The sequence below is a fragment of the Streptomyces sp. NPDC045431 genome, from assembly GCF_040646655.1.
Classification (GTDB): domain Bacteria; phylum Actinomycetota; class Actinomycetes; order Streptomycetales; family Streptomycetaceae; genus Streptomyces.
Genome location: NZ_JBEZAQ010000002.1, coordinates 56026 through 169417, shown reverse-complemented (window position 1 = coordinate 169417; position 113392 = coordinate 56026). Strand labels below are relative to the sequence as shown.

104 protein-coding genes and 3 pseudogenes (1 of these 107 cut by a window edge) are annotated in these 113392 nt (G+C 72.4%); 65 read left to right on the top strand and 42 right to left on the bottom strand.

Annotated features, from left to right (window positions below):
- The 15 genes from AB0A69_RS05150 to AB0A69_RS05080 form a co-directional block, all read left to right on the top strand.
- Positions 1–620, top strand: the final stretch of a protein-coding gene (locus tag AB0A69_RS05150; RefSeq protein WP_361415500.1) for a DUF6801 domain-containing protein. 976 nt of this gene lie to the left of the window's left edge; 620 of the gene's 1596 nt are visible here — the last part of the coding sequence; the start codon falls outside the window, past its left edge; its stop codon occupies positions 618–620.
- 201 nt (positions 621–821) lie between these two features.
- Positions 822–1802: an ATP-binding cassette domain-containing protein gene (locus AB0A69_RS05145; protein ID WP_361415498.1), complete on the top strand. Its 981-nt coding sequence runs from the start codon at positions 822–824 to the stop codon at positions 1800–1802.
- Positions 1799–2707 (top strand): ABC transporter permease, encoded by a 909-nt coding sequence (locus tag AB0A69_RS05140; RefSeq protein ID WP_361415496.1) that lies wholly within the window; start codon positions 1799–1801, stop codon positions 2705–2707. The genes AB0A69_RS05145 and AB0A69_RS05140 overlap by 4 nt, the downstream gene beginning before the upstream one ends.
- 2 nt (positions 2708–2709) lie before the next feature.
- Positions 2710–3516: an ABC transporter permease gene (locus AB0A69_RS05135; protein WP_361415494.1), complete on the top strand. Its 807-nt coding sequence runs from the start codon at positions 2710–2712 to the stop codon at positions 3514–3516.
- Positions 3513–4811 carry an MCE family protein gene (locus tag AB0A69_RS05130; protein WP_361415492.1) on the top strand — a complete coding sequence of 433 codons (1299 nt, stop codon included), beginning with the start codon at positions 3513–3515 and terminating at the stop codon, positions 4809–4811. Before AB0A69_RS05135 ends, AB0A69_RS05130 begins: the two co-directional genes overlap by 4 nt.
- Complete coding sequence (locus AB0A69_RS05125) at positions 4808–5839, top strand: MCE family protein (RefSeq protein WP_361415490.1); 1032 nt, start codon at positions 4808–4810, stop codon at positions 5837–5839. Before AB0A69_RS05130 ends, AB0A69_RS05125 begins: the two co-directional genes overlap by 4 nt.
- Positions 5836–6927 carry an MCE family protein gene (locus AB0A69_RS05120; protein WP_361415488.1) on the top strand — a complete coding sequence of 364 codons (1092 nt, stop codon included), beginning with the start codon at positions 5836–5838 and terminating at the stop codon, positions 6925–6927. Before AB0A69_RS05125 ends, AB0A69_RS05120 begins: the two co-directional genes overlap by 4 nt.
- Entirely contained in the window at positions 6924–8036 is a 1113-nt protein-coding gene (locus tag AB0A69_RS05115) for an MCE family protein (protein WP_361415486.1), read from the top strand. The genes AB0A69_RS05120 and AB0A69_RS05115 overlap by 4 nt, the downstream gene beginning before the upstream one ends.
- Positions 8037–8119: 83 nt before the next feature.
- A complete protein-coding gene (locus tag AB0A69_RS05110; RefSeq protein WP_361416790.1) occupies positions 8120–9169 on the top strand; it encodes an MCE family protein in 1050 nt (349 codons plus the stop codon).
- Positions 9169–10287 carry an MlaD family protein gene (locus AB0A69_RS05105; protein WP_361415484.1) on the top strand — a complete coding sequence of 373 codons (1119 nt, stop codon included), beginning with the start codon at positions 9169–9171 and terminating at the stop codon, positions 10285–10287. Before AB0A69_RS05110 ends, AB0A69_RS05105 begins: the two co-directional genes overlap by 1 nt.
- 20 nt (positions 10288–10307) lie before the next feature.
- On the top strand, positions 10308–10784 hold the full coding sequence (locus tag AB0A69_RS05100) for a hypothetical protein (RefSeq protein WP_361415482.1): 477 nt from the start codon (positions 10308–10310) through the stop codon (positions 10782–10784).
- Positions 10785–10799: 15 nt separating this feature from the next.
- Positions 10800–11330 carry a hypothetical protein gene (locus tag AB0A69_RS05095; protein ID WP_361415480.1) on the top strand — a complete coding sequence of 177 codons (531 nt, stop codon included), beginning with the start codon at positions 10800–10802 and terminating at the stop codon, positions 11328–11330.
- A 22-nt stretch (positions 11331–11352) separates the two neighbouring features.
- Positions 11353–11916 (top strand): nuclear transport factor 2 family protein, encoded by a 564-nt coding sequence (locus AB0A69_RS05090; RefSeq protein ID WP_361415478.1) that lies wholly within the window; start codon positions 11353–11355, stop codon positions 11914–11916.
- Positions 11917–11975: 59 nt separating this feature from the next.
- Entirely contained in the window at positions 11976–12629 is a 654-nt protein-coding gene (locus tag AB0A69_RS05085; protein ID WP_361415474.1) for a hypothetical protein, read from the top strand.
- Positions 12626–13900, top strand: coding sequence for a lytic transglycosylase domain-containing protein (locus tag AB0A69_RS05080; RefSeq protein WP_361415472.1), 1275 nt, complete (start codon positions 12626–12628; stop codon positions 13898–13900). Before AB0A69_RS05085 ends, AB0A69_RS05080 begins: the two co-directional genes overlap by 4 nt.
- Here AB0A69_RS05080 and AB0A69_RS05075 read toward each other — a convergent pair.
- Positions 13834–14904 carry an ATP-dependent DNA ligase gene (locus AB0A69_RS05075; protein ID WP_361415470.1) on the bottom strand — a complete coding sequence of 357 codons (1071 nt, stop codon included), beginning with the start codon at positions 14902–14904 and terminating at the stop codon, positions 13834–13836. The two genes, AB0A69_RS05080 and AB0A69_RS05075, sit on opposite strands and share 67 nt — an antisense overlap.
- Before the next feature lie 83 nt (positions 14905–14987).
- On the opposite strand from AB0A69_RS05075, the gene ligD reads away from it, so the two are divergent.
- Complete coding sequence (gene ligD, locus AB0A69_RS05070; RefSeq protein WP_361415468.1) at positions 14988–16001, top strand: non-homologous end-joining DNA ligase; 1014 nt, start codon at positions 14988–14990, stop codon at positions 15999–16001.
- A gap of 18 nt (positions 16002–16019) precedes the next feature.
- On the opposite strand, the gene AB0A69_RS05065 is transcribed toward ligD, so the two are convergent.
- Entirely contained in the window at positions 16020–16643 is a 624-nt protein-coding gene (locus AB0A69_RS05065) for a TetR/AcrR family transcriptional regulator (protein WP_361415466.1), read from the bottom strand.
- A gap of 118 nt (positions 16644–16761) precedes the next feature.
- Between AB0A69_RS05065 and AB0A69_RS05060 the strand changes: the two genes are divergently transcribed.
- Positions 16762–17346, top strand: coding sequence for a PH domain-containing protein (locus AB0A69_RS05060; RefSeq protein ID WP_361415464.1), 585 nt, complete (start codon positions 16762–16764; stop codon positions 17344–17346).
- Positions 17343–18848, top strand: coding sequence for a PH domain-containing protein (locus tag AB0A69_RS05055; RefSeq protein ID WP_361415462.1), 1506 nt, complete (start codon positions 17343–17345; stop codon positions 18846–18848). Before AB0A69_RS05060 ends, AB0A69_RS05055 begins: the two co-directional genes overlap by 4 nt.
- A gap of 113 nt (positions 18849–18961) precedes the next feature.
- On the opposite strand, the gene AB0A69_RS05050 is transcribed toward AB0A69_RS05055, so the two are convergent.
- Positions 18962–21166 carry a family 16 glycoside hydrolase gene (locus AB0A69_RS05050; protein ID WP_361415460.1) on the bottom strand — a complete coding sequence of 735 codons (2205 nt, stop codon included), beginning with the start codon at positions 21164–21166 and terminating at the stop codon, positions 18962–18964.
- Positions 21167–21204: 38 nt separating this feature from the next.
- Complete coding sequence (locus AB0A69_RS05045; protein WP_361415458.1) at positions 21205–23688, bottom strand: ThuA domain-containing protein; 2484 nt, start codon at positions 23686–23688, stop codon at positions 21205–21207.
- Positions 23689–23882: 194 nt separating this feature from the next.
- Here AB0A69_RS05045 and AB0A69_RS05040 point away from each other — a divergent pair, with 194 nt between their 5' ends.
- A complete protein-coding gene (locus AB0A69_RS05040) occupies positions 23883–24875 on the top strand; it encodes a multicopper oxidase domain-containing protein (protein WP_361415456.1) in 993 nt (330 codons plus the stop codon).
- 6 nt (positions 24876–24881) lie between these two features.
- Here the strand turns inward: AB0A69_RS05040 and AB0A69_RS05035 are convergent, their stop codons facing one another.
- Complete coding sequence (locus AB0A69_RS05035) at positions 24882–25748, bottom strand: hypothetical protein (protein WP_361415454.1); 867 nt, start codon at positions 25746–25748, stop codon at positions 24882–24884.
- 264 nt (positions 25749–26012) lie between these two features.
- Between AB0A69_RS05035 and AB0A69_RS05030 the strand changes: the two genes are divergently transcribed.
- Entirely contained in the window at positions 26013–26270 is a 258-nt protein-coding gene (locus tag AB0A69_RS05030; RefSeq protein ID WP_361415452.1) for a WhiB family transcriptional regulator, read from the top strand.
- Positions 26271–26272: 2 nt separating this feature from the next.
- Here AB0A69_RS05030 and AB0A69_RS05025 read toward each other — a convergent pair whose 3' ends face one another.
- The 7 genes from AB0A69_RS05025 to AB0A69_RS04995 form a co-directional block, all read right to left on the bottom strand.
- Positions 26273–26548 (bottom strand): hypothetical protein, encoded by a 276-nt coding sequence (locus tag AB0A69_RS05025; RefSeq protein WP_361415450.1) that lies wholly within the window; start codon positions 26546–26548, stop codon positions 26273–26275.
- Positions 26549–26865: 317 nt separating this feature from the next.
- Entirely contained in the window at positions 26866–27549 is a 684-nt protein-coding gene (locus AB0A69_RS05020) for a hypothetical protein (RefSeq protein ID WP_361415448.1), read from the bottom strand.
- Positions 27550–27568: 19 nt separating this feature from the next.
- A complete protein-coding gene (locus AB0A69_RS05015; RefSeq protein ID WP_361415446.1) occupies positions 27569–28798 on the bottom strand; it encodes a hypothetical protein in 1230 nt (409 codons plus the stop codon).
- Positions 28791–29093, bottom strand: coding sequence for a hypothetical protein (locus AB0A69_RS05010; protein ID WP_361415444.1), 303 nt, complete (start codon positions 29091–29093; stop codon positions 28791–28793). Before AB0A69_RS05010 ends, AB0A69_RS05015 begins: the two co-directional genes overlap by 8 nt.
- Before the next feature lie 210 nt (positions 29094–29303).
- The gene (locus AB0A69_RS05005) at positions 29304–30278 is read right to left on the bottom strand and encodes an acyl-ACP desaturase (protein WP_361415442.1); all 975 of its coding nucleotides are present in this window, start codon (positions 30276–30278) and stop codon (positions 29304–29306) included.
- Positions 30279–30406: 128 nt separating this feature from the next.
- Complete coding sequence (locus AB0A69_RS05000) at positions 30407–32050, bottom strand: ATP-binding cassette domain-containing protein (RefSeq protein WP_361415440.1); 1644 nt, start codon at positions 32048–32050, stop codon at positions 30407–30409.
- A 315-nt stretch (positions 32051–32365) separates the two neighbouring features.
- On the bottom strand, positions 32366–32782 hold the full coding sequence (locus AB0A69_RS04995; protein WP_361415438.1) for an SsgA family sporulation/cell division regulator: 417 nt from the start codon (positions 32780–32782) through the stop codon (positions 32366–32368).
- Positions 32783–32997: 215 nt separating this feature from the next.
- Here AB0A69_RS04995 and AB0A69_RS04990 point away from each other — a divergent pair, with 215 nt between their 5' ends.
- Positions 32998–34113, top strand: coding sequence for an oxidoreductase (locus AB0A69_RS04990; protein ID WP_361416787.1), 1116 nt, complete (start codon positions 32998–33000; stop codon positions 34111–34113).
- 39 nt (positions 34114–34152) lie between these two features.
- Here the strand turns inward: AB0A69_RS04990 and AB0A69_RS04985 are convergent, their stop codons facing one another.
- Complete coding sequence (locus AB0A69_RS04985; protein WP_361415436.1) at positions 34153–34455, bottom strand: YciI family protein; 303 nt, start codon at positions 34453–34455, stop codon at positions 34153–34155.
- 236 nt (positions 34456–34691) lie between these two features.
- Between AB0A69_RS04985 and AB0A69_RS04980 the strand changes: the two genes are divergently transcribed.
- Positions 34692–35120 (top strand): hypothetical protein, encoded by a 429-nt coding sequence (locus AB0A69_RS04980; protein ID WP_361415434.1) that lies wholly within the window; start codon positions 34692–34694, stop codon positions 35118–35120.
- A gap of 50 nt (positions 35121–35170) precedes the next feature.
- A complete protein-coding gene (locus tag AB0A69_RS04975) occupies positions 35171–35860 on the top strand; it encodes an endonuclease V (protein WP_361415432.1) in 690 nt (229 codons plus the stop codon).
- A gap of 12 nt (positions 35861–35872) precedes the next feature.
- Here the strand turns inward: AB0A69_RS04975 and AB0A69_RS04970 are convergent, their stop codons facing one another.
- Complete coding sequence (locus AB0A69_RS04970) at positions 35873–37024, bottom strand: saccharopine dehydrogenase NADP-binding domain-containing protein (protein ID WP_361415430.1); 1152 nt, start codon at positions 37022–37024, stop codon at positions 35873–35875.
- 192 nt (positions 37025–37216) lie between these two features.
- Positions 37217–37741: a hypothetical protein gene (locus tag AB0A69_RS04965; RefSeq protein ID WP_361415428.1), complete on the bottom strand. Its 525-nt coding sequence runs from the start codon at positions 37739–37741 to the stop codon at positions 37217–37219.
- A 150-nt stretch (positions 37742–37891) separates the two neighbouring features.
- On the opposite strand from AB0A69_RS04965, the gene AB0A69_RS04960 reads away from it, so the two are divergent.
- From AB0A69_RS04960 to AB0A69_RS04945, 4 genes are read left to right on the top strand one after another with little or no spacing between them, the layout of a single operon-like run.
- Positions 37892–39034 carry a CaiB/BaiF CoA-transferase family protein gene (locus AB0A69_RS04960; RefSeq protein WP_361415426.1) on the top strand — a complete coding sequence of 381 codons (1143 nt, stop codon included), beginning with the start codon at positions 37892–37894 and terminating at the stop codon, positions 39032–39034.
- Positions 39031–40191, top strand: coding sequence for an acyl-CoA dehydrogenase family protein (locus AB0A69_RS04955; RefSeq protein WP_361415424.1), 1161 nt, complete (start codon positions 39031–39033; stop codon positions 40189–40191). Before AB0A69_RS04960 ends, AB0A69_RS04955 begins: the two co-directional genes overlap by 4 nt.
- A gap of 3 nt (positions 40192–40194) precedes the next feature.
- Entirely contained in the window at positions 40195–41412 is a 1218-nt protein-coding gene (locus AB0A69_RS04950) for an acetyl-CoA C-acetyltransferase (RefSeq protein ID WP_361415422.1), read from the top strand.
- A 34-nt stretch (positions 41413–41446) separates the two neighbouring features.
- Positions 41447–43618 carry a 3-hydroxyacyl-CoA dehydrogenase NAD-binding domain-containing protein gene (locus AB0A69_RS04945; protein WP_361415420.1) on the top strand — a complete coding sequence of 724 codons (2172 nt, stop codon included), beginning with the start codon at positions 41447–41449 and terminating at the stop codon, positions 43616–43618.
- Between the two features lie 101 nt (positions 43619–43719).
- Here the strand turns inward: AB0A69_RS04945 and AB0A69_RS04940 are convergent, their stop codons facing one another.
- Positions 43720–44454, bottom strand: a complete 735-nt coding sequence (locus AB0A69_RS04940) for a MerR family transcriptional regulator (RefSeq protein ID WP_361415418.1) — start codon at positions 44452–44454, stop codon at positions 43720–43722.
- A gap of 177 nt (positions 44455–44631) precedes the next feature.
- On the opposite strand from AB0A69_RS04940, the gene AB0A69_RS04935 reads away from it, so the two are divergent.
- Complete coding sequence (locus AB0A69_RS04935) at positions 44632–45120, top strand: macro domain-containing protein (protein ID WP_361416785.1); 489 nt, start codon at positions 44632–44634, stop codon at positions 45118–45120.
- Between the two features lie 161 nt (positions 45121–45281).
- Here the strand turns inward: AB0A69_RS04935 and AB0A69_RS04930 are convergent, their stop codons facing one another.
- The 6 genes from AB0A69_RS04930 to AB0A69_RS04905 form a co-directional block, all read right to left on the bottom strand.
- Positions 45282–45851, bottom strand: a complete 570-nt coding sequence (locus AB0A69_RS04930; protein WP_361415416.1) for a hypothetical protein — start codon at positions 45849–45851, stop codon at positions 45282–45284.
- 282 nt (positions 45852–46133) lie between these two features.
- Positions 46134–47126, bottom strand: coding sequence for a cation diffusion facilitator family transporter (locus AB0A69_RS04925; protein ID WP_361415414.1), 993 nt, complete (start codon positions 47124–47126; stop codon positions 46134–46136).
- A 112-nt stretch (positions 47127–47238) separates the two neighbouring features.
- Positions 47239–48237 (bottom strand): sphingomyelin phosphodiesterase, encoded by a 999-nt coding sequence (sph, locus tag AB0A69_RS04920; RefSeq protein ID WP_361415412.1) that lies wholly within the window; start codon positions 48235–48237, stop codon positions 47239–47241.
- 121 nt (positions 48238–48358) lie between these two features.
- On the bottom strand, positions 48359–49129 hold the full coding sequence (locus AB0A69_RS04915; protein WP_361415410.1) for a DJ-1/PfpI family protein: 771 nt from the start codon (positions 49127–49129) through the stop codon (positions 48359–48361).
- A 117-nt stretch (positions 49130–49246) separates the two neighbouring features.
- Positions 49247–49996, bottom strand: coding sequence for a DJ-1/PfpI family protein (locus AB0A69_RS04910; protein ID WP_361415408.1), 750 nt, complete (start codon positions 49994–49996; stop codon positions 49247–49249).
- 171 nt (positions 49997–50167) lie between these two features.
- Complete coding sequence (locus AB0A69_RS04905; protein WP_361415406.1) at positions 50168–51115, bottom strand: helix-turn-helix domain-containing protein; 948 nt, start codon at positions 51113–51115, stop codon at positions 50168–50170.
- 149 nt (positions 51116–51264) lie between these two features.
- On the opposite strand from AB0A69_RS04905, the gene AB0A69_RS04900 reads away from it, so the two are divergent.
- Both AB0A69_RS04900 and AB0A69_RS04895 read left to right on the top strand, forming a co-directional pair.
- Positions 51265–51774, top strand: a complete 510-nt coding sequence (locus AB0A69_RS04900; protein WP_361415404.1) for a hypothetical protein — start codon at positions 51265–51267, stop codon at positions 51772–51774.
- A 157-nt stretch (positions 51775–51931) separates the two neighbouring features.
- Positions 51932–52801: an oxygenase MpaB family protein gene (locus AB0A69_RS04895; protein WP_361415402.1), complete on the top strand. Its 870-nt coding sequence runs from the start codon at positions 51932–51934 to the stop codon at positions 52799–52801.
- Here the strand turns inward: AB0A69_RS04895 and AB0A69_RS04890 are convergent.
- The 4 genes from AB0A69_RS04890 to AB0A69_RS04875 all read right to left on the bottom strand — a co-directional run bounded on the left by AB0A69_RS04890 (position 52773) and on the right by AB0A69_RS04875 (position 57915).
- A complete protein-coding gene (locus tag AB0A69_RS04890) occupies positions 52773–54167 on the bottom strand; it encodes a GH1 family beta-glucosidase (RefSeq protein ID WP_361415400.1) in 1395 nt (464 codons plus the stop codon). The genes AB0A69_RS04895 and AB0A69_RS04890 overlap by 29 nt on opposite strands.
- 36 nt (positions 54168–54203) lie before the next feature.
- Positions 54204–55046 (bottom strand): carbohydrate ABC transporter permease, encoded by an 843-nt coding sequence (locus AB0A69_RS04885; protein WP_361415398.1) that lies wholly within the window; start codon positions 55044–55046, stop codon positions 54204–54206.
- A complete protein-coding gene (locus AB0A69_RS04880) occupies positions 55043–55981 on the bottom strand; it encodes a sugar ABC transporter permease (protein WP_361415396.1) in 939 nt (312 codons plus the stop codon). The genes AB0A69_RS04885 and AB0A69_RS04880 overlap by 4 nt, the downstream gene beginning before the upstream one ends.
- Positions 55982–56619: 638 nt before the next feature.
- Complete coding sequence (locus AB0A69_RS04875) at positions 56620–57915, bottom strand: extracellular solute-binding protein (protein ID WP_361415394.1); 1296 nt, start codon at positions 57913–57915, stop codon at positions 56620–56622.
- 246 nt (positions 57916–58161) lie between these two features.
- Here AB0A69_RS04875 and AB0A69_RS04870 point away from each other — a divergent pair, with 246 nt between their 5' ends.
- Positions 58162–60933 carry a glycosyl hydrolase gene (locus AB0A69_RS04870; protein ID WP_361415392.1) on the top strand — a complete coding sequence of 924 codons (2772 nt, stop codon included), beginning with the start codon at positions 58162–58164 and terminating at the stop codon, positions 60931–60933.
- Here the strand turns inward: AB0A69_RS04870 and AB0A69_RS04865 are convergent, their stop codons facing one another.
- On the bottom strand, positions 60934–61995 hold the full coding sequence (locus AB0A69_RS04865; protein ID WP_361416782.1) for a LacI family DNA-binding transcriptional regulator: 1062 nt from the start codon (positions 61993–61995) through the stop codon (positions 60934–60936).
- A gap of 154 nt (positions 61996–62149) precedes the next feature.
- Here AB0A69_RS04865 and AB0A69_RS04860 point away from each other — a divergent pair, with 154 nt between their 5' ends.
- Complete coding sequence (locus AB0A69_RS04860; RefSeq protein WP_361415390.1) at positions 62150–62782, top strand: DUF6368 family protein; 633 nt, start codon at positions 62150–62152, stop codon at positions 62780–62782.
- A gap of 49 nt (positions 62783–62831) precedes the next feature.
- Here AB0A69_RS04860 and AB0A69_RS04855 read toward each other — a convergent pair whose 3' ends face one another.
- A complete protein-coding gene (locus AB0A69_RS04855; protein WP_361415388.1) occupies positions 62832–64364 on the bottom strand; it encodes a M1 family metallopeptidase in 1533 nt (510 codons plus the stop codon).
- Positions 64365–64566: 202 nt separating this feature from the next.
- Between AB0A69_RS04855 and AB0A69_RS04850 the strand changes: the two genes are divergently transcribed.
- From AB0A69_RS04850 to AB0A69_RS04825, 6 genes and pseudogenes are all read left to right on the top strand, one after another.
- Positions 64567–66600, top strand: coding sequence for a Xaa-Pro dipeptidyl-peptidase (locus AB0A69_RS04850; protein ID WP_361415386.1), 2034 nt, complete (start codon positions 64567–64569; stop codon positions 66598–66600).
- On the top strand, positions 66597–67898 hold the full coding sequence (locus AB0A69_RS04845; protein ID WP_361415384.1) for a M14 family metallocarboxypeptidase: 1302 nt from the start codon (positions 66597–66599) through the stop codon (positions 67896–67898). The genes AB0A69_RS04850 and AB0A69_RS04845 overlap by 4 nt, the downstream gene beginning before the upstream one ends.
- A gap of 123 nt (positions 67899–68021) precedes the next feature.
- Positions 68022–69755: a BCCT family transporter gene (locus tag AB0A69_RS04840; RefSeq protein ID WP_361416779.1), complete on the top strand. Its 1734-nt coding sequence runs from the start codon at positions 68022–68024 to the stop codon at positions 69753–69755.
- Positions 69756–69836: 81 nt separating this feature from the next.
- Positions 69837–70130, top strand: a complete 294-nt coding sequence (locus AB0A69_RS04835; protein ID WP_361415382.1) for a hypothetical protein — start codon at positions 69837–69839, stop codon at positions 70128–70130.
- Positions 70131–70434: 304 nt separating this feature from the next.
- Positions 70435–70857: pseudogene (locus AB0A69_RS04830) on the top strand (oxidoreductase); the annotation flags it as partial.
- A 137-nt stretch (positions 70858–70994) separates the two neighbouring features.
- Positions 70995–72635, top strand: a complete 1641-nt coding sequence (locus AB0A69_RS04825; protein ID WP_361415380.1) for an ABC-F family ATP-binding cassette domain-containing protein — start codon at positions 70995–70997, stop codon at positions 72633–72635.
- A gap of 26 nt (positions 72636–72661) precedes the next feature.
- On the opposite strand, the gene AB0A69_RS04820 is transcribed toward AB0A69_RS04825, so the two are convergent.
- The 4 genes from AB0A69_RS04820 to AB0A69_RS04805 form a co-directional block, all read right to left on the bottom strand.
- A complete protein-coding gene (locus tag AB0A69_RS04820) occupies positions 72662–72853 on the bottom strand; it encodes a hypothetical protein (RefSeq protein WP_361415378.1) in 192 nt (63 codons plus the stop codon).
- 83 nt (positions 72854–72936) lie between these two features.
- A complete protein-coding gene (locus AB0A69_RS04815) occupies positions 72937–75327 on the bottom strand; it encodes a Tex family protein (RefSeq protein WP_361415376.1) in 2391 nt (796 codons plus the stop codon).
- Positions 75328–75412: 85 nt separating this feature from the next.
- The gene (locus AB0A69_RS04810; protein ID WP_260604312.1) at positions 75413–75544 is read right to left on the bottom strand and encodes an LPFR motif small protein; all 132 of its coding nucleotides are present in this window, start codon (positions 75542–75544) and stop codon (positions 75413–75415) included.
- Between the two features lie 76 nt (positions 75545–75620).
- The gene (locus AB0A69_RS04805) at positions 75621–76484 is read right to left on the bottom strand and encodes a hypothetical protein (RefSeq protein WP_361415374.1); all 864 of its coding nucleotides are present in this window, start codon (positions 76482–76484) and stop codon (positions 75621–75623) included.
- 85 nt (positions 76485–76569) lie between these two features.
- Between AB0A69_RS04805 and AB0A69_RS04800 the strand changes: the two genes are divergently transcribed.
- The 3 genes from AB0A69_RS04800 (at position 76570) to AB0A69_RS04790 (ending at position 77942) form a co-directional block, all read left to right on the top strand.
- Positions 76570–76785: a hypothetical protein gene (locus AB0A69_RS04800; RefSeq protein WP_361415372.1), complete on the top strand. Its 216-nt coding sequence runs from the start codon at positions 76570–76572 to the stop codon at positions 76783–76785.
- Positions 76786–76923: 138 nt separating this feature from the next.
- Positions 76924–77535: a TetR/AcrR family transcriptional regulator gene (locus AB0A69_RS04795; RefSeq protein WP_361415370.1), complete on the top strand. Its 612-nt coding sequence runs from the start codon at positions 76924–76926 to the stop codon at positions 77533–77535.
- Entirely contained in the window at positions 77532–77942 is a 411-nt protein-coding gene (locus AB0A69_RS04790) for a DUF6069 family protein (protein WP_361415368.1), read from the top strand. Before AB0A69_RS04795 ends, AB0A69_RS04790 begins: the two co-directional genes overlap by 4 nt.
- 128 nt (positions 77943–78070) lie before the next feature.
- On the opposite strand, the gene AB0A69_RS04785 is transcribed toward AB0A69_RS04790, so the two are convergent.
- A complete protein-coding gene (locus AB0A69_RS04785) occupies positions 78071–79288 on the bottom strand; it encodes a glycosyltransferase (protein ID WP_361415366.1) in 1218 nt (405 codons plus the stop codon).
- 100 nt (positions 79289–79388) lie between these two features.
- On the opposite strand from AB0A69_RS04785, the gene AB0A69_RS04780 reads away from it, so the two are divergent.
- Positions 79389–80369, top strand: a complete 981-nt coding sequence (locus AB0A69_RS04780; protein ID WP_361415364.1) for a GlxA family transcriptional regulator — start codon at positions 79389–79391, stop codon at positions 80367–80369.
- A 5-nt stretch (positions 80370–80374) separates the two neighbouring features.
- Positions 80375–81025, top strand: a complete 651-nt coding sequence (locus AB0A69_RS04775) for a DJ-1/PfpI family protein (protein ID WP_361415362.1) — start codon at positions 80375–80377, stop codon at positions 81023–81025.
- An 18-nt stretch (positions 81026–81043) separates the two neighbouring features.
- Here the strand turns inward: AB0A69_RS04775 and AB0A69_RS04770 are convergent, their stop codons facing one another.
- Both AB0A69_RS04770 and AB0A69_RS04765 read right to left on the bottom strand, forming a co-directional pair.
- Positions 81044–82525, bottom strand: coding sequence for a PE-PGRS family protein (locus AB0A69_RS04770; protein WP_361415360.1), 1482 nt, complete (start codon positions 82523–82525; stop codon positions 81044–81046).
- Position 82526: 1 nt separating this feature from the next.
- A complete protein-coding gene (locus tag AB0A69_RS04765) occupies positions 82527–83276 on the bottom strand; it encodes an enoyl-CoA hydratase/isomerase family protein (RefSeq protein WP_361415358.1) in 750 nt (249 codons plus the stop codon).
- A 198-nt stretch (positions 83277–83474) separates the two neighbouring features.
- Here AB0A69_RS04765 and AB0A69_RS04760 point away from each other — a divergent pair, with 198 nt between their 5' ends.
- Positions 83475–83975, top strand: coding sequence for an ATP-binding protein (locus tag AB0A69_RS04760; RefSeq protein WP_361416776.1), 501 nt, complete (start codon positions 83475–83477; stop codon positions 83973–83975).
- A gap of 190 nt (positions 83976–84165) precedes the next feature.
- Positions 84166–84906 carry a class I SAM-dependent methyltransferase gene (locus AB0A69_RS04755; protein ID WP_361415356.1) on the top strand — a complete coding sequence of 247 codons (741 nt, stop codon included), beginning with the start codon at positions 84166–84168 and terminating at the stop codon, positions 84904–84906.
- A gap of 89 nt (positions 84907–84995) precedes the next feature.
- Here AB0A69_RS04755 and AB0A69_RS04750 read toward each other — a convergent pair whose 3' ends face one another.
- Positions 84996–85511: a hypothetical protein gene (locus AB0A69_RS04750; RefSeq protein WP_361415354.1), complete on the bottom strand. Its 516-nt coding sequence runs from the start codon at positions 85509–85511 to the stop codon at positions 84996–84998.
- A 92-nt stretch (positions 85512–85603) separates the two neighbouring features.
- Between AB0A69_RS04750 and AB0A69_RS04745 the strand changes: the two are divergent.
- Positions 85604–85756, top strand: a pseudogene (locus AB0A69_RS04745) (hypothetical protein); the annotation flags it as partial.
- Between the two features lie 226 nt (positions 85757–85982).
- On the opposite strand, the gene AB0A69_RS04740 reads toward AB0A69_RS04745, so the two are convergent.
- Positions 85983–86432, bottom strand: coding sequence for a hypothetical protein (locus AB0A69_RS04740; RefSeq protein WP_361416888.1), 450 nt, complete (start codon positions 86430–86432; stop codon positions 85983–85985).
- 191 nt (positions 86433–86623) lie between these two features.
- On the opposite strand from AB0A69_RS04740, the gene AB0A69_RS04735 reads away from it, so the two are divergent.
- Positions 86624–87661: an ATP-binding protein gene (locus AB0A69_RS04735; RefSeq protein ID WP_361415352.1), complete on the top strand. Its 1038-nt coding sequence runs from the start codon at positions 86624–86626 to the stop codon at positions 87659–87661.
- Between the two features lie 21 nt (positions 87662–87682).
- Here the strand turns inward: AB0A69_RS04735 and idi are convergent, their stop codons facing one another.
- From idi to galE, 4 genes and pseudogenes are all read right to left on the bottom strand, one after another.
- The gene (gene idi / locus AB0A69_RS04730; RefSeq protein WP_355355111.1) at positions 87683–88276 is read right to left on the bottom strand and encodes an isopentenyl-diphosphate Delta-isomerase; all 594 of its coding nucleotides are present in this window, start codon (positions 88274–88276) and stop codon (positions 87683–87685) included.
- 71 nt (positions 88277–88347) lie between these two features.
- Positions 88348–89481, bottom strand: a pseudogene (locus AB0A69_RS04725) (methyltransferase domain-containing protein).
- A 191-nt stretch (positions 89482–89672) separates the two neighbouring features.
- On the bottom strand, positions 89673–90614 hold the full coding sequence (locus tag AB0A69_RS04720) for a cation diffusion facilitator family transporter (RefSeq protein ID WP_361415349.1): 942 nt from the start codon (positions 90612–90614) through the stop codon (positions 89673–89675).
- Between the two features lie 161 nt (positions 90615–90775).
- Entirely contained in the window at positions 90776–91759 is a 984-nt protein-coding gene (gene galE, locus AB0A69_RS04715; protein WP_361415348.1) for a UDP-glucose 4-epimerase GalE, read from the bottom strand.
- A gap of 348 nt (positions 91760–92107) precedes the next feature.
- Between galE and AB0A69_RS04710 the strand changes: the two genes are divergently transcribed.
- The 18 genes from AB0A69_RS04710 (at position 92108) to AB0A69_RS04625 (ending at position 112162) form a co-directional block, all read left to right on the top strand.
- Entirely contained in the window at positions 92108–94006 is a 1899-nt protein-coding gene (locus AB0A69_RS04710) for a DUF5941 domain-containing protein (protein WP_361415346.1), read from the top strand.
- Positions 94003–94752, top strand: a complete 750-nt coding sequence (locus AB0A69_RS04705) for a phosphocholine cytidylyltransferase family protein (protein WP_361415344.1) — start codon at positions 94003–94005, stop codon at positions 94750–94752. The genes AB0A69_RS04710 and AB0A69_RS04705 overlap by 4 nt, the downstream gene beginning before the upstream one ends.
- Positions 94740–95801 (top strand): iron-containing alcohol dehydrogenase family protein, encoded by a 1062-nt coding sequence (locus AB0A69_RS04700; RefSeq protein ID WP_361415342.1) that lies wholly within the window; start codon positions 94740–94742, stop codon positions 95799–95801. The genes AB0A69_RS04705 and AB0A69_RS04700 overlap by 13 nt, the downstream gene beginning before the upstream one ends.
- Positions 95779–96558, top strand: a complete 780-nt coding sequence (locus tag AB0A69_RS04695) for a CDP-alcohol phosphatidyltransferase family protein (protein WP_361415341.1) — start codon at positions 95779–95781, stop codon at positions 96556–96558. Before AB0A69_RS04700 ends, AB0A69_RS04695 begins: the two co-directional genes overlap by 23 nt.
- Before the next feature lie 14 nt (positions 96559–96572).
- The gene (locus AB0A69_RS04690; protein ID WP_361416773.1) at positions 96573–97445 is read left to right on the top strand and encodes a glycosyltransferase; all 873 of its coding nucleotides are present in this window, start codon (positions 96573–96575) and stop codon (positions 97443–97445) included.
- Between the two features lie 96 nt (positions 97446–97541).
- Complete coding sequence (locus AB0A69_RS04685; protein ID WP_361415339.1) at positions 97542–98480, top strand: ABC transporter permease; 939 nt, start codon at positions 97542–97544, stop codon at positions 98478–98480.
- Positions 98473–99276, top strand: a complete 804-nt coding sequence (locus tag AB0A69_RS04680) for an ABC transporter ATP-binding protein (protein WP_361415337.1) — start codon at positions 98473–98475, stop codon at positions 99274–99276. Before AB0A69_RS04685 ends, AB0A69_RS04680 begins: the two co-directional genes overlap by 8 nt.
- A 317-nt stretch (positions 99277–99593) precedes the next feature.
- Positions 99594–100499 (top strand): squalene synthase HpnC, encoded by a 906-nt coding sequence (gene hpnC, locus AB0A69_RS04675; RefSeq protein ID WP_361415335.1) that lies wholly within the window; start codon positions 99594–99596, stop codon positions 100497–100499.
- An 8-nt stretch (positions 100500–100507) separates the two neighbouring features.
- Entirely contained in the window at positions 100508–101446 is a 939-nt protein-coding gene (gene hpnD, locus AB0A69_RS04670; RefSeq protein ID WP_361415334.1) for a presqualene diphosphate synthase HpnD, read from the top strand.
- A gap of 22 nt (positions 101447–101468) precedes the next feature.
- Positions 101469–102986: a hydroxysqualene dehydroxylase HpnE gene (gene hpnE / locus AB0A69_RS04665; protein WP_361415332.1), complete on the top strand. Its 1518-nt coding sequence runs from the start codon at positions 101469–101471 to the stop codon at positions 102984–102986.
- Positions 102983–104083 (top strand): polyprenyl synthetase family protein, encoded by a 1101-nt coding sequence (locus tag AB0A69_RS04660; RefSeq protein ID WP_361415330.1) that lies wholly within the window; start codon positions 102983–102985, stop codon positions 104081–104083. Before hpnE ends, AB0A69_RS04660 begins: the two co-directional genes overlap by 4 nt.
- A gap of 155 nt (positions 104084–104238) precedes the next feature.
- On the top strand, positions 104239–106272 hold the full coding sequence (gene shc / locus AB0A69_RS04655) for a squalene--hopene cyclase (RefSeq protein ID WP_361415328.1): 2034 nt from the start codon (positions 104239–104241) through the stop codon (positions 106270–106272).
- Positions 106272–106952, top strand: coding sequence for a 1-hydroxy-2-methyl-2-butenyl 4-diphosphate reductase (locus AB0A69_RS04650; protein ID WP_361415326.1), 681 nt, complete (start codon positions 106272–106274; stop codon positions 106950–106952). Before shc ends, AB0A69_RS04650 begins: the two co-directional genes overlap by 1 nt.
- A 5-nt stretch (positions 106953–106957) precedes the next feature.
- Positions 106958–107980, top strand: a complete 1023-nt coding sequence (hpnH, locus tag AB0A69_RS04645) for an adenosyl-hopene transferase HpnH (RefSeq protein WP_361415324.1) — start codon at positions 106958–106960, stop codon at positions 107978–107980.
- A gap of 60 nt (positions 107981–108040) precedes the next feature.
- On the top strand, positions 108041–109945 hold the full coding sequence (gene dxs / locus AB0A69_RS04640) for a 1-deoxy-D-xylulose-5-phosphate synthase (protein WP_361415322.1): 1905 nt from the start codon (positions 108041–108043) through the stop codon (positions 109943–109945).
- Positions 109942–111327 carry an aspartate aminotransferase family protein gene (locus AB0A69_RS04635; protein WP_361415320.1) on the top strand — a complete coding sequence of 462 codons (1386 nt, stop codon included), beginning with the start codon at positions 109942–109944 and terminating at the stop codon, positions 111325–111327. The genes dxs and AB0A69_RS04635 overlap by 4 nt, the downstream gene beginning before the upstream one ends.
- A gap of 60 nt (positions 111328–111387) precedes the next feature.
- Positions 111388–112020, top strand: coding sequence for a helix-turn-helix domain-containing protein (locus AB0A69_RS04630; RefSeq protein WP_361415318.1), 633 nt, complete (start codon positions 111388–111390; stop codon positions 112018–112020).
- A gap of 25 nt (positions 112021–112045) precedes the next feature.
- Positions 112046–112162 carry a DUF6126 family protein gene (locus tag AB0A69_RS04625; RefSeq protein WP_361415316.1) on the top strand — a complete coding sequence of 39 codons (117 nt, stop codon included), beginning with the start codon at positions 112046–112048 and terminating at the stop codon, positions 112160–112162.
- Positions 112163–112186: 24 nt separating this feature from the next.
- Here AB0A69_RS04625 and AB0A69_RS04620 read toward each other — a convergent pair whose 3' ends face one another.
- Positions 112187–112999 (bottom strand): tyrosine-protein phosphatase, encoded by an 813-nt coding sequence (locus tag AB0A69_RS04620; RefSeq protein ID WP_361415314.1) that lies wholly within the window; start codon positions 112997–112999, stop codon positions 112187–112189.
- Between the last annotated feature and the right edge of the window lie 393 nt (positions 113000–113392).

The window sequence follows — 113392 nt, the reverse complement described above, 5'->3', positions numbered from 1 at the left end:
AAGGGCCGTATTTCGCCATCTACAGCGATGTCCGGTTCGACCACCGCGGAAAGCCGCAACTCCCGCCCGCGACCTCGACCTTCCTCACCTTCGGCTTCATGCCCACCACCGCCACCGTGGAGCTGACCGCGGTCGGGCCGATGGAGATCGTCACCCACGGCTACCCCTTGGACGAGCAGGGGCGGCAGCCGGAGGTCTCCACGGTCACCGGCAAGGTGTGGATCCGGCTGTACGACGTGAAGGTCAACGGCACCCCGCTCGACGTCGGCCCCCGCTGCCGTTCGGCCCGCCCCATGGACCTGGTCCTGACCGGCCGCGGCTACAACGACGTCGACGGCCGGCCCCACGGGTACACCGTCGCCGGTGGCGGACCGCTGACGGCCACCGCGACGCTCCCCGACTTCCGCGGCTGCCGGGCGGGAGCAGGCGCCGGAACAGGGGCGGGCGCAGGGGAGGGCTCGGGAGTTCGGGCAGCAGTTCGGGCGGGGGAGGATCTGGATCGGCTCTTCACCGCGTCGCTCTCCGGTACGGGCAACTACATGAAGATGACGCAGGGCCCGCTCTGCGCGCCCGGCAGCCCGCACTGCCCCGACCCGCCGAGGCCGCGGCCCGAGCGCTGAGGTGGGGTGTCCCGGCCGATACGCACCGGGCGACAAATTCCGCCCGCGGATTTGTCACGCGATGACAAACGCGCGGGTCACCACGGAAAGCGCCGGCGGAACGCTTGTCCGTGCCTTCACCGTCACCGTAACGTGCGCTTTCCCCGGTGCACTTTTGTCACTTCCTCAGCATGAGCGGCGTCTGTCTGGAGTTGTGGTGGGATGGGAACAGAAGTGGTCGTCGAAGGGCTCACCAAATCCTTCGGCAAACAGAACATCTGGCAGGACGTGACCCTCACCCTGCCCGCCGGTGAGGTAAGCGTCATGCTCGGGCCGTCCGGCACGGGGAAGACCGTCTTCCTGAAATCCATCATCGGGCTCGTCAAACCCGAGCGCGGCCGCGTCCTCATCAATGGTGTCGACATGGTCAACAGCCCCGAACGCGACATCTACGAAACCCGCAAGCTCTTCGGTCTGATGTTCCAGGACGGAGCCCTCTTCGGCTCGATGACGCTCTTCGACAACGTCGCGTTCCCGCTCCGCGAACACACCCGCAAGAAGGAGTCCGAGATCCGCCGCATCGTCATGGAGCGGATGGACATGGTCGGCCTCATCGGCGCCGAAGGGAAACTCCCCGGCGAGATATCCGGCGGCATGCGCAAACGCGCGGGCCTGGCCCGGGCGCTGGTCCTGGACCCGCACATCATCCTGTGCGACGAGCCAGACTCCGGGCTCGACCCCGTGCGCACCGCGTATCTCTCGCAGCTGCTCATCGACCTGAACGCGCAGATCGACGCGACGATGCTCATCGTCACGCACAATCTCGACATCGCGGCGACCGTTCCCGACAACATGGGGATGCTCTTCCGGCGCCGGCTCGTCACCTTCGGGCCGCGCGAAGTGCTGCTCACCAGCGACGAGCCGGTCGTGGCTCAATTCCTCGCCGGACGGCGCGAGGGGCCGATCGGCATGTCGGAGGAGAAGGACGCCGCGACCCTCGCGCGCGAACAGCGCGCCTCCGCTCCGTGCCCGCCGCACCCCCGTCCGCTGGCGCCGCAGTTGGAGCCCTCGCCCGGCATGCCGGCCCGCGCGGCCGTGCTGCGCCGTCGCGAGAGGGTCCTCGGGATGCTGTCGGACCTCCCGGAAGCCGCCAGGTCGGCCATCCTGCGCAGTCACGCCCCGGCCGGCGGTCCCGCCTCATGACCCCCGAACACCCGGCGCCCGGCGCCCCGCCCGTCGGGGCCCCGCCTGAGGCCCCGCCCGCCAAGGCCCCGGCGCCTGAGCCCGCGCCGACCGAATCCCGGTCGGCCGAGCCCCCGTACCCCCAAGCTCCGGTGCCCTCGCGCCTGCTCGCGCCCCTCCGCGAGAGCGGCAAGCTCTTCGCGCTCGCCGCCACCGTGTCCCGCGACGTCTTCCGGCGGCCCTTCCAGTTCCGGGAGTTCGTCGAGCAGTTCTGGTTCGTCGCGAGCGTCACCATCCTGCCCGCCGCCCTGGTGTCGATCCCGTTCGGCGCGGTCATCGCGCTCCAGGTCGGCTCGCTCACCCAGCAGCTCGGCGCCCAGTCGTTCACCGGCGGCGCCAGCGTCCTCGCCGTCATCCAGCAGGCCAGCCCGCTGATCGTGGCCCTGCTCATCGCCGGCGCCGGCGGCTCCGCCATCTGCGCCGACCTCGGTTCGCGGAAGATCCGCGAGGAGCTCGACGCCATGGAGGTCATGGGCGTCTCGCCCGTCCAGCGGCTCGTCGTGCCCCGCGTGCTCGCGACCATGCTCGTCGCGGTGCTCCTCAACGGCATGGTCTCCGTCGTCGGCACCCTCGGCGGCTACTTCTTCAACGTCGTCATGCAGGGCGGCACCCCGGGCGCGTACCTCTCCGGCTTCTCCGCCCTCGCCCAACTGCCCGACCTCTGGATCAGCGAGATCAAGGCACTGATCTTCGGCTTCCTCGCCGGCATCGTCGCCGCCCACCGGGGCCTGAATCCGCGCGGCGGCCCCAAGGGCGTCGGCGACGCCGTCAACCAGTCCGTCGTCATCACCTTCCTCCTCCTCTTCTTCGTCAACATGGTGCTCACCGCGATCTACCTCCAGATCGTCCCGGCGAAGGGGGCCTGACCATGGCCTCGCCCCTCGCCTGGCTCGACCGCTCCGGAGACCAGCTCCTCTTCTACGCCAAGGCGCTGCTCTGGATCCCGCGCACCCTGCGCCGCTACCTGAAGGAGGTCCAACGCCTCCTCGCCGAGGTGGCCTTCGGCAGCGGTGGCCTCGGCGTCATCGGCGGAACCATCGGCGTGATGGTCGCCATGACGCTGTTCACGGGAACCGTCGTCGGCCTCCAGGGGTACGCCGCGCTGAACCAGATCGGCACCTCCGCCTTCACCGGCTTCGTCTCCGCCTACTTCAACACCCGCGAGATCGCCCCGCTCGTCGCCGGACTCGCCCTCTCCGCCACCGTCGGCGCCGGCTTCACCGCGCAGCTCGGCGCGATGCGCATCAACGAGGAGGTGGACGCCCTCGAAGCGATGGGCCTGCGCTCGATGCCGTACCTCGTCACCACCCGCATCATCGCGGGCGTCGTCGCGATCATCCCGCTCTACGCGATCGGCCTGCTCTCCTCGTACGCCGCCTCCCGCGCGGTCACCGTCCTCTTCAACGGCCAGTCGGCGGGCACGTACGACCACTACTTCGACCTGTTCCTCTCCCCGGACGACGTGCTGCTCTCCATCCTCAAGGTGCTGATCTTCAGCGTGATGGTGATCCTCGCGCACTGCTACTACGGCTTCCACGCCCACGGCGGCCCGGCGGGCGTCGGGGTCGCCGTCGGCCGCTCCGTACGCAACGCCATCGTGCTGATCAGCGTCACCGACTTCTTCCTCTCGCTCGCCATCTGGGGCGCGACCACGACCGTGAAGGTGGCCGGATGAACACGCGCACCCCCACGCGCACCACGCGCACCCCCACGCGGACCCAGGCGCGGACCCACGCGCGCGCCCTCCGCAGACGCCTCGCCGGGGCCGTGTTCCTGCTCGTCCCCGTCCTCCTCATCCGGCTGTCGGTCGCCGTGTACGACAAGGAGTTCAGCCGCGACGCCACCGTCACCGTCCTCACCGCCAGCGTCGGCAACGAGATGCACCGCGGCGCCGAGGTGAAGCTGCGCGGCGTGGTCGTCGGCGAGGTGCGCGACATCCGCGCCGACGGCACCGGTGCCCGCCTCACCCTGGCCATCCGCCCCGGCCACCTCGACCGCATCCCGGCGGACGTCACCGCCCAGATGCTGCCCACCACCCTCTTCGGCGAACGGTTCGTCGCCCTCGTCCCACCGGCCGCCACCTCCTCACCGCGTACGCTCGCGGCGGGCGCCACCATCCCGCAGGACCGTTCCGCCAACGCCGTCGAACTCGAACAGGTCCTGGACCAGGTGCTCCCCCTGCTCACGGCCGTGAAGCCGGAGAAACTGTCGGCCACCCTCACGGCCGTCGCCCAGGCGCTCGAAGGCCGCGGCGAGCAGCTCGGCCGCACCCTCGTCACGCTCGACGCGCACCTGAAGAAGCTCAACCCGCACCTGCCCGCCCTCAACCGCGACATCACGCACCTCGTCGAGGTCAGCCGGGTGTACGGGGACGCCGCGCCCGACATCCTCGACGCGCTCACGGACTTCACCACCACCAGCGGCACCCTCGCCGAGCAGCAGGCACAGCTCGCCCGCCTGTACGGCGCCACGACGGCGACCGCCCAGGACCTGACGGCCTTCCTGCGCGAGAACCGGCACCACCTCATCCGCCTCTCCGCCGCCTCACGCCCCACCCTGGAGCTGCTCGGCCGCTACGCCCCCTCCTTCCCCTGCACCCTGCGCACCCTCGCCGGTTTCGTCCCCGCGATGGACCGGGCGCTGGGCAAGGGCACCGACGAGCCGGGGCTCCACGTCACCGTCCGTACCGTGCCCTCCCGTGGCGCGTACGTGCCCGGCAAGGACCGGCCCGTGTACGAGGCGAACGGCGGGCCGCACTGCTACTCCGTCCCGTACACGGGGAAACCCGGCGCCGCCGCCGGGGCGAGCGACCGCGCCCGGGGCCTGGGCCTGCCCAACTCCCCGCAGGAGAACCAGCTCGTCAACGAGCTCATCGCCCCGGGCCTGGGGACCGCGCCCCAGGCGCTGCCCGACTGGTCCACCGTCCTGACCGGCCCCCTCTTCCGTGGAGCGGAGGTGACCCTGCAGTGAAGCGCCGCTCCCTCGCCGGGCCGCTCACCAAGTCGCTCGCCTTCATCGTGGTGACCGTCTTCGCCACCGCCGTCCTGGCGCTGTCCATCGCCAACACCGGGGTCGGTGAGACCAGCGCGTACCGTGCCCGCTTCACCGACGTCACCGGCCTCGTCGAGGGCGACAGCGTGCGGATCGCCGGGGTGAAGGTGGGTCAGGTCGCGTCGATCCGCGTCGTCGACCGGCGCGTCGCCGAAGTCGGCTTCACCGTCCAGAAGGGACGGGCACTGCCCGCCTCCGCCACCGCGTCGATCAAGTACCTGAACATGGTCGGCCAGCGGTACGTCGACCTCGACCGGGGCACCGGCCCCGTCGGGCGGACCCTGCCGCCCGGTGCCGTCATCCCGCTGGAGCGGACGACTCCCGCCCTCGACCTCACCCAGCTCTTCAACGGATTCCAGCCGCTCTTCGAAGGGCTCTCACCGACCGAGGTCAACAGCCTCGCCGGCTCCATCGTCCAGGTCCTCCAGGGGGAGGGCGGCACCGTCGACTCGCTGCTGCGGCACGTGGGTTCGCTGACCGGCACCGTCGCGGCCAAGGACAAGGTGATCGGTGAGGTGATCCGGAACCTCACCACGGTGCTGCAGACGGTCAACGACCGCGAGGAGAACTTCAACGACCTCGTCGTCACCCTCCAGCAGCTCGTCAGCGGCTTCGCCGGCGACCGCGAACGGCTCGGGGAGGCCATCACCGCCATGGGCTCGCTCACCACCGTCACGGCCGGGCTCCTCGAGGACGGCCGCGCCCCGCTCAAGGAGGACATCCGCCAACTGGGCCGCCTCTCCGGCCAACTGGCGCAGAGCACCCCGCAGATCGAGGACTTCCTCCGCAAGAGCCCCGCCAAGATGCAGGCCGTCGGGCGGCTCGCCTCGTACGGGTCGTGGCTCAACCTCTACCTCTGCGAGGCCACGGTCACGGGTGTCACCACCTCCGACGGCTCGAAGCCGCCCACCGGTATCCCGCTCACGGAAGCGAGGTGCCGCGGATGAGACGCCTCCTCGGACCGCGTGTGCCCCGGCCCCGTTTCCGCCTCCTCGCACCGCGTGTGCCCCGTCCCCGGTTCCGCCTCACGCCCGTACGGGAGCGCAACCCCGTCCTCACCGGCCTCGTCGGGCTCCTCGTCCTCGCCCTCATCGGCCTCGGCGCGTACAAGATCGACGCTCTCGTGGCCCGCACCGCGTACACCGCCGACTTCACCGAGGCCGCCGGCCTCGACGAGGGCGACGAGGTGCGCGTCGCCGGAGTCAAGGTCGGCGCGGTGACCGGCGTCGCCCTCGACGGCGCCAAGGTCAAGGTCACCTTCGAGGTCGACGACGGCACCTGGATCGGTGACGCGAGCACCGCCGCCATCGCCATCAAGACGCTCCTCGGCGAGAAGTACCTCGCCGTCGACCCGCTCGGCACCCGCCGTCAGAACCCCGCCACCCGCATCCCCGCGTCCCGCACCACGTCCCCGTACGACGTCACCCAGGCGCTCAACGGCCTCGGCGACACCATCAACGCCATCGACACGCGGCAGCTCGCGGCGAGCTTCGACGCCCTCTCCGCCACCTTCGAGAACGCCCCGCCCGACGTGCGCAGCGCCGCCGAGGGCCTGTCGGCGCTGTCGCGGACCGTGTCGTCGCGCGACACCCAGCTCGCCGAACTCCTCAAGGGCAGCAAGCAACTGGCCAAGACCCTGGCCACCAAGAAGAGCAGCTTCGAGACCCTCCTGGAGGACGGCGGCCTGCTGCTCGGCGAGATCCAGGCCCGGCGCGACGCCATCCACCAGCTCCTCACCGGCGCCCGGAACCTCGGTACCCAGCTCACCGGGCTCGTCCAGGACAACAACCGGCAGCTCGGCCCCACCCTGGAGTCGCTGAGCCGGGTCACCGGAGTCCTGTTGAAGAACCGGCAGAGCCTCGACCGCACCCTGGCCCTGGCCGGCCCGTACTACCGGCTCGTCGGCAACACCCTCGGCAACGGCCGCTGGCTCGACACGTACGTCTGCGGCCTCGTCCCCAGGAACTACCTCCCGCCCGGCACGCCCCCGGCCACCGGGTGCATGCCGCCCAAGCCCACAGGGGGTGCCAGGTGAACCTCAGACGCGCCATCGGCCTCGGCGCCGGCCTCGCCGTCGTCGCGGTCGCGGCGGCCTCCGGCCTCCAGGCCCTCGACGCGGCGCACACCACCCGCGTCACGGCCTACTTCGACCGGGCCACCGGGGTGTACGAGGGCTCCGACCTGCGCGTCCTGGGCGTGAAGGTCGGCACCGTCGGAGCGGTCCGCCCGAAGGGCAAGGAGGTCGAGGTCACGCTCCTGCTCGGCGAGGGCGTCCGCGTCCCGGCCGACGCCCACGCGGTACTCGTCGCCCCCAGCATCGTCTCCGACCGGTACATCCAGCTCGCCCCCGCCTACACGGGCGGGCCCCGGCTGCGCGACGGAGCCGTCCTGCCCGCCGCCCGCAACGCCACACCCCTCGAAATCGACCAGCTCTACGCGTCGATCAACCAGCTCAGCGAGGCCCTCGGCCCCGAGGGGGCCAACGCCCAGGGCGCCCTCGCGGACCTGCTCGACACCGGCGCCGCCAACCTCCGGGGCAACGGCAAGGCGATAGGCGACTCCATCGAGCAGTTCGGCAAGGCCGCCAAGACCCTCGACTCCAGCAGCGACGACCTCTTCGACACCCTCGCGTACCTCCAGTCCTTCACCACCATGCTGAAGGACAACGACGGCCAGGTGCGCACGGCCGAGCGCCGGCTCGCCACCGTCACCGGCTTCCTCGCCGAGGACAAGGAGAACCTCGCCGCCGCCCTCAAGGAGCTCTCCACCGCCCTCATCCAGGTGAAGACCTTCATCGAGAAGAACCGCGGCAGCCTGAAGCGGAACGTCGACATCCTGCTGCCGATCACCCGCACGCTGGCCGACCAGCGCGCCTCACTCGCCGAGGCCCTCGACACCGCGCCGCTCGCCGCGGGCAACGCACTCAAGGCGTACGACCCGCTGCACCGCACCCTCAACGGACGCGCCGACATCAACGAGCTCAGCATGGGCTCCGGCGGTTCCGGTGGCTCCGGCGCCTCCGGCGGTGCCGGGGCGCCGGGGCTGGTCCCCGTCGAACCGGCCCGCCGCAAGGACCTGCCCGCCCTCCCGCTCCCCGCGGTCGGCCAGGTCTACGGCACGGCCGAGGACGGAGCCGCGCGGTGAAACGACCCACCACCCGTACCACGACGACCACCACGGGCGTGGCCGCCGTCCTCGCCCTCGCCGTCGGCTTCACCGCGACCGCCGTGAGCTGCGACCCGCCGGCGGGCCCCGAGCTGTCCGGCATCGAGCAACTGCCCTTGCCCGGCGGTGCCGACCTCGGCGACCATCCGTACGAGGTCACCGCGGAGTTCGCGGACGTCCTCAGCCTCGTACCGAACGCGGCGGTCAAGGTCAACGACGTCGCCGTCGGCCGCGTGACACGCATCGCCCTGGCCGGCGGGGCCGGGAGCGAGGCGTGGTCCGCGAAGGTCACCCTGCGCGTCAACGGCGACGTACGGCTGCCCGCCAACGCCCACGCGCAATTGGAGCAGTCCAGCCTGCTCGGCGAGAAGTACGTCCAGCTCTCCGCGCCCACGAAGGCGGCCGGGGGCACGCTCGCGCACGGCGACCGCATCCCGCTGAGCCGCACCAACCGCAACCCCGAGGTCGAGGAGGTCTTCGGAGCCCTGTCGATGCTCCTCAACGGCGGCGGCGTCCAGCAGCTGCGGACCATCACCGCCGAGCTCTCCAAGGCGCTGCGCGGCAACGAGACCGAGGTCCGGTCCCTCCTCACGCGCATGGACACCCTCGTCACCAGCCTGGACGGCAACAAGGCCGACATCACCGCGGCCCTCGACGGCGTCAACCGGCTCTCCGCCACCCTCGCCACCCGCGAGCGGGACGTCGGCAAGGTGCTCACCGGACTCAGCCCCGGCCTGAAGGTGCTGGAGCGCCAGCGCGCCTCCCTGCTCACCATGCTCGGCGCCCTCGACACCCTCTCCACCGTCGCCGTCGACACCGTCAACCGCACCAAGGCCGATCTGGTCGCCGACCTCAAGGCGCTCGGACCGACCCTGCGGGCGCTGGCGGATGCGGGCAAGGCGCTGCCCGACTCGCTCCAGGTGCTGCTCACCTACCCGTTCACGGACGAGGTGCTGCGGGGCGTCAAGGGCGACTACCTCAACGTCTACCTCGACGTCGCCGCCGCACCCGGCACCCAGCTCGTACCACCGCTGGTCCCGCCGCAGGACCCGGCGGCCGCCGGGCCACCCCTGCCCCTGCCCCTACCGCTGCCGTCGGCCGGGAGGAACTGATGCCGACCCTCGCCATCCGGCTGAAGAACCTCGCCTTCCTCCTCATCGCGGTCGTCGTCCTCGGCTACGTCGGCGTGCGGTACGCCGACCTCGGCCGGTACGCGGGCTTCCGCGACTACTACACCATCCGCGTCCAACTCGACGCGGCAGGGGGCCTGTTCACCCACTCCAACGTCACCTACCGGGGTGTCTCCGTGGGCCGTGTCGGCCCCATCGAGCTCACCGGTGACGGAGTCGAGGCCGAGCTGCGCATCGACGACTCGGCGCCCCCCATCCCGGCGGACCTGGAAGCCGTGGTCGCCAATCTGTCGGCCGTCGGCGAGCAGTACATCGACCTGCGGCCGGCCGGTTCCGGCGGCCCGTACCTGCGCGACGGCACCGTCATCCCGCGCTCCGACACCCGTACGCCCCCGCCCGTCACCACCGTGCTCAGCGGGATCGGCGACCTCGCCGCCTCCGTCGACCTGGAGTCGCTGCGCACGGTCGTCGACGAACTCGGCACGGCACTCAACGGCCGCGGCGACGACCTCCAGGCGCTGCTGGACGGCGGCGACGCCTTCGTACGCGCCGCCGACAAGGCGCTGCCCGCCAACACCCGGCTGGTGATCGACGCCGAGACGGTCCTGCGCACCCAGGCCGAGGAGGGCGAGGCCCTCACCTCCTTCGCCTCCGGCGCCCGGGAGCTCGCCGCGGAGCTCAAGGGCTCGGACGCGGACCTGCGCAGGCTCATCGCCGCCGCGCCCGGTGCGGCCGGCCAGGTCAGCACACTGCTGAAGGACCTCGACCCGGCCTTCGGAGTCGTCCTCGCCAACCTCCTCACCGTCTCGGAGGTGGCCGTGACACGCCAGCGCGGCATGGAGGAGTTCCTGGTCACCATGCCCGCCCTCGCCGCCGCCGGGGCGACCGCCGTCACCCCTCAGGGCGCCAACTTCGGCATGTCGGTGACCTTCTTCCAGCCACTGCCCTGCACCACCGGCTACGGCGGGACGCCCTACCGCAACGGCCTCGATCTGTCGGCCCCGCCCGCCCTCAACACCCAGGCGCGCTGCACCGCACCGCCCTCCAGCGGCGTCAACGTCCGCGGCTCCGCGAACGCGCCCCGGGGCGGACGCCCATGAGGACGGGCACGGGGACGGGGATGGGGACGGGGAGGGGGACGGGGCTGATCCGGTACGGGTGGTGGGCGGCTCTTCTCGTCGCGGCGCTGCTCTGCGGCGCCGCCGGATGGTCGTACGCGCGTACCGCCGGCGACGAGGACCGCGCCTACGCCGAAGCGCGGGACACCGCCCTCGCGACCGGGCAACGGCATCTGGCCGTGCTCAACAGCCCCGGCCGGCGCGCCTGGCTGGAGGTGTCGGCGGGGGAACTGCGCGAGGAACTGAGCAGGACCGGCCCCACCTCGGACGCGTCCGGCACGTCGGTGCGTGCGACCGTCACCGACGCCGCGCTCACCGCGTTCGACCACCGCGCCGGGACCGCCCGCCTCATCGCGACCGTACGGGTGGAGACCGGCCCGTCGGCCAGGGACCGCAGACGGCTGGAGGCCGAGCTGCTCCGTACGCCCGACGGCTGGAAGGTCACGGCGCTGACCGCGGTCCCCGCCGCCGGGGCCTGAGAGGAAGGGGGAGAGGTGACCACGAGCGAAGAGGCCCAGGACCGGCGCCCCCGGTACCACCGTACGGCCGCCGCCCTGCTCACCGTCCTGATGCTGCTGGCGGGAGGGTGGCTGCTCTGGCGCACCGAGGAACTGGCCGACTCCCCGGCCCTGGACAACCGCGCGCTCGCCGACACGCGGGCCACCGAGCGGGTCGTCGGCGACGTCAGCGGCGCGCTCGGGCGGGTCTTCTCGTACGCCCCGCAGGACACCGCCTCGACCCGGCACGCGGCGCGGCAGCTCCTCGCGGGCAAGGCGGCACGGCAGTACGAGGCGCTCTTCGCCGAGGTGGAGCAGCGGGCCGCACAGCAGAAACTGACGCTCACGACCCATGTCGTACGCGCCGGAGTCACGCGGCTCACCGACCGCGACGCGCGCCTCCTGGTCTTCCTCGACCAGGTCGCCCAGCGCGCCGGGAAACCCGCCACCACGGTCGCCGCCCAGCTGTCCGTCACCGCCGAACTACAGGGCGGCCACTGGCGGATCGTCGACATCACCGCACGTTAGAGAGGCCGTCACGCCCATGCCCATGCTTTCGGAACGTACGCGCAACGCCACGCCGAGGAAGCCGTTCCCGGCACCCGCCCTCGCCCTGGCCCTCCTCGCGGTCGGCGGCGCCGGCTGGGCGGGCTGGGCCGGCTGGTCCTGGTACGCGGCCGCGCACGACGACTCGGCCGCGTACGCGAAGACGCGGGACGAGGTCCTCGCCGCCGGGGAGCAGGCCGTACAGAACATGAACACCCTCGACCACCGCGACCTGCGCCGCGGGCTCGACACCTGGCAGGACTCGGCCACCGGCGACCTGCGCACCCAACTGACGGAGGGCCGCGCGCGATTCGAGCGGCAGATCCGCGAGGCCAAGACCGTGACCAGCGCGAAGGTGCTGTCCGGTGCGGTGACCGAGCTGGACACGCGCGCCGGCCGGGCGCGCGTGATGGTCGCCCTGCGGATCACCGTGACCCCGTCCGGGGGCAAGCCCGCGGCGAAGCAGAGCCGCCTGCTCGGCGAACTCACCCGCACCCCCGAGGGGTGGAAGCTCAGCGCGCTCGGCCAGGCGCCGGTCGGCAACACCGCCGTGGAGCCCGTGGACTGACCAGTGGACCGGCCGGCGGACCGGCCAGGGACTGACCAGTGGACCGAGAGGAGCCCCGCATGTCGTCGACGACCCGACACCTCATCAACCGGCAGCGCCGCCTGGCGGCCGTGCACACGACCCGGGCCGCGCCCGGCCCCGTGGGCAGGTCCCCGGCGCCGCCGCGGGCGCCGGCGCCCCGCCGCAGGTTACCCGTGGTGCTCGGCGCGCTCACCGTGCTGCTGGGCGGCGTCGCCGCCTGGGCCGGCGGCGAGGCGACGGCCCTGCGCGACGACCCGGCCGTGCGCAACACCGCCCTCACCGACGTGGCCCGCACCAGTGAGGTCAAGGGCCAGGTGACGAAGGCGGTGGGCGAGCTCTTCTCGTACAGCTACGCCACCCCCGCCGAGGCCGACCGGGCCGCCAAGACACACCTCACCGGCAGGGCGGTCGAGCAGCACCGCGCGATGCTGGCACCCGTACGCGAACAGGCGGCGCGGCAGAAGCTCGTCCTCACCACCACCGTCACGGAGAGCGGTGTGGAGCGGATCAACGGCGACCGGGCCCGGGTGCTCGTCTACGCCGACCAGACCAACACCCGTACCGCGGGCACCGCGGCCGCGGCCAAGAAGGACGCCATGACGTACGGCGCCGCCATGTTCGCGGTGGAGGCGGTACGCGTCGGCGGCGCCTGGCGGATCACCGCCATCGACACCCTGGGGGCTGCTTCATGAGCGGGTGGGCCGGGAACAGGCGTGCGCGTGGACGTGCGCGTGGGCGTGCACGGCGGGCGGTGACCGGGACCGCCGCGGCCCTCGCCGCGATGGCCGCCCTCACGGCCTCGCAGGCCCCCGGCTTCGTACCGTCCCGGGCCGCTCACCCCAACGATCCCGTGGCGCGGCACGACACCGCCCCGGTCCCGCCGTCCGACGACGCCTACCACACCGAACTCCCGCCGCTCGCCTCGCCGGTGGCGCCCGGAACCGCTCCGACGCCGGGGGCCGGGGCCGGGGTCGCGGGCGGACCGCCGGTGAGCCTGGGGCCGGTCCAGGCGGGCATCCCGGCGACCGTGCTGGCCGCGTACCGGCGCGCCGCGTCCGCCGTGGCCCGCACCGACCCGGGCTGCCGACTGCCGTGGGAGCTGCTCGCCGCGATAGGCAAGGTGGAGTCGGGCCAGGCGCGCGGCGGCCGGGTCGACGCGCACGGCACCACGCTCGCGCCGATCCTGGGCCCGGTCCTCGACGGCGTCGGTTTCGCCCGGATCACGGACACCGACGACGGCGTGTACGACGGGGACCGCACGTACGACCGGGCGGTCGGCCCGATGCAGTTCATCCCCTCGACGTGGGCCCGGTGGGGCACCGACGGCAACGGCGACGGGCGCGCCGACCCGGACAACATCCACGACGCGGCGCTGGCCGCCGGACACTACCTGTGCGCCGGGAACCGGACGCTGGCCGTCCGGAGCGACCTCGACCGGGCCGTCCTCAGTTACAACCACTCGTACGCCTATCTGCGCACCGTGCTGTCGTGGCTCGCCTTCTACCAGCGGGGCGCGCACCCGGTGCCGGACGGGACGGGCGTGCTGCCGGTGAGCCCGGGGGCGGGTACGGGGGTGAGGCCGGGGCCGGCGACGCCGTCCGTGCCGGCGCCCGCGCCGAGCCCTCGTCCGGGCGGCGGCATCGTGGTGGGCCCGCAGCCCTCGCCGCGCCCGACCCTCACCCCCCGGCCGCCCAGCCGCCCTTCCCCTTCCCCTTCCCCTTCGCCTTCACCGACACCGACACCGTCGCCCTCGCACCCGACTCCCACCCCGACTCCCAGCCCCACGCCCACGCCCACGGCCCCCGGCCCGTCACCCTCGCCGACCCCGACCCCGACGCCCACCGCCCCCGGCTGCCCGTCGCCTACGCCGACCGCGTCCCCGTCGCCCAGCGCCACTCAGCCCCCGGACCCCGACAGCACCGCGCCCAGGTCGTACGAGACCGGCTCCTCCAACTGCGCGTAGCCGCAGCTCTCCGGCGTACGGTCCGGTCGCCAGCGGCGGAACTGCGCCGTGTGCCGGAAGCGGTTGCCCTCCATGTGGTCGTAGCCCACCTCGCACACCCGCTCGGGCCGCAGCGGCACCCAGGACAGGTCCTTCTTGCCCGACCAGCGGCTCGGCGCCCCGGGCAGCCGGGCGGTCTCGTGGGCGGCCTCGTCCGCCCAGGCGGCCCAGGGGTGGCCGTCGGGCGTGTCCATGCGCAGTGGCTCCAGCTCCTCCACGAGCTCCGCGCGCCGCTTGTCGGAGAACGCCGCGCAGACCCCGACGTGCTGGAGCGCGCCCTGGTCGTCGTACAGGCCGAGGAGCAGCGAGCCGACGACGTTCCCCGTCTTGTGGAACCGGTAACCCGCGACGACGACATCGGCGGTGCGCTCGTGCTTGGTCTTGTACATGAGCCGGGCGTCCGGACGGTAGGGCAGGTCCAGCGGTTTGGCGATCACGCCGTCGAGTCCGGCGCCCTCGTACTGTTCGAACCAGTGCCGGGCCACGTCGATGTCGGTGGTGGACGGCGCCAGGTGGAGCGGGGCGTCGACGCCCTCCAGGGCCTCGGTGAGCAGCGCCCTGCGTTCGGTCAGCGGCGCGTCCAGCAGTGCCGCGTCACCGAGGGCCAGCAGGTCGAAGGCGATGAGCCGGGCGGGCGTCCGCTCGGAGAGCATCCTCACGCGGGAGGCGGCCGGATGGATGCGTTCGGTGAGCTTGTCGAAGTCGAGCCGCCCCTCATGGGCGATGACGATCTCGCCGTCGACGACACAGCGCTCGGGGAGCCGCTCCGGGAGGGCCGTGACCAGCTCGGGGAAGTACCGGGTCAGCGGCTTGCCGGTACGGCTCCCGATCACCAGTTCGCCGCCGTCCCGGTGCACGATCGCACGGAAGCCGTCCCACTTGGCCTCGTAGTGCATGCCGGGCGGGATCTTCTTGACGGACTTGGCCAGCATCGGCTTGACGGGTGGCATCACCGGCAGATCCATGGCCCGATTCTGCCTCTATCTCGCTACTCGCGCCCGTCTGTACCGATATGCGAGGTCTGTACCCGGCCCCTACTGTGGCGCGTATGGGAAACGCGGTGGAGCTGGAGGTCGGCGGACGTACCGTACGCCTGTCGAACCCGGACAAGGTCTACTTCCCGGAGCGCGGCTTCACGAAGCTGGACGTGGCCCGCTACTTCCTCGCCGTGGGCGACGGCATCGTCCGCGCCCTGCGCGACCGGCCCACCACCCTGGAGCGCTTCGTCGACGGGATCGAGGGCGAGTCCTTCTTCCAGAAGCGCGCCCCCAAGAACCTCCCCGACTGGATCCCCACGGCCCACATCACCTTTCCCAGTGGCCGCTACGCCGACGAGATCCGCCCTACCGAGGTCGCGGCCGTGATCTGGGCGGCCAACCTCGGCACGCTCACCTTCCACCCCTGGCCGGTGCGGGGCGACCGCACCGACCACCCCGACGAGCTGCGCATCGACCTGGACCCGCAGCCCGGCACCGGCTTCCCGGAGGCGGTGGCCGCCGCGCACGAGCTGCGGGCCCTCCTGGAGGAGTACGGCCTGCGCGGCTGGCTCAAGACGTCCGGCGGGCGCGGCCTCCACGTCTTCGTGCCGATCGAACCGCGCTGGGAGTTCACCGGCGTGCGCCGCGCCGCCATCGCGCTCGGCCGCGCCCTGGAGCGGCGCATGCCGGGCCGGGTCACCACCGCCTGGTGGAAGGAGGAACGGGGCGAAAAGATCTTTTTCGACTACAATCAGACGGCGCGCGACCGCACCATCGCCTCCGCCTACTCCATCCGCCCCCGGCCGCACGCCCCGGTCTCCGCCCCGCTGCGCTGGGAGGAGCTCGACGACGTCGACCCGCGCGACTTCGACCTGGCCACCATGCCCGTGCGGTACGCCGACCACGGCGACGTCCACGCGGACATGGACGACCACGCCTTCACCCTGGACAGCCTGCTGGAGCTGGCCGACCGGGACGAGCGCGACCACGGCCTGAGCGACATGCCGTACCCGCCGGACTACCCGAAGATGCCGGGCGAACCCAAGCGGGTCCAGCCGAGCCGCGCCAAGAAGCCGGCCGACTGACCCGGTTCGCGTGGCGGCTCACGTCGAGGCGCCGAAGAGCCGCTCCAGGTGCGCGTCCAGCCGGCCCACGGCCTCCTCGCCCGTCTGGACCCCGAGGAGCGTGTACGCCGTCAGGCCGTCCACCAGGCTGATCAGCACCATCGCCTCGGTGTACGGGTCGAGCACCCGCTCCGATGCCAACTCCCCCCGCTCCTGGGCGGTGCGCAGGAGCCCGGCGAAGAACTCCGCGAGCCGGGGGATCCCTTCCCGGGCCTCAGCGCGCAGGCGCTCGTCGTGGACCGCTCGCGCGAAGTACGCCGCGCCCACCAGGGCGCCCACCCTGCTCTTCTCGTCCAGCGGCAGCATCCCCGCCAGGCACTCCCGCAGCACGGCCCGCGGCGGCGGCTCCTGGCCGAGGCCCGCCGCGAGCGTGCCGATGCGTTCGCGGATCCGCCGGTCCGCCAGGGTGTTGATGTGGCGCAGGGCGAAGAGGAGCATCTCGTCCTTCGTGCGGAAGTAGTGCTGGAGCCTGCCCAGCGAGATGTCCGCCTCCGCCGCCACATCCCGCAGGCTCACACCGTCGAGGCCGCGTGTACTCGCGATGCGCCAGAGCGCCTCCGCGATCTCCAGGCGTCTTGCCTCGTGGTCCACCTTCTTCGGCACCGCACCACCCCAACCTCTCCGCGGCACGCGGTACGCCCCGGCCGCTTTTACAAGTCACTTGTACCGTTGTAGCGTATCGCTATCCAATACAGTTGACTTGGAAAGCGATCCCTGACCCATGTCTCTTCACGCCGCCCCACGCCTGAGGCCGCCCCGCCACCGGGCCCACCCGCTGGCCCGCCGTTGGTGGACGGTCCAGGCACTGGTCTCCGTGAGCGGGCCGATGCTGCTCACCGCCCTCGCGCTCGGCCTCCTCTCCGCGCTGTTCTTCTCCGGCGCGCTGCCCTGGCTCGCGCCCCTCCTGCTGGTCACCCTCGTGGTGCCCGCGCTCGGGTACCTGCTCCTCATGCCGCGCCGCCGGTACGCCACGCACGGCTGGGAGCTCGGCGCGTACGCCGTTTACGCGGCCGGCGGCTGGATATGGCAACGGCGCCGGATCGCCCCGCTGTCCCAGGTGCAGACCGTCGACACGGTCCGCGGGCCGATCCAGCGGTGGTACGGCCTGACGACGCTCACCGTCACCACCGCCTCCACCGCGGGGGCCGTCAGGATCGCGGGCCTGTCCGAGGCCGACGCCGAGGAGCTCGCGCGGCGCATCGGCCACGCCGCGCACACCGCCCGCACCGCTCCCGGCGAGGCCGAGGGGATGGCCGCCGGCGCGGTCGACGGCGCGGCCCGGGGCGTACCGGAGGGAGGAGCGTGAGCCGCCGCGCGGACGTCGGGCGGCGCCCCGCCGCCCGCACCCTGCTGGTGCGGTGCGGCTGGCTCGCCCCACCGCTCGGATCGCTCGCCCTCACCGTGCTCGTCACCGGCGGCAGCGTTCCCGTGGGCGCCCGCATCACGCTGGCCGCCCTCGCCGTCTCGTTCGCCGCCGTCACCACCGCCGGTCTCGTCCGCTGGTCCCGGACCCGCTACCGGCTCACCGCCGAGGCGTTCACGCTGCACAGCGGGGTGTTCAGCCGACGGCGGCGCACGATCCCGCTCCACCGGATCCGCAACGTCGACCTGACCGCGACCCCGCTGCACCGCCTGCTCGGCCTCAGCGTCGTACGGGCCGCCACCACCGCCGCGGACGGCGAACAGGGCGGGATCACCCTCGACGCGGTCACGGTCCGCGAGGCACACCGGCTCAAGGCCGCCCTGCTCGCGCAGGCCGACCCCCGGGACGTCACCGGCGACCCCGTGCTCAGCCGCATCGACTGGCGCTGGCTGCGCTACGCGCCCCTCACCTTCTGGGTGTTCGGCGGCGTGGGCGTCGCCGTCGGAACGGCCTACCGGATCCTCGACGGCATCGGCGTCGATCCGTGGCGCACGGCCCTCGTCCGGAACCTGTTCGCCGAGTTCGGCCACCGCGCGCTGTGGCTGACCGTTCCCGCGGCCCTGGCCGTCGTGACCGCCCTCGGGTCCCTCGGCGCCCTCGCCGTGTACGCGGAGAACTGGTGGGGCTACAGCGCCGCCTGGACCGACGCGGACACGCTCACCGTCCGGCGCGGACTGCTGACCACCCGCTCGGTGGCGCTGGAACGCAGCCGACTGCACGGCGTACTGCTCCGCGAACCGCTGCTGCTGCGGGCCGCCGGAGGAGCGAGCGCGGCCGCGGTGGCGGGCGGCCTCGGCGACGAGGAGGCGGCCCAGGCGCGCGGCGTGCTGCTTCCGCCGGCACCGCGAGCCGAGGCCCTGCGCGTGGTCGCCGGCGCACTGCGCGCCCCCTCGCGCCTGGTGGACTCCGTCCCGCTGACCCCCCATCCCCGCGCCGCGCTGCGCCGCCGGATGTCACGTGGGCTCCTGCTCGCCGTCCTGCCGGCGACGCTCGTCCTCCTCGTCCTCGGAGCGCTGCTCACGCCGGTGCTCCTGCACGCCGCCTGGGTGTACGCACTGGTCGCGACCGCCGTGACGGCGCTGCTCGCCCGGGACGCCTACGCGAGCCTCGGCCACGCCCTGCACGGCTCCCACCTCCTCATCAGGTCCGGTACGTTCAGCCGCGACACCCTCGCCCTGGACCGCTCCGCGCTCGTCGCCTGGACGTTCACGACCTCGCCGTTCGGCCGCCGCGCCGGACTCGTCACGCTCACGGCGGCCGTGGCCGCGGGGGCGCACGGCTACCACGTGCGGGACGTGGCGGCCGACGACGCCGTGGCCCTCGCCGCCGCGGCCCGGCCGGGAATCCTGGAGGAGTTCCTCGAACCGGACGGGCCCCGCCTCTGACTCCGGGGCCCTCTGACTCGGGGGCCCCTCTCTGAGCTCCGGGCCCCGGACCGCGTCGCCGCCCGGGGCCCGGAGTGTCGTCACCGTCCGCGGCCCCGGAGTGTCCTCGCCGGTCAGAGCTCCTTGATCCGGATGTCGCGGTACGAGATGACGTCGGTCGTACCGTGGACCTGGAGCCCGAGGTAGCCGGTGGCGTACCGCCGGCCGTCCGTGCCCGGGTCGTCGGCGCGCGGAGGGGAGAACTCCTGGCCGCCGGTGTTGTCGAACTCGTTGATCAGGACGCCGTTGCGGAACACCGAGTAGTGCTGGCCCTCCACCCGGATCTCGTAGTCGTTCCAGGTGCCCTTCGGGGTGACGCCGGCGCCGCCGAGCCCGACCCGGTCGAACCCGTACACCGAACCGGTCTTGTACAGGTCGCCGTCCGGCCGGTCCAGGACCTGTATCTCGTGCCCGAACTTGATGGCGACCCACTCCGGCCGCGGCTCCTCGGGGTGGTCGTGGACGTACGGGAAGCGCACGAAGACACCGGAGTTGGCGTTCCCCGCCCCGGGGGCGTCGTCCCGCCACTGGAGCTTCAGCGAGAAGTCCCCGTACTGCCGCTGCGGGAACCACAGCATGCCCATGCCCGGGACCGCCGTACTGCTCGTCATCGAGCCGTCGCCGTTCAGGCCGAACCTGCCGCCGCCGACGTGCTGCCACCGGGCGAACGTCTCCGCCGAGCCGTCGAACAGCGTGCGGTAGCCGGTGGTCTGCCCGGGCTTGCCGATGCCGGACTCCTTGGCCGCCCGGTAGATCGTGCGGTGCTCGCGGGCGTCGACGACCCCTTCGGTGAGCAACCGGTCGAGGACCGCGTCCACGTGCTTGAGGAAGAGCGCGTGCGACGACCAGTCCTTCTCGTCCTCGATCAGCTCGTTGATGGTGCAGCGGCCGCGCGTCATCCGGTTCGGCACCCCCGAGTCGACCGTGCCCACGATGACCGTGAGGCGCTCGTCGTACTCGGGGCAGTGGGGCGCCGGGACGCCGCCGCCCTCCGCGACGTCGAAGCCGACCTGCCGGGCGGCCGAGGTGTTGCCCGCCTTGTCCGTGGCCCGGTGCAGCAGGGTGTGGTGGCCCACCCGGTCCACGACCACCGGAACCGTGTACGCCAGGTACGGGCCGCCGTCCAGCGAGTACTCGGTCTTCTCCACCCCGGAGCCCGCGTCGGTCGCCGTGACCGTCACCGTGGCGCGGCCGATGTACGCGCCGTCCGCGTTCTTCTCGCCCGTCACGGCGGCCGTCGTCTCGGGCGGTGTCTTGTCGTCCGTCGGCGGGGCGACCACGGTGAAGTCGACGGCCTTCTCGGCGGCCGTGTTCCCCGCCCGGTCCGTGGCCCGGTAGCGCACGGTGTGCGTGCCGGTCGCGTGGACCATCACGGGCGCGGTGTACGTCTGCCAGGCGCCGCCCGCCCCGACCGCGTACTGGATGGTGTTGACGCCGGACCCGGCGTCGGAGGCGGTGACGGTGACCGTCGCCATGCCCAGGTACCTGCCCTCGGTGTCCTTCTCGCCGCTGACCGTCGCCGACGTCTCCGGGGGTGTCCTGTCGTCCGTCGGCGGGGCGACCACGGTGAAGTCGACCGCCTTCTCGGCGGCCGTGTTGCCCGCCTTGTCGGTGGCCCGGTAGCGGATCCTGTGGGCGCCGACCTCATGGACCATCACCGGGCCGGTGTACGTCTGCCAGGTGCCGCCCGACCCGACCGCGTACTCGATCCGGTCCACGCCCGTCCCGGCGTCGGTCGCCGTGACGGTGACGTTGGCGTGGCCGATGTACGCCCCGTCGGCGTTCCGCTCGCCCTCCACCTGCGCCGTCGTCTCGGGTGCGGTGGTGTCCTCGCCGCCGCCCGCCTCCGTCACCGTGAGGACGCCCTGCATCGCGCCGTGGCCGGGGATGGTGCAGAAGAAGCGGTAGCGCCCGGGCGTCAGCGTGACCTGGGCGGTGTGCTTGCCGCCCTGGTCGTCACTGGGGTTGGCCAGGATGTTCAGCCGGACGTCGTTGTTGTACTGCGGGTCGGAGACGTCGAACGTAAGGGTGTGCGGCATGCCCGTGGTGTTGCCGGTGGCCGCGCTGTTCTCGAAGACGATCGTCGCCGGGCCCGCCACCGCGGTGGCGGGGAAGGACAGGTAGCGGTCGATGGGATCACCGGCGGTCCAGGTCAGCACCTGCTCCGCCGCGGCCGTGGCCGTGGTCTTGGCCGCCGTACGGCCGTCCGGCCGCCCGTACGCGGCGTTCGAGGTCAGCCCCAGCACCATCAGCACGGAGGCGACCAGCGCCGTCCACATCGTCCTCCGGATCCTCCGTGTCCTCGGGTAGCGGTGTCTCACTGTGCGGCCGCCTTCCTCGCCAGGTCCTCGGCGGCGGGCGTCGGCCCGCCGCCCCGGTACGTCACGCGCCACAGCGCGGACTTGGAGTCGGAGGTGAAGAAGCCGCGGCCGTAGTCGAGGACGTACAGGGAGCCGTCGGGCGCGAACTTCCAGTCCATGAGGTTGCGGATGCCGTTCGGGCCCACCGGGATGATCTTCTTCAGGGACTCGGCGTGGACGGGCAGTCCGCCCTTGCCGACCGTCCTCGGGTCCATCAGCACGGCGTGGCGCGGCTGGTCCCCGTCGTAGAAGTCGCCCACGAACCACTTGCCGTCCCAGTACGACGGCCATGCGACGGTGCTCGCGCTCGTGGGGTCGTACCGGTACACCGGCCCGTTCATGGTCGCCTGCCCGCCGCCTTTGAGCCACGGCAGCAGCAGCTTCTGCTCCTCCGTCTTGTAGCTGGGCACGCCGCTTGCGTCCCTCGGGAAGTCGGGGCCGCCGCCCTGCGGTGAGTACCAGATGGAGTTGGGCGTGACCGGTGGCAGGTTCACCAGGCCGTCGTTGTGGGGCGACTCGTTCTTCGGCGCGGAGCAGTCGTACCAGCCGAGCGGCTTGCCGGGCTCGGGCAGATTCCGGTCGCGGTAGGGCTGGTTGTTGCCCATGCAGTACGGCCAGCCGTGGTTGCCCGCCTTGGTGATGGCGGTGAAGGTGTCGTACTTGGCGGGGCCCCAGGTGGTCGACGGTGCGTCGGCGTCGGGGCCGACCCACCCGGCGTACAGGATGTCCGTCGTCTTGTCGACGAAGATGCGCGCCGGGTTGCGCACGCCCATCACGTAGATCTCGCCGCGCGTCTTGCCGCCGCCCTCGTCCGGCTCCTCGCCCGTGAAGAGGTTGCCGTCCGGGATCGTGTACGTGCCGTCGTCCTCGGGGTGGATGCGCAGGATCTTGCCGTTGAGGTTGTTGGTGTTGCCGGAGGTGCGGCGGGCGTCGGCGAAGGAGACGCCCTTGAAGGCCGGTTCCGGGTTGTTGCCGGAGTAGCCGCCGCTGAAGCCGCTGGAGTTGTTGTCGCCGGTGGCGATGTAGAGGTTCTCCTGGGAGTCCCAGGCCATGCCGCCGCCCGCGTGGCAGCAGCTGTGGATCTGCACCGGCCACCTGAGCAGCACCTTCTCGCTGCGCTGGTCCAGCGTGTTCGTGGCGAGGTCGAGGGTGAAACGGGAGACGTACCGCTCCGCCATGTGGGTGTCGCGGTTGATCCGGGAGTGGGGTGTGTAGTGCAGGTACACCCAGCCGTTGGACAGGAAGCCGGGGTCGAGCTCGATCCCGAGGAGTCCCTCCTCGTTCTTCGTCAGCTCGTCACCGCCGCCCTTGTTGCCGAAGACCGTGAGCGCGCCCGCGAGGTGCACCTTCTTCGTCTTCGGGTCGTAGACGTGGATTTCGCCGCTGCCCTTGCCGATGTCCGGGTCGTTCCAGTCGGTGACCACGGGCTGGGAGGAGTCGGCGCCGCCGCGGCCGATGTAGAGGACGCGCCCGTCGGGCGCGGTCACCAGCCCGTGCGGTTCGCCGATCTGGTCGTTCCTGCCCGGCTGGTTGGGCGCGGTCAGACGCTCGCTCGCGTAGTTCGCGTCGATGGTGGCCTTGCAGTCGGCGCGGACCAGCCGGGTGGTCCACAGCAGGGCGCCGCGTAGGTGTTCGCGGAAGTCGGTCTCGGCGAACGACTCGGCCGTACCGCCCATGCCCGTGTAGAAGGAGCGGCCGCCGTCGTAGTCACGGCACCAGGAGACGGGGTGGTCCCAGCCGTTGGCGCCCGCGCCCGGCCGGTAGGTGCTCTCGCGCACCCGCGCCACCGTGTGCACGCTGCCGGAGGGGTTGACCGCCCAGTTGAACCACTTGTCGGGGCGCTTCCAGTTCAGCGGGAGCTGCCGGGTGGCGGGGTGCTGCCGGTCACCGACCTCGACGGTCGCGCGCTGTACGGGCGTGGGGCCGCCGGCGGCGGGCCGGGCGCCGACCAGCCCGGTGAACCAGTCGGAGTACGGCTCGGTGCGCGCCGCGTCGTGGATGCCGAGGAACCCGCCACCGGCCTCCATGTACGCCTCGAGGCCCGCCTCCTGCTCCGGGTCGAGCACATCACCGCCGCCGGTCAGGAACACGACCGCGTTGTACCGCCCGAGCCGGGTGGCGTCGGTGAAGACGGAGCCGTCGTCCGTCGCCTCGGTACGGAAGCGCTGCGCGGCCGGCCCGGACTGGCCGATCGCCTCTATCGCGGCGATACCGGCGTTGACGGTCGGGGACTCCGTGGTCGCCGAGGCGTGGAAGACGAGCACGCGGACGTTGGCGCCACCCGGCGGCGACGGGAGGGACAACGTTGTCCGTGAGTGTTCCGGGTGCGGCTGGGCGGTGGCGGCCGTACCGCTGAGCAGCGAAGCCGCCAGGCCGGCGACCGCCAGGACCGCGGCCGCACGGCGGCGTGTTCTTGACCGGTGATGTGGTGCACGGTGCATGTGTTCACCCACCCCTCTGTGGTCACAGCAAACGACGACGAAGCTAGACCTCTTTCCCTGACACGCCAATAGCTTGGCACCGATCGCGCGAACTTTGTCCTGGCTGTGGAAAAACGAATCGCCCGCGGCTACGGTGTGGCCGTCCCGGGGTACTCAGCCCCCGTCAGTCTCGGCACCGTACTGGGGAGTTCGGCATGGACAGACGGAGCTTCAACCGGCGTCTCCTGGCCTCGGGAACGGCTGCGGCGACCGGCGTGACATCGTTGTCCGCGGCCGCTGCACCGACCGCCGTGCCGACCGCGGCGCCGACCGCGACGCCCTTGCGGACGGCACCGGCGGGAGGTCAGGTGCGGCATCTCAAGTTGTACGCCGAGAAGCTGGCCGACGGTCAGATGGGGTACGGCCTGGAGAAGGGCAAGGCCACGATTCCCGGCCCGCTCATCGAACTCAACGAAGGCGACACCCTCCACATCGAGTTCGAGAACACCATGGACGTCCCGGCGAGCCTCCACGTCCACGGCGTCGACTACGACACCGCCAGCGACGGTACGAAACTCAACCGCAGCCACGTCGAACCCGGCGGCACCCGCACGTACACCTGGCGCACCCACGCCCCCGGCCGCCGCAAGGACGGCACCTGGCGCGCCGGCAGCGCCGGTTACTGGCACTACCACGACCACGTCGTCGGCACCGACCACGGCACCGGCGGCATCCGGAAGGGCCTGTACGGGCCGGTCGTGGTGCGGCGCCAGGGCGACATCCTCCCCGACAAGCAGTTCACGATCGTCTTCAACGACATGACGATCAACAACCGGCCCGGCCATCAGAGCCCGGACTTCCAGGCCACCGTGGGGGAGCGGGTCGAAATCATCATGATCACCCACGGCGAGTACTACCACACCTTCCATATGCACGGTCACCGCTGGGCGGACAACCGCACCGGCATGCTCACCGGCCCCGACGACCCCAGCCCCGTCATCGACAACAAGATCACCGGCCCCGCCGACTCCTTCGGCTTCCAGATCATCGCGGGCGAGGGCGTGGGCGCCGGCGCCTGGATGTACCACTGCCACGTCCAGAGCCACTCCGACATGGGCATGGCCGGCCTGTTCCTGGTGGCGAAAGCGGACGGCACGATCCCCGGCTACGAACCGCACCACCCGACGGGAGGCCACACCGCCCACTGAGGGGTGTCAGCCGGCGAGGTCCAGGACCTCCCAGTCGACGGCCGACGCGTGCCGCAGAAAGATCCGCGAACCCCGGCAGACCGTCTGGCACCTCCCGACGTCCCGCTCGTCGGGCCGTACGAGCCGGCGCTCCATCAGCGGCTCGACGGAGGTGTCCGTCAGCCTCCCGTACGTGAGCAGATCGGCCGGCTTGCCGCTGCCGCTCAGGAACACCACCTGATCCCCGTGCACGGCGAGCGCGGTGGCCATCCGTACCGGAGCCGAACGCACGCGCACCTCCTCGCCCCGCACCTCCAGGAGGGGCCCCGCCCCGTACGGCGTCGACCAGGCGGCATCCCCGTCCACGTTCAGGGAGTAGACGTCCCAGATGTACTGGTTCCCGGCGGGCGGGGCGTACGCCCACTGCGGCTCACCGGTACCGCTCCACCGCCGCAGCCCCGGCCGGCTGAGCGGGTCGTCCCCGTAGACCCCCTCGTCGAAGTAGCCCACCCACAGGTCCCCGGCCTCATCGGCGAGCAGGTGCTCGATGCCGTCCCCCACCCGGAACGTCCACGACGGCTTCCCCAGCGCGTCGAAGACCTGCACATGCTGTTCGTCGGGGCGACTGCGCCCGGCAGCCAGCACGAATCCGCCGTCCGGCAACGCATCGATCATGGGCCGCCGCGGCCGCACCGCGCTGAGGACCGTCTCCTCCGTACGCCCCTCGTCCACGGTCACCATGACGGCGTCGTACGGCCCTTCACCGGTCCTGCCTCCGGCCTCGCCGAGCAGCCAGTGCGCACGTCCGTACGCATCGACGGTGCCGGCGATGACCGGCATCTCGCGGTACGCACGCGGCAACCGCGCGTACGGCGTCAAAGGGGTGGTCTTCATGCTGCTGACTCCTCGGAACGTCTCCTGACACGGGCCTCCACGGGTGAACACGGAGGACCCGGCGGCGCGTTCGCCGAGGGGCGCGGTACGGGGCGCCTACGCGGCATGGGCCTTTCTGATCGTCATGGTCCGATCATACGCACACGGCATGGCGCCCTTGCCGATCACGTCACGGAAGCCCATGCTGACGAGGAGCGACCCGCGGTGCGCCGTGTTGATCATCCGTTGAGGCGTCGTTTATCCCACCGGGGCAGCGTGTTCGCCATGCCGATCCACACCAATGCCTCGACCACGATCGACCACGAACTCTCCTGGCAGGAGACCGCCCTCTGCGCCCAGACGGGCCCGGAGCTCTTCTTCCCGGACCCGGGCTCCTCCACGCGCGACGCCAAGCGCCTGTGCGCGGCGTGCGAGGGCCGCGAGGCCTGCCTCGAGTACGCGCTCACGCACGACGAGAGGTTCGGCGTCTGGGGCGGCCTCTCGGAGAAGGAACGGCACGCGCTGAAGCGCAGCAGCCGCTGAACCTACCTCCGCCGAGCCCTGCCGCCCTTGACGAGACCGGCCTGCTCCGCGAGCACGTCATCCCCGGGGGCTCCGCCCGGCACGCCGTCCCCCATGTCCTCGGGCACGACTCGCACGGGGTAGTGCCCGCCGACGGGCGAGACGACGCCGCCGTAGCGGGGGTCCCCGGCGAACCAGACCATGTCGGGCTGCGGGTTCTGCTTGCGGGCCAGTTCCACCGAGAAGGGCGTGATCCGGAGGGTGGGTGCGTAATGCTCACTGAACCGGATGCGGATCACGACTGGCCGTTCCAGCGACCGCGGAGGATATGAGCACGGATACGCTACCCAGGGGTACGTGCCCAGGATTGCCTTTACGCGCTGCGTCTGTCGCAGCGCCACCATTGCCAGTGGCAGCATGAGCGGATAGAAGAGCACGCACATGATGGTGAGCCCGATCGATCTCCATGCGATGCATGCATAGAAGGAGACCGCCGCCAGACTGGCTGTGAAGAAGAGCCAGGCCCAGCGTTTGATCACTAGGTGGCCATGCCCCCGAATCGTCGGTGCGTGATCAATGGCCCTCTTCAGTAGGGGTACCGGTGTCGGTGGTGGTGTCACGTGAGAAACTCCAGAAGTCGTGAAGTAGGTGCCGCACTTGCCGCATTGGAGTCGTCTTCGGGATGCGAAAACGACAACGTGTGAGCAATCCCCTCAAGGATGTCGGTGTAGGAATCCGCATGGCGCGTGGCCGCGCTCGCCAAGTCGGCCACCACGACATGAGAACCGCTCGGGTACGGCACCGCGATGCGGGCTTGAAATACTTCGCCCGCCCGCGGTGAGATCCCGGCACGCTGCACGAGGTCCATTGGAGGGGCCAACGTCCCTGCGACCATCGCCGCGGGGATGCCGCTGGGCAGCTCGAGAAGTCTGCAATTCCGTGTTCGCCATGCGGACGAGTCGGCCAGTGTGATGCCCGTACGAGCCGCGGCCACGTGTGGTGAGGGAGCCGCTGTGCTGATCGTGGAGAGCGAGAAGAGTGACATGCATGCTCCGTGGGCGCCATCGGGGTGCAGGCCGAAAGCCAGAAAAGCGGTCCCTTGTTCGAACAGTGCCGTAATGAGTTCCGTCAACACGCGTGCGTCCCGCAACGCTTGGTCGGCCTCCGGGGATTGCCCCAGCAGTGGCGTAACGACTGAGGTGACGGCCCGCATAAGGCCTTCGTCAGTGATGGTTTCGAGGGAGTGGAAACCGGGAGGCAACCGAAACCAGACCGGGGGAGCGTTGTCTTTCGTGCTCATGAAACCGCCTTACAGTCTGTCAACGGGAGAGCGTGGCCCATGCGTACGCGATCCTGGCCGCCGATGTCGGGGCATCTTCGACGGCGACTCTCACACCGTCGACTGCTGTAGCCGCGTTCGAGGCCGTGTCGTTTTCGTCGAGGGATGAGTAATGGCTGGCGGCAGTCACCGCGCCCGTCGCCGGCACGCCGTACTTGACACTGCTTCTCACCGTTGGGTGTGCTTCTCGGAGTGCCCACTCCGTAAGAGGATTCTCGATGTTCCGGAGTTCATCCATCGAACTCTTGGAAGCGCTGGCGAACTCGCGTGCTCCTGCTCCCACACCAGCAAGGGATTCAGACCCGGCCAGGGCAGAACTCGCACGAACTGCCTTAGCGCCCTGTGCCAAGGCCGCAACACCTGGGACAGACCCAAGGGCATCGCCGGTGAGAGTGACGGCGTTGTCCCAGAAGTCGGCGTCGAACTCACCCTTGGTGAAGCCATCTCGCAGTGAGGTGCGCACCTTGTCGTTCGAAAGATGCAGGGCCAGCGCTCCCATGCTCGCTCCGGTGGCGAGGATCATCAGACCGAGGCCAACCGGTGGAAAAGCAACCCCCAGCACAAGGCCGGCGAAGCCCATGACAGCGGATGCGTCGGACAGCACATCGCCGAGGTCCTCGCTGATCCAGTCGAGAGCCTTGCTCAACACCCCCGGCTCCTCCGGAGCCAATCGGTCCGTCGCCTCGTTCAGGCACTTCGCCACACGCGCCGCCTCCGCCCTGTGGGTTTCCTCCAGCTCGCGGGCGAGGCGGCGGACGTGGTGCAGGGCTTCGCGGGCCTCGGTGAGGGCTGTCGTCGCGGCGTGGAGGTCGGAGGGGGAGGCGTCCGCGCGGGAGGTGGTCGCGGCGTGGGTGGACTCCGCGGTGCGCAGGGACTTCGTGTGGAGGGCCGCCTGGGTCTCGTAGCGGCCGGCCGTCGTCTGGTAGGAGACCAGGCTGTCGTGCCAGGTGCCCAGGCGGTCCGCCGCCTTCGTCAGGGAGCGGTGCGCGTTGCCCAGGTAGCGGGGGAGTTCGCCGTCCAGGGCCTCGCGGAAGGCGTCCGCGGCCTCGCCCGCCCAGTAGGAGCTCTCGCCCAGGAGCCGGCGCACCAGGCGGTGCGCCGTACCCAGCGCGGCCGCGGAGGACGTCAGCTTCGACCGGAGCGCGGCGATCTCCGCCGGACTCCCCGGCGCCGGGTTCCAGCCCAAGTGGGGAAAGGCGGCGTCAGTCACGGCGGCCCACCGCCCGGAACGCCGACGCGATCGCGTGGTCGAGCTGCACGTACCCCTGGTGGCTCAGCCGCACCCCCTCGTGCACGGCCTTGATCCGTACGCCGAGCTGCTCCGCGCCGTACTTCCAGCGGTCCTGGAAGCCGTCGCAGGCCTCGTCCAGTTCCGGCGTGCCGAGCTGATCGGCCCGTACGTGCTCCAGCGCGCGTCTGGCCTCCGCGAGGGAGGTCAGCGATTCGCCCAACGCACGGGAGAAACGGCCCAACTGGTCATGATCGACACGGAGATGCGGGTCCATGGCGGACCACCCTGGCAGATCTGCAGCAATGCGCCGAAACGCCGTAACCCTCCCGGGTGGTGGTCGTGGCCCAGCTGATCGATGGGGAACGTTTCTCCGTACGTCTGCACGTCAGCGGCACGGGGCCCGCAGGGGCCGCACGCGTGCGCGGCGCCCCCGTCGCAGGTGACGGAGGCGCCGCTCGAACCGCATGCTCCCGGAGGGCTCGCGTCAGCCGCCCGCGCGTGCCGCCAGCCGCGCCTTGCGCGCCGCGAGCTTCTCGTCGAACTTCCGCGCCTCCGCGTCCAGGCCGCCCATGTACAGCCCGAGCTCCTCCTGCGCCTTCAGGCCCTCCGGGCCGAGCCCGTCGATCTCCAGGACCCTCAGGAAGCGCAGCACCGGCTGGAGCACGTCGTCATGGTGTATGCGCATGTTGTAGATCTCGCCGATGGCCATCTGCGCGGCCGCCCGCTCGAAGCCCGGCATGCCGTGCCCCGGCATCCGGAAGTTGACGACCACGTCCCGTACCGCCTGCATGGTCAGGTCCGGCGCGAGCTCGAAGGCGGCGCCCAGCAGGTTCCGGTAGAAGACCATGTGCAGGTTCTCGTCGGTCGCGATGCGCGCCAGCATCCGGTCGCAGACCGGGTCCCCGGACTGGTGGCCGGTGTTGCGGTGCGAGATGCGCGTGGCGAGCTCCTGGAAGGCGACGTACGCGACCGAGTGCAGCATCGAGTGCCGGTTGTCCGACTCGAAGCCCTCGCTCATGTGCGCCATCCGGAACTGCTCCAGCTTGTCCGGGTCGACCGCGCGCGAGGCGAGCAGGTAGTCGCGCATGACGATGCCGTGCCGGCCCTCCTCCGCGGTCCAGCGGTGCACCCAGGTGCCCCACGCGCCGTCACGGCCGAAGAGCGTGGCGATCTCGTGGTGGTAGCTCGGGAGGTTGTCCTCGGTGAGCAGGTTGACGACCAGTGCGATCCGGCCGATGTCGGACACCTTGGACTGCTCCGGATCCCAGGCCTCGCCGTCCTCGAAGAGGCCGGGGAAGTTGCGGGCGTCCGACCACGGCACGTACTCGTGCGGCATCCAGTCCTTGACGACCTTCAGATGGCGGTTGAGCTCCTTCTCGACCACCTCTTCCAGGGCGTACAGCAGTCGGGCGTCGGTCCACGCTTCCGAACTGCCGAGGTGGGGAGAGGTGAGGGTCATGCGGCTACTCCTGGGGACGTGACATACCTACGGCTTCGTAGGTTACGAGACCGTAGGTTAAGGGCACCGTAAGCCCCAGCCAAGCCCGGGTCGGGTCATGGGTCGTTACGGTAGGTCATATGCCCTGGTCACGCCCGCCATTCGGGTGACGGAGCCACAGATTCCGGTGTTGCCGGACGCAGCTCGCCGTCCATTTCCAGCCATCGCGTCATGCCGATCGACTCCAGGAACGCCATGTCGTGGCTCGCCACGATCAGCGCCCCCTCGTACGCGTCGAGCGCCGCCGTCAGCTTCCGTACGCTCGCCATGTCGAGGTTGTTCGTCGGCTCGTCCAGCAGCAGCAACTGAGGCGCCGGCTCGGCCAGCAGCAGCGCGGCGAGCGAGGCCCGAAACCGTTCGCCACCCGAGAGCGTCCCGGCGGGCTGGTCGGCCCGCGCACCCCGGAACAGAAAGCGCGCCAGTCGGGCCCGGATGCGGTTGGGCGTGGCCTCGGGGGCGAAGCGGGCGACGTTCTCCACCACGCTCAGGTCGTCGTCCAGTACGTCGAGCCGCTGGGGCAGGAACCGCAGCGGGACGTGCGCCACCGCCTCGCCCGACACCGGCTCCAGCTCCCCGGCGATCGTGCGCAGCAGCGTAGTCTTACCCGCGCCGTTGCGCCCGACGAGCGCGATGCGCTCTGGGCCGCGCAACTCCCACTCGCCGCTGACCCGGGCCCCGTACCGCAGCTCCAGGTCGCGCAGGAGCAGCACGCCGCGGCCCGGCGGGACCGTGGTGTAAGGCAGCTCCACACGGATCTCGTCGTCGTCCCGGACCGCCTCCACCGCCTCGTCGAGCCGCTCCTTGGCCTCGGCGAGCTTCTGGGTGTGCAGGATGCGGTGCTTTCCGGCCGATTCCTGGGCGGCCCGCTTGCGCGCGTTCATGACGATCTTCGGCTCGCGCTTGCTGTCGAACATCTTCTGCCCGTACCGCTTGCGCCGCGCCAGTTTCATGTGCGCCTCCGACAGTTCCCGCTTCTGCCGCTGTACGTCGGCCTCGGCGACCCGCACCATGCGCTCGGCCGCCTCCTGCTCGGCGGCGACGGCCTCCTCGTACGCGGAGTACGGCCCGCCGTACCAGGCCACGTCACCGTCCCGCAGGTCGGCGATGCGGTCCACCAGCTCCAGCAGTTCGCGATCGTGGCTGACCACGACCAGGACGCCCGACCAGGACCGCACCGCGGCGTACAGGCGGCGGCGCGCGTACAGGTCAAGGTTGTTCGTCGGCTCGTCCAGCAGCAGCACATCGGGCCCGGCCAGCAACAGGGCCGCCAGCCGCAGCAGGACGCACTCGCCGCCCGAGACCTCGCCGATGGTGCGGTCCAGACCGATGTGGCCGAGGCCGAGCTGGTCGAGCAGGGCACGGGCCCGCTCCTCGACGTCCCAGTCGTCGCCGACCGCCGTGAAGTGCTCCTCGCTCGCGTCCCCCGCCTCGATGGCGTGCAGCGCGGCGCGGGTGGCGGCGATGCCGAGGGCCTGGTCGACGCGGAGGGCGGTGTCGAGGGTGGCGTTCTGCGGCAGGTAACCGACCTCGCCGGCCACGCGGACCGAGCCCTCGGACGGGGTCAGGTATCCCGCGATCAGCTTCAGCAGGGTCGACTTGCCGGAGCCGTTGAGGCCGATCAGGCCGGTCCTGCCGGGGCCGACCGCGAGCTGGAAACCGTCGAGCACCTCGGTGCCGTCCGGCCAGGAGAAGGACAGGTCGGTGCAGGTGATAAAGGCGGGAAAGGTAGACATACGGGTCTCCCGGTTGCATGAGGAAAAGGGGTGGGGCAACGGGTGAGACACCGCGGGCAGTGGCAGTGCAGTGGCGGTCGCTGTCGCGGGACGGCTCGTCCGGCTCGTACGGCTGGCGCAGCGCGTACGGCTCTATGCCGAGGTCGCACACATCAGTGCGCACACCGCCGAGAACGCGGGGTGCGACACGGTGTCTCGAGACCTCAGACGAGCAACGTCCTACTCCGATCGACGACGACAAGGGCCGGGAAGGACGCTACGCCCGGACGGCTCCGGGCGGCAACGGAATTACGGGTGGCTGCGCGGGAGCGCCGGTCAGCGGGCGTCGCGCAGCAGCTCGTACAGGTCCTCGTCGAGGTCGAGGAACCGGTGCTCGCAGCCGGTGGGTACGAGGTGCTGGGCCCGCTGGAGGAACCGGCGCACCTCCGAGGTGCGCACGTGCACCATCGCGACGCCCTCCGGCGCGTGGAACTCCACGACCGTGCGGTCGTAGCCGTACGGTCGGACGCGGACATCCCCCAGACCGGCCGGCTGGTCGACGCCGGCGGCCAGCAGCTCCCGCGAGAAGGCCCAGGCCACCTCGGTGCCCTCCAGAGTGGCGGGGGCGGGGAACGCCATCTGTACGGCGAACGGGTCCTTCCGGTCGTAGCGGAGGGTGGCCGAAACGGTCTCCATACAGGGCGCGGACGCGACCAGGCGGGCCTGCACGGCCTGCTCGATGACGGTGGACAAGGCCTGCTCCCTCACACGTGGCTTGGGGTACGTCTCCTTACACGGGTGAGGACGATGGATTCGGCCAAGGCGTGCATTGACGAGTGGCGTGACCTGTGTCACCGTCCACCGCCATGACGCCCATGGGGAAGACGAGACCAACGGTGAGAACGGTGCGGTCGGGAGGACGCAGCGGAGTGACCCCGGGGGCCGCCTTGGCCGTGGCGGCACTCAGCGTGGCCCTCACCGCGGCCCTGACCGCCGCGCCGCCCACCGCCCGGGCGACGCCCGCCCCGGCCGAAGCGACGCCGGCCGGGGAGGCGCCCCGGGAACACGCTCGGGAACGCGCTGGGGAACCCGTCCACGAGGCTCCGGTCTGGTCCCCGCGGCCGACCGGTACGGACGTACGGTTCCGGGGCCTCGCGGCCGTCAGCCGTACCGGTGCGTGGGTGGCCGGCTCCCGGGGCACGGTGCTGCGCACGGCGGACGGCGGCCACAGCTGGCGGAACGTGTCGCCGCCGGGCGGGGAGGCGCTGGAGTACCGCGACATCGAGGCGTTCGACCACCGCCGCGCGGTGGTGCTGGCGATCGGCGAGGGTGAGGCGTCCAGGATCCTGCGCACCGACGACGGTGGCGCCACCTGGGCCGAGTCCTTCCGCAACACCGACCCGCGCGCCTTCTACGACTGCGTCACCTTCCTCGACCGCCGGCACGGGCTCGCCGTGAGCGACCCGGTGGACGGCTGGTACCGCATCCTGGCGACCCGCGACGGCGGCCGGTCCTGGCACGTCCTGCCGAACGCGGGGATGCCCGCCGCGCTGCCCGGCGAGGCCGCCTTCGCCGCGAGCGGACAGTGCCTGGTGAGCTCGGGCCCGCGAGACGTCTGGCTGGCCACCGGAGGCGGCGCCACCGCCCGCGTACTGCACTCGTCGGACCGTGGCCTGAACTGGACCGTCGCCGACTCCACCCTCCCGGCCGGTGACCCGGCGCGCGGTGTGTTCGCCCTCGCCTTCCGGGACCGGACACACGGCCTGGCGGTAGGTGGCGACTACCGGACCGGGCAGCCGTCCCCGCAGGCGGCCGCGGTCACCGCGGACGGCGGCCGCTCCTGGCGGCAGGCGAACACCCCGCCGCCCGCCTACCGCTCCGGCGTGGCCTGGCTGCCGCGCAGCCGGTCCGCCGCGCTCGCCGTCGGCCCGACGGGCACGGACCTCACCACGGACGGCGGCCGCACCTGGCACACGGTCGACTCCGGGGCGTACGACACCGTCGACTGCGCCGCCGACGGGGGCTGCTGGGCCTCGGGCGAAAGGGGCCGGGTGGCGCGCCTGCAGCGGCCGGCCCACCCCTGACGGATCTACGCGCCCCCGCCCGGGCGGGGGCGCGGCGGCTCAGGACGACAGCGGCTGCTGGCGGTACGCGGCGAGCTCGGGCACGGTCCTGGTCGCTATGAACTCGGTGATGCGGTACTCGCACAGGCCGGCCGTGACGAAGGGGTCGGCCGCCGTGATCTTCTCCATGTGCGCGCGGTCGTCCCCGACGGCCAGCAGCACGCCGCCGTCGCGCGGGTTCTTCCGGCCGGAGGCGATGAAGACACCCGACGCGTAGTGCTCGTCAACCCAGGCCATGTGGGCGTCCAGCTGCGCGTCGACGGCCTCGAGCGGCCCCGTGTAGGTCAATTCCAGTACGAACATGTGCGCCAGGCTACCGGCCTCCGCCGACAAGCCCTCGGGGGCTGTGGATAACTCAGGCGTGACCGAAAATCGCCCCCTCTAACGAGGTGATACGTCACGGAATATCCGCAGATACATCCCACGCATGGGCGAAATTCGGCCGAACCTCCCGCCCTCCGGTCCGGAATCGCCCCCTCCCGCCCTACGGTGAGCGCGCTTCACGCTCCAGCCCCACGAACAGCGCAGAAAGAGGGACCATGCGCCGTATCACCAAGACCCTGCTGGCCGCCGCCGGTGCCGTCACCGCCGTCGCCCTCTCGCCCTTCACCGCCCAGGCCGCCTCGTACAGCGGAGGCAACTACGGTGCCTACGCCTACGAGGGCTCGTACCCGACCGTCTCGGGCTGCTCCGGCACCTTCGCGCTGAAGTACACGACCGGCGCCTCCGGCATCACGCTCAAGTACTTCTACTCCTCCAAGTGCGGTTCCTTCGCCCGCATCGAGAACGCACCCCAGGGCTGCGTCGCCGTCGCCCAGCGCGCCGACGGCGGGGGATGGGTCTCCGAGAGCGTCGACCCCGGCATCAACTACGCCTACACCAAGATCGCCAACAACCTGAACGGCCGTCTCTCCCGGGCCATCCTCTCCTGCAACGGCCACGACCTGGCCTCCACGCCCTGGTACTGATCCGACCCCCGGGCCCCCGGCGCGCGGACGGCCGTAAGGTGACCGTCATCATGACGATCATCCCCGTGCCCGCCGACTGGCCCGCCCACGAGACCGAAGCCCTGGCCGTCCAGGACGAGCTGCGCAGCCGCGTCGTCCTGGACGAGCCGGGCCCGCCCCCGGGCACCGGCCACGTCACCGGTGTCGACGTGGCCTACGACGACGAACGCGACCTCGTCGCCGCGGCGGCCGTCGTCCTCGACGCCCGCACCCTCGACGTCGTCGACGAGGCCACCGCGGTCGGCCGGGTCTCCTTCCCGTACGTCCCCGGCCTGCTGGCCTTCCGCGAGATCCCCGCGGTCCTGGCCGCCCTGGACGCCCTCGCCGCCGACCCGGGAGTGGTGGTCTGCGACGGATACGGCCAAGCGCATCCGCGCCGCTTCGGGCTCGCCAGCCACCTCGGCGTCCTCACCGGGCGCCCGGTCATCGGCGTCGCCAAGAACCCCTTCACCTTCGCGTACGAGCAGCCCGCGTCGCAGCGCGGCGCGTCCAGCCCGCTGCTCGCGGACGGCGAGGAGGTCGGCCGGGCGCTGCGCACCCAGGACGCGGTCAAGCCGGTCTTCGTCTCGGCAGGACACCGCGTCACCCTGGACAACGCCTGCGCGCACACCCTCCACCTGACGCCCCGCTACCGCATCCCCGAGACCACCCGCCGCGCCGACGCCCTGTGCCGCCGCGCCCTGAAGGAGGCGACGGCCTGAGCGTGCCTCCGGTCAGCGGGCATCGGCCACCCGGAAGACGATGCCCGCCGCCCGCAGCCGGTCCAGCAGCGCGTCGCCCATCGCGACGGCCGTCGTGACCTGGCCGGCCGTCTCCGGCAGCGGGTCGAACGCGAGGCACAGCGCCGACTCGGCGAGCATCTTCGCCGTCTCGTCATAGCCCGGGTCGCCGCCCGCCACCTCGGTGAACACCCGCCGTCCGCCGCCCTCGCCGACGAACCGCACGCTGAACCAGCTGCGCGCGCGCCGCTCCGCGTCGGGGCCGCTCCCCGGTTCGTAACGCTCCATCAGCCAGCGCCGTACGGCGGGCACCTGCGCGAGTGCGACGCCCGCGCCGACGGCCGCCGCTCCGCCGAGCGCCATGGGCAGGGTGCGGACGGCGGCGTAGTGGCGGTAGCGGAAGTCGGGCCCGTACCGGGGGAGTGCGGTCGCCGAGCGCTCCACGATCCGCGGGTCGAGGGTCGGCAGGGGAAGCGCCCACGCCCCGGTCTCGCGGCTGAACCGGGGGCCGGCCAGCGGCGCCCGTGCCCGGCGCCCCACCAGCCGGGGTTCGTGCAGCCGCCGCTCCCGCGCCGCCCGGATCATCTGGCGCCCGCGCCCCATCGCGGTGAGTGCGGAGGCGAAGGTTCCGCCGGAGAAGAAGGCGTTGGTCCGGACGAAGCCGTCGACGCGCAGCGGCACGTCCTTCGGCAGCTGCCGGACCGTGAAGTACACGCCGAGGTCGTACGGCACCGAGTCGAAGCCGCACGCGTGCACGATACGGGCGCCGGTCTCGCGGGCCCGCGCGTCATGGCGTACGTACATCAGGTCCGTGAACTCCGCTTCGCCGGTCAGGTCCACGTAGTCCGTGCCCGCCTCGGCGCAGGCGGCCACCAGGGGCTCGCCGTACCAGATGTACGGCCCGACGGTGGTGGCCACGACCCTGGCGGACTCGGCGAGTTCGCGCAGGGACCCGGGGTCGGCGGCGTCGCCGTGCAGCAGGGGCAGCTCGGCGCAGGCCGGGTTGTCGGCGGCGAGCCGCTCACGCAGCCGTTCCAGCTTGTCCCGGTTGCGCCCGGCGAGCGCCCACCGGCAGTGCGCGGGCGCGTGCGCGGCCAGATAGCGGGCGGTCAGCTCCCCGGCGAAACCGGTGGCTCCGAAGAGCACGACGTCATAGGGGCGTGTGCCATGTGCCGGGGCCTGGTGCGCTCGGGCGCCCTGTGCCGGGGCCTCGTGCGCGCGTGCCCCCTGCGCCCGTTCCGTGCTGTCCCGTCTGTCCATCCAGCCCTCCGCGTCCCAGGAGCCCCACGCGTGCAGTGCGTGCCGCGCTGTTGTCGGTGGCAGAGGCTAGCGTGGGTGTCAGCGGTAATCGTCCGGGTGGTCCTGCATCCAGACGTTGATGCGGTCGCGGGTGCCGATCAGCTCGCTCTGGTGCTTCTTGAGGTTGTCGAACGAGGTGTCGCCCTTGAGGGAGGTTCGCAGCGCGGCGATCCACGCGATGGGTTCGGCGAAGTGGCCGGGGCCCTTGGGGTCCGCCTTCATGGCACGGTCCAGGCCGTCGAGCTCCTCGTGGACGCGGTCGAGGAAGTAGGCGCAGTTGCCGGGGGTGCAGCTGTCGCCGAGCGTGGCCTGGAGCCCGGCGAAGGCGTCGCGCACCTTCTCGGGCCCCCGGTCGGAACCGGAGCCGGAGCCGGTGGCCGAGGAAGCGGCGTCCGCCTCCGTGCCGGCCCCAGGGGCCGCCGCTCCGTGCTCCGGTGCCGCCGTGGCCGTGGCCGTGGTCGTCGCCCGGCCCCCGGCCGGCTCACCGCCGCCGGAACAGGAGATCAGCAGGGCCGCCACGGGCGCGGCGAGCAGGGCGAGGGGCCAACGGCCGGATATGCGCATGTCGCGAACCTAGCAAGCGGGTTGGGCCGGAACCGGACCGGGCCGGTCGGCTCCCGAAGGGGAGTTGTCCACAGGCCTTGTGCGCAGTGGAACGTGTTCTTAGCATCAGTGCTGTTACAGCAGTTGTGTCACACCATGCTGGGGGTTTGAATGGCAGCGACAGGCACCGGCCCGCTCGCCGGAGTGCGCGTGGTCGAGCTGGCGGGCATCGGCCCCGGCCCGTTCGCCGCCATGCTCCTGGCCGACCTGGGCGCCGACGTCGTACGCGTCGACCGGCCCGGCGGCGCGGGGCTCGCGATCGACCCGGCGTACGACCTGACCAACCGCAACAAGCGCTCCGTCCTCATCGACCTCAAGGCCGACGGCGCACCGGAGCGGGTGCTCGACCTCGTCGAGCGCGCCGACATCCTCATCGAGGGCTTCCGCCCCGGCGTCGCCGAACGGCTCGGGATCGGCCCCGAGCCGTGCCTGGCCCGGAATCCGAAGCTGGTGTACGGGCGGATGACCGGCTGGGGCCAGGACGGCCCGCTCGCCCAGCGCGCCGGCCACGACATCGCGTACGTCGCCATCACCGGCACCCTCTCCATGATCGGCAAAAGCGACGAGCCGCCGACCGTGCCCGCCAACCTCCTCGGGGACTACGCGGGCGGCGCCCTCTACCTCGTCGTCGGCGTGCTCGCCGCGCTCCACCACGCCCGCGCGGAGGGTGGCAGAGGGCAGGTCGTCGACGCGGCGATCACCGACGGAACCGCCCACCTCGCCACGATGATCCACGGCATGATGGCGGCCGGCGGCTGGCAGGACCGGCGCGGCGCCAACCTCCTGGACGGCGGCTGCCCCTTCTACGGCACCTACGAGACCGCCGACGGCGCGTACATGGCGGTCGGCGCGTTGGAGCAGCGGTTCTACGACGAGTTCACCGCGCTCCTCGGCATCGAGGACACCGCACCCGCCCGCAAGGACTTCGCCCGCTGGGACGAGCTGCGCGCCGCCGTGGCCCGGCGGTTCAAGGAGAAGACCCGCGCCGAGTGGACCGCCGTCTTCGAAGGGTCCGACGCCTGCGTCGCACCCGTCCTCTCACTGCGCGAGGCGCCCGCACACCCGCACCTCGCCGCCCGGTCCACCTTCACCGACCACGGCGGCATCACCCAGCCCGCACCCGCGCCCCGCTTCTCCGCCACGCCCGGGGCCGTACGCCGCCCGCCCGCGCGGCCGGGCGCCGACACCGACGAGATCGCCCGCGACTGGGGCGTACCGAGCATCCGTACCGACGAGACCAGGGGGACCGGGTGAAACGCCGGATCTTCAGCGCCGAGCACGACGCCTTCCGCGACACCGTCCGCACCTTCCTCGCCAAGGAGGTCCTGCCGCACTACGAGCAGTGGGAGAAGGACGGCATCGTCGCGCGCGACGCCTGGCGGGCGGCAGGCCGGCAGGGCCTGCTGGGCCTCGCCGTGCCCGAGGAGTACGGAGGCGGCGGGACCGCCGACTTCCGCTACAGCGCTGTCCTCGCCGAGGAGTTCACCCGCGCCGGCACGCCCGGCTTCGCCATCGGCCTGCACAACGACATCATCGGCCCCTACCTCACCGGTCTCGCCACCGACGAGCAGAAGCGGCGCTGGCTGCCCGGCTTCTGCACCGGCGAGACCATCACCGCCATCGCCATGACCGAGCCCGGCGCCGGATCCGACCTCCAGGGCATCCGCACCACCGCCGAGGACAAGGGCGACCACTACCTGCTCAACGGCTCCAAGACCTTCATCTCCAACGGCATCCTCGCCGACCTCGTGATCGTCGTCGCCAGGACCACCCCCGAGGGCGGCGCGCACGGACTGTCCCTCCTGGTCGTCGAGCGCGGCATGGAGGGCTTCGAGCGCGGCCGCAACCTCGACAAGATCGGCCAGAAGTCCCAGGACACCGCCGAGCTGTTCTTCCACGACGTACGCGTCCCCAAGGAGAACCTGCTCGGCGAGGTGAACGGCGCCTTCATCCACCTGATGACCAACCTCGCGCAGGAGCGGATGGCGATAGCGGTCGCCGGCATCGCCGCCGCCGAGCACCTGCTGGAGATCACCACCGACTACGTCAAGGAGCGCGAGGCGTTCGGGCGGAGGCTCGCCAAGCTCCAGCACATCCGCTTCGAGATCGCGGAGATGGCCACCGAGTGCGCCGTCACCCGCACCTTCCTGGACCGCTGCATCGTCGACCACGCCGACGGGGAGCTGGACGCCGTCCACGCCTCGATGGCCAAGTGGTGGGCCACCGAGCTGCAGAAGCGGGTCGCCGACCGCTGCCTCCAGCTGCACGGCGGCTACGGGTACATGGCCGAGCACCCCGTGGCCAGGGCCTTCACGGACGGCCGCATCCAGACCATCTACGGCGGCACGACCGAGATCATGAAGGAGATCATCGGCCGTTCCCTGCTCGACCACCCCTCCCGAAAGGCCTGACCAGTGAGCACCGAAGCGTACGTCTACGACGCGATCCGCACCCCGCGCGGGCGCGGCAAGGCCAGTGGCGCCCTGCACGGCACCAAGCCCATCGACCTGGTGGTCGGACTCATCCACGAACTCCGCGACCGCTTCCCGGGCCTCGACCCGGCCGCCGTCGACGACATCGTGCTCGGCGTCGTCGGCCCGGTCGGCGACCAGGGCTCCGACATCGCGCGCATCGCGGCCATCGCCGCCGGACTGCCCGACACGGTCGCCGGCGTCCAGGAGAACCGCTTCTGTGCCTCCGGCCTCGAAGCCGTCAACATGGCGGCGATGAAGGTCCGCTCGGGCTGGGAGGACCTCGTCCTGGCGGGCGGTGTCGAGTCGATGTCGCGCGTGCCCATGGCCTCCGACGGCGGCGCCTGGTTCAACGACCCGATGACCAACCTGGAGACCAACTTCGTCCCGCAGGGCATCGGCGCCGACCTCATCGCCACCATCGAGGGCTACTCGCGGCGCGACGTCGACGAGTACGCCGCGCTGTCGCAGGAGCGGGCAGCGGCCGCCTGGAAGGAGGGCCGCTTCGAGCGGTCCGTCGTCCCGGTCAGGGACCGCCGCAGCGGCCTCGTCGTCCTCGACCGCGACGAGCACATGCGCCCCGGCACCACCGCCGACTCCCTCGCGTCGCTCAAGCCGTCCTTCGCCGCCATCGGGGACATGGGCGGCTTCGACGCCGTCGCGCTGCAGAAGTACCACTGGATCGAGAAGATCGACCACGTCCACCACGCCGGCAACTCCTCCGGCATCGTCGACGGCGCCGCGCTCGTCGCCATCGGCAACAAGGAGGTCGGCGAGCGGTACGGGCTGACGCCCCGCGCGCGCATCGTCTCCGTGGCGGTCTCCGGATCGGAGCCGACCATCATGCTCACCGGCCCCGCGCCCGCCAGCCACAAGGCCCTCGCCAAGGCCGGGCTCACCATCGACGACATCGACCTGGTCGAGATCAACGAGGCGTTCGCCGCGGTCGTGCTGCGCTTCGTCAAGGACATGGGCCTGTCGCTGGACAAGGTCAACGTCAACGGCGGCGCCATCGCCCTGGGCCACCCCCTCGGCGCCACCGGAGCCATGATCCTGGGCACCCTCGTCGACGAACTGGAGCGCCAGGACAAGCGCTACGGCCTCGCCACGCTCTGCGTCGGCGGCGGCATGGGCATCGCCACCATCGTCGAGCGCGTCTGACCGTCCCGTCCGCACCCCTTACGGAGAGCAGCACATGACCGAGAGCACGACCATCCGCTGGGAACAGGACGAGACCGGCGTCGTCACCCTCGTCCTGGACGACCCCGACCAGTCCGCCAACACCATGAACCAGGCCTTCCGGGCCTCCCTCGCGGCGGTCGCCGAGCGCGCGGAGGCCGAGAAGGACGCGATCCGCGGCATCATCTGGACCTCCGCCAAGAAGACCTTCTTCGCGGGCGGCGACCTCAAGGACATGGTGAAGGCCGGGCCCGAGGACGCCCAGCGGGTCTTCGACACCTCCACCGAGATCAAGAGCGCGCTGCGCCGCCTCGAGACCCTCGGCAAGCCCGTCGTCGCCGCCATCAACGGCGCGGCGCTGGGCGGCGGTTACGAGATCGCCCTCGCCTCGCACTACCGCGTCGCCCTCGACGCGCCCGGTTCCAAGATCGGCCTGCCCGAGGTCACCCTCGGCCTCCTGCCGGGTGGCGGCGGCGTCGCCCGCACGGTACGGCTCATGGGCATCGCCGACGCCCTGCTGAAGGTGCTGCTCCAGGGCACCCAGTACCCGCCGCAGCGGGCCCTGGAGAACGGCCTGGTCCACGAAGTGGCCGCCACCGAGGAGGAGTTGCTCGCCAAGGCGCGCGCGTTCATCGACGCGAACCCGGAGTCGCGGCAGCCCTGGGACGTACCCGGCTACAAGATCCCGGGCGGTACGCCGTCGAACCCGAAGTTCGCCGCCAACCTCCCCGCCTTCCCGGCCAACCTGAGGAAGCAGCTCAACGGCGCCCCCTACCCGGCGCCGCGCAACATCCTCGCGGCCGCCGTCGAGGGCGCCCAGGTGGACTTCGAGACCGCTCTGACCATCGAGGCGCGGTACTTCACCGAGCTGGTCACCGGGCAGACCGCCAAGAACATGATCCAGGCGTTCTTCTTCGACCTCCAGGCGGTCAACGCGGGCCGGAGCCGCCCCCAGGGCGTCGAGCCGCGCACCGTCCGCAAGGTCGCCGTCCTCGGCGCCGGGATGATGGGCGCGGGCATCGCGTACGCCTGTGCCAAGGCCGGCATCGACGTCGTCCTCAAGGACGTGTCGCTCGAAGCGGCCGAGAAGGGCAAGGGGTACTCCGTCAAGCTCCTCGACAAGGCGCTCGCGCGGGGCAGGACGACCGAGGCCAAGCGCGACGAGCTGCTGGCCCGGATCACCCCGGCCGCCGACCCGGCCGACCTGGCCGGCTGCGACGCGGTCATCGAGGCCGTGTTCGAGGACACGGCGCTCAAGCACAAGGTGTTCCAGGAGATCCAGGACATCGTCGAGCCCGACGCGCTGCTGTGCTCCAACACCTCCACCCTGCCGATCACGCTCCTCGCGGAGGGCGTCGAGCGCCCGGCCGACTTCATCGGTCTGCACTTCTTCTCGCCGGTCGACAAGATGCCGCTCGTCGAGATCATCAAGGGCGAGCGGACGGGCGACGAGGCGCTGGCGCGCGCCTTCGACCTCGTACGCCAGATCAAGAAGACGCCCATCGTCGTCAACGACTCGCGCGGCTTCTTCACCTCGCGCGTCATCGGCCAGTTCATCCACGAGGGCGTGGCGATGGTCGGCGAGGGCGTGGAGCCCGCCTCCGTCGAGCAGGCCGCGGCGCAGGCCGGCTACCCGGCGAAGGTGCTCTCCCTGATGGACGAGCTGACCCTCACGCTTCCGCGCAAGATCCGCGACGAGACGCGGCGGGCCGTCGAGGAGGCGGGCGGCACCTGGCCGGAGCACCCGGCGGACGCGGTGATCGACCGGATGGTCGACGAGTTCGGCCGCACCGGCCGCAGCGGCGGCGCGGGCTTCTACGACTACGACGCGGACGGCAAGCGGCAGGGCCTGTGGCCCGGTCTGCGCGAGCACTTCGGCGGCGGCGCGGTAGCGGTCCCCTTCGAGGACATGCAGGAGCGGATGCTCTTCTCCGAAGCGCTGGACAGCGTCCGCTGCCTGGAGGAAGGCGTGCTGACGTCGGTCGCCGACGCCAACATCGGCTCCATCATGGGCATCGGCTTCCCGGCCTGGACCGGCGGCGTGCTCCAGTACATCAACGGCTACGAGGGCGGCCTGCCCGGCTTCGTGGCCCGGGCGCGCGAGCTCGCCGAGCGGTACGGGGAGCGGTTCCAGCCGCCGGCGCTGCTGCTGGAGAAGGCGGAGCGGGGCGAGACGTTCAGCGACTGAGCCCCCGGCCCACCGGGGCGGCCGCGCTGGTCAGCGGGCCGGTCGTCCCGGGGCCGCCCCGGCGCCCTGCGGTAACGGCGGGAGTCCGCACGGCGCCCCGCTCACTCCGCCCGGAAGGCGGCGCCCAGCTCCTCCTTCAGCGACCGCTGGAACGCCGTGACCAGCGCCTGCACCACCAGCGGCTGCATATGGGCGGACAGCGACTTCATCGCCGCCAGGTGCTCCGGATCCGACTCGCGCTCACGGTACGGATCCCACACCTCGTCCCGGAACAGCCGCGTCAGCTCCTGCGCCGCCGAACGGGTGTGCTCCAGCAGGACCGTACGCGCCGCCAAGAGCGTCTCGTGCGCGATCGGCACGTCCAGCAGCCGCACGCCCAGCCGCAGCAGCCCGGCGTCCACCCGGTAGGTCTCCGGGTCCTCCGTCCGCGCCAGTACGTCCATCGCGGTCAGCCGCGCCAGGTCCTCCTCCGACAGCGCCCGGCCCGCCCGCCGCTCCAGCTCCGCCCGCGACAGCTCCTCCGGCGAGTCGGGCGCCCAGGTCGCCACCAGCGCCCGGTGAATGGCCAGATCGTGGGCGCTGAGATCCGGAGGCAGCTGCTCCAGGTACCGTTCGATGGCGGCCAGCGTCATCCCCTGGTGCTGCAACTCCTCGATGAGCGCGAGCCGCGACACGTGCTCGAGACCGTAGAGCCCCACCCGACGCGGCCCGATCACCGGCGGCGGCAGCAGCCCGCGCGTGCTGTAGAACCGCACGGTGCGCACGGTGACCCCGGCCCGGGCCGCCAGCTCGTCGACGGTCAGCGTCGGCTGCTGCTCCTCGGTCTCGGTCGCCATGGGGGCCTCACTTCCGGTGGTGCGGCGTGCGGTACGTCAATGGAACAGTATTGCTGTCTCACCAACGATGTGAAAGTGCGGGGCGCAGGCGGGAGCCGGTGGTACCGGGGACCGCACCAGCGGAAGTGAGCCACGGGATTGTCAGTGGCGTCTCGTACGGTGGTTCGCATGACGGGGATGACGGAAACCGCGCGGGTTTCGTACGTACAGGGGGACGCCACCACGCCGGTGGGCAAGGGCGTCAAGGTCATCGCGCATGTCTGCAACGACCTGGGCGGCTGGGGCAAGGGCTTCCTCCTCGCCCTCTCGCGGCGCTGGGCGGAGCCGGAGGTCGCCTACCGGCGCTGGCACCGGGAGCGGGCTCGTAACGACTTCGGTCTGGGGGCCGTGCAGTACGTCCAAGTGGGGCCGTATCTGTGGGTGGCGAACATGGTGGGGCAGCGGGGGATCCGCACGGCCAGCAAGGGAGTGCCCGTGCGGTACGAGGCGATCGACGCCGCACTGGACAAGCTCGGCGCCAAGGCCGCCGAGCTCGGGGCCTCGGTGCACATGCCGAGGATCGGCTGCGGGCTGGCGGGCGGGAAGTGGTCGCGGGTGGAGCCGCTGATAGCCGAGCGGCTCGTGGCGCGGGGCATACCGGTGACCGTGTACGACCACGTCGGCTGAGTCCGCGTCAGACGGTGGGCCCGTCGGCCGGGACGTACCCGTCCGCCTGCGTCCGGCCCTGTGGCGGGCGTCGGCTCCGCCGAGCCGACGGCGCGCCCGCCCATGGCGGACGCGCCGGTGCCAGGCGGACCGCGGTGGCGGAGCCTGTACGCGGCCGGAGGTCAGACGCGGCGGGCCTGGGGGCCGGCCGTCCCCGCGCCGCCTTCGCAAGCGGGGTCCTTGGGCGGGGTGGGCGGAGCGAACTGGACGCAACTGGTGGTGGGAGTCACGTTGCCCACGACCTCGACGAGCCGGAAACAGACGTTGATGCCGACCTGCTTGTCCATCGGCCCGAGGACGAGATCGGGACGGAGGAACGGAACGATGGTCCAGCAGCCGTTGCCGGAAGGGAGGATGTACCAGCGCTGGACGTCGGCCCGCTGGCCCTCTTCGTTGAGCGGGCGGGCGTCCTGGAGCAGGATGCCCGTTCCGGTGGGGTTGTTGGGGTCGATGGCCATCTGCTTCTCGTCCGTCATGGCACTTTGCAGACGGTAGACGACGTTGCCGTCGCGTACGTCCTCGCAGATGATCTTCCACAGGTGCTTGTTGTCGTTGATGGTCGACAGCGGATAGGTGCGGATCTGGAGGTCCCACTCCTTGGTGATGTAGCCGCCACTGAGCTGGTGCACGATCATGACCGGCTCGCCCTTGCAGGCGGAGCTGACGACGGCGCTGAGGGAATTCTGGTACATCGCTTTTCCCTTTCACGGGTTCCCGGATAGCGCGTGGACACATTCCAAGGACCACGCGCTTTCGTGGAGACGCCGGACTGATGTCCAGGCGGTGATGTGGTGCTCATTCCCTCGTGCACCAGGCCGACCCTGGATTGGCAATCACCCGCCACATTCGACCCGCCGTGCGCGCCGCACGTATCCAGCGCAATTCGTACGTGGATAGCGAAATGAAGTCCCGTTGATTTACCGGAAAGGTCGCGAGTCGCATTCCCGCCCGACGCGCGCAGACGTCCAGGGCGGTTACGCGCTCCCGCCGCCCACGGCCGGGAAGTGGTGCGCCAGCGCCTCATGCGGATCCGCGTCCGCCGTGTGGCCGTGGTCCACGTGGACGGTCACCGCGGTCAGCCGGGGTACGGCGTGCAGCAGGGCGTGCTCCGCCGCGACCGCCACCGCGTGCGCCTGGACGACCGTCAGCGACGGGTCGACCACCACGGACGTCTCGGCGCGCAGCGCATGGCCCAGCCACCGCATGCGCACGGCTCCCGCGCCCCGCACGCCCTCGACATGGGAGAGCACATGCTCCGCACGGTCCACCAAGGCCGGGTCCACCGCGTCCATCAGCCGGTGCCAGACCTCCCGCGCCGCGCCCCGCAGCACCAGCAGGATCGCGGCCGTGATGGCGAGCCCGATCAGCGGGTCCGCCCACCGCCATCCCACCGCCGCGCCGCCCGCGCCCAGCAGCACGGCCAGTGAGGTGAACCCGTCCGTCCGGGCGTGCAGCCCGTCGGCGACCAGCGCGGCCGACCCGATGCGCCTGCCCGTACGGATCCGGGCACGCGCCACCCACTCGTTGCCCGCGAACCCCACCAGCCCGGCGGCCGCGACCACCGGCAGATGGCTGACCGGCTGCGGCTCCAGCAGCCGCCTCACCGCCTCGTACCCGGCGAACACCGCCGACGCCGCGATCACCAGCACCACGAACACACCCGCCAGGTCCTCGGCGCGCCCGAAGCCGTACGTATAGCGGCGCGTGGCGGCCCGCCGGCCCAGCACGAAGGCGAGCGCGAGGGGCAGTGCCGTCAGCGCGTCCGTCGCGTTGTGCACGGTGTCACCGAGCAGTGCCACCGAACCCGACAGCACGGCGACGACCGCCTGCACGACGGTCGTCGCGGCCAGCACCCCGAAGGAGAACCACAGGGTGCGCAGTCCCTCCACCGACCCCTCCAGCGCGGCGTCGATCCGCTCGTGAGGGTGGTGGTGATGATGGCGGTGGTGGTGTCCGTGGCCCGTCATGGACACCACCATGGCAGCTGAACACCCCTGCAGCCACTGCGGTGATACAGCCTCCGACCAGGTGCGAAGCGCTCGCGACTGCGAGCCGTCGGCTACTGGCCGGACCGGTCGGCTACCGGCCGGACGCCACGACCGGATAGTGGTCGGACAGGTTCGTGTACGTGTACCGCGTGCCCCAGCTCGACACCGTCCAGGGCGCGCTCTGCTCCTTGATCACTTCGTTGGTCCAGCCGGCGGGCCGCGCATGACCGGCGCGGTGCAGGACGTAGTCCAGGTCCTCGCGCGGGTCGTCGGGGTAGCGCTCCGCGGCGATCGAGTTCTGCTCGGTGTCGAAGGAGTACGGATGCCCCGTGCGCGCGTCCGCGCCCGCCAGCCCCGCGTCACCGAGCATCGCGGCGTACTCGGCACTGTGCGAGTCGACGTTGAAGTCGCCGGCCACGAGCACCTGCTCGGACGCCGGGATGTTCTTCGCGTCCAGGAAGGCGTCCATCGCCTTGAACTGGCGGCTGCGCACCTGCGCCGCCTCGCCCGCCGAGCAGCCCGGGTCCGTCGACTGGGCGTGCGTGCCCACCACATGCACGCGCGCGCCGTTCACGTTCAGCACCGCGTAGACGAAGCCCTTGTTGGAGTACCAGTCCGCCCCGCACGCGTCCTTGTAGACGTACTGCTCCTTGCGCACGATCGGCCACTTGCTGAGCACGGTGACCCCGCCGTCCTCCGGCGTCGTCGCCGAGTACGCGCCGCTGGTGGCGTCCCAGCCGTCCCTGCCGCGCCCCATCACCGGCGTCTGGTACGGGTACTGGGCGGCGGAGTTGCGCAGGAGCGCGTCGGAGGCGCCGTTGTCGAACGCCTCCTGGAGCACGACGACGTCATTGCCCTGGTAGAAGCCCGTCTTGGGGATCTCCGCCGCGCGGTGGTCCTGGCCCCAGTTCGGGTAGAGGGTCTTGCTGAAGAGGAACGCGTTGTACGAGAGGACCTTGAGGCTCGGCGTTCCGGCGGCGGACGCGGCGGAGGCGGCGGAGGCGGACGGGCCGGTGGCGGCCAGCGTGGCGGCGGCGAGCGCCACGGGCACCGCGGCGGACAGGGAACGGCGGATCAGGGTACGCGGCACGACGAACTCCTGAGGAGTGAGGGGGGATTGGAGTGGCGCCGCACATCACATCATCCGCGGTTACTTTCCGGTAGCCATTGGATGGACCTTTCCCGACACGTGAGAGAAAGAGCGCCGGTCCTCAGCGCCCCGCGGCGGGCGACGTCCACACCGTGCCGCGCGCCTCGTACTCGAGCATGGCCTCCAGACCGGTCGCTGCGTCCGGACCCAGCTCCCGGCGTACGAGCCAGAGGGCCAGGTCCAGGCCGGACGTGACGCCGCCGGCCGTCACCAGGTCACCGTCGTCGACGACCCGGGCGTTCTTCACCACGCCGCCCTGGTCCTGGAGGTCCTGCCGTGCCCTGTGGTGCGTGGTGCAGGGCCGGTTCCGGGTCAGACCGGCCGCCGACAGCAGCATCGTCCCCGTGCACAGCGCGCTGATGGTGAGGCCGGGGCGCGCCGCCGCGGCCAGGGCCCTCGGCAGCGTGCCGCGCTGGATCTCGGCCCAGACGCCGGGGCTGTCCCTGCGGGCGTACCCGCCGCCCGGCACGACCAGCAGGTCCGCCCGGTGCGGTGCCCAGGGGCGAACGCGGTGGACCTCCGTGCCGTACGCAGCCCTGACGGCCGTGGTCGCGGTCCCGGCGACGCTGACGTACCCGACCTCGACCGGCCGGTCGGTGAAGAAGGCGGCGGCGGAGAAGACTTCGTAGGGCGCGATGAAGTCGAGCTCCTCGACACCCTCGTACAGGACGATGTGCACGCGCAGGGGCCCGCCGCCTCCGGCGGCGGGCGGCTTCGGAGCGGCCGACGCGGAAGGCGCGGCGGCGGAGGCGGGTGCGGCGGCAGCCGCGCCCATGGCCAGGGTCGTGGCGCCGACTGCGGTCGAGGCACGGAGCAGGTCACGGCGGTTCATGCAGATCTCCCATAGGTGTGGGGCGGGTCGGTGGACAGGCGGCTCGGCCGCAGTGCTCGGACCTGACGGCTGGTGGCTGATGCCTGACGGCTGACGGCTCCTAGGGCGGCGGAAGGCTCACGCCCGCTCGGGGGCCCGGCGCCGGGAGCGCCACACGGTGCCGCGGCGCTCGTACTCGAGCACCTCCTCGGCGAAGACGGCCGTCTCGTGGCCGTAGAACCGTTCGACGAGCCACAGCCCGAGGTCGATGCCCGAGGTGACGCCCCCGCAGGTCACCAGGTCGCCGTCGTCGACGACCCGCCCGCCGACCACCTGCGCGCCCTGAGCGCGGAGGTCGTCCTTGGCGATGTGGTGGGTGGTGCAGGGCCGGCCCTTGGTGATGCCGGCGGCGGAGAGCAGCATCGTCCCGCTGCACACGGCCGCGAGGACCAGCCCCGGCCGCCGGGCCTCCGCGAGCGCCTTGGGCAGCCTGCCGCGGTCGATCTCCTTCTGCAGGCCGGACCCCGGACCGTACCCGCCGCCCGGCACGACGATCAGGTCGGCCGAGGACGGTGACCAGCGCGCCCGGCAGACGATCTCCATGCCCGCGGTGGTGACGACCGTCCGCGGTCCGTCCGCCGTGACGAAGGTCTGCTCGACCGGACCCCGGTCCCCGACGATGCCGAAGACCTCGACCGGTCCCGCGAAGTCCTGCTCCTCCACGCCGTCGTACAGCACCGTGTGTACGCGCAGGGGCTCGCGACGCCGGCGGCCCGGGCCCGCCGGTGAGCCGGCCGCCGCGGGGCCGGCGCCCGCGAGGCCGGAGCCGACGGCCCCGATGCCGACCGCGGCGGCGGCGCTCGAACGCAGCAGATCGCGCCTGTGCATGGATCCTCCAGAAAGAGTGGGAGGCGCCCCGGGGGACACCGCATGCGGCCCCTGAGGTGCGACGACGGGCCCAGTCTTCCGACGGAGGACGAGAGGGGACAGTGGCCTGGGTGCCCATGTGGCGCAAGATGCGGCCACGGCGCGCACGCGCGCCCCTCGCTCCCGGAAGCCTCACACCCGGAAGCTCGCGCGGTACGCCTTCGGGGTCGTGCCCACCTGCCGGGTGAAGTGGTGCCGGAGAGCCTCGATGGACCCGAAACCGGTGCTCTCCGCGATCCGGCCGATCGGTACGTCGGTGGTCTCCAGCAGTTCCCGGGCCCGCTGCACGCGGTGTGCGAGCAGCCACCGCAAAGGGGTCGTCCCGGTCTGCGCCCGGAAGCGCCGCGCCAGGCTGCGCCTGCTTATTGCGGCCTGGGCGGCGATGTCGGCGATCGCCAGCGGCCGGTGCAGGTTGTCCCGCATCCACCGCAGCGTCCCGCCGAGGTCGTCCGTGTCGGTTCCGGGCTCCCGGTGCTCGATGAACTGGGCCTGGCCACCCTCCCGTTGCGGAGCCATGACGATCATGCGGGCCACGTCGGCGGCGACCGCTGCGCCCTGGTCCCGGCGCACGATGTGCAGGCACAGGTCGAGGCCGGCGGCGATGCCCGCGGAGGTCAGGACGTCCTCGTCGTCGACGAACAGCACCGACGGGTCCACCGTCACCTCGGGGAACCGCGCGGCGAGGTCATCGGCGAAGCGCCAGTGCGTCGTCGCCCGGCGCCCTTCGAGCAGCCCGGCCCGGGCCAGGACGAAGGCGCCCGTGCAGATGGAGGCTATGCGTGCTCCCGAGGCCGCCGCCTCCCTCAGCAGCCGGACCACCCGCGGATGCGGCGTCTGGTCGGCGGCGATGCCCGGCACGATGAGGGTGTCCGCGCCGCGGGCGTCCGCCAGACCGTACGGCGCGGTGAGGCGGAAGGGTTCCGCTTCACCCGCCCGCGTGGTGACGGCGCGGTCCGCGCAGACCCTGATCTCGTACGCGGGCGTCCCGTCGGGCCTGCGCGCGAAGGCGAACACCTGGCAGGGGATGGTCAGGTCGAACGCTGACACCCCGTCAAGAGCGAGAACAGCAACCACATGCATGGGGCCGCACGGTACGCCAGGTACGCGTCCGGGGGCCGCCGGTGTTTGCCGAGGCCGCGGCGTCACCCCCCGTCAACTTCCGTGTCAACACCGCTCGTGTCCTGCTCTGCCGGTCGGGACGGATCGAGAGGACTCGGTAGGATCCGGACATGGACTCGACGGTGACTCTTGCCCGGAACGCCGAGGTGTTCCCCTTCGATCTCGGTCCGCTCAACCCCGTGTTGGCCGAACTCATCATCGGCGTCGTGTTCTTCGGCGCCACCTTCCTCATCATGGCCACGGTGATCCTGCCCCGGATCAACCGCACCCTGCGGCAGCGCCAGGACGCCATCGAGGGCGGTACCGACCGCGCCGAGGAACTGCGCGAGCAGGCCGCCCAGCTCCGTAGCCAGTACGAGGCCGAGCTCGCCTCGGCGCGGCACGACGCCGCCCGCATCCGCGCCGAGGCGCACGAGCAGGGCGCGGCCGCCCTCGTCGCCGCCCGCGAGGAGGGGGCGCGCGAGCGCGAGCGGATCCTCGCCGCCGGGCACGCCCGCATCGCGGAGGAACGCGCCGCCGCCGAGTCCCGCCTCGGTGACGACGTGGAGGCGTGGGCGCGCACCCTCGCCGAGCGGATCATCGGGGAACCCGTCCCCGCCCGCCCCGCCGACCGCCCCTGATCCCGGGCCCGAGGCCCCAGGCCCGAAGCCCCTGACCCGAGCCGGGGGCACCGGCACCGGAGCCCACGCCCCCGCCTCCGCCGCCCGCCCTCGGTGATCGATACTGGTAGCGGGGCCCACCCCGGGCCCCGGAACCGCACCGAGGAGCACGTCGGCCATGGCAGCAGCAGACCCGGCACCGCCACCCCCCGGCGGGGTGCTGTGGACCCTCGCGGGCGACATACGCGGCCTGCTCATGCTGCCCGCCGCGCTCACCCTCCAGGTCGCCCACCCCGCCGTCGGCGCCGGCGTCGACGAGCACTCCGTCTTCCGCACCGACCCCTGGGGCCGCGGCGAACGCTCCCTGCGCTCGCTCCAGCTGTGGGTGTACGGGGGCGAGGCCGCCGCCGAGGAGGGCCGCAGGCTCCGGCGGCTCCACAAGACCATCCAGGGCACCGACACCCGCGGCCGCCGCTACCACGCCCTCACCCCGGCGAACTACGCCTGGGTCCACGCCACCGGCTTCCCCGTCTTCCACCACGCCTACCGCTACCTCGTGCGTCCCATGACCGAGGCGCAGGAGCGGCAGCTGTACGCCGAGTGGCTCCAGGTCGGCCGGATACTCGGCCTCCACGACCGCGACATGCCGCAGACGATCGAGGACTTCTGGCCGTACTACCGCAAGATCCTCGCCGAGGAGATCGAGGCCACCGTCGTCGTCCGGGAGCTGGTCGCCACCGACAGTCCGGTGCCCCCGCCCGACCGTGGACCGCTCCCGACGCGGCTCCTCCTGCGCGCCCTGTGGCCGGTACTGCTCCCGTCGCTCGCCCGCTTCCGCCGCTTCGTCAGCATCGGCTTCATGCCGCCCGACGCGCGCGCCGCGCTCGGCCTGGAGTGGACGGACGCGCAGGAGCGCGCGCTGCGCCGCTTCGGCCGGGTCGTACGAGCCGTGGTCCCCGTCCTGCCCGAGCGGTTGCGCTACCTCCCGCTCGCGCGCGAGGCCCGCCGACGGCATCGTCTCAGCTCGGCAGCCCGCCCCGCGCGATGACGTCCGCGTACCACCGCGCGCTGTCCTTCGGCGTGCGCCGCTGGGATGCGAAGTCCACGTGCACGATGCCGAACCGTTTACCGTAGCCGTACGCCCACTCGAAGTTGTCCAGCAGCGACCACAGGAAGTAGCCGCGCACGTCCACCCCGTCCGCCAGTGCCCGGTGCACCGCCGCGAGGTGCGCGTGCAGGTACGCCACCCGCTCGGGGTCGTGGACAGCCCCCGACGGGTCGGCGTAGTCGTCGTACGCCGCGCCGTTCTCCGTCACCAACAACGGTACGGAGGGCAGCTCGTCCCGCAGCCGTACCAGCAGCTCGTACAGTCCGTCGGCGTCCACCGGCCAGTCCATCGCGGTACGCGGCCCCGGCGCCGGTACGAAGCGGACGTGCGCCTCCGAGCCCGGCCAGGGCGACGGCACGTCGCACGTCCCCGCCCCGACGACCGTGGGGGAGTAGTAGTTGATCCCCAGTGAGTCGACCGGCGCGGACGTCACCTCCAGGTCCCCGTCCCGTACGAACGCCCAGTCCGTCAGCCCGGCCGTGTCCGCCACCAGGTCCGCCGGAAGCCGCCCGTGGAACACCGGGTCCAGGAAGAGCCGGTTGCCCAGCGCGTCCACCCGCCGCGCCGCGTCCTGGTCGGCGTCCGAGTCCGAAAGCGCCCTCACCGCGTGGAGGTTCAGCGTCAGCGACACCTCCGCCGACGCCGGGAGCGCGGCCCGCAGGGCCCGCACCGCGAGCCCGTGCGCCAGGTTCAGGTGGTGTGCCGCGCGCAGCGACGCGACCGGCTCCGTGCGGCCCGGCGCGTGCACCCCCGAGGCGTACCCGAGGAACGCCGCGCACCACGGCTCGTTCAGCGTCGTCCAGGTGGCGACCCGGTCGCCCAGCGCGCTCGCCACCAGCGCGGCGTAGTCGGCGAACCGTTCCGCCGTCTCCCGCTGCGGCCAGCCGCCCCCCGCGGCGGAGCCGCTGATGTCAGCGGTTTCCAGCTCCTGCGGGAGGTCCCAGTGGTAGAGCGTGGCCACCGGCCGGATGTCCGCCGCCTGCAACTCGTCCACCAGCCGCCGGTAGAAGTCCAGTCCCTTCTGGGCCGCGGGCCCCCGCCCCGTCGGCTGCACGCGCGGCCACGCCACCGAGAACCGGTAGTCCGTCACCCCCAGGTCCTTCATCAGCGCGACGTCCTCGCGCATCCGGTGGTAGTGGTCGGCGGCGATGTCACCGGTGTCGCCGTTGCGCACCTTGCCCGGCGTACGGCTGAAGGTGTCCCAGATGGACGGCGTCCGGCCGTCCTCGTCGGCGGCGCCTTCGATCTGGTACGCGGCCGTGGCCGTGCCCCAGCGGAAGCCGGCCGGGAAGCTGAGCTCGGTCATGAGACTCCCAACGAAAGGTGGAGGGGAAAGGAAGGGTCAGCCCTTGACGGCGCCCTGCATGATGCCGCCGACGATCTGGCGGCCCAGCAGGCCGAAGACAAGCAGCACGGGGAGGGTGCCGAGCAGCGTGCCCGCCATGATCACGGACTGGTCGTGTACGTAACCGCCGCCCAGCTGGCGCAGTGCGACCTGCACGGTCGGGTTCTGGGAGGACAGCGCCACGATCGGCCAGAAGAAGTCGTTCCAGGCCGCCATGAACGTCAGCATGCCCAGCACCGCCATCCCGGGCCGCGCCACCGGCACCACGATCGACCAGAAGATCCGCGCGTTCGACGCGCCGTCCACCCGCGCCGCCTCGATCAACTCGTCCGGCAGGGACTGCACCAGGAACTGGCGCATGAAGAACACCCCGAACGCCGACACCAGCCCCGGCAGGATCACCGACTGCAGCTGGTTCACCCACTCCAGCTTCGCGATCAGCATGAACAGCGGGATCACGCCCAGTTGGGGCGGAATCATCATCGTGCCCACCGTCACCGCCAGCAGCGCCCCCTTGCCGCGGAAGCGCAGCTTGGCGAAGGCGAAGCCGGCGAGCGTGCAGCACAGCACCGTGCCGACGGTGATCGAACCCGACACGATCAGGGAGTTGAGCAGGGCCGTGCCGATGTCCGCCTCCTCCAGCACCGCCTCGACGTTCCGCATCAGGTTCGGGCCGGGGAGCAGCGCCGGCGGCACCTGCGCCAGATCCGCGTTCGAGCGGCTCGCGGCGACGATCGTCCAGTAGAACGGGAAGGCGGAGACCAGCACGGCGGCGATCAGGATCGCGTACGCGACCCTCCCCCCGTGGAGCGTGCGCCCCGCGCGTCGCTTCACGCTCATCGGACGGCCTCCTTGCGGGCGCGGCGGCGCACGACCAGGGCGTTGACCCCGACCAGGACCAGGATCAGCAGGAACATCACCCAGGCGACCGCGGCCGCCCGACCCAGGTGGAAGAAGCCCCAGCCCTGCTCGTACAGGTACAGACCGAGCGTCTGGTACTGGTGCGAGATACCGCCCGACACGCTGCCCTCGAAGAGCAGCGGCTCCCCGAAGAACTGCGTCGCCCCGATCGTCGACACCACCACGGTGAACACGATCGTCGGCCGCAGGCCCGGCAGCGTGACGTGCACGAACTGCCGCCAGCGCGACGCGCCGTCCATCTCCGCGGCCTCGTACAGCTCGGTCGGGATGGACTGCATGCCCGCGAGGTAGATCAGGGCGTTGTAGCCGGTCCACCGCCAGATGACGATCGTCGACACCGCGACCTGCGAGGCGACGGTACCGGTCTGCCAGTCCACCGGGCCGAACCCGACCACGCCCAGGAGGTGGTTCACCAGGCCGAAGTCCCGCCCGAAGAGCTGCGCGAACACCAGCGTCGCCGCGGCGACGGACGTCGCGTACGGCAGCAGCATCGCCGTCCGGAAGAACGTCCGGCCACGGAGTTTGTAGTTCAGCAGGTGCGCCAGGCCCAGCGCCATCACCAGCTGCGGGACCGTCGACAGCACGCCGATGGTGAAGGTGTTGCGCAGCGAGAGCCAGAAGAAGTCGTCGGTGAAGAGCGCGGTGTAGTTGGCGAGGCCGCGCCACTGCATGTCACCGGGGGTCTGGAGTTCGACGCGGTAGAGCGAGACGAAGGCGGTGTAGAGGAGGGGGAAGAGCCCGAAGGCGGCGAAGAGGGTGAAGAACGGCGCGATGTACGCGTACGGCGAGGCCGCCCGCCAGAGGCGCCGGTACGTCGCGCCGCGCGCGGCGGCGGGTGGTGCGTGGAGGGTCACGGTACGGGGCCCTTCGGAGTTCGGCGCGCGGCGGCTTGCGCTGCGCGATGCTTGCTGCCTGGTGGGCGGGTTTCCGCTGAGCGGGGCCTGGGCTGCTGCCCGGTGGGCTTCGGGCGGGTGCCGGGGGTTCCGGTGGGGGGTGGTCGGACTCTCGTTCACCGCGCTTCGCGCGAGTTCAGTCGTTTGACGTCCGACCACCCCCCACGCTCCACCCCCGTCCCCCTCACGTGGTCGGGCCCGATCCACGGCCGGTACGTGCGTCCCCGGTGGGCGTCGTTGCGACCTCGGTCCGCACAGGAGCCGCGCTCCCGCGTAACGGGCGTCAGCGGCCACCGCCCGCGGACGGCCTTCGGCCTCGGGGTGGGGCCGTGCAGGGTCGTCCCCGCAGCGGTTGGCGGCGCGGAGACCGTTCCGCGTCCGTACGGGCCAAGGCCGCCGGCCGCGTGGGGGTACCCCCTCTGGGGGAGAGTCGAGCCCGGAGGGGTCCCGCCCCGCACCCCGCCGGCGGCAGCCGCCCACGCGGGCGCCCAGCGCAGCGCGGAACCGCACCCCCGGCAGGGCAAGCCCCCTGCGCGGGTGCTCGCCGGGCGCGGTGCCCGGACCGGCAGGTCCGCCGCGCGCGCCCCGCCCCGGAAGGCTCAGCCCGTCGCGTTCGCGACGCCCTTCCTCGCGGTGGACCAGGCCTCGTCGGGTGCCGTGCCCTTACGCTCGACCTCGCTCAGCGCGTTCGTGATCTGGTCCGCGACGTTCTTGTCGTGCACTCCCAGCACCTGCACCGGCGCCGCCTTCGCCGCCTCGCCGAAGATCCGGCCGATGGGGGCGCCCGAGAAGTACGGGTCCGTGGCGTCCGCGATCTTCGCGATGGCGCCCGTCGAGGACGGGAAGTTGCCCTGTGCGCGGAAGAGCTTGGCCTGCTGCTCCGGCGCGGTGAGCCACTGGATCAGGTCGTACGCCTCCTTCTTGTGCTTCGCCGCGCGCGGCACGGACAGGTACGAGCCGCCCCAGTTCCCCGCGCCGCCCGGCAGCTTGGCGATGTCCCACTTGCCGCGCCCGGCGTCGCCGGCCTGGCCCTTGATGTAGCCGAGCATCCACGCGGGGCACGGGATCGTGGCGAAGGACCCGGCCGCGAAGGCCTGGTTCCACTGCGGCGACCACTGGTCGAGCTTGGCGCTCAGGCCAGCCTCGGCCGCCTCGGCCGCGGTGTCCCACGCGGCCTTGACGGCGGGGTTCTTGTCGTAGACGAGTTCGCCGGAGGCGTTGTAGTACCGCTCCTCCTCCTGCCCGATCATGATGGTGAAGAGGCTGCCCACGCTGTCGAGCCACGCGCTCTTGCCGGGGGCCTTCGCCTTGTACTGCTTGCCCAGCTCCAGGTACCCGTCCCAGGTGGACCACCGCGCGGCCAGCTCGGTGCGGTCCGTGGGCAGGCCGGCCTGCTTGAAGAGGTCCGTGCGATAGCACATCGCCTCGGGTCCCACGTCGGTGCCGAGCCCGAGCACGCGCCCGTCCTTGGTGGTCGCCGCCGTCCACTTCGCCTCGGCGAACTGCCCCTTGAGCTTGTCCGCCCCGTACTTCGTCAGGTCCTCGAACTTGTCGGCCTGCTGCTGGGTGACGGAGGCGATGCGCCCGACCTCGATGCCCTGGACGTCGGCGAGGCCGCCGCCGCCCGCGAGCCGGGTCTGGAGGGACTTCCAGTAGTCCTGCTCGTCCTCGGTGTCGGTCTGCTTGATCGTGATGCCGGGGTGCAGCTTCTCGTACTCGGCGTAGAGCCCGGCCTCCTTGTAACCGAAGGAGCCGAAGAGGTCGACGGTGAGCGTGACCCGGCCGTCGGACGCCTCGTCCGAGGCGCCGGCTCCGCAACCGGCGAGCAGGGCCCCGGTGAGCGCGACCGCGCCGAGACGGACGGCGGCCCTTCTGGCGGCTCGGGCGATGGGCATGGGAAGCCTCCCTTGGCTTCGGGGGAGCGGGACGGCGCGGAGAGCTGAGAGCGCTCTCAAACGGTTGCGTCGGAGCGTCCCCCGTGCGCCCCTGTGCCGTCAAGACTCGAACACGTAACAGCAGCGCGGTCCTGCCAACTCCCTCTTATGTCCCCTGTATTGACAGTCTCTTTCAGGAGTTTTACGTTCCTGGCCACATGAGAGCGCTCTCAACGCTCGATCCCCCACCCCCTCGAGGTGCTGTCCATGCCATCCCCGCGCACCCGATCAGCCGCAGTCCTCGTGGCCACCACCCTGGCCACCCTCGGCCTGGCCGGTCCCACCGCCGCCCCGGCCGCCGCCGCCACCGTCCCCGTCGGCGCGGGCGGTTACTCCGACACCCGCCCCGCCGGCACCTCCGGTCCCACCACCAACACCGGCACCCCGGTCACCCCCAAGGTCACGCCCGCCGCCCAGGGCAAGCCCGTCCCCACCAACGACTGGTGGTCCTCGCTCGCCTTCCAGCGCTACGGCGACAATCCCTGGTCCACCCCGATGTACGGCCACCCCCTCACCTACCAGGCCACCGCCGCGGGCCTGGACATCGGCTACCCCACGGCCCCCGCCATCGTCGGCGACGGCCGCCAGTACGAGTACGCCCACAAGCGCGACCTCACCCTCGGTCTGACGGGGCTCAACTCGCCCGACACCAAGGCCGATGCGTGGTCCGACTGGACCGTCACCCCCTACTGGTCCGACGGATCCCGCACGCTGCGTACGACCATCGGCCACGGCCTGCCCTTCGTCTACGCCAAGGGCACCGGCGGCAGCGCCCGTGTCACCACCGCCACCGCCCCCACCGTCTTCGCCGACCAGGGCAACGTCCTCGGCATCACCGTCGCCGGCCACCACTACGCCCTCTTCGCCCCCACCGGCACCGACTGGACCGTCTCCGGCTCCACGCTCACGGCGGCCCTCGGCGGCAAGGACTACTTCTCGCTCGCCGTCCTGCCCTCCACCGACGCGCTCGCCACCTACCGGAAGTACGCCTTCAGCTTCGTGACCGGCTCCCAGGTCGCCTGGAGCCACGGCGCGGGCACGGTCAGAGCCACGTACAGCCTCACCACTCAGCCGCAGGAAGGCACCGAGACCGGCACCCTGCAGGCCCTCTACCGCCATCAGTGGCTCAACACCACGGACGCGCTGACCCCGTACACGTACGTCTCACCGCGCGGCACCATGAAGGTCCGCGAGGCGACGTCCTTCACCACCAGCCAGCGGGCCGCCGCCGTGCTGCCCGGCCTGCCGAAGTCGTCCGGCGTCGACGCGGCCCGGCTGCGCGGCTACCTGAACGAGGTCGTGAACGCCCCCGATCCGCTGCAGGGCGCCACCGACACGTACTGGACCGGCAAGGCCCTCGGCCGCCTCGCCCAGCTCGTGCCGCTCGCCGAGCAGACCGGCGACACCGCCGTGCGCGACAGGCTGCTGGGCCTCATCAAGGGCCGCCTCCAGGACTGGTTCACCGTGGGCGGCGGCAACGAGTTCTCGTACGACAGGACGTGGAAGACGCTGACCGGTTACCCCGCCTCGTACGGCAGCGACACCGAGCTCAACGACCACCACTTCCACTACTCGTACTACGTCTACGCGGCGGCGATCGTCGCCCAGTACGACCCCGCCTGGGCCGCCGACTCCGCGTGGGGCGGCATGGTCAAGACGCTCGTGCGCGACGCCGCCAACCCCAGCCGCACCGACACCGCCTTCCCCTTCCTGCGCGGCTTCGACGTGTACGCCGGGCACAGCTGGGCCTCCGGTCACCAGGGCTTCGCCGCCGGCAACAACCAGGAGTCCTCGTCGGAGTCCACCAACCTCAGCGCCGGCCTGGTGCTGTGGGGCGCGGCCACCGGGGACACCGCCCTGCGCGACCTGGGCGTGTACCTGCTGACGACGGAGTCCGAGGCGATCACGCAGTACTGGTTCGACGCCGACCAGCAGGTATTCCCCGCCTCCTTCGCCCACGACACGGCCGGCATGGTGTGGGGCAGCGGCGCCGCCTACGCGACCTGGTGGACCGCCAACCCCGAGGAGATCCACGGCATCAACGTCCTGCCCGTGACCGGCGGCTCCCTGCACCTCGCCGCCGAGAAGGCGGCGATCCGGCGCAACCTCGCCGAGATGGAACGCGAGAACGGCGGCCCGGCCGTCGAATGGCGCGACATCCTCTGGGAGTTCCAGGCCCTCGCCGACCCCGCCGCCGCCAAGGCGAGGTGGGACTCCGGCCACGCCGCGTACACCCCGGAGGCGGGGGAGTCCAAGGCCCACACGTACCACTGGATCGCCACGCTGGACGCGCTCGGCGCCCCGGACGCCACCGTCACCGGTGACATCCCGACGTCGGCGGTCTTCACCAAGGGCACCGCACGGACCTACGCGGCGCACAACCACGGCTCCACCGCCCGCACCGTGACGTTCTCGGACGGCGCGAAGCTCACCGTCCCGGCCCGTTCGACGGCCACCGGCACCGGAACCGGAGGCACCGACCCCGGGCCCGGCCCCTCCACGGGCGACACCTTCCAACTGCGCACCGGCGGCGCCCTGACGACCGCCACGAACGGCACGGCCGGCGGCGACACCATCGCCTCTGCGGGCGGCGCCAACCACGACGGCACCCCTCACCAGCCGCTGGTGTACGAGGCGAAGGGCGTCAACGGCACGCTGAAGCCCGGCGGCGCCACCGCTTTCCGCCTCCAGGTGGACGCGGGCACCACGGTCGGCCTCGGCCAGCAGGCCCGGGTCAGCTACGACCTCACGGGCGACGGCACCTTCGACCGGACGGAGACGTACCACTACTTCGCCACCGACCCGGTGGCCGGCTGGGAGGAGTACGGCCAGGGGCGCGGCCTGAAGGCGGCGACCGGCACCCTGGGCGACCTCAGGGGCGGCACCGTCCGCCTGGAGGTGTGGCACGCCATCGGCAACGGCACCGCCAAGCTCCAGACCGGTACGGACCGGTCCGTGCTCGTCATCCCGTACGCGTAGTCAGGCCGAGGCCCGGCGGACCAGTTCCGTCGGCATGATCACCGAGCCCGGGGCGCTGCTCGCCCCGGGCTCGGCCCCTTCCTGCCCGCCCAGCACGCGCATCAGCAGCCGGACCATGAGCCGGCCCATGCCCTCGATGTCCTGACGGACCGTCGTCAGTGGCGGATCGGTCGCCTCCGCGATGGACCTCATGTCGTCGAAGCCCACCAGCGCCACGTCCTCGGGCACCCGCACCCCGCGCTCGCGCAGCACGCGCAGGGCCCCCGACGCCATCAGGTCGTTCGCGGCGAACACCGCGTCCAGGTCCGGCCGCCGCTCCAGCAGCTCCGCCATCGCCCGGGCCCCGCTCTCCTCCGTGAAGTCGCCCTGCGCGATGAGGCCCGGTCCGGCGTCGAGCAGGACGTCCCGGTACCCGTCGAGCCGGTCCGTCGCGGAGGTCTGGTCGCGGGGGCCGGCGATGTGGGCGACGCGTTCGCGGCCCAGGGCGAGCAGGTGCCGCACGGCCTCGCGGGCGCCGCCGCGGTTGTCCACGTCGACGTACGGCACGGCGAGGCTTCCGGTCGCGCCCGGCCAGCCCGGCCGGCCGCCGAAGACCGCCGGCACCTGGACGCGCCGGATGATCGCGGGCAGCTCGTCGTCGTCGTGCACCGAGAAGGCGAGCGCTCCGTCGACGTGACCGCCGCCGAGGTAGCGGCCGATCCGGTCGTAGTCGCCCGGGCCCTCCACCCACAGCAGCACCAGCTGCGAGTCGTGCGCGGTCAGCTCGCGGCTGATGCCGCGCACCTGCTGCTCGAAGAACGGATCGGAGAAGACCCGGAACTCCGGCTCCGCGATGATCACCGCGACCGCGCCGTTGCGCCGGGTCACAAGGGTGCGGGCGGCGTGGTTGGGGATGTACCCCAGCTCCTCGACCGCCCGGCGCACCTTCTCCACCAACGGCCCGCGCACCCCCGTACCGCCGTTCACGACACGCGAGACCGTCGCCCGGGAGACCCCGGCGCGGGCGGCGACGGCTTCCAGCGTGGGGCGGGACCCGGGGGCGGGATCGGGCGGTGCGGGCAGGGCGGGCAAGCGAGCTCCTCGGCGTCGCGGGCGGACCGGGTGTGCGCGGACGTCGCGCGCACAGGAGCAGGGTAACCGGTCCCGACCCTCTCTGAGAGCGCTCTCATCCACCGCGAGCCCGGCGAGATCCGGAAGACAGCCTTAGGCTCCCCGTATGTCAGGTCCGACGCTGGTGATCGAGTTGGCCGCGCCCGTTCCACCGGAGGTGCTCGGGGAGTTCCGCGCGTTGATGGTGGGGCTCTCCTGCGCCTTCACGGAGCTGCGGCCCGGGTGTTTCGACGTCCATGTGCCCGCTGAGCGGCTGGGTGTCGAGGACACGCGGGACAAGGACCGGCGCAAGCCGTTCCCGCTTTCCCTCACCGGCGAAACGGTGGTGGACGAGGAGCTGACGGCTCTGGTGGGCTTCAATCCGCGGCGCGAGGACTGGCGTCGGCCTTTCCTGGTGTACCTGATGGGGCCGGGTGTCGGGGACGAGAGCCTCTTCGAGGCCGAGCATGAGGACGAGCCCGAGGTGGAGGTAGTTCTCGGCTTCAGGCCGACCCATGCCGTCGATGTCAGCGCTTGCTGCAACGGCGGGATCGACCATGTGGCCACAGCCCTGCTGACCGCCGCCGTCATGGACGTCATCGGGGGCGTGGCCAAGGCGGAGCTGCTGGACGGGCAGGCGGCGATCGTCGCGGGCCTGCCGGGAGTGCTGGGGATCACGGAGGACGACGGGACGGCGCTGGGCAGCGCGGAGTTCCTGCGGGCCTGGGCCGGGCGGCCCGGTTTCCGGCTGCTCAAGTAGCCCGCGGCCGCCGCCCCCACGCCCGGTGGAGGCGGCGGCTTCGGTCACCTCAGTGGTCGTGCCCGTGGTCGTCGTGCTCGTGGACCGTGTTCGTCGCGGCGATCTTCTTCCACGACTTCGGCTGCGCGGGCGCCGCCGACGGGGCCGTCGCCGCCCGCGAGCGCGAGGCGATCCCCGACTCGGCCGCCGTCGGCGCCGCCGGCTTCGACGGCTGGTACAGCCAGGTGTCGAAGAGCCCGGAGAGCGGCTTGCCCGAGATGCGTTCGGCGTACGCGACGAAGTCGCCCACCTTGGCGTTGCCGTACGCCCGCTCGGTCGGCCAGCCCTTGAGGATGGCGAAGAAGTCCTCTTCGCCTATCTCGTTGCGCAGCGCCTGGAGCGCGAGCGCACCCCGGTCGTACACGGCGATGTCGAACTGCTTGTCCGGACCCGGGTCACCCGGCTTCACCGTCCAGAACGGGTCGTCGGCCGCGCGCGTGGCGTACACGTAGTCCGCCAGCTCCTGCGCCGTGCCCTCGCCCTCCTTCTCCGACCAGAGCCACTGGCTGTAGCGGGCGAAGCCCTCGTTGACCCAGATGTCCTTCCAGCCGTCCACCGACACGCTGTCGCCGTACCACTGGTGCGCCAGCTCGTGCACGACCACCGAGACGTTCGCGCCGTTCGCGAACTGCCGGGGGCTGTAGAACGGCCGGGTCTGCGTCTCCAGCGCGTACCCGCTCGTCACGTTCGGCACGTACCCGCCGAGCGCGTTGAAGGGGTACGGTCCGAAGACCTCCTCCAGCCACTCGGCGACCTCCTTCGTGCGCTCGATGCTGGCGCGCGCCGCGCCCGCGTTGTCGCCGAGGTCCTTGCTGTACGCGTTGAGGACGGGCAGGCCCTTGTCCGTCTTGTCCGTCGTGATGTCGAACTTGCCGACGGCGAGCGTGGCCAGGTAGCTGGCCTGCGGCTTGTTGGAACGCCAGTTGAAGCGCGTCCAGCCGAGCCGTGACGACTGCGACTGCAGGACGCCGTTGGAGATGGCCTGCGTACCGTCCGGGACGGAGACCGAGATGTCGTACGTCGCCTTGTCCAGCGGGTGGTCGTTGGAGGGGAACCACCACACGGCCGAATCCGGTTCCTGCGCGGCGACACCGCCGTCCGGCGTGCGGTGCCAGGCCGTCCAGCCGCCGATCTTCAGCTCGGACGGCTTGCCCGCGTACCGTACGACGACCGAGATCGCCCGGCCCTTCTCCAGCGGCGTGGCCGGGGTGATCTCCAGCTCGTGGTCGCCGGTCGCGGCGAACTTCGCCCGGGTGCCGTTCACCCGTACCTCGCTGGCCTTGAGCCCCAGGTCCAGGTTGAAGCGGGACAGGTTCTGCTTGGTGGTGGCGAGGATCGTCGCCGTACCCTCCAGCAGGTCGGTCTTCGGCTGGTACTTCAGGCGCAGGTCGTAGTGCGACACGTCGTACCCGCCGTTGCCGCTGGCCGGGTAGTACGGGTCGCCGATTCCGGCGGCTCCGGGTGCGTAGTCGGCGGCCGATGCCGGGATCGCCAGCATCAGCGAGACCACGAGTGCGCTCGGGACGATCAGTCTGCGGTGCACGTCAGGCTCTCCAAGTCGTAGGACCATAAGATCTTCTGAAGGTTATTCAGCCTTCCTCGACACAGTCATGTCCATGGCCTCTTCCGTCACACGATCGCCATTCAGCCGACATGAATACGCCCGGCCATGCCGTCCCACATGCCCCATTGGTGCCGGTCCGGCACTCTTTTGTGCGGCAGTTGACCCGTGTACGTTCCCGGCCATGCCCCTACATCTGCGCGGCACCCGCCCGGCGAGGAGATCCCTGGCCGTGGCGGCCTCGGCCGTACTGCTGACCGTCGTCCTGACCCCGATGGCGAGCGCGCGGAGCGACGCCGGCGCCGCGTCGCCACCCCGTGCGTCCCATGCGCCCCGCGAGTCCGCCCCCGTCTACTCGTACGACGATGCCGTCCGCGAGTCCGTCTGGGTCGACACCGGCCTGGACGGCGACCGCGACGGCAGGACCGACCGCGTCGCCGCCGACATCATCCGGCCGCGCGAGGCCGAGGCCCAGGGCCGCAAGGTCCCCGTGATCATGGACGCCAGCCCGTACTACTCCTGCTGCGGGCGCGGCAACGAGAGCCAGAAGAAGACGTACGACGCCGACGGCAGGCCCGTCCAGTTCCCGCTGTTCTACGACAACTACTTCGTGCCGCGCGGCTACGCCTTCGTCGCCGTCGACCTCGCCGGCACCAACCGCTCCGACGGCTGCGACGACGTCGGCGGCCCCTCCGACATCCAGTCCGCCAAGGCCGTCGTCGACTGGCTGAACGGCCGCGCCCCCGCCTATACCAGCCGCACCGGCTCCGAGCGGGCCCGTGCCACCGGCTGGACCACCGGTGACACCGGCATGATCGGCAAGAGCTGGGACGGCACCATAGCCAACGGCGTCGCCGCCACCGGCGTCGAGGGCCTGAAGACCATCGTGCCGATCGGCGCCATCTCCTCCTGGTACGACTACTACTTCGCCAAGGGCGCCCCGCTCTACGACTCCGGCCCCGAGTGGCTCTCGCACCACGTCAACAGCCCCGACGCCCGTGCCCGCTGCGGCCACGTCCAGCAGCGGCTCACCGCCGGCGCCCCGCGCAGCGGCGACTGGACCCCCCTGTGGGACGCGCGCGACTACGTCCCCGACGCAAGCAAGGTGAAGGCCAGCGTCTTCGTCGTCCACGGGCAGCAGGACCTCAACGTCCGCGCCAAGCACTTCGGCCAGTGGTGGGACGCCCTCGCCGCGCACGGCGTCGAGCGCAAGATCTGGCTCTCCCAGACCGGGCACGTCGACCCCTTCGACTTCCGCCGCGCCGAGTGGGTGCGGACGCTCCACCGCTGGTTCGACCACCACCTCCTCGGTTACGACAACGGCATCGACCGCGAGCCGATGGCCGACATCGAGCGCGCCCCCGACCGGTGGTCCACCGACCGCGTCTGGCCGCCGCGCGCCACCGTCCCCACCACCCTGCGGCCCGGCACGGGCACGGCGCCCGGCGTCGGCACCCTCTCCCTCGCCCCGGCGCGGCCGGGCACGACGGAGACGTTCACCGACGACCCGAGCCTGAGCGAGATCGACTGGGCGTCCCACATCGACACCTCCACCCCCGGCAAGGCGGGCTTCACCTCCCGGCCACTCGCCAAGGACCTGCGCCTGTCCGGCTCCGCCACGGTCACGGTCACCGCCACCCCGAACACCACCGCCGCCCACCTGACCGCCGTGCTCGTCGACCTCGGCCCCGACACCATCCGCGACTACGCGGCCCGCGGCGAAGGGATCACCACGCTGACGGAGCGCAGCTGCTGGGGCGCGAGCACGAGCGGCGACAGCGCCTGCTTCAAGGAGACCGAGGCCAAGACCGCCGACGTCGACTTCACCGTCTTCAGCCGCGGCTGGGCCGACCTCGGCAACTGGGCCGACGACCGGCGGGGCCGCCCGCTGACCCCCGGCAAGGCCCACACCATCACCCTCGACCTCGCCGCCGCCGACCACGTCGTCCCGGCCGGACACCGCCTCGCGCTCATCATCGGCGGCACCGACGCGGGCCTCATCGATCCTCCCGCGAGCACCACCGCCCCCACCCTCACCCTCGACCTGGCCCGCACCCGGGCGAAACTTCCGGTCGTCGGCGGGGCGGGAGCGTATCTGCGCGCCACCTCCGGCACGATGCCCCACACGCCGCGCAAGGCGCCGCTCGACGGCGTCGCCGAGCCCCGCGCCACGACCCCGATCCCGTTCCCGTCGGCCGGTGGAGGCGGCCTCCGATGAGACCTCGCCTACGCACCGCCCTCCTCTCCGTCACCGCCACCGCCCTCGCCCTCCCGCTCCTCACCGCCCCCGCGTCACAGGCCTCGTCCGCCACCGCGCCGCCGCGCACCGGCTTCGAGACGAGCGCGGGCGCCCGCTGGACCACCCAGCCCGAGGAGCAGCGCTTCCTCGCGGCCGTCGACCGGGCGAGCGACCGCGTGGCGATGTCCACCATCGGTACGACGAAGCAGGGCAGGCCCCTCCAGCTCGTCACCATCGGCACCGGGCGCCACACCCGCACCACCGTGCTCCTCATCTGCAGTCAGCACGGTGACGAACCGTCCGGCCGCGAAGCCTGCCTCACCACCGTCCGCGACCTCGCGTACACCCGGGACGCCGGCACCCGGCGCTTCCTGTCCCGTACGACCGTCCTCGTCGTGCCCACCGCCAACCCCGACGGCCGCGCCGCCGACACCCGCACCAACGCCGACGGCGTCGACGTCAACCGCGACCACATCGCCCTGAAGACCGCCGAGGGCCGCGCCCTCGCCGCCGTGCTGCGCGACCACCGCCCCGACGTCGTGTACGACCTGCACGAGTACGACGCCACGCCGCCGTACTACGACAAGGCGCTGCTGTCGCTCTGGCCGCGGAACCTCAACACCCACGCGCGCGTCCACGACGAGGCGCACGCGCTCTCCGAGTCGTACGTCCGCCCCGCCGCCGAGCGCGCCGGGTTCACGAGCGGCGTCTACGGCATCTGGACCGACCCCGCCACCGGTGAGCCCCTCAAGCAGGTCGCCGGCGACGGCCAGGAGCGCATCCTGCGCAACACGGCCGGCATCAAGCACTCCGTCGGCCTGCTCGTCGAGACGCGTGTCACCCCCCTCACGGACGAGGAGAAGCGGGACACCGCCGTCAACAACCGCCGCCGCGTCACCACCCAGCTCACCGCCCTCGACGGCCTCATGCGGTACGTCGACGAGCGGCGCGGCCGCATCGAGGCGGCCACGACGGCCGCCCGGCTCGCCGGCCTGGGCGACCGCGGCCCCGTCCACCTCGGCGGCGCCGACAACGACCCGGCCGAGCCGGCGGAGGTCATCCAGGACCCGCCCTGCGCCTACCGCCTGAGCCCCGCCCAGTACGCCGACGTCGGCGACGAGCTCGCCCTGCACGGCGTCCGCGTCACGCCGCCGGACGGCGGCGACAACTCCGTCCGCGTACCGCTGCGGCAGTCCGCACGCGCCCTGGTGCCGCTGCTCCTCGACGCGCGGGCCGCGTACCACCTCACGGCAGGAGAGCCCATGACCGCCTGTTGATCCGCATCCGCGTGGTATCGGTGTGGTAGGGGGTACCGAAGAGCGAAAACACCGCTGGATTCGTGAAAGGTGCCGCCTGTGTCGCACGACGAACGCAAACCGGGGCAACGGCTGCGGTTGCCGGTGAAGGCGGCCCTCCCGGGCCGCCACCCGCACGAGGAGAAGCCGCCCGTGACCGACGCGGTGGTGTTCGGCGTGGCGGCCGTCCTCACCCTCGCTTTCGTCATCTGGGGCGCCACCGCCACCAAGTCCCTGGAGAGCCTCTCCGACGCGATGCTCGGCGGGCTGATGCACAACGGCGGCTGGGCGTTCGTCCTGGCCGCCTCGGGGTTCGTCGTCTTCGCCCTCTGGCTCGCCGTCAGCCGCTACGGCCGCATCGAACTGGGGCAGGAGCACGAGGAGCCCGAGTTCAAGACCATCTCGTGGGTCGCCATGATGTTCAGCGCGGGCATGGGCATCGGGCTGATGTTCTACGGCGTGAGCGAGCCGCTCGCGCACTACACCACGCCGCCGCCGGGGACCGACCCGGCGGACTCGGCGGCCGCCATGCAGACGGCGCTCGCGACCACGCTGTTCCACTGGACCCTGCACCCCTGGGCCATCTACGCGGTGGTGGGCCTGGCCATCGCGTACAGCACCTTCCGGCGCCGCAGGCGGCAGAACATCAGCGCCGTCTTCACCCCGCTGATCGGCAAGCGGCGGGCCGAGGGAGCGCCCGGCCGGGTGATCGACATCCTCGCCATCTTCGCCACGCTCTTCGGCTCCGCCACCTCGCTGGGCCTGGGCGCGCTCCAGATCGGCAGCGGCATGCGCGAGGTGGGCTGGCTGGGCCAGGCCGGGACCGGGCTGCTGGTCGCCATCATCGCCGTGCTGACGGTGTGCTTCGTCCTCTCGGCGGTCTCCGGAGTGGAGCGCGGCATCCAGTGGCTGTCGAACACGAACATGGTGCTGGCCGTCGTACTCGCCCTCTTCGTCTTCGTCGCCGGCCCCACCATCCTGGTCCTCGACCTGATCCCCACCTCGCTCGCCTCCTACCTCGACGAGCTGCCGCAGCTCGCCGGGCGCACGGAGGCGGCGACCGGCGGCGGTGACGTGGCCGACTGGCTCAGCAGCTGGACGGTCTTCTATTGGGCGTGGTGGATCTCCTGGACGCCGTTCGTCGGCATGTTCATCGCCCGTATCAGCCGGGGCCGGACCATCCGCCAGTTCGTCGGCGGCGTGATCCTGGTGCCCAGCACGGTGAGCCTGATCTGGTTCGCCGTCTTCGGCGGCACCGCCATGCACCTGGAGGAGCGGGGCCGGCTCGCGGCCGGCGCGACGCCGGAGGCGCAGCTGTTCGGCGTGCTCCAGGAGTTCCCGATCGCCGGGGTGATGAGCCTGGTGGTGATGATCCTGGTCGGCATCTTCTTCATCTCCGGCGCCGACGCGGCCTCGATCGTGATGGGCACCCTCTCCCAGAAGGGCACCTTCGAACCGGCCCGGTTCGTCGTCGTCTTCTGGGGCATCGTGACGGGCGCCGTCGCGGCCGTGATGCTGCTCGTCGGCGAGGGCAAGGGCGACGCGCTCGCCGGTCTGCAGCACCTGACGATCCTCGTCGCGGCGCCGTTCGTGCTGGTGATGGTCGGCATGTGCTGGGCCCTCATGCGCGACCTCCGGCAGGACCCGCTGATCGTCCGCGGCGAACTCGCCGAGGAGGCCGTGGAGGAGGCGGTGATCGCCGGTCACGAGAAGTACGCCGGCGAGTTCGAGATCCGCATCGGCCCGGCCGATCCGGACGCCGGGCACCGGCCCGGACCCGGGCCGGAGGGTGGCGAGGAGCCGGGGGAGGGGCGTGACCGGCCGTCCGGGGAGAGGTGATCGTTGCGCTATGGTTACCAGTCGGTAATGATCAACCCCACGAACGGGCCCGCACAGCCCGGAAGTTGAGGCTCCTTTTCTATGCGTGTACGTATTTCCGCGCTGGCCGTCTCCGCCCTGGTGGCGGGCGGGCTCCTGATCGGCGGCGCCCAGGTGGACCGGCCCTCGGTCGACCTGGTCGCCAAGACGGGCACCTGCCACATCGCCCAGATGGAGAACCAGATCGCCGACCTGCGGCAGAAGGCGCAGCGACTCGAGCGTGACGGCGCCAGGGCCGAGGCCACCAAGGCCCGCGCGCAGGCCACGGCGATCGAGCGCAAGCTGAGGGCCTGCATCGACAGCGACAACAGCGCCAGCAAGCCGTTCCCGCGCTGATGCCCGCCGCCTCCGTGCCCGTCCCGGACTGAAACCGCGCGTCACCGCCCCCAGGGCCGGTGACCCGCGCGACTCCGAGACCACCGACCGGCGTCGGACCGCCCCACGAGGGCGGCCGAGCGGTCGGGAACCCCGAAAGGGCCGCCACCCGCGGCCCTTTCGGCATGTCCGGCCCCCGCGGCCGGTACAGTGCCCCGGCCCCGGCCGCGGGCATACTCCCGTCATGCCTGCCGAGCAGGAGCGCGACCGCGAGCCTCACGGTCAGCGCGCCCCCGCCGCCGGACGCGCCTACGCGTCCTTCGCGCTGACCCCGGCCGTCCGGGCCGGGGCGGTCCTGGCGGACGGCTCGTACCGACTGCACCGCGAGTACATGGACTTCGTCATCGACGGCAGCCCCCTGCTCCACCGGCTCGCCGACCTCGACGCCGTGTCGCCGCTCGCCTCCGACGTACCGCCCGCCATCCTCACCGGCCATGTGCGCCGGCTGCTGCTCGACGCCGAGCCGCCGCTACCGGACGGGCGGTACGTCGTCTACGGCTGCCCCGAGTGCGGGGCGCTCGCGTGCGGCGCCGTCACCGCCGTCGTCGAGCGGGACGACGGCGGCACCGGCGGTGGCGACGGCGGTGGTGGAGAGAGCTGCGGCGACATCGTCTTGCGCGACTTCGCCTGGCAGACCGGCGAGACCGTCGCCCCGGCCTTCGACGGCTACCACGGCATCGGCCCCTTCGGCGGCGTACTGGAGCCGGGCGCGCACCACCTCCCGCTGGACGCCCGCGTCGCCGGCGGCGGCCGGGCGTACCCAGTGGCCCGGGCCATGGGCAGCGTGCTCGTCGCACCCGTGGCACCGCCTAGGATCGACCCGCTATGACTGCCACTCTCGTCGCCAAGGACCTCGCCGCCGGCCACGGCGAACGCTCCCTCTTCTCCGGCCTCGACCTCGTCGTCGCGCCCGGGGACGTCATCGGCCTCGTCGGCGTCAACGGCGCGGGCAAGTCGACCCTGCTCCGGCTCCTCGCCGGACTCGACGCACCAGAGCACGGGGAGCTGCGCCTGTCGCCGCCGACCGCCACCGTGGGGCACCTCCCGCAGGAGCCCGAGCGCCGCGAGGGGGAGACCGTACGCGGCTTCCTCGCCCGCCGCACCGGCGTGGCCGCGGCCCAGGAGGCGATGGACGCGGCCACCCAGGCGCTCGTCGACGGCGCGCCCGGCGCCGACGACGCCTACGCCACCGCCCTGGAGCGCTGGCTGGACCTCGGCGGCGCCGACCTCGACGAGCGCGCCGAGGAGGTCGCCGGCTCCCTGGGCCTCACCGTCGGCCTCGACCTGCCGATGACCGCGCTCTCCGGCGGCCAGGCCGCCCGCGCCGGACTCGCCTCCCTGCTCCTCTCCCGCTACGACGTCTTCCTGCTCGACGAGCCGACCAACGACCTCGACCTCGACGGCCTGGAGCGGCTCGAGCGCTTCGTCACCGGCCTGCGCGCCGGGACGGTCGTCATCAGCCACGACCGCGAGTTCCTCGCCCGCACCGCCACCAAGGTCCTGGAGCTCGACCTCGCCCAGCAGCAGATCCGGCTGTACGGCGGCGGCTACGACGCCTACCTGGAGGAACGGGAGACCGCCCGCCGCCACGCCCGCGAGGACTTCGAGGAGTACGCCGACAAGAAGGCCGCCCTCGAAGGCCGCGCCCAGATGCAGCGCTCCTGGATGGACAAGGGCGTCAAGAACGCCCGCCGAAAGGCCGGCATCGACAACGACAAGCTCGGCCGCAAGTTCCGCAGCGAGGCGAGCGAGAAGCAGGCGGCCAAGGCCCGCCAGACCCAGCGCATGATCGAGCGCCTGGACGTGGTGGAGGAGCCCCGCAAGGAGTGGGAGCTGCGGATGGAGATCGCCGCCGCCCCGCGCTCCGGCGCCGTCGTGGCGACCCTGCGTGACGCGGAGGTCCGGCGGGGCGAGTTCCGCTTCGGCCCGGCCACCCTCCAGATCGACTGGGCCGACCGGGTCGCCATCACCGGAGCCAACGGCGCGGGCAAGTCCACCCTGCTCGCCGCCCTCCTGGGCCGGCTCCCGCTGGACGCGGGCCACGCGGCCCTCGGCTCAGGGGTCGTGGTCGGCGAGGTCGACCAGGCCCGTCGCCTCTTCCACGGCACCGAGTCGCTGCTGGACGCGTTCTGCGCGGCCGTACCGGACACCGAGCCCGCCGAGGTCCGCACGCTGCTCGCGAAGTTCGGCCTCAAGTCCCACCACGTGCTGCGCCCGGCGACCTCGCTCTCCCCGGGCGAACGGACCCGCGCCGCGCTCGCCCTGCTCCAGGGGCGGGGCGTGAACCTGCTCGTGCTGGACGAGCCGACCAACCACCTCGACCTGCCGGCGATCGAGCAGCTGGAGTCCGCGCTCGACTCCTACGCGGGCACGCTGCTGCTGGTCACCCACGACCGCCGCATGCTGGACGCGGTGCGTACGACCCGTCGCGTCGAGGTGGCGGACGGCAAGGTCACGGAGGTCTGACGCCCGGAGGTCTGACGCCCGGCCCGCTACGGGCGGTCCTCGGGCTCCTCGTAGCGCTCTTCGTACGGTTCGTCGAACGGCTCGTCGTCGCGCCGGACCGGACCCGGGGTCTTCGCGGACCGGTCGTCGCCGGGCTTGCGTTCCTTCCGACGGGCGTCCCGCTGCTCCTCCTGGAGGTGCTTGCGGACTTCCTCGGGCTTGTCACCGACCTGGTTCATGCGGCCAGGGTCACACACCCCGTAAGCGCCCGCACGCCGGGCGGGCGGGTCCCCGGGAGCACCCCGGGGCCCCGCCCCTCGCCTCAGCGGCGGCGCTTGCCCCCGCCGTCGCCGCCGAGCAGACCGGCCTTGCGCAGGGCGTCCGCCATGACGCTGTTCGCGGGCGCCGCAGCCGACGCCGGGGCCTTGCCCCCGCCGCCACCACCGCCTGCGCCCGCGCCGCCCCTGCGCTGCTGCGGCGGCCGGCCGCCGCCGCCCCGCTCGCGCTTCGGCCCCTTCTGCCCCGGCGCCGCCGTGCCGCCGGGCTTCTCGTCGTCCAGCCGCAGCGTCAGCGAGATCCGCTTGCGCGGGATGTCGACCTCCAGCACCTTCACCTTCACCACGTCACCCGGCTTCACCACCTCGCGCGGGTCCTTGACGAAGTTCCGCGACATGGCCGAGACGTGCACGAGCCCGTCCTGGTGCACACCGACGTCCACGAAGGCGCCGAAGGCGGCCACGTTCGTGACGACACCCTCCAGCACCATCCCCGGCTCCAGGTCGCCGATCTTCTCGACGCCCTCCTTGAAGGTGGCCGTCTTGAACGCGGGCCGCGGGTCGCGCCCCGGCTTCTCCAACTCGCGCAGGATGTCGGTGACCGTCGGCAGGCCGAAGGTCTCGTCCACGAAGTCGTCCGCCCGCAGCGACCGCAGCACCGACGTGTTGCCGATCAGCGAGGCCACCTCGCCGCCCGTCGTCTTCACGATCCGCCGCACCACCGGGTACGCCTCCGGGTGCACGCTCGACGCGTCCAGCGGGTCGTCGCCGCCCCGGATCCGCAGGAAGCCCGCGCACTGCTCGTACGCCTTCGGGCCCAGCCGCGGCACGGCCTTGAGCGCCTTGCGCGACCGGAAGGGGCCGTTGGCGTCCCGGTGCGCCACGATGTTCTCCGCGAGACCGGCGCCGATACCGGACACGCGCGACAGCAGGGGCGCCGACGCGGTGTTGACGTCGACTCCGACGCCGTTCACACAGTCCTCGACCACCGCGTCCAGCGACCGCGAGAGCTTCACCTCGGACAGGTCGTGCTGGTACTGGCCGACGCCGATCGACTTCGGGTCGATCTTCACCAGCTCGGCGAGCGGGTCCTGGAGGCGGCGCGCGATCGACACCGCGCCGCGCAGCGACACGTCGAGCTCCGGCAGCTCCTGCGAGGCGAAGGCGGAGGCCGAGTACACCGACGCGCCCGCCTCCGACACCATCACCTTCGTCAGGTTCAACTCCGGGTGCCTGGCGATGAGTTCGCCGGCGAGCTTGTCCGTCTCGCGCGACGCGGTGCCGTTGCCGATGGCGATCAGCTCGACCGCGTGCTCCTTCGCCAGCCGGGCCAGGGCCGCCAGCGACTGGTCCCACTTGTTGGCGGGCACGTGCGGGTAGATCGTGTCGGTGGCGACGACCTTGCCGGTCGCGTCCACGACCGCCACCTTCACGCCCGTACGGAAACCGGGGTCGAGCCCGAGCGTCGCCCGCGTCCCGGCCGGGGCGGCCAGCAGCAGGTCGCGCAGGTTCGCGGCGAAGACCCGTACCGCCTCGTCCTCGGCCGCCGTGCGCAGCCGCAGCCGCAGGTCGATGCCGAGGTGGACGAGGATGCGGGTGCGCCACGCCCAGCGGACCGTGTCCGCGAGCCACTTGTCACCCGGCCGCCCCCGCTGCGCGATCCCGAAGCGGGACGCGATGATCGCCTCGTACGACGAGGGGCCCTCGACCGGCTCCTCCGGCTCCAGGACGAGGTCGAGGACCTCCTCCTTCTCGCCGCGCAGCATCGCCAGCACCCGGTGAGAGGGCAGCTCGGTGAAGGGCTCGGCGAAGTCGAAGTAGTCGGCGAACTTCGCGCCCGCCTCCTCCTTGCCCTCCCGGACCTTCGCCACCAGCCGGCCGCGCGTCCACATCCGCTCGCGCACCTCGCCGATCAGGTCGGCGTCCTCCGAGAACCGCTCGGTGAGGATCGCGCGGGCGCCCTCCAGCGCGGCGGCCGGGTCCGCGACGCCCTTGTCGGGGTCGACGAACGCGGCGGCCGCGACCAGCGGCTCCACCGACGGGTCGCCGAGCAGTCCGTCGGCCAGCGGCTCCAGACCCGCCTCGCGCGCGATCTGCGCCTTGGTGCGCCGCTTCGGCTTGAACGGCAGGTAGATGTCCTCCAGGCGCGCCTTGGTGTCGGCCTCCCGGATCCGCGCCTCGAGCTCCTCGGTGAGCTTGCCCTGCTCGCGTACGGAGTCGAGGATCGCGGTCCGCCGCTCCTCCAGCTCCCGCAGGTAGCGCAGCCGCTCCTCGAGCGTGCGCAGCTGCGCGTCGTCGAGCATCTCGGTCGCTTCCTTGCGGTAGCGCGCGATGAACGGCACGGTCGACCCGCCGTCGAGCAGCTCGACGGCCGCCCTCACCTGCCGCTCCCGTACGCCGAGCTCCTCGGCGATCCTGCCTTCGATGGACGTCGTCACGGTGTCCCGACTCGCCTTCTCGTGCCTACCAGCTTGAGCCTGCATTCTGCCGGGTCACCGTGCGACGTGTCCGCCTGCCCTGCCGTCAGGCGCGGCGCGCCCTGCCCCCGCCCCGTGACGCCCCGCCGAAGAGCCGTGCCAGCAGCCGGAAGGGCAGGGTCACCACGGTCGCGACGGCCGAGCCGATCATGCGGAAGAAGTCCGCGATGGTACGCAAGGGGCACCTCCATGTCCTGTCGGTTGCCCCCTGCACGTTGCCGCGCCCGACGCCGCGAAACGTCGGCCCTCCGCCGTCAGCCCTTGCCGGCCAGGTCCTGAGGGAACGCGCCCGCCGCCACCGCCGCGGTCAGGAAGCCGCGCCCCAGCTCCGTGAGGCGCTCGACGTCCGCCGCGCCGAGGTGCTCGTACGGGGCGGCGTCCAGGCGGTCGGTCTGCTCCTCCAGCTCCGCGCGCAGGGCGGAGCCCGCCTCCGTCAGGTCGCCGGCCTCGTTCAGCAGGCCGCGCTCGCGGAGCCGGCCTGCCGCCGCGTCCCAGTCGGCGCGGCTCCAGCCACGGGTGGCGAGGATCCAGCGGGGGGCCATGCCCTTGCCGGTCGCCGTGTGACTGACCAGCGCCTCCAGCGGGTCCAGCCCGGCGGCCAGCAGCGCGACCAGGTGCGCGTCCCCGCGGTGCTCGCGCAGCAGCGTCGCGGCGTGCCAGTACGCGAGGTGCGGCTCCTCGGGTACCGGCAGGTCGGCGTGGGCGGCGTACAGCGGGCGCGCGTGTCGCGTGCACGCCTCGGTGGCGCGCAGGGCGAGCCGGGCGGCCTCGGCCATCGCCTCCGAGGCGACCGCCTCCTCACCGAGCAGGCGCCGCAGCGTGGCGTCGGCGGCCCGCAGCCGCGCCGCCAGCACGGTCTCGGGGGAGGCGGTGTCCCAGACGGCGGGGAGGTGGCGGGCGACGAGCTCGTGGTTGAAGTTGTAGAAGGCGGCCGCGACCACACCGGGGCCCACGGCCCCCATCGCGGCGGCGCGTCCGGCGAAGTACGCGGCGCTGGAGTCCTCCACGCCCAGCCCGGCGAGCTCCTTGGCGTAGTCGGGGGAGAAGTAGACCGTCGAGTGGAGCGGGTTGAGTGCGTTGTGGCAGCGGCGGCCGGCGCGCGGCGGCAGAGTCGTCATGAGCGGTACGTTACCGACTGGTCGGTACGACCGGCCAGGCCGTACGCGGAACCTGGCCGCCACTGGTGTTCCCTCGCCGCCCGTGATGCCTTTGGAGGCTGCCGCTTTCATCGCGCCGCGCGAACCCGTCGCGTCCCCGCAGTGGGAACTCTGCGTCGGCGTCGACGACGTGGACGGCGTCCTCTCCCGCGTGGCCGGTGGCCAGGGCCTCACCACCTGGACCCGGGAGACCGACCACTCCGTGCTGAGGCTGCACAGCCCGGAAGGACTGACGTTCCGCGTGCACCCGCTGGGCGGATGACGGCCGAAGCGCCGAGCGCCCCGCGATCCGTCGTGCGAGGCGGGAAGGGCGGTGTCACCGCGGTTCACATGGATGCAGTAGGCGGAGTGAGTACTCACTCATTGACGGAGTGAGTACTCACTCCGTACTCTGGCCGTCATGACGGAGCCTCAGGAGAACCAGACCACCCGCCGCCGCGCCCCCGGGATGTCGCCGGAGCGGCGCCGCGAAATGATCATCCAGACCGCGATCCCGCTGATCGCCGAGTACGGCGCCGCGGTGACGACCGCGAAGATCGCCCGCGCCGCGGGCATCGGCGAGGGCACGATCTTCCGCGTCTTCGCCGACAAGGAGGAGCTCCTGCAGGCGTGCATGGCCGAGGCGCTCTCACCCGAGCACGCGGTTCGCGAGCTCGACGCGATCGACGTGTCCCAGCCGCTGCCCGACCGGCTCGCGGAGGCGGCCGAGGCGCTGCAGGCGCACATGTCCAGGATGGGCGCGATCGCCGGCTCGCTGGGGCATCGCGGCGGCAAGCACCCCGGCACGGTGCGCGGCGTGGGCCGCGACGAGTCGACGACCCGTATCCGCGCGGCCCTCGTGGAGCTGCTGGAGCCCGACAAGGCCGCCCTCCGCCGGCCGCCGGAGCAGATCGCGGCCCTCTTCTTCGGGCTGCTCTTCATCCAGCCGCGTACGGAGGACGAGCCCGACCTGACCACGCAGGAGCTGGTGGAGGTCTTCCTGCACGGGGCGCTCTCCGGGGACGCCAAGTGAGCGCGCGGAGAAGGCGCCTGGGGGTGACCGCCCTGGCCGTTCTGGCCCCCGTCCTGGTGTGGCTGGTGGCGGACCCGCTGTTGGGGAACCGGTTACGGATCGCCGACGGCGAGCAGACGCTCGACATCGGCGCCGCGCCCGTGGCGTTCATCGCGCTGCTCGCGTCGCTCTCCGGCTGGGGACTGCTGGCCGCCCTGGAGCGGTTCGGGTTACGGCGTGCCCGCGCCCTGTGGACCGGGGTGGCCGGCGTCGTACTGGCCCTGTCTTTCCTGCCGTTCGTCGGCGACGGCATGGACGGCGGCACCCGGGTCTCCCTCGCCGTGATGCACCTGGCGGTGGCGGCGGTGCTGATCCCGGGGCTGGGCGGCAGCTCCCGCGGGGCGGGGGCCGGTGCCGCCAGGGGGTGACCGCCGGTATCGAGTTGCGCGGTACGAGGCTGTCCCGCAGGGGGCGCTCGAGTCGACCGCGCGCTTCGCCGGCGCCGGATGCGGCGGAAGAGCCTCCGGGAGCCCGGCACAGCGGCGCGGTCATGCGCTCATCCGGTGGCCTTCTGGGAGCCGATGTGGGCGAGCAGCGAAGCGGTGCCGTCCTCCGCGGCGATCCCGCGGGCGAGTTCGGTCGCGCGGCGGCGGTGGGTCGGTTCGGAGAGGCAGGCCGTGATCGCGTCGCCGAGCGCCTCGGCGGTGAGATCCTGGAACGGCACAGGTCGCGGGGCGACTCCCAGCTCGTGCAGCCGAGACGCCCAGAACGGCTGGTCGGCCATGACCGGAACGGGCACGGCGGGCACGCCCGCCCGCAGGCCGGCCGCGGTGGTGCCCGCGCCGGCGTGATGGACGACGGCGGCGGTGCGCGGAAACAGCCAGTCGTGCGGGACGTCCCCGATGGCCAGGACGTCGGCGCCGCAGCCGTTCAGACCGGCCCACCCCGCCTGCACCACCGCGCGCACGCCCGCCCGCTCCACCGCCGCGGCCACCAGCTTGCTGAGCCGCTCCCCCTGGCCCACCGCCATACTGCCGAACCCGATGAACACCGGAGGCGGGCCGGCCTGGAGGAAGTCGACCAGTTCGGCAGGGGGCTGCCAGCCGTCCGGCCGCGCGGGCCACCAGTAGCCCGCCACTTCGACCCAGGACGGCCAGTCCTCGGGGCGCGGCACCACCAGCGGGCTGAAGCCGTGGAAGACCGGCCGGACGTCCGCCGCCGCCGAGGGCACAGCGGCGGGCAGTCCGAGGCGGGCGCGCAACCGGGTGACGGCGCCCGCGAAGACACCTTCCGCGCGCCTCAGCACATCCCGGCCCGCGGCGAGGTTGCCCTCCGGTCCCAGGCCGTCGGTGTTCCGGGCGTTGGGCAGCGGAAAGCGCCTGGTGGCGAAGGACGGTACGAGGTAGGTACCGATGACGGGCACGCCGAGCGCTTCGCCGGCCGTCCGGCTGAGCGCCGCCGGGCCGAAGGCGGTGAGCAGCAGGTCGGCTCCGCCCGCCACGGCCTCCGCCACCCCGTCGGCGAGCCCGTCCGCGTACGCCCTCGTCAGTGCCTGGACCTCCTCCCGCGACGCCGCGCGGGACCAGTCCCGGATCAACCCCTGAGCGTCCCCCGGCACGGGCCGGTAGTCGAGGCCGCACCCGCCGATGAGCGCCTCGAACGAGGGGTGCGCGGCCACGGCCACCTGATGGCCGGCGTCCAGCAGGCGCCGCCCCAGACCCGTGAACGGCGCGACGTCGCCGCGTGAACCGGCGGTGATGATCAGAATGCGCATGCCCTGATTCTCCTCGCGGCGCGAAGTACCCGGCGCATGGCAGGAAAGGTGGGGTTCTCGTCATTGCCGCCATCGGGCCGCGCCCCGAAGGATGGGGGACATGACGCAGCGACCCGTACTCGTCGTCCTCTTCGACGGCGTGCAGAGCCTGGACGTCACCGGACCGGTGGAGGTGTTCGCCGGGGCGGCCCGTCTCGGCGCCGTCGCCCCCTACCCGATCCGTACCGCCTCGCTCGACGGAGAGCCCGTCCGCACCCGGAGCGGCCTGCGGCTGGCCGCCGACACCTCGCTCACCGACGCCGAACCGCCGCACACCCTCCTGGTCCCCGGCGGCGACGGCACCCGCGCACCCGACCCGCGCCTGATCGACTGGCTGCGCGTCCACGCACCGCGCGCGGAACGCCTGGTCTCGGTCTGCACCGGCGCGGTCCTCCTCGCCCAGGCGGGCCTGCTGGACGGCCGGCGCGTCACCACCCACTGGGCGTTCTGCGACCGCCTCGCCCGCGACCACCCGGCGGTGGAGGTCGACCCGGAGCCGATCTTCGTACGCGACGGGAACCTCGCCACCTCCGCCGGAGTCACGGCGGGCATCGACCTCGCCCTCGCCCTGGTCGAGGAGGACCTCGGCCGGGACACGGCGCTCACCCTCGCCCGCCACCTGGTGGTCTTCCTCCGCCGCCCCGGCAACCAGGCCCAGTTCAGCGCCCAGCTCGCCGCCCAGACCGCCCGGCGCGAACCGCTGCGCGAGCTGCAGCGGTTCATCACCGAGCACCCGGCCGCCGACCTCTCGGTCGACGCCCTGGCCGCCCGCGTCAGCCTCTCACCGCGCCACTTCGCCCGCGCCTTCCGGGCGGAGACCGGCACGACCCCCGGCCGCTATGTCGACCGGGTCCGCCTCGAACACGCGCGGCGCCTGCTGGAGGACACCCCCGAGGGGGTCCAGGAGGTCGCCCGGGCCGCCGGCTACGGCACGCCCGAGGCGATGCGCCGCGCCTTCGTCAAGGCGCTCGGGACCGCGCCCGCCGAATACCGGCGGCGCTTCCACGCGCCCCACGTACCCGTCCCACGAAAGGACAGTTGACGCCCATGCGGATCGCCATCCTCCTCTACCCGGGCTTCACCAGCCTCGACGCCATCGGGCCCTTCGAGATGATCAGCCACCTGCCCGGCGCCGAAACCCTCTTCGTCGCCAAGGAGACCGGGCCGGTCCGCAACGACCAGGGCAACCTCGCCGTCGTCGCCGACCGTACCCTCGCCGAGGTCCCGCGCCCCGACATCGTCATCGTTCCGGGAACCGGCGAGTGGGAGCCGGTCCTGCGCGACGAGGAGCTCCTCGACTGGCTCCGCACCGCCGACGCCGCCACCACCTGGACCACCTCCGTCTGCACCGGCTCCCTGCTGCTCGCGGCGGCCGGACTCCTGGGGGGCCGCCGCGCCACGACCCACTGGCTCGCCATGGACAGGCTGAAGGAGCTCGGCGCCGAACCGACCGGCGAGCGGGTCGTCTTCGACGGCAAGTACGTCACGGCCGCCGGCGTCTCGTCCGGCATCGACATGGCCCTCCACCTGCTGGGCCGCATCGCCGGCGACACCGTCGCACAGACCGTCCAGCTGATGACCGAGTACGACCCGCGTCCCCCGTACGACTCCGGCTCCCCCGAGAAGGCCCCGGCCGAGATCGTGGCCCGTATGCGCGGCGAAGCGCACGCGCCGACCCCAGGACGTGATCAGACCTGAGGATCCTGGAGACGGACGCTAGGCGACGTCCGGCAGCCCCGCCCGGTCCATGAGCTCGTGCATCGTGGCCTCGGGCAGGGTGGGGTTCGCCGCCGCCTCGTCCGCGGTCTCCCGGTCCTCCAGCAGTGCGGCCACCACCTCGCCGGGCACCCGCGGGTCGCGTACGGCGGCGTTCCTCACCCACCACGCGGGGTCGCGGGTCAGCCGGACCACCGACTCCGCCGACAGGCGGGGGTCGTCCAGCGCACGGCGGCGTACGGCCTCCTCCGGGTCACGGCTGAGCCGTTCGACGACCTCGGTCGGGCAGTCCGGGTCCAGCAGCGCGAGCTCCCGCATCCGGGGCCGCGGATCGTCGGCGTACCGCAGCAGGCCTTCGCGCGGGAAGTTCGGGTGCTCGGGCAGGTGGTGGGCGGAGCGGCCATCCCAGGTCTCCCATATCTCCAGCAGCAGGTGTCCCGGGGCCTCGGCGCACCGCTCGGCGAGCATGAGCCGTACGGCGAAGTCCTCGTCCTTCGCGAGGAGTTCCACCACATCGGCGGGCAGGCTGCGCGCGGTCGCGACGCTGCGGCGCAGCAGCACATGTCCGGACGCGGCGCACCGGCGCATCTCTTCGACGTCGCCGTGCCGGTCCTGGACCCAGCGCAGCGGGTAGTGGCGGCTGTGCGGGGCCACCTCCACGCGCGCCGCCGCCCGCTGCTCCTCGGTGAGCGCCGGATGGACGGAGGCGTTGAGGCGTACCGCGTCGTAGGGGTCCTCGCACAGGACGGCCGCCAGGTCCGCGTCCAGGCGGGGGTTGCGGGCCACGGCGCACCGCGTCCCGGAGTCCTCGTCGCGGACCAGCCGCTCGGCGAGGTCGCGGGTCAGCAAGCACTCCTCGGCCGCTTGCTGCGAGTACCGGTGCCCGTCGTCGACCAGGGAGGCGTAGGCCGCCGGGTCCATCGGCGGCCCGTCCCGGTGGTGACTCAGCAGCGCCGCAGAGCGTACGGCGTCGTCCTCGTCCGCCAGCAGCGCCGCCCGCTCCGCCGCGTCGAGGTGCTCCCAGGCGCTCGGACAGGCCGCACGGCGGATGCCCGGCTCCGGGTCCATGGCCAGCCGACGCAGCGGAGCGGGCGGCAGCCGGCGGTGGCGGGCGATCTCACCACGTACCAGGTAGTGCTCGTGCGTCGCCAGCCGCTCGAAGCCCGCCTCGGTCAGCGCGGAGGAATCCCAGCCGGCGTTCAGCGCCACGGCGTACGCCATCCGGGGCTCCACGTCGAGCAGCCAGGTGCGCTGCTCGGGGGTGAGGTGGATGTGCTCCGCCACCGCGCGGCGGGTCTTCGGGTGCGGATGGTGCGCCCAGGCCTCGATCACCTCGGGCGGCAGCCGCCGGAAGCGCCAGTTGAAGGGCAGTTCACGGTCGGGCGCCATGCCCAGTACCCGGAGGAGCACGCCCGTCGGCGCGGAGGGGTTCATGGCCAGGCCGTGCAGCCAGGCGCCGTGCAGTGCGGCCGTCGACGCCATCTCACACCCCGTACGTGAAGCGCGGCGTCCGCCGCTCCAGGAAGGCGGCGACCCCCTCGGCCGTGTCACCGCTGGAACGCGCCTGCTCCGCCCAGTACGCGTCCCGGTCCGTGCGGCCGGTCGCGAACTCCTTCGCCGCCGCCTGCGTCAGCTGCGAACGGGACACCAGGACCCGGGTGAACTCCGCCACCCGCTTGCCCAGTTCGCCCGGCGCGAGCACCTCGTCCACCAGGCCGGTGCGCAGGGCCCGTTCCGTGTCGATCAGCTCACCCGAGAAGAGGAGGTACTTGGCGGCCGACGGGCCCACCAGCGAGACCAGGCGGCGGGTGGAGGAGGCGGGGTAGACGATGCCCAGCTTCGCCGGGGTGATGCCGAAGAGCGCGCCCTCCTCGGCGAACCGCAGGTCGCAGGCGGCCGCGAGCTGGCTGCCGCCGCCCACGCAGTAGCCCCGCACGGCGGCGAGCGTCGGCTTCGGGAAGGCGGCCAGCGCTTCCTCGGCCCGGACCGCCAGCGTCTGCTGCTCGTCGCCCGGTGCGCCGAGCGAGGCGATGTCCGCCCCGGCGCAGAAGGTGGCGCCCGCGCCGGTCAGCACCAGCGCCCGGACGTCCCGGTCGGCGGCCAGTCCGCCGAGCAGGCCGGGCAGGGCGCGCCACATCGCCGCCGTCATGGCGTTCCTCTTGGCGCGGTTGCTGATGACGACGGTGGCCACACCGTCCGAGACGCTGTGCTCCAGCTGTGGCTGCTGCTCCATGGCCGGATGCTATCCGTCGACGGAAATCGTGCTGTGACCAGGCGTGTCGACAAAGCGGTCAAAGGACAATCCCCGGCGACGCGTTCGGTCAAAAGGCGTCGGCTACACGGTGACTTCCGGTCAGTGGCCGGGCGGTGCTCCCGGCGCTCCCACACTCGTTGCGTGGCGACAATCGAGCACGAAGGTGAAAGCCGGACCATCGAATCCCGTGGGAGCGCACCGGCGCGGACGCCGACACCTGCGCCCGCGCCCACGCCGACGCGGCCACCGACGTACGACGGGGTCTGGCGGTTCACCGCGCCCGCCGTCGACGTCTCCGTACCGCAGGCCAGGCACGCCGTCAGGGATCTGCTGAAACGTCAATGCGCCCCCATCCGCGAGGACGTCGCGCACGGGCTGCTGCTGATCGTCTCCGAGCTCGTGACCAACGCCGTACGGCATGCGGCGCTGCTGTCACCCGAGGTCGCGGTCGAGGTCGGGATCGGCGCGGAGTGGATCCGGGTGTCCGTGGAGGACAACCACCCGTACCGCCCCAAGGCGCTGGAGTCCGACGCCGCGCGGACGGGCGGCCGCGGACTGCTGCTCGTACGCGAGATCACCCGGGAGGCGGGCGGCACGTGCGACGTCGAGCACACCGCGAACGGCGGCAAGATCATCTGGGCGGCACTGCCCCTGAGACCGGGGCCGCCGTTGCCCTGAGGCGAGGGTGCGGCGGTACCCGCCCGTACGTGAGGCCGGGACGGTGGCCTGATCTTTGTGGCTTCCGCCAGTACGGCAGTCCGTCGTGATGTGGAGAGACTGCCCAGCAGAGGCGGCGGCGTGTCCCGGGAACGGGAACGGGACGTGCGCCGAGCCATGCGCATGAGCAAGCACACGGGAGGACGGCGCAATGAGCGTGCAGCAGTATGACGAGATCGGTGAGGCGTACGAGGGCTTCAAGGCCCTGACGCTGGAGCGGTACGTGGTGGTGCCCAGCTTCCTCGCCATGGTCGGGGACGTACGCGGAAAGTCGGTCCTCGACCTGGCCTCCGGCACCGGCTTCTACAGCCGGGAGTTCAAGCGGCGCGGCGCCGCGGAGGTGCTCGGCATCGACATCTCCGGTGAAATGGTCGCCGTGTCCCAGGCGCTGGAGGAGCAGGAGCCGCTGGGCATCCGCTACGAGGTGGGCGACGCGGCCGAACTGCGCACCTTCGAGGAGCCTTTCGACATCGGCCTGGCGGTGCAGCTGCTCAACTACGCGCAGGACATCGCCACCACGGAGCGGATGTGCCGCAACGTGCACCGCAGCCTGAAGCCCGGCGCCGAGCTCTTCCTGCTCAACCAGTCGCCCGACTACCGGTTCGACGGGCCGACCCCCGAGAAGTACGGCTTCCGCACCGAGCTCACGGGTGAGGAGGGCGAGACCGGACCCCAGGTCCGGACCACGGCGCTGCTCGACCCGCCGGTCTCGTTCGTCGCCAACCGCCCGCGCCGCGACGTCTACGAGCAGTGCCTGCGGGCAGCCGGCTTCACCGACCTGACCTGGGTCCCCATGGAGGTGTCCGACGCCGGCGTGCGCGAGTTCGGCGCGGACTTCTGGGCGGACTTCCACGCCAACCCGCCGCTGGTGATGCTGCGCTGCCGCGCCTGACGCCCGACCGGACGTCACGGTGACGCCGACGGCCCGACCTCGTCGGTTCGCCCGACAGAGGTGGGGTCGTCGGCCATTGAAGGGCTTGGCTAGGAGGGCTTCGCGCGCGTCATCACGTACGTGTTCCCGATGTCGGGATCGCCGAAGAAGAAGAACAGTTCCAGCGCCTCGCGCGGATCGCGGCGTACGGAGAACCGCCACGAGTACGTCGCAGGCGGCCGCGCGGGGGCCGCGGCGCCGGTCGTGGTCCCGGTGTCCCGCCGCTCGACCCTGGTCTGATGCGTGAGGGTGAGCCGGACATCCTGGCCGTCGGCGTCGTCGGTCAGCTCCCAGGTTCCCGTGCCGGAAAGCCGCCAGCCGTCATCGAAGTCGAAGTCCTGCCCGTCGAGCCGCTGGAGGAGGGCCGTCCCGTCCCGGCGGAGTGTCAGGCGGGTCTCCTCTGCGCCTTCCCAGTTCCCGGAGACCTCGGCCGTCGTGGCGTCGTGGACTCCCGTGCCCTCGTCGTACTGGTAGGGGCCGGCGCAACCACTGGACACCAGCAGCGCCACCACGACGCCGCCGAGGGCGATCCGCCGCCTCCACGGCCGTCCACTCTTCCCCGCCACCGGGCCCTCCCGACCTCCCCGAACCGGCCGACCGGGATGGGTGAGCCGTGGTGAGGACACCTTGTCAGATGTATTGAACGCGTTCAACACAGGTGGTCCCCTATGACCTACGGTCCGGCCGATCACGCTTGTGCTCCGTCAGGCAGGATGCCGTGGTGAGCATCAACGGAATCGAGAACCCCTGGACGCCCGCCCACCAGGCGGTGGAATCGGGCGACCACGCCCTGCTCACCCGGCTCCTCGACGAGGGAGCCGACGTGAACGAGGTCTGCTGCGGGATGACGCTGCTGATGCACGCAATCGACCTGGAAGCAGACTCGGCTGCCCAGTCGGGACAACCGATCGACAGCGCGCTCACCGCGATCCTTCTCGCCTATGGTGCGGACCCGGCACTCACCCTCGACGGCGAAACCGCCGACGACATGGCCCGCCGCCACGACCACGCCATGGCGATCAGGCTGTTGGAGCGCTTCAACACACCTCACGGGGTCGGCGCTGAGGGTGGTTCCGGCGGAACCGTCCGTCGGGCTGCGGAGACGCGTGAGCGGCCGGCCAGGATCCCGGCGGACAGGCCCTGGCCGGATCCGCGTCCCTGACCTCGTCCGTCACCGCGAGCACGCCGAGCGTCGCCGCCCACGGCACCAGTGGGCTCTCCGTCAGGCCCGCGCGGACGCAGCGCATCGCCTCGCGCGCCTCGTACGTATAGCCGCGCCCCACCAGCGCCGATCGCCACGCGCGGGGCGGGCCGCCGACCGGGTGCAGCACCACGCGGTCGGCGGCGTAGAAGGGGGCCGGCAACTCGAGGCGGCCCGCGCTGCCGGAGAGTTCGGCGTGTGCGGGGAGCTCGGTGGCGAAGGAGCAGGCGAGCTCCGCCATCGCGCCGGAGCGGTAGCCCAGCAGCAGCGCCGTGGTGTCGTCCACCGGCGGCGTGGTCGACAGGGAGCGCGCGCCGATCTACTGCGGCCTGCCCGGCGCACGAGCCGCGCCACGACCCGTCGGTACGCGCCTCCCGCCCGGTACGCGGACGGGCCCCGGCGGCTCTCGCGGCCACGCCCGCCCCGGCCCCGCCGCCACCGGCCCCGCCGACCGTGCCGCCACCGGGCCCGTCGACCGTGCGGGCACCGGCCCCGGTACCGGCGGCCGCGCGCCGCCCCGCCCCCGCCGTACGGGCCCTGCCCGGCGACAGCGCGGAGTTCACCGGGCGCGCAGCCGAGCGCGCCCAAGTGCACGCGTGGGTACGGGAGGCGGTGGGCGCGCGGGAGGCGGCCACGGCGCCGCTCGTCAGCGTCATCACCGGGATGCCGGGCGTCGGCAAGACCCGGCTCGCGGTGCGCCTGGCACACGAGACCGTGCGGGCGGGCCACGTGGGCGACGTCCAGCTCTTCGCCCACCTGCGGGGCCACGCGCCCGGCCGGGTGCCGATGGACCCCGCCACCGTGCTCGCCCGGTTCCTGCGGATGCTGGGCGTTCCGCCGGACCGGATCCCCGACAGCGTGGAGGAGCGGGCGGCGCTCTACCGGGACCGGCTGCACGGCCGGGCCCCGCTGATCCTGCTGGACGACGTCACCGGGCCCGGGCAGACGGACCCCCTGCTGCCGGGCGATCCTGCGTCCCTCGTCCTGGTGACCAGCCGCCGCGCCGGCTGGGCGCCGGCCGGGGCGCGCACGGTGCAGCTCGGCCCGTTCACGGTCGAGGAGTCCATGGCGCTGCTCGCCGGGGTGGTGGGCGCGGAGCGCGTGGCGGCCGAGCGGCCGGCCGCCGAGCGGATCGCCGCGCTGTGCGGCCGGCTGCCGCTGGCGGTCGCCCTGGCCGCCCTGCGGCTACGGGCCCGGCCGCTGTGGCGGCTCGCCGATCTCGCGGCGCGCCTGGAGCCGGAGGGCGCCCGGCTGGACCGGCTCAGCGTCGGCGGCCGCTCGGTCCGGGCCGCGTTCGACACGTCGTACCGCAGGCTGCCACCGCACCGCCGCCGGACGCTGCGCTGCCTGGCCGGCGTGCCCGGCGCCGCCCTCGGCGGTGCCCGCCGGGCGGGGGAGGCGGAGGAACTGCTGGACCAGCTGCTCGACGAGTGCCTGGTCCAGCAGACCCCGACGGGCGGGTACGAGCTCCACGAGCTGCTCCGCCTCTACGCCCGCGACCTGCCTCCCGGCTGAACCCCCGACCCGGGCCGGGGGTCACCAGCCGCCGCTCTCCCCGGTCAGCTCCCTGACCGCCGGACGCGCGGCGTCCAGCACCGTCATGAACCACGCCGAGAACGGCTCCGCGGCGTGCCGCTCGGCCAGTTCCCGTGCCGTCACGAACGCCGTCTCCTCCACTTCCTGCGGGTCCGGCCGCAGCGGGGCCTGCACCATCCCGACGAAGAGGTGGTTGTACTCCTGCTCCACCAGACCCGAGGCCGGGTCCGGGTGGTTGTAGCGGACCGTGCCCGCCTCGGCGAGCAGCGACGGCGACACGCCCAGCTCCTCGTGCACGCGCCGCGCGGCCGCCGCGAACGGCGCCTCACCCGGATACGGGTGCCCGCAGCACGTGTTCGACCAGACGCCGGGGGAGTGGTACTTGCCCAGCGCCCGCCGCTGCAGCAGCAGGCGCCCCGCCTCGTCGAAGAGGAACACCGAGAAGGCCCGGTGGAGCTGCCCCGGCGGCTGGTGGGCGGCCAGCTTCTCCGCGGTGCCGATCGTGGTGCCGTCCTCGTCGACCAGTTCGAGCATGATCGATGGCTTGACTCCGTTCGACGAGCTGCTCGCCGCCGTGGCTGGTGTGATCGGCATGACCATCCTTCGCTTCGGTTACCGGCCCTGTGGGGCAGTCTCAGTCTGCCGCACAAAAGCCGCTTGTCGGCTCACGTCGCCCCGCGCCCGGGATGTCTGCTCCACCGGGGTGACGGGCGGTCAGCCCCCGGGGGCCGGCGGATACGCGTCCGGCCGCCGGCGACCGCCCCGGAGACGTCCATGACCAGCGCCGTCGTCGCCTCGCCGGGGACCTCGAAGGGCGCTGCGACGCCGTACCGCGACGCCGGTACGAAACCGCGGCGGGGGAGTACTCCGGATGACCGAGGGCCGGCACCAGCCGCTCCCCACGCAGCCGCTCCGCGTCCTATACCGGGCGGACCACCGCCTGCCCCGCGCCCCGCCGCTGGTGCGCGGCCGCCGCGACCGGGGCCGGCACCGGTGCCGGGGTACCGCCCACCCCGGCACCGGGTGATCAGCCAGGTGCGTCAGCGCCCGTCGGCCGGCCGCAGGACGTAGCCCCGGTAGCCGTACTCCGCGCCGTGCTCGCGGCGCAGGGCGATCTCGGCGCGGGTGGCGGCGAGCGCCTCGGCCATGCCGGGCACCGCCGGATCGGCCGCGTCGGCGCGCTCGCCGAGCGGGCCGTAGTACTCGTCCCAGTCGCTCTCGGGCTGGGTGTACGTGCCGACCACGCGGTAGCCGGCTTCGACGGCCGCGGCGGTGTTGGCCTCGGTGGTACGCAGCGGGTAGTGCGCGTCCCAGAACGCCCGCGCCTCGGCGGACGGCTCACCGCCGGTCCACTCGCACTCGGTCAGGACCAGCGCCCCGCCGGGCGCCGGCAGCCGCCGCCAGGTGCGCAGCGCGCGGTCGAAGCCGATGGCGTACGCCGAGCTCTCCGCCCACACGAGGTCGAAGGACCCGTCGGCGTACGGCGGCTCGGCCATGTCGGCGGTGACGGTACAGATGGAGGCACCGAGCCCACGGGCGTCGGCGGCCCGCCGCAGCTCGGCGAGGAACGGCTCGTGCAGATCGACGGCGGTCACCTCGGCGCCGGCCGTGCCGGCTTCCGCCGCCAGCAGCAGGGCGGCCCGGCCGGGACCGCAGCCCAGGTCGAGCACGCGGGGACGCGGAGGCAGGGGGCCGACGAGGGAGAGCAGCCGGCGCGTGGTGTCGTCGGAACCGGGGCCCTGCCGGGGAAGACCGTGGTGCAGGGCGAAGAAGGCGTCGTACAGAGCGTTGTCGGACAACGTGGAAACCCTTGGGTGAGGCGGGTCCGGCCGACGTACGGATCTGATCGAGTCGGATCAGATCAGATCGGATCGAAGAAGACGATCAGGTCAGCCGAGAACCCGGAAGCTGAGGTGTGAGGTCAGGCGGGACGCCACCGCGACGGTCATCAACCTCAGCTCCTCTCACAGGCACGGACGGCCGCACCTTATCAGTGGCAGAGCCGCGCCTCATGGGCCGCATGGCCGCTCGGCTCCAGCTGGAAGGTGCAGTGCTCGACGTCGAAGTGGCCTTCCAGGCACTCCTGGAGCTCGTGCAGCAGCTTCTCGTGCCCCACCGAATCCAGCGCGCTCTGGGTCACCACCACATGCGCCGACAGCACGGGCATCCCCGAGGTGATCGTCCAGGCGTGCAGATCATGGACGTCCTCCACATTCGGCAGCGCCAGCATGTGGGCGCGCACCTGCGCCATGTCCACGCCCTTGGGTGCCGCCTCCAGCAGCACGTCGAGCGTCTCGCGCAGCAGCTTCACCGTGCGTGGCACGATCATCAGGCCGATCACCAGGGACGCGATCGGGTCGGCGGCCTGCCAGCCGGTGGTCAGGATGATGCCCGCCGAGACCAGGACGGTGACGGAGCCCAGCGCGTCGGCCAGCACCTCCAGATAGGCGCCGCGCACGTTGATGCTCTCCTTCTGGCCCCGTACCAGCAGGGAGAGCGAGATCATGTTGGCGACCAGACCGAAGAGCGCGAACGCGATCGCCAGCCCGCCCTTGGTCTCGGCCGGCGTGATGAACCGCTGCACCGCCTCGATGAGCAGGTAGCCGCCGGCGCCGAGCAGCAGCAGGCAGTTCGCGAGCGCGGCGAGGATCTCGGCCCGGGCGTATCCGAAGGTGCGCTTCTCGGTGGCCGGGCGGCCGGCGAAGTGGATCGCCATCAGGGCCATCGCCAGGCCCACCGCGTCCGTCGCCATGTGGGTGGCGTCGGCGATCAGCGCGAGGGAGTCGGCCAGCACACCGCCGATGACCTCCGCCACCATGACCGAGAGCGTGATCGCCAGCGCGATCCGCAGCCGCCCCTTGTAGGCGGCGGCCGCCGTGCCCGTCGGCGGCGGGCCCGCGTGCGTGTGCCCGTGGTCGTGCCCAGCCCCCATGCCCATGCCTCCAGCCGCTCGCGAAACCTCGTTCGAGCGGCCAGTGAACTACGGGTGGGGGGTATGTGCAAGCCGGGACTGAACACCGTTGTCATATGCTCTGACCTGCAGTGATGCCCGCAGGTCAGAGCGGTGGGCGTATCAGTGGCCGCCAGGCGGGCTCAGTGGCCGCGCGCCTCCGGGTGGCGCAGGCACCAGCCCTCCCACGCGGACTCGACCATCGCGCGCACGCCGTACGACGCCGTCCAGCCGAGCTCCTTGGTGATCCGCTCGACCGACGCCACGGCCTTGGCCGCGTCACCCGGGCGGCGCGGGCCCACCACCGGCTCGGCGGTGTCCCCGGTCACCTCGGCGACGACCCGCGCCAGCTCCCGCACGGAGACGCCCTCGCCGCGGCCGATGTTCACGGTCAGGTCCCCGGGGCCGTCCTGGTCGGCCAGCCGGCGGGCGACGGCGAGGTGCGCGTCGGCGACGTCCGCGACGTGAATGTAGTCACGGATGCAGGTGCCGTCCGGCGTCGGGTAGTCGTCGCCGAAGATCCGCGGGGCCTCGCCGCGCGTGATCCGGTCGAAGAACATCGGGATGATGTTGAACACGCCGGTGTCCGCCAGCTCGGGGCGCGCGGCCCCGGCCACGTTGAAGTAGCGCAGGCAGCCCGTGGCCATGCCGTGCGCCTGCCCCGTCGCGCGGACCAGCCACTCGCCCGCGAGCTTCGTCTCGCCGTACGGGTTGATGGGCGCCGTCGGCGCGTCCTCGCCGATCAGCTCCACGTCCGGGACGCCGTACACCGCGGCGGACGAGGAGAAGAGGAAGCGCCGCACCCCGGCGGCCACCACGGCCTCCAGCAGCACGGTCAGCCCGTGGACGTTCTCCCGGTAGTAGTGGAGCGGCCGCTCGACCGACTCGCCGACCTGCTTCTTCGCCGCCAGGTGCACCACACCCGTGACGGCGTGCTCGGCGAGCGTCCGGTCCAGCAGCTCCCGGTCCGCGACCGCCCCCTGGACGAGGGGGATCCCGGCGGGTAGCCGCCCGGGCACGCCGGAGGACAGCTCGTCGAGCACGACGACGCGCTCACCGGCGTCCGCCATGGCGTGCGCCACGTGGGCGCCGATGTATCCCGCTCCGCCTGTGATCAGCCAAGTCATGACGGTCAGCCTATGCCCTGGCCGACCGCGGTTTGTGGGCCGAGGCGCGGATCCACCATGATGATCTCGGCCCCCCGCGCCGCCGCGAGCCCGCGTCACGCCTCGGTGAACTTCCTCTTCCGTTCATCGGATAGCCTCACCCGGCGTGCCGCCGCGCCGCACCCGTCCCCGTTCGGCTCCAAGGAGTGAGTTCGTCTGTCGACCGCCATCCTCACCGGTCCTCCGGTACCCGGATCGCCGCTCGAGGGCGATCTGCGGTCGCTGGGCTTCGACGTCCGCGTCGCCACGGACCCGCGTGAGACCGCCGCACTGCTCGCCGCCGTCCCGGCCGCCGAGCGCGTCGCGGTCGTGGACCCCCGCTTCGTGGGCCACGTCCACGCCCTCCGCCTGACCCTGACGGACCCCCGCTTCCCGGCGGCCACGGCCCCCGGCGCCCTGACGGCCCAGCCCGAGGCCCGCCCGGCCCTGAGCCGCGCCCTGACGGCGCTGAGCGCCCCCGCGAAGGCGGGCGCCTCCGCGGCCGCCGCCGCGGGCGCCGGCGCCACCCCGGCGCCCGGCGCCTCCGGCGCCGACGCCGTGCCCGCTTCGGCCGACGGCCCTGCCGCGCAGGGCACCGGCACAGCCGCAGACACGGCCCCCGCCACCGCAGGCGCCGCGTCCGGCGCCGCGCCGCAGACCGGCCCCGCCGACTCGGCTGCCTCGGACCCTGCCCAGGCCCCGGGCGCCGGGCGGCCCCAGGGCGGCGACGCCCACGGCGGTGTCCTCACCCTTCCCGACCGCCTCGCCGAGGCGCTCCGCGCCGACGGCGTCGCCGTCCACCGGCCCGAGTTCGGCACGCTCGTCGCCGCCGTACCGGCCGACCCGCAGCGCCGCAAGGAGACGCGGGACGCCGTCGAGGCCGTCGACGACGAAGCCGTACGACTGCGCTCCGCCGTGAAAGCCCGCGACGGGTTCTTCACCACCTTCTTCATCAGCCCGTACTCGCGCTACCTCGCCCGCTGGTGCGCCCGCCGGGGCCTCACGCCCAACCAGGTCACCACCGCCTCGCTGCTCACCGCGCTGATCGCGGCCGGCTGCGCGGCGACCGGAACCCGGGGCGGGTACGTCGCGGCCGGCGTGCTGCTCCTCTTCTCCTTCGTGCTCGACTGCACCGACGGGCAGCTCGCCCGCTACTCGCTGCAGTACTCCACGATGGGCGCCTGGCTCGACGCGACCTTCGACCGCGCCAAGGAGTACGCCTACTACGCGGGCCTCGCCCTCGGCGCCGCCCGCGGCGGGGACGACGTGTGGGCCCTGGCCCTCGGCGCGATGGTCCTGCAGACCTGCCGCCACGTCGTGGACTTCTCCTTCAACGAGGCGAACCACGACGCCACCGCCAACACCAGCCCCACCGCCGCCCTCTCCGACAAGCTCGACGCGAAGGGCTGGACGGTCTGGGCGCGCCGGATGATAGTCCTGCCCATCGGTGAACGATGGGCCATGATCGCCGTCCTGACGGCCGTCGCCACGCCGCGCATCGTCTTCTACGCCCTCCTCGTCGGCTGCGCCTTCGCCGCCTGCTACACCACCGCCGGCCGCCTCCTGCGCTCGGTGACCCGCAAGGCCCGCCGCACCGACCGCGCCGCCCGGGCGCTCGCGGACCTCGCCGACTCCGGCCCGATCGCCGAGCTGGTCGCCCGGGCCGGCCGTCGGCCGCAGGTCCGCCCGATCCTCCGTTCCCCCGCGCTGATCAGCGTGGTCGGCGCGGTGTTCCTGCTGGCGTTCGTCTGCCTGGAGCCCTTCGGCAGCCCCTTCACGGTCCTGGCCGCGGTGGTGTACGCCGTTTTCGCGGGCGGGGCCGTCGCCCGCCCCCTCAAGGGCGCCCTCGACTGGCTCGTCCCGCCCGTCTTCCGGGCCGCCGAGTACGTCACGATCCTGGTCCTCGCCGCCCGCTCCGACGACCCGGGAGCCCTGCCTGCGGCATTCGGCCTGGTCGCGGCCGTCGCCTACCATCACTACGACACGGTCTACCGCATCCGCGGCGGCACCGGCGCGCCGCCCGCGTGGCTGGTGCGGACGATCGGCGGCCACGAGGGCCGCACGCTCGTGGTCGCGGTCCTCGCCGCGACCCTGACGGCAGGCGACCACCTCAGCCTCGCGCTCACCGTCCTCGCGGTGGCCGTCGCGCTGGTCGTGCTCGTGGAGTCCATCCGCTTCTGGGTGTCCTCCGGAGCACCCGCAGTACACGACGAAGGAGAACCCGCATGATCGGCCTCGTACTGGCAGCCGGTGCCGGACGGCGTCTGCGCCCCTACACCGACACGCTCCCGAAGGCCCTCGTGCCCGTGGACCCGGCGGGAACCGGCGAGAAGACGGTCCTCGACCTGACCCTCGCCAACTTCGCCGCCGTCGGCCTCACCGAGGCCGCCATCGTCGTCGGCTACCGCAAGGAGGCCGTGTACGCGCGCAAGGCCGAGCTGGAGGCCACGTACGGCCTGAAGCTCACGCTCATCGACAACGACAAGGCCGAGGAGTGGAACAACGCCTACTCCCTGTGGTGCGCCCGTGAGGTCCTGAAGCAGGGCGTCATCCTCGCCAACGGCGACACCGTCCACCCGGTCTCCGTCGAGGAGACCCTCCTCGCCGCCCGCGGCGACGGCCGGCGGATCATCCTCGCCCTCGACACGGTGAAGACCCTCGCCGAGGAGGAGATGAAGGTCGTCACCGCCGACGGCAAGGGCGTCCAGCGGATCACCAAGCTGATGGACCCGGCCACCGCCACCGGCGAGTACATCGGCGTCACGCTCATCGAGCCCGAGGCCGCCGCCGACCTCGCCGACGCGCTGAAGGCCACCTTCGAGCGCGACCCCGACCTCTACTACGAGGACGGCTACCAGGAGCTCGTCCACCGCGGCTTCCAGATCGACGTGGCACCCATCGGCGACGTCAAGTGGGTCGAGATCGACAACCACGACGACCTCGCGAAGGGCCGTGAGATCGCGTGCCTGTACTGACCCGGCTCATCCCGTCGCCGCTCGTCGTCGACATCCACCGGGGCGCGATGGACGACCTGGCCGGCCTCCTCGCCGACCAGCGCATCTCCGCCTCCGGCAAGCTCGCCATGGCGATCAGCAACGGCTCCGGGCAGGCGCTGCGCGAGAAGCTCGCGCCGCTCCTCCCGGACGCCGACTGGTACGACGTCGCCGACGGCACCATCGACTCCGCCGTCCGTCTCGCCGACGAGATCAAGGGCAAGCGGTACGACGCCGTCGTCGGCGTCGGCGGCGGCAAGATCATCGACGTGACGAAGTACGCCGCGGCGCGGGTCGGCCTGCCCATGGTCGCCGTCGCGACGAACCTCTCCCACGACGGCATCTGCTCGCCGGTCTCGATCCTGGACAACGACAACGGCCGCGGCTCCTACGGCGTCCCCTCGCCGATCGCCATGGTCATCGACCTCGACGTGATCCGCGAGGCGCCGGCCCGGTTCGTCCGCTCCGGCATCGGCGACGCGATCTCCAACATCTCCGCGATCGCCGACTGGGAGCTGTCGCACCGCCACACCGGCGAGCAGGTCGACGGCCTGGCCGCCGCCATGGCCCGTACGGCCGGCGAGTCCGTGCTGCGCCACCCCGGCGGCGTCGGCGACGACGAGTTCCTCATCGTGCTGGCCGAGGCGCTGGTCCTGTCCGGCATCGCCATGTCGATCAGTGGCGACACCCGCCCCTCGTCGGGCGCCTGCCACGAGATCTCCCACGCCTTCGACCTGCTCTACCCCGGGCGCTCCGCGCTCCACGGCGAGCAGGTCGGGCTGGGCGCCGCCTTCGCGATGCACCTGCGCGGCGCCCGCGAGGAGTCAGGGCTCTTCGCCGAGGTGCTGCGCGGGCACGGCCTGCCGGTGCTGCCCGAGGAGATCGGGTTCTCCGCGGACGAGTTCGTCCGGGCCGTGGAGTACGCACCGCAGACCCGACCCGGGCGCTTCACCATCCTGGAGCACCTCGACCTGTCCACCGACCAGATCAGGGACGCGTACGCCGACTATGCCAAGACCATCCGTAGCTGAACTCCGCCCGGTCGTTCACCCGGAGGGAGTGAAGGACCGGCGCAGCGGGGAGCACTGGGGCGGCCGCCTCTACATGCGCGAGATCTCGCTGCGCGTCACGCGGCTCCTGGTCACCACCCGGGTCACGCCGAACCAGCTCACGTACGTGATGACCCTCGCCGGCGTGCTGGCCGCCCCGGCGCTGCTGGTGCCGGGCGTCTGGGGCGCGGTCCTCGGTGTGGTCGCGGTCCAGCTCTACCTGCTGCTCGACTGCGTCGACGGCGAGGTCGCCCGCTGGAAGAAGCAGTTCTCGCTCTCCGGCGTGTACCTGGACCGGGTCGGCGCCTACCTGTGCGACGCGGCGGTCCTGGTCGGCTTCGGCCTGCGCGCCGCCGACCTGTGGGGCGGCGGCCGGATCGACTGGCTGTGGGCCTTCCTCGGCACCCTCGCGGCGCTCGGCGCGATCCTGATCAAGGCGGAGACCGACCTCGTCGGCGTCGCCCGCCACCAGGGCGGCCTGCCGCCGGTCAAGGACGCGGCCGCCGAGCCGCGCTCCTCCGGCATGGCGCTCGCCCGCCGGGCCGCCGCCGCGCTCAAGTTCCACCGGCTGGTCCTCGGCATCGAGGCGTCCCTGCTCATCCTGGTGCTGGCGGTCGTGGACCAGGTCCGCGGCGACCTGTTCTTCTCGCGCCTCGGCGTCGCGGTGCTGGCCGGCATCGCGCTGCTCCAGACGCTGCTGCACCTGGTGTCGGTCCTCGCCTCCAGCAGGCTGAGGTGAGCGCCGTGACCGCGATGAAGCTCGGCGCCGTCATCATCACCATGGGCAACCGCCCCGACGACCTGCGCGCCCTGATCGACTCCGTCCGCAAGCAGGACGGCGACCCGGTCGACATCGTCGTCGTCGGCAACGGCGCCCCCGTCACCGGCGTCCCCGAGGGCGTACGCACCGTCGACCTCCCGGAGAACCTGGGCATCCCCGGCGGCCGCAACGTCGGCATCGAGGCCTTCGGCCCGAACGGCTCCGACGTCGACGCCCTCCTCTTCCTCGACGACGACGGCCTGCTGCCGAACACGGACACGGCCGAGCTGGTGCGCGCGGCGTTCGCCGCCGACCCGAAGCTGGGCATCATCAGCTTCCGGATCGCCGACCCGGACACCGGCGTCACCCAGCGCCGCCACGTCCCCCGGCTGCGCGCCTCCGACCCGATGCGCTCCTCGCGGGTGACGACCTTCCTCGGCGGCGCCAACGCCGTCCGCACGAAGGTCTTCGCCGACGCGGGCCAGCTCCCGGGCGAGTTCTTCTACGCGCACGAGGAGACCGACCTCGCCTGGCGGGCGCTCGACGCCGGCTGGATGATCGACTACCGCTCGGACATGGTGCTGCTCCACCCGGCGACCGCGCCCTCCCGGCACGCGGTCTACCACCGGATGGTCGCCCGCAACCGGGTCTGGCTGGCCCGCCGGAACCTCCCCGCGCCCCTGGTGCCGCTCTACCTCGGCGTCTGGCTGCTGCTCACGCTGGCGCGGCGCCCCTCCGTCCCGGCGCTGAAGGCCTGGTTCGGCGGGTTCAAGGAGGGCTGGACCAGCCCCTGCGGACCCCGGCGGCCGATGAAGTGGCGTACGGTATGGCGGCTGACCAGACTGGGCCGGCCCCCCGTCATCTGACAAGCTCGTACCGACAAACCCCGGGCGCACCGGGCGGCCCGCCGGCCGCCCCGCGCCCACCCCCGCCGCGCATCTTGAACACGAAAGTTTCAACTGGTGAGTGAGACAACCCATGACGGAGCGATCGCCGTGACCGCGGCCTCCGCCCCGCCATCTCCGGACGACGGTCTGTCCCCGGCGGAACTGGCCGCCAAGTACGGCCTCTCGGTGAGCGGTGCCCGGCCCAGCCTGCCCCAGTACGTCCGGCAGCTGTGGGGCCGGCGCCACTTCATCCTGACCTTCTCCCGCGCCAAGCTCACGGCCCAGTACAGCCAGGCCAAGCTCGGGCAGCTGTGGCAGGTGGTCACGCCGCTGCTGAACGCGCTGATCTACTTCCTGATCTTCGGCCTGATCCTGAACGCCGCGAAGGGCATGTCGAAGGAGGTGTACATCCCGTTCCTGGTGACGGGTGTGTTCGTCTTCACCTTCACCCAGAGCTGCGTGATCGCGGGCGTACGCGCGATCTCCGGCAACCTGGGACTGGTGCGGGCGCTGCACTTCCCCCGCGCCTCCCTGCCCATCTCGTTCGCCCTGCAGCAGCTCCAGCAGCTGCTGTACTCGATGATCGTGTTGTTCGTCATCGTGGCGGCGATGGGCAGCTACCCCTCGCTGAGCTGGCTGCTGATCCTGCCCGCGCTGGCCCTGCAGTTCGTGTTCAACACCGGTCTCGCGCTGGTCCTGGCCCGTCTCGGCAGCAAGACCCCGGACCTCGCCCAGCTGATGCCCTTCATCCTGCGGACGTGGATGTACGCGTCCGGCGTGATGTTCTCGATCCGGGTGATGCTCGCGGACAAGCCGGAGTGGATCGCCAATGTCCTGATGTACAACCCGGCGGCGATCTACATGGACCTGATCCGCTTCGCGCTGATCGACGGGTACGGCGCCGAGAACCTCCCGGCGCACGTCTGGCTCGCGGCCCTGCTGTGGGCGGTCCTCGTCGGCGTCGGCGGCTTCGTGTACTTCTGGAAGGCAGAGGACCGGTACGGCCGTGGCTGACAACACCCAGGCGACCGCCGCGGCCGGTGCCCGCGTCCCCACGGTCATCGCCGACGACGTGCACATCGTGTACCGCGTCAACGGCGGTACGTCGGGCAAGGGCAGCGCCACCGCCGCGCTGAACCGCATAATCCGGCGCGACAAGGGCGAGTCGCGCGGCGTGCGCAAGGTGCACGCCGTGCGCGGCGTCTCCTTCACGGCGTACCGGGGCGAGGCCATCGGCCTCATCGGCACCAACGGCTCCGGCAAGTCCACCCTGCTGCGGGCCATCGCCGGCCTGCTGCCCTGCGAGAGCGGCAAGGTCTACACCGACGGCCAGCCCTCGCTGCTCGGCGTGAACGCGGCGCTGATGGGCGACCTGACCGGCGAGCGCAACGTCATCCTCGGCGGTCTGGCCATGGGCATGTCGCCCGAGGAGATCCGTTCGCGCTACCAGGACATCGTGGATTTCTCGGGCATCAACGAGAAGGGTGACTTCATCACCCTCCCCATGCGGACGTACTCCTCCGGCATGGGCGCCCGCCTCCGGTTCGCCATCGCGGCGGCCAAGGACCACGACGTCCTGATGATCGACGAGGCCCTGGCCACCGGTGACCGGAAGTTCCAGATCCGCTCCGAGCAGCGCATCCGCGAGCTGCGCAAGGAGGCCGGCACCGTCTTCCTCGTCAGCCACAGCAACAAGTCGATCAGGGACACCTGCGACCGCGTCCTGTGGCTGGAGAAGGGCGAGCTCCTGATGGACGGCCCGACCGAAGAGGTCCTCCAGGCGTACGAGAAGGAGACGAGCAAGCCGTGATCCCGCCGGAAGGGCCCCTGCCGCAGCAGCCGGCGGGGGCCCTTCCGGCGGGCGGCTCGCGCCGCGCCGTTCGTGCGTGTGTTCCCCCGTGTGGAACGCCCCGACGGGGGCCCGGCCGTTGTACAACGTAAGCTGTGCCGGTGCCGATTCACGGCAAGTGGGGCGATACCGCCCGGGCCCCGCCACTCCGGAGGTCCGGCGGCGTGTCCGAAATGGGATGTTTTGGGTCGGCAGTGTAGAACGGGAGACGTGACGGCATTGACGGAAGATCTCCAGCTCCGCGAGAGTGCCGCCGTCCCCGTGCCGGGCAGTCCGCGGTGACAGCCACCCGGCAAGTGCGCCCCGACGCCTCCTCGCGCACCACACTCGACAAGGCCGCGCACGAGAACTTCCCCGTGGCCCCCTTCTTCCTGCCCGCCGCCTGGCGGGACGACCTGATGGCGATCTACGGCTACGCCCGGCTCGTCGACGACATCGGCGACGGCGACCTCGCCCCCGGCGGCGCCGACGCCCGCCACCTGGGTGCCGAGGGCGAGACGGACCGGCTCGCCCTCCTCGACGCCTTCGAGGCGGACCTGTACCGCGTCTTCGACTCCGTCCCCGCCCACCCGCTGCTGCGCGCCCTCCAGCCCACCGTGCGGCGCCACGCCCTGCCCCCCGAGCCGTTCCTCGGCCTGATCGCGGCCAACCGCCAGGACCAGCTGGTACGCCGCTACCAGACGTACGACGACCTCGTCGCGTACTGCGAGCTCTCCGCCAACCCCGTCGGCCGCCTCGTCCTCGGCGTCACCGGCACCACCACCCCCGAGCGCGTCCGCCACTCCGACGCCGTCTCCACCGCGCTCCAGATCGTCGAGCACCTCCAGGACGTCGCAGAGGACCTCGCCCGCGACCGGATCTACCTCCCCGCCGAGGACATGAAGCGGTTCCACGTCACCGAGGAGGACCTCGCCCGCCCCACCGCCGGCGCCTCCGTCCGCGCGCTCATCGCCTACGAGGCGGAGCGCGCCCGCCGCCTCCTCGACGAGGGCGCCCCCCTCGTCGGCAGCGTCCACGGCAGGCTGCGCCTGCTGCTCGCCGGCTTCGTCGGCGGCGGACACGCCCAGCTCGACGCGATCGCGGCCGCCGGCCACGACGTACTGCCCGGGCCGCCCAGGGCCACCAAGCCGCGACTGCTGTGCCGAACGGGAGCCGTCCTGCGAAGCGCGCGCAGAGAGGGGTGAGCGGGACCATGGAAGGACACACGCCCATGTCCGCGCCCGTGCAGGCCGCGTACAGCTACTGCGAGGCCGTCACCGGCCGGCAGGCCCGCAACTTCGCGTACGGCATCCGCCTGCTGCCGACCGAGAAGCGCCAGGCCATGTCGGCGCTGTACGCGTTCTCGCGGCGGGTCGACGACATCGGCGACGGCCGGCTCGACCCGGTCGCCAAGGAGGACCGGCTCGACGCCACCCGCGGCCTGCTCGACCGGATCCGCAAGGACGCCGTCGACGAGGACGACACCGACCCGGTCGCCGTCGCCCTCAGTGACGCCGCGCGCCGCTTCCCGCTGCCCCTCGGCGCGCTCGACGAGCTCATCGACGGCGTCCTGATGGACGTACGCGGTGAGACGTACGAAACCTGGGACGGCCTCAAGGTGTACTGCCGGTGCGTCGCGGGTGCCGTCGGGCGGCTCTCACTCTCCATCTTCGGCACCACCCCAGGCGCCCGCTCCGCCGAACGCGCCGCCGAGTACGCCGACACGCTCGGACTCGCGCTCCAGCTGACCAACATCCTCCGGGACGTCCGCGAGGACGCGGCCAACGGCCGCACCTACCTCCCCGCCGACGACCTCGCCAGGTTCGGCTGCACGGACGGCTTCCGCGCCGCCACCCCGAGGCCCGGCGCCGACTTCACCGGGCTCGTCCACTACGAGGTCCGCCGCGCCCGCGCGCTGTTCGCCGAGGGCTACCGGCTGCTGCCCATGCTCGACCGGCGCAGCGGGGCCTGCGTCGCCGCGATGGCCGGCATCTACCGGCGCCTCCTCGACCGCATCGAGCGCGACCCGCTCGCCGTGCTGCGCGGCCGCGTCTCCCTGCCCGGCCGGGAGAAGGCGTACGTCGCCGTACGCGGCCTGTCCGGCCTGGACGCCCGGACCATCTCCCGGCAGACCGTCCGGAGGCACGCCTGATGACCGCATCCGAGGAGGGCGCATGAGCGGCGACGAACCGGCACCGCGCCACGCCGCCGCCGATCCGTCGGCGGCGCCCGAGACGCGCAGGCAAGGCGCCCCGGCGCCCCGGCGCTCCACGGCCGCCGGGCCGTCGGCACCGCGCGCCGTGCCCGACGGCGCCGACCCGGCACGGGAGCGGCACGCCGTGGTCGTCGGCGGCGGGCTCGCCGGGATCACCGCCGCGCTGCGCCTCGCCGAGGCGGGCACCCGCGTCACGCTCCTCGAAGGGCGGCCCCGCCTCGGCGGCCTCGCCTTCTCCTTCAAGCGCGGCGACCTCACCGTCGACAACGGCCAGCACGTCTACCTCCGCTGCTGCACCGCCTACCGCTGGTTCCTCGACCGTGTCGGCGGCGCCCACCTCGCCCCGCTGCAGCCGCGGCTCGACGTGCCCGTCCTCGACGTGGCCCACCCGCGCGGACCCCGCCTCGGCCGGCTGCGCCGCACCGCCCTGCCCGTACCGCTCCACCTCGCCGCGAGCCTGGCGACCTACCCGCACCTCTCGCTCACCGAGCGCGCGGGCGTCGGGCGCGCCGCCCTCGCCCTGAAGAAGCTCGACCCGGCCGACCCGGCCCTCGACGGCATCGACTTCGCCACCTGGCTCACCCGCCACGGCCAGTCGCCCCGCGCCGTCGAGGCCCTGTGGGACCTGATCGGCGTCGCCACCCTCAACGCCACCGCGCCGCACTCGTCCATGGGCCTGGCCGCGATGGTCTTCAAGACCGCCCTCCTGACCGACCCCGGCGCCGCCGACATCGGCTGGGCCCGGGTCCCGCTCGGCGACCTGCACGACACCCTCGCCCGCAAGGCCCTCGACGCCGCCGGCGTCCGCACCGAGCTGCGGACCAAGGCCACCGCCGTCTCCCGCGCCGCGGGCGGCCGCTGGCATGTCCAGCTGCCCGGCGAGACCCTGGAGGCGGACGCCGTCGTCCTCGCCGTACCGCAGTACGAGGCCCACGGCCTGCTCCCGCACGGCGCGCTCGACGACCCCGGCGCCCTCCTCGACATCGGCACCGCGCCGATCCTGAACGTCCACGTCCTGTACGACCGCACGGTGCTGCGCCAACCCTTCTTCACCGCGCTCGGCTCCCCGGTCCAGTGGGTCTTCGACCGCACCGACGCCTCCGGATACACCGACGGCCAGTACCTGGCGCTGTCCCAGTCCGCCGCGGGCGACGAGATCGACGAGCCCGTCGCCGTCCTGCGCGAGCGCTACCTGCCGGAGCTGGAACGGCTGCTGCCGGCCGCGCGCGGCGCGAAGGTGCGCGACTTCTTCGTCACCCGGGAGCGGACGGCGACGTTCGCCCCCACGCCTGGCGTCGGACGGCTGCGCCCCACCGTCCACACCCGCGCACCCGGCCTGTACCTGGCGGGCGCGTGGACCGCCACCGGCTGGCCCGCCACCATGGAGGGAGCGGTACGCAGCGGCCTCAGCGCCGCGGGCGCCGCCCTCTCGGCACTCGGCCGCCCCCATGTACATCCGCTCGAGGAGGCGGCATGAGCCTGAGTACTGGAACAAGAGGAGAGACCGTGCCGACTGTGCCCCCGGTGAATCCGGCCGTCGACACCGTGGACGTCACCGCCCTGCTGGAGCGCGGGCGGACCATGTCCACCCCGGTTCTGCGCGAGGCCGTGAAGCGGCTCGCGCCGCCCATGGACACCGTCGCCGCGTACCACTTCGGCTGGATCGACGCCGACGGCCTGCCCGCCGACGGCGACAGCGGCAAGGCCGTACGCCCCGCGCTCGCCCTGCTGTCCGCGGAGGCGGCCGGCGCGGAGCCGGAGACCGGCGTACCCGGCGCCGTCGCCGTGGAGCTCGTGCACAACTTCTCGCTCCTGCACGACGACCTGATGGACGGCGACGAGCAGCGCCGCCACCGCGACACCGTGTGGAAGGTCCACGGCCCCGCCCAGGCCATTCTCGTCGGCGACGCGCTCTTCGCCCTCGCCAACGAGCTGCTGCTGGAGCTCGGCACCGTCGAGGCCGGCCGCGCCACGCGGCGGCTGACCACCGCCACCCGCAAGCTCATCGACGGCCAGGCCCAGGACATCTCCTACGAGCACCGCGAGCGGGTCACCGTCGAGGAGTGCCTGGAGATGGAGGGCAACAAGACCGGCGCCCTGCTCGCCTGCGCCTGCTCCATCGGGGCCGTCCTCGGCGGCGCCGACGACCGCACCGCCGACACGCTGGAGGCGTACGGCTACCACCTCGGCCTCGCCTTCCAGGCCATCGACGACCTGCTCGGCATCTGGGGCGACCCGGAGGCCACCGGGAAGCAGACCTGGAGCGATCTGCGCCAGCGCAAGAAGTCCCTGCCGGTCGTCGCCGCCCTCGCCGCGGGCGGTCCGGCCTCCGAGCGGCTGGGCGAGCTGCTGACGGCCGACGCCAAGAGCACCGACCTCGAGAGCTTCTCCGAGGAGGAGTTCGCCATGCGGGCGGCCCTCATCGAGGAGGCGGGCGGCCGCGAGTGGACCTCCGAGGAGGCCCGCCGCCAGCACGCCGTCGCCATCGAGGCCCTGTACCGCGTCGACATGCCGGAACGGGTCCGCGCCCAGCTCATCGCGCTCGCGGACTTCGTCGTCGTACGAAAGCGATGACCGCCATCGGGACCGACATCACCACCCCCGTCCGCACCCCCGTCCCCACCACCATCCGCACCATATGAATCGCTAGTCGCCGGCCGGTGCCCCCGCGTGCACCGGCCGACGGCCCACCCGTAGCCGCAGCACATCCACTGCACGAAGGGGAAGCCATGACAGCGACGACCGACGGAAGCACCGGGGCCCTCGACCCCCGCGCCGCCTCGGCCACCACGACCACCACTCCTACGACGCCCACGCCGCCTACGAGCCCGGCGCCCCCGGCGGCGGGCGACGTCCGCGAAGCCGCCGCCCGGGCCGCCGAACGGTCCATCGCCCACCTCCTCGAACGGCAGGACGCCGAGGGCTGGTGGAAGGGCGACCTGGAGACCAACGTCACCATGGACGCCGAGGACCTCATGCTCCGGCAGTTCCTCGGGATCCAGGACGACACGATCACCCGCGCCGCCGCCCTGCACATCCGCGGCGAACAGCGCGCGGACGGCACCTGGGCCACCTTCTACGGCGGACCCGGCGAACTCTCCGCCACCGTCGAGGCGTACGTCGCCCTGCGGCTCGCGGGCGACCCGCCCGACGCCCCGCACATGGCCCGCGCCGCGGCCTGGATCCGGGAGCGCGGCGGTATCGCCGCCGCCCGCGTCTTCACCCGTATGTGGCTGGCCCTGTTCGGCTGGTGGAAGTGGGAGGACCTGCCCGAGCTGCCGCCCGAGCTGATCTTCCTGCCCCGGTGGTTCCCGCTCAACATCTACGACTTCGGCTGCTGGGCCCGGCAGACCATCGTGCCGCTCACCATCGTCTCGGCGAAGCGGCCCGTCCGTCCCGCGCCGTTCGCGCTCGACGAGCTGCACACCGACCCCCGGGTGCCCCGTCCGTCCAAGCCCCTCGCCCCGGTCGGTACCTGGGAGGGAGCCTTCCAGCGGCTCGACAAGGCCCTGCACGTCTACCACCGGGTCGCCCCCCGCCGGCTGCGCAAGGCCGCGATGAACACCGCCGCCCGCTGGATCATCGAACGGCAGGAGAACGACGGCTGCTGGGGCGGTATCCAGCCGCCCGCCGTCTACTCCCTGATCGCGCTCCACCTGCTCGGCTACGACCTGGAGCACCCGGTGATGCGCACGGGCCTGGAGTCCCTCGACCGGTTCGCCGTCTGGCGCGAGGACGGCGCCCGCATGATCGAGGCCTGCCAGTCGCCCGTCTGGGACACCTGCCTCGCCACCATCGCGCTCGTCGACGCGGGCCTGCGCCCCGACCACCCGGCGCTGGTCAAGGCCGCCGACTGGATGCTCGGCGAGGAGATCGTCCGCCCCGGCGACTGGGCCGTCCAGCGCCCCGGACTCACTCCCGGCGGCTGGGCGTTCGAGTTCCACAACGACACCTACCCCGACATCGACGACACCGCCGAGGTGATCCTCGCGCTGCGCCGGGTCAAGCACCCCCACCCGGAGCAGATCGAGGCGGCGGTCCGGCGCGGTGCCAACTGGACCGTCGGCATGCAGTCGCGCGACGGCGGCTGGGCCGCCTTCGACGCCGACAACACCAGCCCCTTCCCGAACCGGCTGCCGTTCTGCGACTTCGGCGAGGTCATCGACCCGCCGTCCGCCGACGTCACCGCGCACGTGGTGGAGATGCTCGCGCACGAGGGCAAGGCCCACCACCCCCGTACGCGCCGGGGCATCGAGTGGCTGCTCGCCGAACAGGAGGCGAACGGCGCCTGGTTCGGACGCTGGGGCGTCAACTACGTGTACGGCACCGGGTCCGTGGTGCCCGCGCTCACCGCGGCCGGCCTGCCCGGCTCGCACCCGGCGATCCGCCGCGCCGTCTCCTGGCTGGAGTCCGTCCAGAACGACGACGGCGGCTGGGGCGAGGACCTGCGCTCCTACCGGGAGGAGGAGTGGATCGGCCACGGCGCCTCCACCGCCTCCCAGACCGCCTGGGCGCTGATGGCGCTCCTCGCGGCGGGGGAGCGCGACTCGCAGGCGGTGGAGCGCGGCGTCCGCTGGCTGACCGCCACCCAGCGCGAGGACGGCTCCTGGGACGAGCCGTACTTCACCGGCACCGGCTTCCCGTGGGACTTCTCCATCAACTACCACCTGTACCGGCAGGTCTTCCCGCTCACCGCGCTCGGCCGGTACGTGCACGGTGAGCCCTCCTTCGGCCGCTCCGGCGCGCTCGACAAGGGGGCCTGATGGCGGCCGAACCGGAGCGACCGGAGCCACCCGGTTCCGGCGAGCTCGTGGTCCCGCCGCTGCTCATCGCCTGTGCGCTCGGCATCGAGCGCTTCGCGCTGCGCGGCCGGCGGCGCCACGGAGCCGCGCCCGGCCCGGTGACCGTGCTGCGCACGGGCATGGGACCCGCGAGCGCCGAGCGGGCGGTGGCCCGGGCGCTCGCCGGTGAACCGCTGCGGGGCGCCGCGGTCGTGGCCTCCGGCTTCTGCGCGGGCCTGGCCCCGGGGATGCACCCGGGGGACCTGGTCGTGGCCGACGAGACCTGGGGGCCGGGTGGCCGGTCCGACTGCACCGGCACGGAGCTGCTGGTCAAGGCGCTGACCGGTGCGGTACCCGGGCACCGCACGGTCCACACCGGCCCGCTCACCGGCTCGGACCACGTCGTACGCGGACAGGAGCGGTCCGCGCTGCGCGCCACCGGCGCCATCGCGGTGGACATGGAGTCGGCCGCCACCCTCGGTGCCGCCCTGAGCGCCGGGCCGCGCCCGGTTGCAGCCGTCCGGGTGGTCGTGGACGCTCCCGAGCACGAACTCGTCCGGATCGGCACGGTGCGCGGGGGAATATCTGCATTCCGCGTTCTTCGTGCTGTATTGCCTGCTTTCTATGAATGGCACCGTTCTTTGCTGCTCCCCAGGAGGTGAGCCAGATGGCCATGCCGCTTCGCCAGACCATCCGGGTCGGGACCTATCTTTTCCAGCAGAAGCTCCGCAAGCGCGACAAGTTCCCCCTCATCGTCGAGCTCGAACCGCTCTACGCGTGCAACCTGAAGTGCGAGGGCTGCGGGAAGATCCAGCACCCGGCCGGGGTCCTGAAGCAGCGCATGCCGGTCGCCCAGGCGGTCGGGGCCGTCCTGGAGTCCGGCGCGCCGATGGTCTCCATCGCGGGCGGCGAGCCGCTGATGCACCCGCAGATCCATGAAATCGTGCGGCAATTGGTGGCCCACCGGAAATACGTGTTCCTCTGCACGAATGCCCTGCTGCTGCGCAAGAAGATCGAGGACTTCCGGCCGTCGCCATATTTCGCCTTCGCCGTGCACATCGACGGACTGCGCGAACGCCACGACGAATCCGTCGCCAAGGAGGGCGTGTTCGACGAGGCGGTGGCGGCCATCAAGGAAGCCAAACGGCGCGGATTCCGGGTCACCACCAATTCCACCTTCTTCAACACCGACACCCCGCAGACCGTCATCGAGGTGCTGAACTTCCTCAACGACGACCTCGGCGTCGACGAGATGATGATCTCGCCCGCGTACGCCTACGAGAAGGCGCCCGACCAGGAGCACTTCCTCGGCGTCGAGCAGACCCGCGAGCTGTTCCGGAAGGCGTTCGCCGGCGGCAACCGGCGGCGCTGGCGGCTGAACCACTCGCCGCTCTTCCTGGACTTCCTGGAAGGCAAGGCCGACTTCCCCTGCACCGCCTGGGCCATCCCGAACTACTCGCTCTTCGGCTGGCAGCGGCCCTGCTACCTGATGGCCGACGGCTACGTCCCGACGTACCGCCAGCTCATCGAGGAGACCGACTGGGACAAGTACGGCCGCGGCAAGGACCCGCGCTGCGCCAACTGCATGGCGCACTGCGGCTACGAGCCGACCGCCGTCCTCGCCACCATGAGCTCGCTGAAGGAGTCGCTGCGCGCGACCCGCGAGACGGTCTCCGGCGGCCGGGGGTGAGCCCCCCGGGAACGCCCGCCGACACCGCCGGCTGAACCGACCAGAGAGGGGGTCCGAAGCGTGACGATGCTGGAGAACATCCGGGGGCCGCGCGACCTCAAGGCGCTGGACCGTACACGGCTCGGCGAACTCGCCGAAGAGATCCGGAAGTTCCTCATCCAGGCGGTGGCCAGGACCGGCGGGCACCTGGGGCCCAACCTGGGCGTCGTGGAGCTCACCATCGCCCTGCACCGGGTCTTCGACTCACCGGCGGACCGCGTCCTGTGGGACACCGGCCACCAGTCCTACGTCCACAAGCTGCTCACCGGCCGCCAGGACTTCTCCAAGCTGCGCGGCAAGGGCGGCCTGTCCGGCTACCCGTCCCGCGCGGAGTCCGAGCACGACGTCATCGAGAACAGCCACGCCTCCACCGTCCTCGGCTGGGCCGACGGCCTCGCCAAGGCCAACGAGCTGCGGGGGAGGACCGACCACGTCGTCGCCGTCATCGGCGACGGCGCGCTCACCGGCGGCATGGCCTGGGAAGCGCTCAACAACATCGCCGCCGCCAAGGACCGTCCCCTCGTCATCGTCGTCAACGACAACGAGCGCTCCTACGCCCCGACCATCGGCGGCCTCTCCAGCCACCTCGCCACCCTGCGCACCACCGACGGCTACGAACGCTTCCTCGCCTGGGGCAAGGACGTCCTGCGCGGCACGCCCGTCATCGGGCAGCCGCTGTACGGGTCGCTGCACGGCGCCAAGAAGGGCTTCAAGGACTTCATCGCCCCGCAGGGACTCTTCGAGGACCTGGGCCTGAAGTACGTCGGCCCGATCGACGGCCATGACGTCGAGGCCGTCGAAGCGGCGCTGCGCCGCGCCAAGCGCTTCCACGGCCCCGTGCTGGTGCACTGCCTGACCGAGAAGGGGCGCGGCTACCCGCTCGCCCTGGAGGACGAGGCCGACCGCTTCCACGCGGTGGGCGCGATGGACCCGCTGACCGCCGCGCCGCTCGCCCCGGCCGGCGGACCCTCCTGGACGTCGGTCTTCGGCGACGAGATGGCGGCCATCGGGGCCGAGCGGCCCGACGTCGTGGCGATCACCGCGGCGATGCTCCAGCCGGTGGGGCTGGCGGCGTTCGCCGAGCGCTTCCCCGACCGGGTCTGGGACGTGGGCATCGCCGAGCAGCACGCCGCCGTCTGCGCCGCCGGGCTCGCCACGGCCGGGCTCCACCCGGTGGTCGCCGTGTACGCCACCTTCCTCAACCGCGCCTTCGACCAGGTGCTGATGGACGTCGCCCTGCACCGGCTGGGCGTCACCTTCGTCCTGGACCGGGCGGGCGTCACCGGCACCGACGGCGCCTCGCACAACGGCGTGTGGGACCTGTCGGTCCTCCAGGTCGTGCCGGGCCTCAGGATCGCCGCCCCGCGCGACGTCGGCCAGCTGCGGGCGCAGCTGCGCGAGGCGGTCGACGTGCCGGACGCGCCGACCGTGGTCCGCTTCCCGAAGGAGGCGGCGGGTCCGCCGGTCCCGGCCGTGGGGCGCATCGGCGGTATGGACGTCCTGTACCGGCCCGACCACGGCGAAGCCGACGTGCTGCTGGTGGCCGTCGGCGTCATGGCCCCCGTCTGCCTCCAGGTCGCCGGGCTGCTGGGCGAACGCGGGCTGCCCACCACCGTCGTCGACCCGCGCTGGGTCAAGCCGGTCGACGATCAGCTCGCGCCGCTGGCCGAGATGCACCGCCTCGTCGCCGTCGTCGAGGACGGCAGCCGCGCCGGGGGTGTCGGGAGCGCGGTCGGGCAGGCGCTGCGCGACGCCGGGATCGACGTACCGCTGCGCACCTTCGGCATCCCGGAGCAGTTCCTGCCCCACGCCAAGCGCGGTGAGGTGCTGGCCGATGTCGGACTCACCCCCGTCGAGATCGCCGGACGGATCAGCGCCGCGCTGGGCAGCAGCACCGCGCCGGCACGCAAGGAGAACGAAGCATGAGCAAGAAGTTCGATCTGGCGGCGCTGCTCGCCGACCGCGGCGCCGAGCGCTACGACCTTCACGCCCGGCACCTCAACCACCAGCTTCCGCGCATGCTCCACACCATCGGCTTCGACAAGGTCTACGAGCGGGCCGAAGGCGCCTACTTCTGGGACGCCGACGGCAACGACTACCTCGACATGCTCGCCGGCTTCGGCGTGATGGGCGTCGGCCGCCACCACCCCGTCGTCCGCAAGGCCCTCCACGACGTCCTCGACGCCGAGCTGCCCGACCTCACCCGCTTCGACTGCGCCCCGCTGCCCGGCCTGCTCGCCGAGAGGCTGCTGTCGTACTCGCCGCACCTGGACCGCGCGTTCTTCTCCAACAGCGGCACGGAGGCGGTGGAGACCGCGCTCAAATTCGCCCGGTGCGCGACCGGCCGGCCGCGCGTCGTCTACTGCGCGCACGCCTTCCACGGCCTGACCACCGGCTCCCTCTCGGTCAACGGCGAGGACTGCTTCCGCGACGGCTTCGCCCCGCTGCTGCCCGACACCCCGATCGAGCTCGGCGACCTGGACGCGCTGGAGCGCGAGCTGAAGCGGGGCGACGTGGCCGCCCTCATCGTCGAGCCCATCCAGGGCAAGGGCGTGCACGAGGCGCCGCCCGGCTTCCTGCGCGCCGCCCAGGAGCTGCTCCACCGCCACAAGGCGCTGCTCATCGCCGACGAGGTGCAGACCGGGCTCGGCCGGACCGGCGACTTCTACGCGTACCAGCACGAGGACGGCGTCGAGCCGGACCTGCTGTGCGTCGCCAAGTCGCTGTCCGGCGGCTACGTGCCGGTCGGCGCCACCCTCGGCAAGGACTGGATCTTCAAGAAGGTGTACTCGTCGATGGACCGGGTGGTCGTCCACTCGGCCAGCTTCGGCTCGAACGCCCAGGCCATGGCGGCCGGCCTGGCGGTCCTCTCCGTCCTGGAGGACGAGGAGATCGTGGCCAACGCCCGGCTCACCGGTGAACTGCTGAAGACCCGGCTCTCGGCGCTGGTGGACCGCTACGAGCTGCTGCACGACGTACGCGGCCGGGGCCTGATGATCGGCCTGGAGTTCGGCCGCCCGTCCTCGCTGGGCCTGCGCAGCCGCTGGACCATGCTCCAGGCTGCCCGCAAGGGGCTGTTCGCCCAGATGGTCGTCGTCCCGCTGCTCCAGCGCCACCGGATCCTCACGCAGGTCTCCGGGGACCGCCTGGAGGTGATCAAGCTGATTCCGCCGCTGATCATCGGGGAGCGGGAGGTGGACCGGTTCGTGGCCGCCTTCACCGCCGTCATGGACGAGGCCCATGCGGGCGGCGGCCTGATGTGGGACTTCGGCAAGACGCTGATGAAGCAGGCGGTCGCCAACCGCTGATCTTTTTGCCTCCGAGGCAAGAAAATTGCCTCTCGGGTCTCTTCCTGGCGCAATGGGGGCATGACCACCCCTGCCGGGGCTCCGTCCCCGGAACCGGAAGACCGGAGCGAGCCGCTGCCGGACGTCGCGCCCCGGCTGCGCGAGCTGCGCCGCCGCCGCGGCCTCACCCTGGAGTCCGCGGCCCGGCGCGCGGACCTGTCACCCGCGCACCTCTCCCGCCTGGAGACCGGTCGGCGCCAGCCCTCGCTGCCCATGCTCCTCGGCCTCGCCCGTGTCTACGGTACGACGGTGTCCGAGCTGCTCGGCGAGGTGCCGCCGGAGCGCGACCCGATCGTCCGCGCCGGGCGCGCCGAGCCCGTGGAGGCGGACGGCTGGACGTACCACCAGGCCGGCGGCGCGGGCCGCGCCCTGCAGGCCCTGCGCGTGGAGGTGCCGTACGCCGCCGGGCAGAGCGATCTCGTACGCGTCCACCCGGGGGAGGAGTGGCTGTACGTCCTCACCGGCCGGGTACGGCTCGTGCTCGGTGACGTGGTCCACGTCCTGGACCCCGGCGACAGCGCGCATTTCGACTCGCTGACCCCGCACCGCATCGCCGCGGCCGGCCGCCGCGGCGCCGAGCTGCTCTTCGTGCACACGCTGCTGCGGAGCGCCGCGGCAGACCTGTGCCTCGGCGGCACCGGCACCCACCGCTGACGGACCCCCGGAGAGGGAGAACCCCATGTCCTACGAAGTGAAGTTCCCGCGCGGGCTCGTCATCCGGCTCTTCGCCTACCTGGTGGCGGGCCACCTCTTCGCGGCGTTCCTGTACCTGCTCTTCGCGCTGGGCACCGGCTGACGGCGGCCCGCCCGGGCCCGGGGCTCAGCCCGCGTCGACGAGCCGCTCGCGCAGCCGCTCCCGCGTCTCGGGCGCCAGCTTCAGGCCCTCGGAGAGGTACCGCTCGGTCGTGCCCCAGGTCTCCTCGATCGTCGCGAAGGCCGCCCCCAGGTACTCCAGGCGCGCGTCGAAGAGCGGGCTGAGCAGCTCCATCACCTCGGGCGACATACCGGCCGGGGAGCTGTCGCTGCGGTGCACCTTGTAGCGGCGGTGCGGGTCGTTGGACTTGAGGTAGTCCGCCTCGATGGCCTCCCGCTCCACGCCGACCGCGAGCAGCGTCACCGCGATCGACAGCCCCGCCCGGTCCTTGCCCGCCGCGCAGTGCATCAGCGCCGGGACGCTGTCCTCGGCGAGGGCGTGCAGCACACGGCTGTGCTCCGCCGTGCGCTCCTTGATGATCATGCGGTACGACTCGGACATCCGCGCCGCCGCCTGGCCGTCCGCGAGGATCGAGCGCAGCTGGTCGAGGTCGCCGTCACGGACCATCCGCCAGAACTCGGCGCCGTCGGCCGGGTCGGTGAGCGGGATGTTCACGTTCCGGACGCCGGGGAGCTCGATGTCCGGGCCTTCGAGCTTCTGGTCGGCGGCGTTGCGGAAGTCGAAGATCGTGTGCAGCCCGAGGGAGCCGAGGAACGCCGCGTCCTCACCGGTGGCGTGCGCCAGGTGGCCGCTGCGGTAGAGCCGCCCGTGCCGGACGCGGAGCCCGTCCACCGTCGGCAGCCCGCCCACGTCCCGGAAATTACGCACACCGGACAGATCGGGCTCGCTCGACGGGGCCTGCGGCACCTGCTGCGTCACGGGGACTCCTCCGCGTCTGACGTCGGCGCCGGCCGCCGACGATGTCGCGATCCGACGATACGACATTGGGTTCCCGGGGCAATCATCCGCGCGGCCGTGGCCGCGGCCGCCGCGACGGCTCGTCGAGGTATGACGCTTCTGTCCGTATTGGGGCGTTCGGCATAACCTGCCCCGATAGCAAGGGAGATGGGTCTCGGCACGTGAGCAGCGTCATAAAAGTGACCGTCCGTGGCCGGGCTTCTTCCACAATTCCCCTGCACCCAGCGGGAATTCATGATCCGTAATCCACGGAGGGTGACCGGTATTCCGTAGCGGTACGGCGCAAAGGAATGCACGAGGGAAAGCGGCGGCTTGTTCGCGCCGACCCGGCTGTCCTACGGTCACCGCAATCCG

Coding starts and splice junctions, on each gene's coding strand:
- AB0A69_RS05145 (WP_361415498.1), top strand. CDS start 822: ATGGGAACAGAAGTGGTCGTCGAAGGGCTCACCAAATCCTTCGGCAAA.
- AB0A69_RS05140 (WP_361415496.1), top strand. CDS start 1,799: ATGACCCCCGAACACCCGGCGCCCGGCGCCCCGCCCGTCGGGGCCCCG.
- AB0A69_RS05135 (WP_361415494.1), top strand. CDS start 2,710: ATGGCCTCGCCCCTCGCCTGGCTCGACCGCTCCGGAGACCAGCTCCTC.
- AB0A69_RS05130 (WP_361415492.1), top strand. CDS start 3,513: ATGAACACGCGCACCCCCACGCGCACCACGCGCACCCCCACGCGGACC.
- AB0A69_RS05120 (WP_361415488.1), top strand. CDS start 5,836: ATGAGACGCCTCCTCGGACCGCGTGTGCCCCGGCCCCGTTTCCGCCTC.
- AB0A69_RS05105 (WP_361415484.1), top strand. CDS start 9,169: ATGCCGACCCTCGCCATCCGGCTGAAGAACCTCGCCTTCCTCCTCATC.
- AB0A69_RS05100 (WP_361415482.1), top strand. CDS start 10,308: ATGGGGACGGGGAGGGGGACGGGGCTGATCCGGTACGGGTGGTGGGCG.
- AB0A69_RS05090 (WP_361415478.1), top strand. CDS start 11,353: ATGCTTTCGGAACGTACGCGCAACGCCACGCCGAGGAAGCCGTTCCCG.
- AB0A69_RS05085 (WP_361415474.1), top strand. CDS start 11,976: ATGTCGTCGACGACCCGACACCTCATCAACCGGCAGCGCCGCCTGGCG.
- AB0A69_RS05080 (WP_361415472.1), top strand. CDS start 12,626: ATGAGCGGGTGGGCCGGGAACAGGCGTGCGCGTGGACGTGCGCGTGGG.
- AB0A69_RS05075 (WP_361415470.1), bottom strand. CDS start 14,904: ATGGATCTGCCGGTGATGCCACCCGTCAAGCCGATGCTGGCCAAGTCC.
- ligD (WP_361415468.1), top strand. CDS start 14,988: ATGGGAAACGCGGTGGAGCTGGAGGTCGGCGGACGTACCGTACGCCTG.
- AB0A69_RS05060 (WP_361415464.1), top strand. CDS start 16,762: ATGTCTCTTCACGCCGCCCCACGCCTGAGGCCGCCCCGCCACCGGGCC.
- AB0A69_RS05050 (WP_361415460.1), bottom strand. CDS start 21,166: ATGTGGACGGCGCTGGTCGCCTCCGTGCTGATGGTGCTGGGGCTGACC.
- AB0A69_RS05045 (WP_361415458.1), bottom strand. CDS start 23,688: ATGCACCGTGCACCACATCACCGGTCAAGAACACGCCGCCGTGCGGCC.
- AB0A69_RS05040 (WP_361415456.1), top strand. CDS start 23,883: ATGGACAGACGGAGCTTCAACCGGCGTCTCCTGGCCTCGGGAACGGCT.
- AB0A69_RS05035 (WP_361415454.1), bottom strand. CDS start 25,748: ATGAAGACCACCCCTTTGACGCCGTACGCGCGGTTGCCGCGTGCGTAC.
- AB0A69_RS05030 (WP_361415452.1), top strand. CDS start 26,013: ATGCCGATCCACACCAATGCCTCGACCACGATCGACCACGAACTCTCC.
- AB0A69_RS05020 (WP_361415448.1), bottom strand. CDS start 27,549: ATGAGCACGAAAGACAACGCTCCCCCGGTCTGGTTTCGGTTGCCTCCC.
- AB0A69_RS05010 (WP_361415444.1), bottom strand. CDS start 29,093: ATGGACCCGCATCTCCGTGTCGATCATGACCAGTTGGGCCGTTTCTCC.
- AB0A69_RS05005 (WP_361415442.1), bottom strand. CDS start 30,278: ATGACCCTCACCTCTCCCCACCTCGGCAGTTCGGAAGCGTGGACCGAC.
- AB0A69_RS05000 (WP_361415440.1), bottom strand. CDS start 32,050: ATGTCTACCTTTCCCGCCTTTATCACCTGCACCGACCTGTCCTTCTCC.
- AB0A69_RS04985 (WP_361415436.1), bottom strand. CDS start 34,455: ATGTTCGTACTGGAATTGACCTACACGGGGCCGCTCGAGGCCGTCGAC.
- AB0A69_RS04980 (WP_361415434.1), top strand. CDS start 34,692: ATGCGCCGTATCACCAAGACCCTGCTGGCCGCCGCCGGTGCCGTCACC.
- AB0A69_RS04975 (WP_361415432.1), top strand. CDS start 35,171: ATGACGATCATCCCCGTGCCCGCCGACTGGCCCGCCCACGAGACCGAA.
- AB0A69_RS04965 (WP_361415428.1), bottom strand. CDS start 37,741: ATGCGCATATCCGGCCGTTGGCCCCTCGCCCTGCTCGCCGCGCCCGTG.
- AB0A69_RS04960 (WP_361415426.1), top strand. CDS start 37,892: ATGGCAGCGACAGGCACCGGCCCGCTCGCCGGAGTGCGCGTGGTCGAG.
- AB0A69_RS04945 (WP_361415420.1), top strand. CDS start 41,447: ATGACCGAGAGCACGACCATCCGCTGGGAACAGGACGAGACCGGCGTC.
- AB0A69_RS04940 (WP_361415418.1), bottom strand. CDS start 44,454: ATGGCGACCGAGACCGAGGAGCAGCAGCCGACGCTGACCGTCGACGAG.
- AB0A69_RS04935 (WP_361416785.1), top strand. CDS start 44,632: ATGACGGAAACCGCGCGGGTTTCGTACGTACAGGGGGACGCCACCACG.
- AB0A69_RS04930 (WP_361415416.1), bottom strand. CDS start 45,851: ATGTACCAGAATTCCCTCAGCGCCGTCGTCAGCTCCGCCTGCAAGGGC.
- AB0A69_RS04925 (WP_361415414.1), bottom strand. CDS start 47,126: ATGACGGGCCACGGACACCACCACCGCCATCATCACCACCACCCTCAC.
- AB0A69_RS04915 (WP_361415410.1), bottom strand. CDS start 49,129: ATGAACCGCCGTGACCTGCTCCGTGCCTCGACCGCAGTCGGCGCCACG.
- AB0A69_RS04910 (WP_361415408.1), bottom strand. CDS start 49,996: ATGCACAGGCGCGATCTGCTGCGTTCGAGCGCCGCCGCCGCGGTCGGC.
- AB0A69_RS04905 (WP_361415406.1), bottom strand. CDS start 51,115: ATGCATGTGGTTGCTGTTCTCGCTCTTGACGGGGTGTCAGCGTTCGAC.
- AB0A69_RS04900 (WP_361415404.1), top strand. CDS start 51,265: ATGGACTCGACGGTGACTCTTGCCCGGAACGCCGAGGTGTTCCCCTTC.
- AB0A69_RS04895 (WP_361415402.1), top strand. CDS start 51,932: ATGGCAGCAGCAGACCCGGCACCGCCACCCCCCGGCGGGGTGCTGTGG.
- AB0A69_RS04890 (WP_361415400.1), bottom strand. CDS start 54,167: ATGACCGAGCTCAGCTTCCCGGCCGGCTTCCGCTGGGGCACGGCCACG.
- AB0A69_RS04885 (WP_361415398.1), bottom strand. CDS start 55,046: ATGAGCGTGAAGCGACGCGCGGGGCGCACGCTCCACGGGGGGAGGGTC.
- AB0A69_RS04875 (WP_361415394.1), bottom strand. CDS start 57,915: ATGCCCATCGCCCGAGCCGCCAGAAGGGCCGCCGTCCGTCTCGGCGCG.
- AB0A69_RS04870 (WP_361415392.1), top strand. CDS start 58,162: ATGCCATCCCCGCGCACCCGATCAGCCGCAGTCCTCGTGGCCACCACC.
- AB0A69_RS04860 (WP_361415390.1), top strand. CDS start 62,150: ATGTCAGGTCCGACGCTGGTGATCGAGTTGGCCGCGCCCGTTCCACCG.
- AB0A69_RS04850 (WP_361415386.1), top strand. CDS start 64,567: ATGCCCCTACATCTGCGCGGCACCCGCCCGGCGAGGAGATCCCTGGCC.
- AB0A69_RS04845 (WP_361415384.1), top strand. CDS start 66,597: ATGAGACCTCGCCTACGCACCGCCCTCCTCTCCGTCACCGCCACCGCC.
- AB0A69_RS04835 (WP_361415382.1), top strand. CDS start 69,837: ATGCGTGTACGTATTTCCGCGCTGGCCGTCTCCGCCCTGGTGGCGGGC.
- AB0A69_RS04825 (WP_361415380.1), top strand. CDS start 70,995: ATGACTGCCACTCTCGTCGCCAAGGACCTCGCCGCCGGCCACGGCGAA.
- AB0A69_RS04820 (WP_361415378.1), bottom strand. CDS start 72,853: ATGAACCAGGTCGGTGACAAGCCCGAGGAAGTCCGCAAGCACCTCCAG.
- AB0A69_RS04805 (WP_361415374.1), bottom strand. CDS start 76,484: ATGACGACTCTGCCGCCGCGCGCCGGCCGCCGCTGCCACAACGCACTC.
- AB0A69_RS04800 (WP_361415372.1), top strand. CDS start 76,570: ATGCCTTTGGAGGCTGCCGCTTTCATCGCGCCGCGCGAACCCGTCGCG.
- AB0A69_RS04795 (WP_361415370.1), top strand. CDS start 76,924: ATGACGGAGCCTCAGGAGAACCAGACCACCCGCCGCCGCGCCCCCGGG.
- AB0A69_RS04785 (WP_361415366.1), bottom strand. CDS start 79,288: ATGCGCATTCTGATCATCACCGCCGGTTCACGCGGCGACGTCGCGCCG.
- AB0A69_RS04780 (WP_361415364.1), top strand. CDS start 79,389: ATGACGCAGCGACCCGTACTCGTCGTCCTCTTCGACGGCGTGCAGAGC.
- AB0A69_RS04775 (WP_361415362.1), top strand. CDS start 80,375: ATGCGGATCGCCATCCTCCTCTACCCGGGCTTCACCAGCCTCGACGCC.
- AB0A69_RS04770 (WP_361415360.1), bottom strand. CDS start 82,525: ATGGCGTCGACGGCCGCACTGCACGGCGCCTGGCTGCACGGCCTGGCC.
- AB0A69_RS04765 (WP_361415358.1), bottom strand. CDS start 83,276: ATGGAGCAGCAGCCACAGCTGGAGCACAGCGTCTCGGACGGTGTGGCC.
- AB0A69_RS04755 (WP_361415356.1), top strand. CDS start 84,166: ATGAGCGTGCAGCAGTATGACGAGATCGGTGAGGCGTACGAGGGCTTC.
- idi (WP_355355111.1), bottom strand. CDS start 88,276: ATGCCGATCACACCAGCCACGGCGGCGAGCAGCTCGTCGAACGGAGTC.
- AB0A69_RS04720 (WP_361415349.1), bottom strand. CDS start 90,614: ATGGGGGCTGGGCACGACCACGGGCACACGCACGCGGGCCCGCCGCCG.
- galE (WP_361415348.1), bottom strand. CDS start 91,759: ATGACTTGGCTGATCACAGGCGGAGCGGGATACATCGGCGCCCACGTG.
- AB0A69_RS04705 (WP_361415344.1), top strand. CDS start 94,003: ATGATCGGCCTCGTACTGGCAGCCGGTGCCGGACGGCGTCTGCGCCCC.
- AB0A69_RS04695 (WP_361415341.1), top strand. CDS start 95,779: ATGCCAAGACCATCCGTAGCTGAACTCCGCCCGGTCGTTCACCCGGAG.
- AB0A69_RS04690 (WP_361416773.1), top strand. CDS start 96,573: ATGAAGCTCGGCGCCGTCATCATCACCATGGGCAACCGCCCCGACGAC.
- hpnD (WP_361415334.1), top strand. CDS start 100,508: ATGGAAGGACACACGCCCATGTCCGCGCCCGTGCAGGCCGCGTACAGC.
- hpnE (WP_361415332.1), top strand. CDS start 101,469: ATGAGCGGCGACGAACCGGCACCGCGCCACGCCGCCGCCGATCCGTCG.
- AB0A69_RS04660 (WP_361415330.1), top strand. CDS start 102,983: ATGAGCCTGAGTACTGGAACAAGAGGAGAGACCGTGCCGACTGTGCCC.
- shc (WP_361415328.1), top strand. CDS start 104,239: ATGACAGCGACGACCGACGGAAGCACCGGGGCCCTCGACCCCCGCGCC.
- AB0A69_RS04650 (WP_361415326.1), top strand. CDS start 106,272: ATGGCGGCCGAACCGGAGCGACCGGAGCCACCCGGTTCCGGCGAGCTC.
- hpnH (WP_361415324.1), top strand. CDS start 106,958: ATGGCCATGCCGCTTCGCCAGACCATCCGGGTCGGGACCTATCTTTTC.
- AB0A69_RS04635 (WP_361415320.1), top strand. CDS start 109,942: ATGAGCAAGAAGTTCGATCTGGCGGCGCTGCTCGCCGACCGCGGCGCC.
- AB0A69_RS04630 (WP_361415318.1), top strand. CDS start 111,388: ATGACCACCCCTGCCGGGGCTCCGTCCCCGGAACCGGAAGACCGGAGC.
- AB0A69_RS04625 (WP_361415316.1), top strand. CDS start 112,046: ATGTCCTACGAAGTGAAGTTCCCGCGCGGGCTCGTCATCCGGCTCTTC.